The 109,288-nt window shown below is 55.7% G+C and carries 122 protein-coding genes and 2 tRNA genes (1 of these 124 cut by a window edge); 55 read left to right on the top strand and 69 right to left on the bottom strand.

The genetic code is table 11. The features are described 5' to 3' along the window. The first annotated feature begins 179 nt into the window (after positions 1–179). Positions 180–1,322, top strand: a complete 1,143-nt coding sequence (locus tag SYNCC9902_RS08090) for an acyltransferase family protein (protein WP_011360375.1) — start codon at positions 180–182, stop codon at positions 1,320–1,322. Positions 1,323–1,386: 64 nt separating this feature from the next. Then, positions 1,387–2,712 (top strand): chloride channel protein, encoded by a 1,326-nt coding sequence (locus SYNCC9902_RS08095; protein WP_011360376.1) that lies wholly within the window; start codon positions 1,387–1,389, stop codon positions 2,710–2,712. On the opposite strand, the gene cbbX is transcribed toward SYNCC9902_RS08095, so the two are convergent. From cbbX to SYNCC9902_RS08160, 13 genes are all read right to left on the bottom strand, one after another. Next, entirely contained in the window at positions 2,609–3,514 is a 906-nt protein-coding gene (gene cbbX / locus SYNCC9902_RS12150; protein ID WP_011360377.1) for a CbbX protein, read from the bottom strand. The two genes, SYNCC9902_RS08095 and cbbX, sit on opposite strands and share 104 nt — an antisense overlap. Beyond that, entirely contained in the window at positions 3,498–3,749 is a 252-nt protein-coding gene (locus SYNCC9902_RS08105) for a 4a-hydroxytetrahydrobiopterin dehydratase (RefSeq protein ID WP_041425138.1), read from the bottom strand. Before SYNCC9902_RS08105 ends, cbbX begins: the two co-directional genes overlap by 17 nt. A gap of 32 nt (positions 3,750–3,781) precedes the next feature. After that, positions 3,782–4,918, bottom strand: coding sequence for a CO2 hydration protein (locus SYNCC9902_RS08110; protein ID WP_011360379.1), 1,137 nt, complete (start codon positions 4,916–4,918; stop codon positions 3,782–3,784). Next, a complete protein-coding gene (locus SYNCC9902_RS08115; protein ID WP_011360380.1) occupies positions 4,915–6,405 on the bottom strand; it encodes an NADH-quinone oxidoreductase subunit M in 1,491 nt (496 codons plus the stop codon). The genes SYNCC9902_RS08110 and SYNCC9902_RS08115 overlap by 4 nt, the downstream gene beginning before the upstream one ends. 8 nt (positions 6,406–6,413) lie before the next feature. Beyond that, a complete protein-coding gene (locus SYNCC9902_RS08120; RefSeq protein ID WP_011360381.1) occupies positions 6,414–8,258 on the bottom strand; it encodes an NAD(P)H-quinone oxidoreductase subunit F in 1,845 nt (614 codons plus the stop codon). A 112-nt stretch (positions 8,259–8,370) separates the two neighbouring features. After that, a complete protein-coding gene (locus SYNCC9902_RS12985) occupies positions 8,371–8,895 on the bottom strand; it encodes a BMC domain-containing protein (protein ID WP_011360382.1) in 525 nt (174 codons plus the stop codon). Between the two features lie 52 nt (positions 8,896–8,947). Next, a complete protein-coding gene (locus SYNCC9902_RS08130) occupies positions 8,948–9,199 on the bottom strand; it encodes a carboxysome peptide B (RefSeq protein ID WP_009789303.1) in 252 nt (83 codons plus the stop codon). After that, complete coding sequence (locus SYNCC9902_RS08135) at positions 9,199–9,513, bottom strand: carboxysome peptide A (RefSeq protein WP_011360383.1); 315 nt, start codon at positions 9,511–9,513, stop codon at positions 9,199–9,201. Before SYNCC9902_RS08135 ends, SYNCC9902_RS08130 begins: the two co-directional genes overlap by 1 nt. A gap of 2 nt (positions 9,514–9,515) precedes the next feature. Further along, entirely contained in the window at positions 9,516–11,264 is a 1,749-nt protein-coding gene (locus SYNCC9902_RS08140; RefSeq protein ID WP_011360384.1) for a carboxysome shell carbonic anhydrase, read from the bottom strand. A gap of 7 nt (positions 11,265–11,271) precedes the next feature. Further along, complete coding sequence (locus SYNCC9902_RS08145; protein WP_011360385.1) at positions 11,272–13,611, bottom strand: carboxysome assembly protein CsoS2; 2,340 nt, start codon at positions 13,609–13,611, stop codon at positions 11,272–11,274. Between the two features lie 104 nt (positions 13,612–13,715). After that, a complete protein-coding gene (locus tag SYNCC9902_RS08150; RefSeq protein WP_006853347.1) occupies positions 13,716–14,057 on the bottom strand; it encodes a ribulose bisphosphate carboxylase small subunit in 342 nt (113 codons plus the stop codon). Between the two features lie 119 nt (positions 14,058–14,176). After that, complete coding sequence (locus SYNCC9902_RS08155; protein WP_009789299.1) at positions 14,177–15,589, bottom strand: form I ribulose bisphosphate carboxylase large subunit; 1,413 nt, start codon at positions 15,587–15,589, stop codon at positions 14,177–14,179. 69 nt (positions 15,590–15,658) lie between these two features. Then, a complete protein-coding gene (locus SYNCC9902_RS08160) occupies positions 15,659–15,970 on the bottom strand; it encodes a BMC domain-containing protein (protein WP_006169870.1) in 312 nt (103 codons plus the stop codon). A gap of 346 nt (positions 15,971–16,316) precedes the next feature. Here SYNCC9902_RS08160 and SYNCC9902_RS08165 point away from each other — a divergent pair, with 346 nt between their 5' ends. Continuing rightward, on the top strand, positions 16,317–16,898 hold the full coding sequence (locus tag SYNCC9902_RS08165; protein ID WP_011360386.1) for a non-canonical purine NTP pyrophosphatase: 582 nt from the start codon (positions 16,317–16,319) through the stop codon (positions 16,896–16,898). A gap of 5 nt (positions 16,899–16,903) precedes the next feature. On the opposite strand, the gene SYNCC9902_RS08170 is transcribed toward SYNCC9902_RS08165, so the two are convergent. Next, the gene (locus SYNCC9902_RS08170) at positions 16,904–17,692 is read right to left on the bottom strand and encodes a BMC domain-containing protein (RefSeq protein ID WP_011360387.1); all 789 of its coding nucleotides are present in this window, start codon (positions 17,690–17,692) and stop codon (positions 16,904–16,906) included. A 113-nt stretch (positions 17,693–17,805) separates the two neighbouring features. On the opposite strand from SYNCC9902_RS08170, the gene SYNCC9902_RS08175 reads away from it, so the two are divergent. From SYNCC9902_RS08175 to SYNCC9902_RS08195, 5 genes are all read left to right on the top strand, one after another. Continuing rightward, positions 17,806–18,195 (top strand): hypothetical protein, encoded by a 390-nt coding sequence (locus SYNCC9902_RS08175; RefSeq protein WP_011360388.1) that lies wholly within the window; start codon positions 17,806–17,808, stop codon positions 18,193–18,195. Positions 18,196–18,722: 527 nt separating this feature from the next. Next, positions 18,723–19,961, top strand: a complete 1,239-nt coding sequence (locus tag SYNCC9902_RS08180) for a ferredoxin:protochlorophyllide reductase (ATP-dependent) subunit N (RefSeq protein WP_037988787.1) — start codon at positions 18,723–18,725, stop codon at positions 19,959–19,961. A 57-nt stretch (positions 19,962–20,018) separates the two neighbouring features. Then, on the top strand, positions 20,019–21,644 hold the full coding sequence (locus tag SYNCC9902_RS08185; RefSeq protein ID WP_011360389.1) for a ferredoxin:protochlorophyllide reductase (ATP-dependent) subunit B: 1,626 nt from the start codon (positions 20,019–20,021) through the stop codon (positions 21,642–21,644). A 158-nt stretch (positions 21,645–21,802) separates the two neighbouring features. Beyond that, the gene (gene bchL, locus SYNCC9902_RS08190) at positions 21,803–22,693 is read left to right on the top strand and encodes a ferredoxin:protochlorophyllide reductase (ATP-dependent) iron-sulfur ATP-binding protein (RefSeq protein WP_041425143.1); all 891 of its coding nucleotides are present in this window, start codon (positions 21,803–21,805) and stop codon (positions 22,691–22,693) included. Positions 22,694–22,764: 71 nt separating this feature from the next. Beyond that, positions 22,765–23,583 carry a sulfotransferase gene (locus SYNCC9902_RS08195; RefSeq protein ID WP_198001733.1) on the top strand — a complete coding sequence of 273 codons (819 nt, stop codon included), beginning with the start codon at positions 22,765–22,767 and terminating at the stop codon, positions 23,581–23,583. Positions 23,584–23,599: 16 nt separating this feature from the next. Here SYNCC9902_RS08195 and SYNCC9902_RS08200 read toward each other — a convergent pair whose 3' ends face one another. The 3 genes from SYNCC9902_RS08200 to psaM form a co-directional block, all read right to left on the bottom strand. Beyond that, entirely contained in the window at positions 23,600–24,556 is a 957-nt protein-coding gene (locus tag SYNCC9902_RS08200; RefSeq protein WP_011360392.1) for a protochlorophyllide reductase, read from the bottom strand. Positions 24,557–24,624: 68 nt separating this feature from the next. After that, positions 24,625–24,981, bottom strand: a complete 357-nt coding sequence (locus tag SYNCC9902_RS08205; protein WP_011360393.1) for a hypothetical protein — start codon at positions 24,979–24,981, stop codon at positions 24,625–24,627. A 76-nt stretch (positions 24,982–25,057) separates the two neighbouring features. Then, entirely contained in the window at positions 25,058–25,162 is a 105-nt protein-coding gene (gene psaM, locus SYNCC9902_RS08210; protein WP_009789291.1) for a photosystem I reaction center subunit XII, read from the bottom strand. Between the two features lie 83 nt (positions 25,163–25,245). On the opposite strand from psaM, the gene SYNCC9902_RS08215 reads away from it, so the two are divergent. Beyond that, on the top strand, positions 25,246–25,716 hold the full coding sequence (locus SYNCC9902_RS08215; protein WP_011360395.1) for a CRR6 family NdhI maturation factor: 471 nt from the start codon (positions 25,246–25,248) through the stop codon (positions 25,714–25,716). Between the two features lie 7 nt (positions 25,717–25,723). Here SYNCC9902_RS08215 and SYNCC9902_RS08220 read toward each other — a convergent pair whose 3' ends face one another. After that, on the bottom strand, positions 25,724–26,491 hold the full coding sequence (locus SYNCC9902_RS08220) for a sulfite exporter TauE/SafE family protein (RefSeq protein WP_011360396.1): 768 nt from the start codon (positions 26,489–26,491) through the stop codon (positions 25,724–25,726). 14 nt (positions 26,492–26,505) lie between these two features. Here SYNCC9902_RS08220 and SYNCC9902_RS08225 point away from each other — a divergent pair, with 14 nt between their 5' ends. Then, positions 26,506–27,264, top strand: coding sequence for a lipoate--protein ligase family protein (locus SYNCC9902_RS08225; RefSeq protein WP_232179206.1), 759 nt, complete (start codon positions 26,506–26,508; stop codon positions 27,262–27,264). Here SYNCC9902_RS08225 and SYNCC9902_RS08230 read toward each other — a convergent pair. Beyond that, entirely contained in the window at positions 27,207–28,502 is a 1,296-nt protein-coding gene (locus SYNCC9902_RS08230) for a site-2 protease family protein (RefSeq protein ID WP_011360398.1), read from the bottom strand. The two genes, SYNCC9902_RS08225 and SYNCC9902_RS08230, sit on opposite strands and share 58 nt — an antisense overlap. 43 nt (positions 28,503–28,545) lie before the next feature. Between SYNCC9902_RS08230 and SYNCC9902_RS08235 the strand changes: the two genes are divergently transcribed. Then, positions 28,546–29,217: a phosphoribosylanthranilate isomerase gene (locus SYNCC9902_RS08235; protein ID WP_011360399.1), complete on the top strand. Its 672-nt coding sequence runs from the start codon at positions 28,546–28,548 to the stop codon at positions 29,215–29,217. Positions 29,218–29,236: 19 nt separating this feature from the next. Here the strand turns inward: SYNCC9902_RS08235 and folE are convergent, their stop codons facing one another. From folE to SYNCC9902_RS08265, 6 genes are all read right to left on the bottom strand, one after another. Then, a complete protein-coding gene (gene folE / locus SYNCC9902_RS08240) occupies positions 29,237–29,992 on the bottom strand; it encodes a GTP cyclohydrolase I (protein WP_011360400.1) in 756 nt (251 codons plus the stop codon). 9 nt (positions 29,993–30,001) lie between these two features. Beyond that, positions 30,002–30,709: an SDR family oxidoreductase gene (locus SYNCC9902_RS08245; RefSeq protein WP_011360401.1), complete on the bottom strand. Its 708-nt coding sequence runs from the start codon at positions 30,707–30,709 to the stop codon at positions 30,002–30,004. 24 nt (positions 30,710–30,733) lie between these two features. Then, positions 30,734–31,723, bottom strand: coding sequence for an acetyl-CoA carboxylase carboxyltransferase subunit alpha (locus SYNCC9902_RS08250; RefSeq protein WP_011360402.1), 990 nt, complete (start codon positions 31,721–31,723; stop codon positions 30,734–30,736). 16 nt (positions 31,724–31,739) lie between these two features. Next, positions 31,740–32,780, bottom strand: coding sequence for a long-chain acyl-[acyl-carrier-protein] reductase (locus tag SYNCC9902_RS08255; protein ID WP_011360403.1), 1,041 nt, complete (start codon positions 32,778–32,780; stop codon positions 31,740–31,742). 111 nt (positions 32,781–32,891) lie between these two features. Continuing rightward, on the bottom strand, positions 32,892–33,611 hold the full coding sequence (locus tag SYNCC9902_RS08260; protein ID WP_011360404.1) for an aldehyde oxygenase (deformylating): 720 nt from the start codon (positions 33,609–33,611) through the stop codon (positions 32,892–32,894). Positions 33,612–33,687: 76 nt separating this feature from the next. Beyond that, positions 33,688–34,542 carry a creatininase family protein gene (locus SYNCC9902_RS08265; protein WP_011360405.1) on the bottom strand — a complete coding sequence of 285 codons (855 nt, stop codon included), beginning with the start codon at positions 34,540–34,542 and terminating at the stop codon, positions 33,688–33,690. A gap of 48 nt (positions 34,543–34,590) precedes the next feature. Here SYNCC9902_RS08265 and SYNCC9902_RS08270 point away from each other — a divergent pair, with 48 nt between their 5' ends. The 3 genes from SYNCC9902_RS08270 to pgeF are packed head-to-tail and all read left to right on the top strand — an operon-like array spanning position 34,591 to position 37,531. Next, positions 34,591–35,829 (top strand): S1 RNA-binding domain-containing protein, encoded by a 1,239-nt coding sequence (locus SYNCC9902_RS08270; RefSeq protein WP_011360406.1) that lies wholly within the window; start codon positions 34,591–34,593, stop codon positions 35,827–35,829. Beyond that, complete coding sequence (locus SYNCC9902_RS08275) at positions 35,826–36,707, top strand: Tab2/Atab2 family RNA-binding protein (RefSeq protein ID WP_011360407.1); 882 nt, start codon at positions 35,826–35,828, stop codon at positions 36,705–36,707. The genes SYNCC9902_RS08270 and SYNCC9902_RS08275 overlap by 4 nt, the downstream gene beginning before the upstream one ends. Continuing rightward, positions 36,704–37,531: a peptidoglycan editing factor PgeF gene (gene pgeF, locus SYNCC9902_RS08280; protein WP_011360408.1), complete on the top strand. Its 828-nt coding sequence runs from the start codon at positions 36,704–36,706 to the stop codon at positions 37,529–37,531. The genes SYNCC9902_RS08275 and pgeF overlap by 4 nt, the downstream gene beginning before the upstream one ends. Here the strand turns inward: pgeF and SYNCC9902_RS08285 are convergent. From SYNCC9902_RS08285 to hemH, 5 genes are all read right to left on the bottom strand, one after another. Next, the gene (locus tag SYNCC9902_RS08285; RefSeq protein ID WP_011360409.1) at positions 37,510–39,165 is read right to left on the bottom strand and encodes an NAD(P)/FAD-dependent oxidoreductase; all 1,656 of its coding nucleotides are present in this window, start codon (positions 39,163–39,165) and stop codon (positions 37,510–37,512) included. The two genes, pgeF and SYNCC9902_RS08285, sit on opposite strands and share 22 nt — an antisense overlap. A 108-nt stretch (positions 39,166–39,273) precedes the next feature. After that, positions 39,274–39,495, bottom strand: coding sequence for a GIVxVP protein (locus SYNCC9902_RS08290; RefSeq protein WP_041425146.1), 222 nt, complete (start codon positions 39,493–39,495; stop codon positions 39,274–39,276). Further along, the gene (locus tag SYNCC9902_RS08295) at positions 39,496–39,864 is read right to left on the bottom strand and encodes a hypothetical protein (protein WP_011360410.1); all 369 of its coding nucleotides are present in this window, start codon (positions 39,862–39,864) and stop codon (positions 39,496–39,498) included. After that, complete coding sequence (ilvB, locus tag SYNCC9902_RS08300) at positions 39,846–41,702, bottom strand: biosynthetic-type acetolactate synthase large subunit (RefSeq protein WP_011360411.1); 1,857 nt, start codon at positions 41,700–41,702, stop codon at positions 39,846–39,848. The genes SYNCC9902_RS08295 and ilvB overlap by 19 nt, the downstream gene beginning before the upstream one ends. Positions 41,703–41,793: 91 nt before the next feature. Then, a complete protein-coding gene (hemH, locus tag SYNCC9902_RS08305) occupies positions 41,794–42,969 on the bottom strand; it encodes a ferrochelatase (RefSeq protein ID WP_011360412.1) in 1,176 nt (391 codons plus the stop codon). A 71-nt stretch (positions 42,970–43,040) separates the two neighbouring features. Here hemH and SYNCC9902_RS08310 point away from each other — a divergent pair, with 71 nt between their 5' ends. From SYNCC9902_RS08310 to cobO, 3 genes are read left to right on the top strand one after another with little or no spacing between them, the layout of a single operon-like run. Then, the gene (locus SYNCC9902_RS08310; RefSeq protein WP_011360413.1) at positions 43,041–44,195 is read left to right on the top strand and encodes a site-specific integrase; all 1,155 of its coding nucleotides are present in this window, start codon (positions 43,041–43,043) and stop codon (positions 44,193–44,195) included. Next, the gene (locus SYNCC9902_RS08315) at positions 44,195–44,824 is read left to right on the top strand and encodes a methyltransferase domain-containing protein (protein WP_011360414.1); all 630 of its coding nucleotides are present in this window, start codon (positions 44,195–44,197) and stop codon (positions 44,822–44,824) included. Before SYNCC9902_RS08310 ends, SYNCC9902_RS08315 begins: the two co-directional genes overlap by 1 nt. Continuing rightward, positions 44,821–45,501, top strand: coding sequence for a cob(I)yrinic acid a,c-diamide adenosyltransferase (gene cobO / locus SYNCC9902_RS08320; RefSeq protein ID WP_011360415.1), 681 nt, complete (start codon positions 44,821–44,823; stop codon positions 45,499–45,501). Before SYNCC9902_RS08315 ends, cobO begins: the two co-directional genes overlap by 4 nt. 10 nt (positions 45,502–45,511) lie before the next feature. Here the strand turns inward: cobO and SYNCC9902_RS08325 are convergent, their stop codons facing one another. Further along, complete coding sequence (locus tag SYNCC9902_RS08325; RefSeq protein WP_011360416.1) at positions 45,512–45,703, bottom strand: hypothetical protein; 192 nt, start codon at positions 45,701–45,703, stop codon at positions 45,512–45,514. 83 nt (positions 45,704–45,786) lie between these two features. Between SYNCC9902_RS08325 and pyrH the strand changes: the two genes are divergently transcribed. From pyrH to SYNCC9902_RS08340, 3 genes are read left to right on the top strand one after another with little or no spacing between them, the layout of a single operon-like run. Beyond that, a complete protein-coding gene (gene pyrH / locus SYNCC9902_RS08330; RefSeq protein ID WP_011360417.1) occupies positions 45,787–46,500 on the top strand; it encodes a UMP kinase in 714 nt (237 codons plus the stop codon). 35 nt (positions 46,501–46,535) lie between these two features. Next, the gene (gene frr / locus SYNCC9902_RS08335; protein ID WP_011360418.1) at positions 46,536–47,084 is read left to right on the top strand and encodes a ribosome recycling factor; all 549 of its coding nucleotides are present in this window, start codon (positions 46,536–46,538) and stop codon (positions 47,082–47,084) included. Next, positions 47,081–48,226, top strand: coding sequence for an NAD(P)/FAD-dependent oxidoreductase (locus tag SYNCC9902_RS08340; protein WP_011360419.1), 1,146 nt, complete (start codon positions 47,081–47,083; stop codon positions 48,224–48,226). The genes frr and SYNCC9902_RS08340 overlap by 4 nt, the downstream gene beginning before the upstream one ends. Here SYNCC9902_RS08340 and SYNCC9902_RS08345 read toward each other — a convergent pair. The 6 genes from SYNCC9902_RS08345 to SYNCC9902_RS08370 all read right to left on the bottom strand — a co-directional run bounded on the left by SYNCC9902_RS08345 (position 48,223) and on the right by SYNCC9902_RS08370 (position 56,337). Continuing rightward, complete coding sequence (locus tag SYNCC9902_RS08345; RefSeq protein ID WP_011360420.1) at positions 48,223–49,713, bottom strand: FAD-binding domain-containing protein; 1,491 nt, start codon at positions 49,711–49,713, stop codon at positions 48,223–48,225. The genes SYNCC9902_RS08340 and SYNCC9902_RS08345 overlap by 4 nt on opposite strands. A 193-nt stretch (positions 49,714–49,906) precedes the next feature. Then, a complete protein-coding gene (locus SYNCC9902_RS08350; RefSeq protein WP_011360421.1) occupies positions 49,907–51,286 on the bottom strand; it encodes a BCD family MFS transporter in 1,380 nt (459 codons plus the stop codon). Positions 51,287–51,536: 250 nt separating this feature from the next. Next, positions 51,537–52,709 carry a transaldolase gene (locus tag SYNCC9902_RS08355; RefSeq protein ID WP_011360422.1) on the bottom strand — a complete coding sequence of 391 codons (1,173 nt, stop codon included), beginning with the start codon at positions 52,707–52,709 and terminating at the stop codon, positions 51,537–51,539. 48 nt (positions 52,710–52,757) lie between these two features. Beyond that, positions 52,758–54,584 carry a peptidoglycan D,D-transpeptidase FtsI family protein gene (locus tag SYNCC9902_RS08360; RefSeq protein ID WP_011360423.1) on the bottom strand — a complete coding sequence of 609 codons (1,827 nt, stop codon included), beginning with the start codon at positions 54,582–54,584 and terminating at the stop codon, positions 52,758–52,760. Then, complete coding sequence (locus SYNCC9902_RS08365) at positions 54,584–55,021, bottom strand: hypothetical protein (protein ID WP_011360424.1); 438 nt, start codon at positions 55,019–55,021, stop codon at positions 54,584–54,586. Before SYNCC9902_RS08365 ends, SYNCC9902_RS08360 begins: the two co-directional genes overlap by 1 nt. A 53-nt stretch (positions 55,022–55,074) precedes the next feature. Continuing rightward, positions 55,075–56,337, bottom strand: a complete 1,263-nt coding sequence (locus SYNCC9902_RS08370) for a CPBP family intramembrane glutamic endopeptidase (RefSeq protein WP_011360425.1) — start codon at positions 56,335–56,337, stop codon at positions 55,075–55,077. Positions 56,338–56,413: 76 nt separating this feature from the next. Between SYNCC9902_RS08370 and SYNCC9902_RS08375 the strand changes: the two genes are divergently transcribed. Then, entirely contained in the window at positions 56,414–57,748 is a 1,335-nt protein-coding gene (locus SYNCC9902_RS08375; RefSeq protein WP_011360426.1) for a histidine phosphatase family protein, read from the top strand. 5 nt (positions 57,749–57,753) lie between these two features. Then, positions 57,754–59,016: a dihydroorotase gene (locus SYNCC9902_RS08380; RefSeq protein ID WP_011360427.1), complete on the top strand. Its 1,263-nt coding sequence runs from the start codon at positions 57,754–57,756 to the stop codon at positions 59,014–59,016. Here the strand turns inward: SYNCC9902_RS08380 and lepB are convergent. Next, positions 59,006–59,671, bottom strand: a complete 666-nt coding sequence (gene lepB / locus SYNCC9902_RS08385) for a signal peptidase I (RefSeq protein WP_011360428.1) — start codon at positions 59,669–59,671, stop codon at positions 59,006–59,008. The two genes, SYNCC9902_RS08380 and lepB, sit on opposite strands and share 11 nt — an antisense overlap. A gap of 78 nt (positions 59,672–59,749) precedes the next feature. Between lepB and SYNCC9902_RS08390 the strand changes: the two genes are divergently transcribed. Next, the gene (locus SYNCC9902_RS08390) at positions 59,750–61,252 is read left to right on the top strand and encodes a hypothetical protein (protein WP_011360429.1); all 1,503 of its coding nucleotides are present in this window, start codon (positions 59,750–59,752) and stop codon (positions 61,250–61,252) included. Here SYNCC9902_RS08390 and SYNCC9902_RS08395 read toward each other — a convergent pair. The 5 genes from SYNCC9902_RS08395 to SYNCC9902_RS08415 form a co-directional block, all read right to left on the bottom strand. Next, positions 61,215–61,577 (bottom strand): arsenate reductase family protein, encoded by a 363-nt coding sequence (locus tag SYNCC9902_RS08395; protein WP_011360430.1) that lies wholly within the window; start codon positions 61,575–61,577, stop codon positions 61,215–61,217. The two genes, SYNCC9902_RS08390 and SYNCC9902_RS08395, sit on opposite strands and share 38 nt — an antisense overlap. A gap of 2 nt (positions 61,578–61,579) precedes the next feature. Beyond that, on the bottom strand, positions 61,580–61,939 hold the full coding sequence (locus SYNCC9902_RS08400) for a 2Fe-2S iron-sulfur cluster-binding protein (protein WP_041425496.1): 360 nt from the start codon (positions 61,937–61,939) through the stop codon (positions 61,580–61,582). A 70-nt stretch (positions 61,940–62,009) separates the two neighbouring features. Beyond that, complete coding sequence (locus SYNCC9902_RS08405; RefSeq protein WP_011360432.1) at positions 62,010–62,519, bottom strand: inorganic diphosphatase; 510 nt, start codon at positions 62,517–62,519, stop codon at positions 62,010–62,012. Then, complete coding sequence (locus SYNCC9902_RS12750) at positions 62,461–62,721, bottom strand: hypothetical protein (RefSeq protein WP_198001734.1); 261 nt, start codon at positions 62,719–62,721, stop codon at positions 62,461–62,463. The genes SYNCC9902_RS08405 and SYNCC9902_RS12750 overlap by 59 nt, the downstream gene beginning before the upstream one ends. 75 nt (positions 62,722–62,796) lie before the next feature. Then, positions 62,797–63,264 carry a hypothetical protein gene (locus tag SYNCC9902_RS08415; RefSeq protein ID WP_011360433.1) on the bottom strand — a complete coding sequence of 156 codons (468 nt, stop codon included), beginning with the start codon at positions 63,262–63,264 and terminating at the stop codon, positions 62,797–62,799. A 146-nt stretch (positions 63,265–63,410) separates the two neighbouring features. Here SYNCC9902_RS08415 and SYNCC9902_RS08420 point away from each other — a divergent pair, with 146 nt between their 5' ends. From SYNCC9902_RS08420 to SYNCC9902_RS08435, 4 genes are all read left to right on the top strand, one after another. Then, complete coding sequence (locus SYNCC9902_RS08420; protein ID WP_011360434.1) at positions 63,411–65,192, top strand: proline--tRNA ligase; 1,782 nt, start codon at positions 63,411–63,413, stop codon at positions 65,190–65,192. Positions 65,193–65,216: 24 nt separating this feature from the next. Then, positions 65,217–65,642, top strand: coding sequence for a photosystem II protein Psb27 (gene psb27 / locus SYNCC9902_RS08425; protein WP_011360435.1), 426 nt, complete (start codon positions 65,217–65,219; stop codon positions 65,640–65,642). 85 nt (positions 65,643–65,727) lie between these two features. Continuing rightward, a complete protein-coding gene (locus SYNCC9902_RS08430; RefSeq protein ID WP_011360436.1) occupies positions 65,728–67,047 on the top strand; it encodes an adenylosuccinate synthase in 1,320 nt (439 codons plus the stop codon). A 40-nt stretch (positions 67,048–67,087) separates the two neighbouring features. Further along, a complete protein-coding gene (locus tag SYNCC9902_RS08435; protein ID WP_011360437.1) occupies positions 67,088–68,101 on the top strand; it encodes an adenosine kinase in 1,014 nt (337 codons plus the stop codon). Here the strand turns inward: SYNCC9902_RS08435 and cutA are convergent. Both cutA and SYNCC9902_RS08445 read right to left on the bottom strand, forming a co-directional pair. After that, positions 68,082–68,414: a divalent-cation tolerance protein CutA gene (gene cutA, locus SYNCC9902_RS08440; RefSeq protein WP_011360438.1), complete on the bottom strand. Its 333-nt coding sequence runs from the start codon at positions 68,412–68,414 to the stop codon at positions 68,082–68,084. The two genes, SYNCC9902_RS08435 and cutA, sit on opposite strands and share 20 nt — an antisense overlap. Next, entirely contained in the window at positions 68,407–69,201 is a 795-nt protein-coding gene (locus SYNCC9902_RS08445; RefSeq protein ID WP_011360439.1) for a precorrin-6A/cobalt-precorrin-6A reductase, read from the bottom strand. The genes cutA and SYNCC9902_RS08445 overlap by 8 nt, the downstream gene beginning before the upstream one ends. Before the next feature lie 29 nt (positions 69,202–69,230). Here SYNCC9902_RS08445 and SYNCC9902_RS08450 point away from each other — a divergent pair, with 29 nt between their 5' ends. Further along, on the top strand, positions 69,231–69,737 hold the full coding sequence (locus SYNCC9902_RS08450) for a single-stranded DNA-binding protein (protein WP_011360440.1): 507 nt from the start codon (positions 69,231–69,233) through the stop codon (positions 69,735–69,737). A 6-nt stretch (positions 69,738–69,743) separates the two neighbouring features. On the opposite strand, the gene SYNCC9902_RS08455 is transcribed toward SYNCC9902_RS08450, so the two are convergent. Beyond that, entirely contained in the window at positions 69,744–69,932 is a 189-nt protein-coding gene (locus SYNCC9902_RS08455) for a hypothetical protein (RefSeq protein ID WP_041425500.1), read from the bottom strand. Between the two features lie 72 nt (positions 69,933–70,004). On the opposite strand from SYNCC9902_RS08455, the gene SYNCC9902_RS08460 reads away from it, so the two are divergent. Both SYNCC9902_RS08460 and argB read left to right on the top strand, forming a co-directional pair. Beyond that, complete coding sequence (locus SYNCC9902_RS08460) at positions 70,005–70,547, top strand: DUF2854 domain-containing protein (protein ID WP_011360442.1); 543 nt, start codon at positions 70,005–70,007, stop codon at positions 70,545–70,547. Between the two features lie 3 nt (positions 70,548–70,550). Then, entirely contained in the window at positions 70,551–71,456 is a 906-nt protein-coding gene (gene argB, locus SYNCC9902_RS08465; protein WP_011360443.1) for an acetylglutamate kinase, read from the top strand. Between the two features lie 24 nt (positions 71,457–71,480). Here the strand turns inward: argB and SYNCC9902_RS12755 are convergent, their stop codons facing one another. Beyond that, positions 71,481–71,654, bottom strand: a complete 174-nt coding sequence (locus tag SYNCC9902_RS12755; RefSeq protein ID WP_011360444.1) for a hypothetical protein — start codon at positions 71,652–71,654, stop codon at positions 71,481–71,483. Between the two features lie 235 nt (positions 71,655–71,889). Between SYNCC9902_RS12755 and SYNCC9902_RS08470 the strand changes: the two genes are divergently transcribed. Next, positions 71,890–72,951, top strand: a complete 1,062-nt coding sequence (locus SYNCC9902_RS08470) for a DUF3153 domain-containing protein (RefSeq protein WP_011360445.1) — start codon at positions 71,890–71,892, stop codon at positions 72,949–72,951. Here the strand turns inward: SYNCC9902_RS08470 and priA are convergent, their stop codons facing one another. Then, positions 72,952–75,198, bottom strand: coding sequence for a replication restart helicase PriA (priA, locus tag SYNCC9902_RS08475; protein ID WP_041425502.1), 2,247 nt, complete (start codon positions 75,196–75,198; stop codon positions 72,952–72,954). It abuts the gene before it with no gap. Between the two features lie 313 nt (positions 75,199–75,511). Between priA and rpoD the strand changes: the two genes are divergently transcribed. After that, positions 75,512–76,867, top strand: coding sequence for an RNA polymerase sigma factor RpoD (rpoD, locus tag SYNCC9902_RS08480; RefSeq protein WP_011360447.1), 1,356 nt, complete (start codon positions 75,512–75,514; stop codon positions 76,865–76,867). Between the two features lie 157 nt (positions 76,868–77,024). Here rpoD and SYNCC9902_RS08485 read toward each other — a convergent pair whose 3' ends face one another. Then, positions 77,025–77,489 carry a DUF6561 domain-containing protein gene (locus tag SYNCC9902_RS08485; RefSeq protein WP_011360448.1) on the bottom strand — a complete coding sequence of 155 codons (465 nt, stop codon included), beginning with the start codon at positions 77,487–77,489 and terminating at the stop codon, positions 77,025–77,027. Positions 77,490–77,610: 121 nt separating this feature from the next. Between SYNCC9902_RS08485 and hemC the strand changes: the two genes are divergently transcribed. Beyond that, positions 77,611–78,564: a hydroxymethylbilane synthase gene (gene hemC / locus SYNCC9902_RS08490; RefSeq protein ID WP_011360449.1), complete on the top strand. Its 954-nt coding sequence runs from the start codon at positions 77,611–77,613 to the stop codon at positions 78,562–78,564. A 219-nt stretch (positions 78,565–78,783) separates the two neighbouring features. After that, on the top strand, positions 78,784–79,740 hold the full coding sequence (locus SYNCC9902_RS08495; RefSeq protein ID WP_011360450.1) for a hypothetical protein: 957 nt from the start codon (positions 78,784–78,786) through the stop codon (positions 79,738–79,740). An 11-nt stretch (positions 79,741–79,751) separates the two neighbouring features. Here SYNCC9902_RS08495 and SYNCC9902_RS08500 read toward each other — a convergent pair whose 3' ends face one another. Beyond that, positions 79,752–80,213, bottom strand: coding sequence for a L,D-transpeptidase (locus SYNCC9902_RS08500; protein ID WP_232179208.1), 462 nt, complete (start codon positions 80,211–80,213; stop codon positions 79,752–79,754). Between the two features lie 202 nt (positions 80,214–80,415). On the opposite strand from SYNCC9902_RS08500, the gene SYNCC9902_RS08505 reads away from it, so the two are divergent. Continuing rightward, positions 80,416–81,294, top strand: a complete 879-nt coding sequence (locus SYNCC9902_RS08505; protein WP_011360452.1) for a phytanoyl-CoA dioxygenase family protein — start codon at positions 80,416–80,418, stop codon at positions 81,292–81,294. A gap of 53 nt (positions 81,295–81,347) precedes the next feature. Here SYNCC9902_RS08505 and SYNCC9902_RS08510 read toward each other — a convergent pair whose 3' ends face one another. The 4 genes from SYNCC9902_RS08510 to SYNCC9902_RS08525 form a co-directional block, all read right to left on the bottom strand. Then, positions 81,348–81,935 carry an inorganic diphosphatase gene (locus SYNCC9902_RS08510; protein WP_011360453.1) on the bottom strand — a complete coding sequence of 196 codons (588 nt, stop codon included), beginning with the start codon at positions 81,933–81,935 and terminating at the stop codon, positions 81,348–81,350. Positions 81,936–82,057: 122 nt separating this feature from the next. Then, positions 82,058–83,563, bottom strand: coding sequence for a carboxypeptidase M32 (locus tag SYNCC9902_RS08515; RefSeq protein WP_011360454.1), 1,506 nt, complete (start codon positions 83,561–83,563; stop codon positions 82,058–82,060). Positions 83,564–83,633: 70 nt separating this feature from the next. Next, positions 83,634–84,044, bottom strand: coding sequence for a DoxX family protein (locus SYNCC9902_RS08520; protein WP_011360455.1), 411 nt, complete (start codon positions 84,042–84,044; stop codon positions 83,634–83,636). Between the two features lie 215 nt (positions 84,045–84,259). Then, positions 84,260–84,664, bottom strand: a complete 405-nt coding sequence (locus SYNCC9902_RS08525) for a thiol-disulfide oxidoreductase DCC family protein (protein ID WP_011360456.1) — start codon at positions 84,662–84,664, stop codon at positions 84,260–84,262. 130 nt (positions 84,665–84,794) lie between these two features. On the opposite strand from SYNCC9902_RS08525, the gene SYNCC9902_RS08530 reads away from it, so the two are divergent. From SYNCC9902_RS08530 to SYNCC9902_RS08545, 5 genes are all read left to right on the top strand, one after another. Further along, a complete protein-coding gene (locus SYNCC9902_RS08530; RefSeq protein ID WP_011360457.1) occupies positions 84,795–85,382 on the top strand; it encodes a secondary thiamine-phosphate synthase enzyme YjbQ in 588 nt (195 codons plus the stop codon). A gap of 7 nt (positions 85,383–85,389) precedes the next feature. Next, a complete protein-coding gene (locus SYNCC9902_RS08535; RefSeq protein ID WP_041425504.1) occupies positions 85,390–85,680 on the top strand; it encodes a 4a-hydroxytetrahydrobiopterin dehydratase in 291 nt (96 codons plus the stop codon). A gap of 19 nt (positions 85,681–85,699) precedes the next feature. Continuing rightward, positions 85,700–86,749 (top strand): CobW family GTP-binding protein, encoded by a 1,050-nt coding sequence (locus SYNCC9902_RS08540; protein ID WP_011360459.1) that lies wholly within the window; start codon positions 85,700–85,702, stop codon positions 86,747–86,749. A gap of 37 nt (positions 86,750–86,786) precedes the next feature. After that, positions 86,787–86,948, top strand: a complete 162-nt coding sequence (locus SYNCC9902_RS12760; RefSeq protein ID WP_006169860.1) for a hypothetical protein — start codon at positions 86,787–86,789, stop codon at positions 86,946–86,948. Positions 86,949–87,148: 200 nt separating this feature from the next. Next, a complete protein-coding gene (locus SYNCC9902_RS08545) occupies positions 87,149–88,669 on the top strand; it encodes an ABC transporter permease (protein WP_011360460.1) in 1,521 nt (506 codons plus the stop codon). Here SYNCC9902_RS08545 and SYNCC9902_RS08550 read toward each other — a convergent pair. Genes SYNCC9902_RS08550 through SYNCC9902_RS08565 form a run of 4 tightly spaced genes read right to left on the bottom strand, consistent with a single transcriptional unit; the run spans position 88,666 to position 92,082 of the window. Next, positions 88,666–89,577: a lysylphosphatidylglycerol synthase domain-containing protein gene (locus SYNCC9902_RS08550; RefSeq protein WP_011360461.1), complete on the bottom strand. Its 912-nt coding sequence runs from the start codon at positions 89,575–89,577 to the stop codon at positions 88,666–88,668. The genes SYNCC9902_RS08545 and SYNCC9902_RS08550 overlap by 4 nt on opposite strands. Then, on the bottom strand, positions 89,577–90,818 hold the full coding sequence (larC, locus tag SYNCC9902_RS08555) for a nickel pincer cofactor biosynthesis protein LarC (RefSeq protein ID WP_011360462.1): 1,242 nt from the start codon (positions 90,816–90,818) through the stop codon (positions 89,577–89,579). The genes SYNCC9902_RS08550 and larC overlap by 1 nt, the downstream gene beginning before the upstream one ends. Next, on the bottom strand, positions 90,815–91,462 hold the full coding sequence (locus SYNCC9902_RS08560) for a hypothetical protein (protein WP_011360463.1): 648 nt from the start codon (positions 91,460–91,462) through the stop codon (positions 90,815–90,817). The genes larC and SYNCC9902_RS08560 overlap by 4 nt, the downstream gene beginning before the upstream one ends. Then, complete coding sequence (locus SYNCC9902_RS08565; RefSeq protein ID WP_011360464.1) at positions 91,462–92,082, bottom strand: hypothetical protein; 621 nt, start codon at positions 92,080–92,082, stop codon at positions 91,462–91,464. The genes SYNCC9902_RS08560 and SYNCC9902_RS08565 overlap by 1 nt, the downstream gene beginning before the upstream one ends. Before the next feature lie 90 nt (positions 92,083–92,172). Between SYNCC9902_RS08565 and SYNCC9902_RS08570 the strand changes: the two genes are divergently transcribed. Beyond that, the gene (locus SYNCC9902_RS08570) at positions 92,173–92,982 is read left to right on the top strand and encodes a tetratricopeptide repeat protein (RefSeq protein ID WP_011360465.1); all 810 of its coding nucleotides are present in this window, start codon (positions 92,173–92,175) and stop codon (positions 92,980–92,982) included. On the opposite strand, the gene SYNCC9902_RS08575 is transcribed toward SYNCC9902_RS08570, so the two are convergent. After that, the gene (locus SYNCC9902_RS08575) at positions 92,957–93,235 is read right to left on the bottom strand and encodes a hypothetical protein (RefSeq protein ID WP_011360466.1); all 279 of its coding nucleotides are present in this window, start codon (positions 93,233–93,235) and stop codon (positions 92,957–92,959) included. The genes SYNCC9902_RS08570 and SYNCC9902_RS08575 overlap by 26 nt on opposite strands. Positions 93,236–93,288: 53 nt before the next feature. Between SYNCC9902_RS08575 and xth the strand changes: the two genes are divergently transcribed. Then, entirely contained in the window at positions 93,289–94,137 is an 849-nt protein-coding gene (gene xth / locus SYNCC9902_RS08580; protein WP_011360467.1) for an exodeoxyribonuclease III, read from the top strand. A 1-nt stretch (position 94,138) separates the two neighbouring features. Here the strand turns inward: xth and SYNCC9902_RS08585 are convergent, their stop codons facing one another. Beyond that, positions 94,139–95,590, bottom strand: coding sequence for an FAD-linked oxidase C-terminal domain-containing protein (locus SYNCC9902_RS08585; RefSeq protein WP_011360468.1), 1,452 nt, complete (start codon positions 95,588–95,590; stop codon positions 94,139–94,141). Positions 95,591–95,727: 137 nt separating this feature from the next. On the opposite strand from SYNCC9902_RS08585, the gene hemL reads away from it, so the two are divergent. Continuing rightward, positions 95,728–97,029, top strand: a complete 1,302-nt coding sequence (hemL, locus tag SYNCC9902_RS08590) for a glutamate-1-semialdehyde 2,1-aminomutase (RefSeq protein ID WP_011360469.1) — start codon at positions 95,728–95,730, stop codon at positions 97,027–97,029. A 16-nt stretch (positions 97,030–97,045) separates the two neighbouring features. Further along, positions 97,046–97,558, top strand: a complete 513-nt coding sequence (locus SYNCC9902_RS08595; RefSeq protein WP_011360470.1) for a hypothetical protein — start codon at positions 97,046–97,048, stop codon at positions 97,556–97,558. A 47-nt stretch (positions 97,559–97,605) separates the two neighbouring features. Here SYNCC9902_RS08595 and SYNCC9902_RS08600 read toward each other — a convergent pair whose 3' ends face one another. Together SYNCC9902_RS08600 and SYNCC9902_RS08605 are read right to left on the bottom strand one after the other, a co-directional pair. After that, positions 97,606–98,073, bottom strand: a complete 468-nt coding sequence (locus SYNCC9902_RS08600; protein WP_011360471.1) for a nucleoside 2-deoxyribosyltransferase — start codon at positions 98,071–98,073, stop codon at positions 97,606–97,608. Positions 98,074–98,077: 4 nt separating this feature from the next. Continuing rightward, positions 98,078–98,473, bottom strand: coding sequence for a phosphoribosyltransferase (locus tag SYNCC9902_RS08605; RefSeq protein ID WP_011360472.1), 396 nt, complete (start codon positions 98,471–98,473; stop codon positions 98,078–98,080). A 37-nt stretch (positions 98,474–98,510) separates the two neighbouring features. Here SYNCC9902_RS08605 and SYNCC9902_RS08610 point away from each other — a divergent pair, with 37 nt between their 5' ends. Beyond that, positions 98,511–98,774 carry a hypothetical protein gene (locus SYNCC9902_RS08610; RefSeq protein ID WP_011360473.1) on the top strand — a complete coding sequence of 88 codons (264 nt, stop codon included), beginning with the start codon at positions 98,511–98,513 and terminating at the stop codon, positions 98,772–98,774. A 16-nt stretch (positions 98,775–98,790) separates the two neighbouring features. Here the strand turns inward: SYNCC9902_RS08610 and SYNCC9902_RS08615 are convergent, their stop codons facing one another. Continuing rightward, a complete protein-coding gene (locus SYNCC9902_RS08615; protein WP_156771192.1) occupies positions 98,791–99,765 on the bottom strand; it encodes a glycosyltransferase family 2 protein in 975 nt (324 codons plus the stop codon). Between the two features lie 407 nt (positions 99,766–100,172). Here SYNCC9902_RS08615 and SYNCC9902_RS12765 point away from each other — a divergent pair, with 407 nt between their 5' ends. Together SYNCC9902_RS12765 and SYNCC9902_RS08620 are read left to right on the top strand one after the other, a co-directional pair. Continuing rightward, the gene (locus SYNCC9902_RS12765; RefSeq protein ID WP_198001735.1) at positions 100,173–100,316 is read left to right on the top strand and encodes a hypothetical protein; all 144 of its coding nucleotides are present in this window, start codon (positions 100,173–100,175) and stop codon (positions 100,314–100,316) included. 160 nt (positions 100,317–100,476) lie between these two features. Beyond that, positions 100,477–100,710, top strand: a complete 234-nt coding sequence (locus SYNCC9902_RS08620; RefSeq protein WP_011360475.1) for a hypothetical protein — start codon at positions 100,477–100,479, stop codon at positions 100,708–100,710. 169 nt (positions 100,711–100,879) lie between these two features. Here the strand turns inward: SYNCC9902_RS08620 and SYNCC9902_RS08625 are convergent, their stop codons facing one another. Continuing rightward, positions 100,880–101,377 carry a YajQ family cyclic di-GMP-binding protein gene (locus tag SYNCC9902_RS08625; protein WP_011360476.1) on the bottom strand — a complete coding sequence of 166 codons (498 nt, stop codon included), beginning with the start codon at positions 101,375–101,377 and terminating at the stop codon, positions 100,880–100,882. Positions 101,378–101,433: 56 nt separating this feature from the next. On the opposite strand from SYNCC9902_RS08625, the gene SYNCC9902_RS08630 reads away from it, so the two are divergent. After that, positions 101,434–101,886 (top strand): MAPEG family protein, encoded by a 453-nt coding sequence (locus SYNCC9902_RS08630; protein ID WP_011360477.1) that lies wholly within the window; start codon positions 101,434–101,436, stop codon positions 101,884–101,886. Here the strand turns inward: SYNCC9902_RS08630 and SYNCC9902_RS08635 are convergent, their stop codons facing one another. From SYNCC9902_RS08635 to ebsA, 3 genes are read right to left on the bottom strand one after another with little or no spacing between them, the layout of a single operon-like run. Then, entirely contained in the window at positions 101,887–102,405 is a 519-nt protein-coding gene (locus SYNCC9902_RS08635; RefSeq protein ID WP_009789206.1) for a hypothetical protein, read from the bottom strand. Between the two features lie 30 nt (positions 102,406–102,435). Next, positions 102,436–103,533 carry a phosphotransacetylase family protein gene (locus SYNCC9902_RS08640; RefSeq protein WP_011360478.1) on the bottom strand — a complete coding sequence of 366 codons (1,098 nt, stop codon included), beginning with the start codon at positions 103,531–103,533 and terminating at the stop codon, positions 102,436–102,438. 26 nt (positions 103,534–103,559) lie between these two features. Beyond that, positions 103,560–103,928 (bottom strand): type IV pilus biogenesis protein EbsA, encoded by a 369-nt coding sequence (ebsA, locus tag SYNCC9902_RS08645; RefSeq protein WP_156771114.1) that lies wholly within the window; start codon positions 103,926–103,928, stop codon positions 103,560–103,562. Between the two features lie 31 nt (positions 103,929–103,959). Between ebsA and SYNCC9902_RS08650 the strand changes: the two genes are divergently transcribed. Next, positions 103,960–104,709: an SDR family oxidoreductase gene (locus SYNCC9902_RS08650; protein WP_011360480.1), complete on the top strand. Its 750-nt coding sequence runs from the start codon at positions 103,960–103,962 to the stop codon at positions 104,707–104,709. Here SYNCC9902_RS08650 and map read toward each other — a convergent pair. Beyond that, positions 104,690–105,535: a type I methionyl aminopeptidase gene (map, locus tag SYNCC9902_RS08655; RefSeq protein ID WP_041425155.1), complete on the bottom strand. Its 846-nt coding sequence runs from the start codon at positions 105,533–105,535 to the stop codon at positions 104,690–104,692. The two genes, SYNCC9902_RS08650 and map, sit on opposite strands and share 20 nt — an antisense overlap. A 53-nt stretch (positions 105,536–105,588) precedes the next feature. Here map and SYNCC9902_RS08660 point away from each other — a divergent pair, with 53 nt between their 5' ends. From SYNCC9902_RS08660 to gltX, 6 genes are all read left to right on the top strand, one after another. Continuing rightward, positions 105,589–105,873 (top strand): hypothetical protein, encoded by a 285-nt coding sequence (locus SYNCC9902_RS08660; RefSeq protein WP_011360482.1) that lies wholly within the window; start codon positions 105,589–105,591, stop codon positions 105,871–105,873. Between the two features lie 27 nt (positions 105,874–105,900). Continuing rightward, positions 105,901–106,353, top strand: a complete 453-nt coding sequence (rplS, locus tag SYNCC9902_RS08665; protein WP_011360483.1) for a 50S ribosomal protein L19 — start codon at positions 105,901–105,903, stop codon at positions 106,351–106,353. A gap of 61 nt (positions 106,354–106,414) precedes the next feature. Continuing rightward, a tRNA-Trp gene (locus tag SYNCC9902_RS08670) sits at positions 106,415–106,487 on the top strand. Positions 106,488–106,523: 36 nt separating this feature from the next. Then, positions 106,524–106,712, top strand: coding sequence for a hyperconserved protein Hcp (locus SYNCC9902_RS08675; protein WP_006043540.1), 189 nt, complete (start codon positions 106,524–106,526; stop codon positions 106,710–106,712). A 266-nt stretch (positions 106,713–106,978) separates the two neighbouring features. Further along, positions 106,979–107,052 (top strand) — tRNA-Asp (locus SYNCC9902_RS08680). Between the two features lie 22 nt (positions 107,053–107,074). Beyond that, a complete protein-coding gene (gene gltX / locus SYNCC9902_RS08685) occupies positions 107,075–108,508 on the top strand; it encodes a glutamate--tRNA ligase (protein ID WP_011360485.1) in 1,434 nt (477 codons plus the stop codon). On the opposite strand, the gene SYNCC9902_RS08690 is transcribed toward gltX, so the two are convergent. Beyond that, positions 108,479–109,288 carry the 3' portion of a cation:proton antiporter gene (locus tag SYNCC9902_RS08690; protein WP_011360486.1) on the bottom strand. The gene runs 435 nt beyond the window's last position, so only the last 810 of its 1,245 coding nucleotides appear in the window; the start codon falls outside the window, past its right edge; its stop codon occupies positions 108,479–108,481. The genes gltX and SYNCC9902_RS08690 overlap by 30 nt on opposite strands.

Raw genomic sequence — 109,288 nt, forward strand, 5'->3', positions numbered from 1 at the left:
ATCTGTGATCTCAACAATACATTTCAACAATGCATCAAAATAATCAATCAAAGCAATGAATAGACTGGTAAAACACCAACCATCAAAAAGCTTCAAAGCCTTCTCCTTCTGACCAAAAAAGCAACCAGACGAAAGCAGGCAAGAACAATAAAAACATCTAACTCAAAAACAATCGAGTAATGGAGTCACTGATTCAAAACAAGCCAAGACAGAGGAGCCTTTTTCTCGACCAGATCAAAGCGATCATGATCGCTTTGGTGATCGCTTCCCATACTGTTCTACTCGCCAGCCTGTCCTCCGATGGCGTCGGCCAACTCATCAAAGATGCACCACTATTTGAGGGCGTGAATCTTTGGTTTGTCTGGGTAAGCAATACATTTTTCATGAATATCTTATTTTTAATATCTGGATATCTATTACCTGAATCGGTTCAAAAGCAAGGCCTTAAGCAGTTTGCCAAAAATCGCCTCATTCGCCTTGGAATCCCTTTAATATTTAGCATAATCTTGATTAATAATATCTTACCAATTGGCGGATTACTTGTACCTGACAGCCCTGCATTCGGCCAGAGCATCATCAACCTACCGCTCAACAGAATCGGACCACAATGGTTTCTAGTTGTCTTGATTTTGTTCAATGCTCTGTATTGCATATGGGTAGGCCTTCGCAAAACCAAATTTTCAATCAATCAGGCAACATCCGTTCCTGGATGGAGATCTTGGCTCATCAGTGCCATGATTCTTGGACTAGCAGAAATGGAAATGAGCCATTTCTCAAATGTTTGGATCAACCTGAAGGAAACAAACCTAGATGGTCTTGGGTATCAAGGTATGCACCTATTCACCTATGGATTTCTCTTTGCCGTTGGCTGCAAGGCAGCATCCCATCGTTGGATTGAACGCATCAATCTACGTTTGGCATCTTCATGGTTTCAAGCATCTCTGTTGATCAGCTTGACTTTTTTGGCCATCATGGTTGCAACTATTCTGATGGGCAACAATTCCTACTTCCTTCAGCAAGCATTGCCAATTTTATCGGCCCTCATTCCATTCGTAGGCTGGGGCTATATGGCTATGTTTCTTACTTGGACTCAGCAGCATGAGCACATTGGCGGAGCATGGTTAGCCCAAGCAGGACGAGATGGCTTTGGTGCCTATTTGATTCACATGCCCATCCTCTATGGATGTTTTATGCCCCTCTACCTGTTAGGTATAACGAATATTTGGATCCTGAGCCTATCGGCCACGATTTTGGCCATCGTTCTGTCGTTTTGGGGAAGTCATCAATTGCGAAACATTCCTGCCGTCCGTCGCATCATCTAAGACTTCGAGCGTCCCAACAGGTGTGGGGCAGACACCTTCAGAGACAACACCTACCCGTCTGCGGATGAATCAGCGACACTCAGGCCAACACCTCGCTCACCCTCCACTGATCAACAAACTTCTGATCGATCAACTGCGCTTCAGCCTGATGGCGTTGTTCGCCGGCGCAGCAAGTGGGGCGGGCGTGGCATTGATCATCAGCCTGATTGATCTCGCCACACGACAGCTTTGGGGAGGTCCGGTTGAACAGGCCCTCGGACAAGCTCCACCCTTGGCTTGGTCGGTGTTGGTCTGCGGGGGCTTTGGATTGCTTCTCTCGTTCATTCATCGCGGTGGTTCCTCCACCTTGCTGCCCGAACTCCCAGAAACCATGGAGGACTTGCGTCATCCAGACCGGGCACCAAAACGAGACGAGCGCAGGGCCATTCTTGGGGCTGCCCTCGCCCAGATCGGTGGTGGCAGCATTGGCCCAGAAGCCCTAATGACGCGACTTGCGACATTGATCAGTCGTCGAATGTGGAAAGGCAACGATCAAGCTCTGCAGTCAGCCTCTGTGGCCGGAAGCTTGGGATTTCTCGGCGCCCCTCTCTTGGGAGGCATGGTGGTCGGTGAGCGGAAACAAGACGTTCTTCGCCGTTGGATCCCTGGAATTCTGGGGGGGCTTAGTGGTTTTGTTGCTTTCCACGGCATCAATGAAGCCAGCGGTGGGTCCCTCAAAAACTTGCCCTACGTCTGGCCCTCCAACATTGGGGAAAGTTTCGACACTCTTGTTGCAGCGTTGCTAGCCGGAGCAGTCGGTTGCGGGTTGGGACTCATCTTCCAAAGGTGGCGTTACTGGCTAGAACAACGGCGGCTCATGGCGCGCTGGTGCTGGTGGCCTGTAGTCACCGGAGTGCTGCTAGGTGCCTTGATGCATTGGCTTCCCCTCGTGCCTTTTGGCGGGGAAGAGCAGATGCGGCCTCTGCTGGAAAACCAACAAAGCCATCCCTCCGCACTGCTGTTCTTATCCGCCTTCGGCAAACTGTTGATGCTGGGCCTTTGCCTTGAAACAGGCTGGCGTGGTGGGATCTTTTTCCCTGTTTTTTTGATTGCCTGTGCCACCGGCACGGGGCTCCATCAAATCTTTCCCGACCTGGGCAGCCTCGGCAGCTGGTGCGGAGGGCTCACGGGCGCCTTTTATCGCATTCTTTTGCCTTCACCACTGGTGGTTGTTGTGCTGGGCTTGGCTTTACTTCAGGGGCATGGGGCTAGTGGTCTGCTGGTGGGAGTCGCCATGGCTCACCTGATCAAGCAGGGGACAAGCCTGGGTGATGTCCCTCCACCTCCCCAGCGAACACTCGACTCGCACGAATGTCCGAAGCCTCAATGGTCATCAAGTCGTCCTTTGTAAAGGCGTCTCCCATCCGCTCAAACAATCGATTTGCCTGACGCAGTCGTGCTCGATCGATGGCATTGCGAATCGATCGGGCATTCGCAAAAAACGGCAGCTGACGGCGTCGACCGATGTACTCCTCAAAGGCCTCATTTGCTTCAGGACTCAAGCAATAGTGCTGAGCTTCAAGCAACAAATCTGCAATGGCCATCAACTCTTGATCGCTGTAATCGGGAAAATCAAGATGGTGCGCTACCCGCGATGAAAGGCCTGGATTGGAGCTATAAAAAGTCTCCATTTTGTCTTTGTAGCCAGCAAAAATCACGACAAAATCCGTTCGTTGTCGCTCCATTTCCTGCAACAGGATCTCAATCGCCTCGGCGCCATAGTCCCGCTCATTTCCTGGCTTATAGAGGTAATAGGCCTCATCGATAAACAGCACACCACCCTGGGCACGCTTGATCATCTCTTTTGTTTTTGGCGCTGTGTGGCCCACATATTGACCAACCAGATCATCCCGGGTCGCCGTCACCAAATGCCCTTTACGCAAATATCCCAAACGGTGGAGGATTTGCGACATGCGCTGCGCAACGGTGGTTTTTCCTGTGCCAGGACGCCCTGTAAAGGACATGTGCAAACTCGGAGCCGTGCTGGGGAGATCCATCTGTTGCCGTGCCTGATCCACGAGCAACAGCGCTGCAATCTCACGAATCCGCGTCTTCACCGACGTCAGACCAATCAGCTCACGGTCCAGCTGCTCTTGAACATCGGCGACCCCAGATTCGGCATAGGCCGCCGCTAAATCAACGGATGAGGGCATCAATCTCTACCGCAAAACTGCGATCCGCATCCGTCAAAACAGCATCAGCCTCATCCGACTCAGGGCGAAGCGTGATGTTCACATACGTTTTTCCAAAACTGATATCGGGAAAGCGTTGGGTTGTCTCACTGAACTCCCCAAGGCGATCCAAGAAATCCCTGGTGGCGTTGTAACTCTCGAATTCGTAGCGCCGCTCAAGACAAACCGGGCGCTTGCGTTCCTGCCACTGATCCATGCAACGTACCGAGACCAAGCCCTCCCTAAAACCTAGAGGAGCGCTCCCCGCTGACAGCCCATCAACCGCCCAGACCAAGCCTCGGCATAGGCGCGGTTGGCAGCTTGTTGATCAGCATCGGTGGTATCGAGCGCATGGGGCATCGTTCCAGCAATCGCCCCGTTGGTGACACAGAACATCGACTTCTGGAAACTGACGCAGATTTGAACATGCACATCAACTTGGCCACGGCCGTGATCGTCGTACCAACGACCGAGTTCCTCCGGCAGATGCCGGAACATATCTTTCATGCAGAGACTGGGGGGAATACCAGCTCCCATGCTGGGAATCGGATCGGCGTATAGAGCGCCGTACTTGAAATCACTGATGTCTGGTGAAATCTGACGTGCCTGGGCGTTGTAAGACACGGTGCCGAGGAACGGCATACCCCTAAAAAACACCGCTTCCACGTAAGGAACAGCGACATCCACCAAAAATGTGAGACCAGCTTCCGGGGGCAACACCCAGATTTTTTCTCCCGCCACATCCACCCCGTAGGTGATTGGGTTAGCGGCAGCAGCAACAAGCCCATCACGGATGTGATGCACCACATCGTTGACACAGGTGACTTCCTTGATCGCATAGCGACGAGCCAAATCAACGAAAAGATCACTCATCACACGCCAGAACAAGCCCAAGCAATAGATCGTGGTGAGAGAACGAATCGACTCCGGAGCAAACCCTGGATACAACTTGTTGGTGAGGGCCAGCAAAGGATCGCGCTGGGCTTTTCGCTGGATGATCCTCTGGCAAACATCCTGAAAAGGCTCACTATCGAGATAGGCATCAAGGCCCCCAGTGCCATGCCAGAACATCGCTTTTTGACAATATTCGGCGTACTCGAAATTAATCCGATCACCGAGAAGGTGATCCCAGAGCCGCTTTGGCGTTAACCCCTCGTGGAAAAAACGAAAAATGGGGAAAGGATTGAGCAACTGCTTCTCTCCTTGATCCACCAAGTTTTTGCTGTAAGCATCAAGAACGATTCCATAGGTCTCCAACACATTCACCACCTGAACGAGATGGTCTTGCGTATCCGCCAACAACGGGGAGTCAGACAACAGGCGCTGAATTAATTCCTCTTGATCGGGGAGAACAGGCGCTGTGATTGGTTTCACTGTTGTGGTCATGACAATCCTCCGCTGAGTTGACTCAATCCGGTTGTGGCGGCCTCGCTGAGGTTGGAGAGCAGCTCAGGAGCCAAACCAAGGGCCAGAACACCAAGGCTCAAGGCAATCGCTGGCACCTGCTCGCGCAGGGAAACCCGATCCAGAACGCGCGGATTGGCGACTTCGCCTGGAGCAATGGCCAAACGCCCAAAGAATGCGCGGTTCACCAACAACAGAAAATAAACAGCGGTTAAGCCAGATCCCACCATCGAGAGCAGGGTGGCAACAGGGAACGGTTGCAAACTGCCCCGGAAAATCAGGAATTCTGAGATAAAACCAGCCATACCAGGAATACCCGCACTCGCCATCACGCCAATGATCATGAGGGATCCCGTCAGCGGCAGGCCCCGTTCGGGGTTGAGGAGGCCCCGCAAAACATTGAGATCCCTCGTGCCCGTCCGGGCGTAAACCACACCCACCAAGAGAAACAACACGCCTGAAATCAAGCCATGACTAATCATCTGGAACAGCGCCCCCATCAATCCCAGGGGAGTCGCCGCTGCTGCTGCCAATAGGACGTATCCCATGTGGCCAACGGAGCTGTAAGCCACCATCCGTTTCATATCTGTTTGGGCAATGGCCGCCAGCGAGCCATACAGCACTGAAATGGCGGCCCAAGCAGCCAGCCAAGGGGCTGCCAACTGCCAAGCCTCTGGGAATAAACCCAAGCAAAAACGCAGCAGACCGTACGTTCCCAACTTCAACAGAACACCAGCCAAAAGCACGGAAACTGGTGTTGATGCCTCCGTGTGGGCATCGGGTAGCCAGGTGTGGAACGGGAACAGCGGAATTTTGATGCCGAAACCAATCAGCAGAGCTCCCATCAGCAAGAACTGAGCTTTCAATCCCAATTCACCGCTCAGGATTGGCCTCAGGCTGAAATCCATCGTTCCGGTGACGAAGGCAAGCCCCAGGAACGCGCCAAGAATCAACATTCCCGACACAGCCGTAACGATCAAAAACTTTGTTGCGGCATAGGAGCGATTCGCCCCTCCCCAAACAGCAATTAAGAGCCACAGCGGAATCAGCTCTAATTCATAGAAGAGGAAAAAGAGAAGCAGGTTTTGAGAGAGAAACGCTCCATTCACCGCACCACTGATCACCAGCAGGAGGGCGAAATAAATCCTCGGACGGTTGTCGATGGATCGGGACGCCACTGCTGCCACCAAACACAGCACGGCATTCATCAGCACCAGTGGCAGCGACAAACCATCCACTGCCAAGGCGTAATCAAGGCCAATGGAATGCACCCAGCGAGCCTGCTCGACCAGTTGCAGGGCTGCATCGGTGGGGTCGAAAGGAAGCAACAGGGCAAAACTGGCAACGCATTGCACCACCAAAATCACAATCGCGCCGATCCGAATCCGCTCACTGCTTTGGGTCGTTGGCCAAAGCAGTAAACCGAGAGCCCCAGAGAACGGGATCAGAAGTAGGAGCGAGAGCAACATCAGATCAACTAAGTGAGGAACCAACTCACTGCTGTGAGAAAAAGAACAATGGCCACCAGAACCGTGAGCACATACGACTGGCTTTGACCGCTCACACTGAGCTTGAGCCCTTCTGCACTTTGCAAGGACAAACGAGCCACACCGTGAAGAACGCCGTCGACAACGTTGCGATCAAACCAAGCCGCAAGTCTGGAGAAACCAGCCACGACATTGACAATCGTGAGTCGATAAAAACGCTCGGTATAAAAGTCGTAGGCCAGTAGATCCTGAAACCAGCGGAGCACTGGATTCAACGACCGCGACCAAGCTTTGCTCAAGGGGATTAAGGCGCCTGCCAGCAGGCCAATCAAGCCACTGCCAACAACCAGTCCTGCCGCCCACAAAGGAAAAGCCAGCAAACCATCGAGGGATTCAAGGCGCACCAGAAGAACAGGCGTGAGAAGAACCACGACACATAAGGCGACCATCGGCAGCGCCATTTGCCAGTTCACCTCGGCGGCTCGACGGGATTTGATCAAAGCATCACCCAAGAACACATGCCGGAAGACGCGAACCAAACCCAAGGCCGTCAGCGCATTGGTGATCAGGAACACCGCCATAAACGGAATTGAGCGGACGCTTAACAACTCGATCGACTGAGCAAAAGCGAGAAAACCTCCCAGCGGCAGGAACGCGACTAAACCAGCCCCGCCGATGATGAACGACGTGGTGGTGGCAGGCATCCGGCTGCCTAAGCCCCCCAGTTCGGTGATGTCTTGGCAGTTCGTCGATGCAATCACCCCTCCGATGCTCATCGAGAGCAAAGCTTTCGAGACGGCATGGGAGAACAACAACAGCAGAGCCAACACTGGAATTTGCAAAGCGATGGCGATAAAAACCAAGCCCAGGTGTGCCGTTGTGGAATACGACATGGTTCGCTTGATATCCACCTGAGCCAAGGCCACCAAAGAGCCGCCAATCGCACTGATGCTTCCGATCACTAAAAGCACCGTCAATGCCACCGGTGAGTGCTGAAGGATGGGCATCACCTTGAGCAAAACGATGGCTCCACAGGTGACCACCACCGAATTTCTCAAAATTGAAGCGGGATTCGGCCCCTCCATGGCTTCATCTAGCCAAAGATGCATCGGGAACTGAGCGCACTTTCCGGTTGGCCCTGCGATTAAACCAAGGCCCAAAAGCGTTGCGGCAAGGGGTGACAGGGAATCAGTGGCAGCCCATGCATACAGGTCATTGAATCCCATGCCTCCAGCAAAACTGCATAGAGCCACTACGCCCATGAGCAGCAGCACATCTCCCACACGTTTGGTGAGAAAGGCATCCCGCGCGGCAGTGATCACCAGAGGCTGGGCATACCAAAAACCGACTAATAGATAAGTGGAGAGGGTGAGCATTTCCAAGAGGAAATAGCTCTGAAAGAGTGAGTCGCTCAGCACCACACCACTCATCGCTCCCTCAAAGAAGCCAAGCAAGGCAAAGAAACGAGCCAAAGCCCATTCCTTATCCATATATCCAAGCGAATACACCTGGGAAAACAGGCTCAACCCTGTGATCAGCTCGAGGGCGACAAGGTTGGTCAGCGACAAACTGAAACTGATGTCGAGCTCCAAATCCGCAACGGTGAGCCAGGGATAGGAGAGATCAACGGGTCCGGACTGAAACACCTCTTGGAGAATCACGCTGCCATGCACGAAGGCCAGCAGCGTGAGCAAGATGTTGAGATAGGCCGCTGGCCGATGGGCCACACGACGGAACAAGCCAGCTGCCCAGGGCAGGGAAACAAGCATCCCGACGAATCCGTACAACGGAATCAACCAGGCGGTTAGCAGAGAGAACGAAAGCTCCTGATTCAAAACGGCAAGCGGGATCGCAATCGGGCAGGTCGTTGATCGGGCCGAGAATCTAGGCGTGAAAAGGCCAATTGGGGGCCTCTGGTTGAACCACTTTCATCGGCGATTTGTGGTTTCAACTGCGACGGATCGCTCCTGTGCCAACGAGAGCTGGCTCAACACCATCATTGGGGCGGGCAATGATGTGGGCAGCCACGAGGCCATCGCCGACACGCTCGCAGGCGTCGGCACCGGCACGCACTGCAGCGTTCACTGCACCGGTCTCACCACGCACCATCACCGTCACATATCCACCACCGACATATTCACGGCAAACCAAGCTCACTTCCGCAGCTTTGGTCATTGCATCAGCGGCTTCAATCGCTGGAACCATGCCGCGAGTTTCAATCATGCCAAGGGCAACTCCACCGACACGGGCGTTCGAGCCTGCACCGGATGGGGCCAAGCCACCACCCCTCGGAGGCGTTTTTGCTATTGATTTCGAGGCAGGGCTCGACGACTTCTGAGCGGCCTGAGCGGTCTTCCCCTTGTCAGTCGCGCCTGCGCTTGCTGCAGCCGTGGTCGCAGCAACCGGCTTCACATCAACTGTCTTGTTAGCAGCAGTACTGCGACGACGCGGTGTGGAGGAAGGAGTAGCCATAGCTGGTAAAAATTGGATGCAGAACGGAGGCGGAGGAGAGGAGGGACAATCCCTATCCGTCCGGCGTCCAGTGATCGATGATCCCGCCGATGGTGAGATCGGTAAGCACGGTGTTATCTGGGCAGGCATGCCGCGCAGCCGAACCGCTAGCGGTGAAAACCCAGTTGCCCTTTCTGGCGCCTACAGGATCAACAGCAACCAGTTTCTTGCCCTTGTTATTCACAAGAATGCGCAAATGCATGTGATCCAAACCGGCAACGCGGAAGGTGCAGATCAACGTGTCGGATACCTGCATGATCTCCATCAGCCTGCTGAGCCTCCTGACGATTTGGTGGAGGGAGAAGAACTGGGTGAGGGCGACGCTGTTTTAGGCGGATCCGGTTCCCAATGATCGATGATCCCGACAATCGTGAGATCGCTGGGATACGACTTACTTCCAGCCGCTTCTCGAGCAGCTGAACTACTCACACAAATCACCCAGTCGCCTGGCTTGGCACCAACAGCGTCTACGGCGACTTTTTTGGTGCTGCCATCAAGCACAACCTGCAAATGCTTGTGCTCGAAATCTGGAATGCGATTGGTAGAGACCAGTGGCTTAACGACCTTGACGATGAGCATGATCAGTGAGCCTCCTGAATCTGGGGGTCGAGCGTTGAGCCGATAATCTCGGCCGTTGTTGCTTGATGCCGGTCACGAACGGTCAAGCACGTGTGCAGCAAACCGTCTTTGACCAAATCGGAATAACGATCTGCGATGGCTTGATTCACGCGCCAACAATCGGCAATGGCGCGATCGCGAGCACCGGGAACACGCCCCGAATAATCGAAGCGAACCAGCACAGGGATCGGTAAATCTCGAGACACATTGAGTCCTCGAAAAATTTTGACGCCCACATCGAGATCAGGGGCTCCTTCCTCGACGGTGTCGAGGTGGGCGAAATAGGTGAGATTTCGAAGATGCACTTCTTTAAAACCAATGCCCACACCAATAAAACGCTCGGCATGTCCGGCATCGGGATAGGGCGCTCCATGCAGATCCTGCACGTAATCAATCTGTGAGCAGTTGTTGGCCAATAAACGGGTCATGAACGTAACCATGCCGGGCTCCATCGGACCTGGAGCAGCAGATTCCAAAGCCTCGGCCAACTGGGCCATCGCCTGATCCGGAGACATCCCAGCGGTTGCGTCATGGAGCTCGCGAGCACAAACCCACTGATCAAGAACCATTTCGCTGTCGCGATTCGGTGGATGAACGCGAATCGCATCGGTATCGGTATCAAGGCCGATCAGGAGGAGATCAACGGAGGCACCACAACAAAAGCTGTTTTCAACGGCTTCTCGAAAATCCAAGAGGCGCTGTAGACCGGCCGATGCCGCCAATGCATCGTTGCTGCTGTGGGCTGCGCAGCCTTGATGATGGGGATCAAGAGAGCTGAAGTGATACGTGACCACCTTCAGATAGCGAGTTGGTTCCGTGGATGGATTGGGCTTGCCCTCTCGATGACGGCGATGTTCTGTTTTCACCCAGCGGTTCACCGTGTTCTCTACGTCGAACATCGCTCCAGCGTGAGAGCGGCGGCGTACAGCGCTAAACGGAATCCGCAACGCATAGGCCACGGTGTGAGCCAAGCGGCCATCGGAACAGGGCGTCACATCCAAAAGATGGATGCCGCAATCGAGCAAAAACTGTTCAAATTCTTGGGCAGCAGCACTCCCCTCAGCGCCCTGCAACGGGTCGTCCTGAAAAAAGCGATCACTAAACAAGCGGTGGCTTTCAAACACACACCAGGCAAATAAGCCGCGCATGTCGAGGGGACGCACCCATGCCCGTTCCAGGATGTGGCTAGGCAAATCAAATCCCAGCTCAGCCCGACTCAAGCGCTGTGCTTGGACCAGGAAGTCGGACTCATGCTGGAGAGCAGAGACCTGCTGGAGCAGGGGAACAATGCGATCAAAGCGACCCTTCACATCCAGCTCATACGAACGAAGACGTTCGTTCGCAACCTGATTGGTGAGGGGGTGTTGACGAGAATTGAGAGGCAGGGAGGAACGACTGAGGTTGAACGGCACCGAGCGCGATGGTGCCTGATCCCGTCTCACCCATCCCGGTTGCTGGGGCGTCGGACGACGCTTGTCGCGTCCAGTGCGAGTACGGCCAGCCCCAAGGGAACCTTGCACCACAACCGCAGCTTTACCAGCCGTCGTCAAAGCACGGCGTCGTTCGAGGGCGACACTGCGAGCTGAACCGGTTGAACTGTTCGAGGCCGGGGAGCGATCCGTTTGATCGGAACGCTCTTGCTGCAACTGACGTCGACTCGGAGCCGTGGGGGCCTGAGCTCGCCCGCTGCGGGAAGGCATAGAGCGAACCATCAGCAGATCAGCCCCTGGCTCCGCCGGAAAGGGTGATCAAAGAGCCTTTGTCGGTGCTGCCACTGGAGCCCGTCACACGACTCATCGGCCACTCGATTTCCTCATTCCGCTTGTTGTCCTTAGGCGCCATGGCACTCATGGGACCAGGACGGGTGGGGTTGCGGCGACGGGCCGAAACGCCTTCTGTACCGGTGACGTGCTCTCCACGATCCCAGTCATCACCAGTCACTTTGGTGGACGAGCCTTCACCAGTTACCCGGGACACAGGCTTGGCAGGTTCTTTGTCGGCCTGGGGAGACATAACCGTGGGTTGAAACTGGCGGGTTTGTTGCTGACGGGTTTGGAACTCACGGTTGTCAAAGCGAAATTGCTCTGTACCGGTCACTTTTCCGCCAGCCAGGTCAAAAGGGCCAGTAATCCGTTGGCCGTCCTCATAAGACGTACCGGTGACAGAAGACGTTGCATCCTTCTGCTGTTGAGCGGCCCGAGCGGGTGACACCACGCTGAAGCTTGTCCATGGAGATCCGCTTTCAGGCTGTCCATGACTATCGGCTCCAGCCGGAGCATCGGCTCCGCATGCCGCGGCCAGCTGATCACCACCGATGTACGGCGTACCAGAAATCACTTCGCAAGCACCGCGCTCTGCACCCGTCATCACACCACCGATTCCGGGCTGAAGCCCAGTCATGGGAGCCGCTGGCGTACCAGGACGAGACGGCGTGCGTTCACGAATCGCTTGAACCGCAGGGGTGCCGCAGTACTGACCGGCTTGCTCAAGACCTGCGTAGGGGGTTCCCGTCACGGCTTTGCACGTGCCGGGTTCGTCCCCAGTGACGCGCTCCGAACGGCCGGTTTGGGTTCCACTCACCACCAGATTGCGGTTGGTGACGCTGAAGCCCACTTTGGAAGCTTGTGCTTCTGGTTTGGCACCACAGAACGTAGAGAACTGTTCAGAACTCAAGTACTGATTGCCAGTGACGCGGTGGCAAGACCCGAACTCATCACCGGTGACTGCCGATGAACGGCCGACAAGAGTGCCAGTAACACCAGTTCCAGAGAGAGTTTCAGACAAACCAACCTTGGTGGCTGGGCGTCCTTCAGGCAAAGGATCAGATCCAAGATATTGATCACCCGTCAGGCTGCGGTTTGCACCGGCCTCATTGCCCGTGACATTGGAAGACTGGCCGACCATGACGCCACTAATGCGTCTGCCCTGTTGGCTTTGGCTATGTCCAACCTTGCGAGGGGAAGGAGTCGAACCGCCGCAATAGGCAGCGGATTGATTCGCCGAGATGTATTCGGTACCGGTCACGTTCTTACAGGTACCGGGCTCATCGCCCGTCACTTTCTCGGAGCGACCCACTTCATTACCGGTGACCCGGTTGCCATGGGTTGTGGCAGAGACACGAACCTTCGCTGGTGTTGTCTTTTCAGGTGCGGATTGACAGAAGGTTTGGAAGACTTCAGCACCGAGGTACTCAGTACCAGTGATCGAACGGCAAGTGCTGGCTTCGTTCCCGGTGGTCTTCACCGAGCGATTGGCTTGGGTACCGGTGACAACTTGTCCAGCGGAAGTCTCACTTTCACCCACTTTCCAATGGGCATCGGCAGCCTGCTTGGCGCCATGACGATTGGGGCCAGATGGACGCGTGATCCCGGCGCTTTGTTTCGTACGAGAACCAGACTTGGCACGCAGTTCACGAACCTGTTGCGCGAGTTCACGGCTGGTGAGGTCTGGATTGGCCTGGCGGGCCACTGCTGCAGCACTCGTGGGCTGTTTGCCAGCGGTTTTTCCATGCTTCGACATGGCATCACGACGCGCCAAAACCAAAGCGCGACTGGGATTTTCAATCGCACGACGCTTTGGAGTGGCTTGGCGCCTCTCGCTGGAGCGTCCACTCAACTGAACGGTGGCCGCAGCACGGGATGGAGCTGCAGATGACTCAGTGGCTGCTGCTGAAGCAACAACTACTGAAGCAACAACTGGAGTCTGACGAGCGACGTCGGCACGATTCCGATCACTGGTCTTGTCGGCGGTTTTCCCTCGACGTGAAAGTGCTTCTCGACGGGCAAGCACCAATTCACGACTGGGTTGGCTTACCGGCTTAACCCGGGAACGCGGAGCTGACGATGCGGTCAATGTCTGCGGGCGTCGCGGAGCTACAGCGACGGCAGGTGTCGACACTTCAACAGCGGCATCCGATGCATTGGCATTGGTGCGAGTTGAACGGGCATCGGCCGCTATGCGAACACGACCCGAACCGGAGGCAACCGAAGCCTTCTTCCCGGAGGTAGTGAGGGCCTTACGGCGCTCAAGTGCTAATTCGCGACTGGAAAGTCTGGCCATGTCCGCCCGAGAGTGTCGTCAATAAGTGAAGGGAGTCTTTCCCTTCGAAAAGTCTTGAGCCCTGATCAAAAAGATCAGGGCTCGTTGATGAAGTGATCGAAAGATCAGCGTCCTTCAAACACCACGAAGCAGGAGCCTTGGCCCTGGGTGTAGGCGTCGTAACCAACGATGCGTACGTGATGGTCGGGGTATGCGCGGTGGCAAGCCTCGAGCTCACTTACAACAACGTTCAAGTCCTTCTCGCCAAAGAAGGGAAGCTTCCAATAAGACCAATAAGTGGCCATGGAATTGGAGGGGTGGACGTGCTCTACGAGCGGGCTCCAACCCTGGGCAATGATGTACGCGATCTGGTCATAGATCTCGTCCTGGGTCATCGGCGGAAGAAAGCCGAAGGTCTCCAGGGTGGCGACTGTTTGATAGTCACCCACGGTGCTCTGAAAAGGCATGGGGATCCTGGTTTAAGGAAAAGTGAGTGACCGGATATCCCAAAGACTTGGGTTGAATCCGGTCGGAGTTATGACAAAAGGCGGTGGTTGGACGACGTTGATGCCGTCCAACCTGCCGATCACTGGACGTCGAGCTTGTCGACGGTGTCGAACTCGAACTTGATCTCCTTCCAGGTCTCGAGAGCGATGGCCAGCTCGGGGCTGTGCTTGCCGGCTTCCATAAGGATGTCGCGGCTTTCTTTCTCGATCTCGCGACCGGCGTTACGTGCCTTGACGCAGGCCTCAAGGGCAACGCGGTTAGCAGCAGCACCAGCTGCGGAGCCCCAGGGGTGACCGTGGGTACCACCACCGAACTGCAGGACGGAATCGTCTCCGAAGATCGCCACCAGTGCGGGCATGTGCCACACGTGGATACCACCGGAAGCAACGGCGAACACACCGGGCATGGAACCCCAGTCCTGATCGAAGAAGTTGCCGCGGCTGCGGTCTTCAGGAACGAAGGATTCACGCAGTTGGTCGATGTAGCCGAGGGTGGTCTGACGATCACCCTCCAACTTGCCGACCACGGTGCCGGTGTGAAGCTGGTCACCACCGGAGAGACGCAGGCACTTCGCGAGAACGCGGAAGTGAATGCCGTGCTTGGGATGACGGTCAATCACAGCGTGCATGGCACGGTGAATGTGCAGCAGCATGCCGTTCGCACGACACCACTTCGACAGACCGGTGTTGGCGGTAAAGCCACCGGTGATGAAGTCGTGCATGATGATCGGCTGATTGAGTTCTTTAGCGAACTCAGCGCGCTCATACATCTCTTCGGGAGTGTTGGCGGTCACGTTGAGGTAGTGACCCTTGCGCTCACCGGTCTCCTGTTCGGCCAGCTTGATGGCTTCCGCAACGAATTCGAAGCGGTTCTGCCAACGCTGGAACGGCTGGGAGTTGATGTTCTCGTCGTCCTTGGTGAAGTCCAGACCGCCACGCAGGCACTCATAGACAACACGGCCATAGTTCTTGCCGCTCAAGCCAAGTTTTGGCTTGATGGTGCAACCCAACAGTGGACGGCCGTACTTGTTCATACGGTCACGCTCAACGGCAATGCCGTTTGGTGGGCCTGCGCAGCACTTGATGAATGCAATCGGGAAGCGAATGTCTTCCAGACGCAGGTGGCGCAAAGCTTTGAAGCCGAACACGTTGCCGACCAATGAGGTCAGAACGTTGGTGATCGAACCCTCTTCGAACAGGTCGAGGGGGTAAGCGATGAAGGCATAGAACGCCTCCTTGTCACCAGGAACGTCTTCGATGCGATAGCAACGGCCCTTGTAGAAGTCGAGGTCGGTGAGGAGCTCGGACCACACAGTGGACCAGGTGCCGGTTGAGGATTCAGCAGCCACAGCAGCGGCAACTTCTTCCTTGGGAACACCTTCTTGGCCGGTGCACTTGAAGCAGGCCAGGAGGTCGGTGTCTAGGGGAACGTAATCAGGAGTCCAGTAAGTGTCCCTGTACTCCTTGACCCCAGCGTCGTACTTCTTGCTCATTGGAAATTTCCGTTAATCGGTGAAGAGGGGGGTGAGACGTGATGGCCTCAATTGAGGCTCAGCTAGGTCTCAGTCCTTTTGACCAAGGAAATTGCCATTGCCCAATGCAGGCTCCACTTCGCGGTGGGGGCGAGCAATGATGTGAGCAGCAACCAGGCCGTCGCCCACACGCTCGCAAGCATCTGCACCTGCACGCACTGCAGCGTTAACAGCGCCGGTTTCACCGCGGACCAAAACGGTCACATAACCACCGCCGACGAACTCACGACCAATAAGACGCACTTCGGCGGCTTTGGTCATCGCATCAGCGGCTTCAATTGCGGGAACCAGGCCGCGAGTCTCGATCATGCCGAGAGCGATACCCATGGTTTCGTTAGCCATTGCCTACCGGAAAGAGGTTTGGAATGTTCGCTCGGGACATTGCTCTGCCAAGACCCTCGCCGTCAAGCGTTTCCAGAGTCGATCTCGATCACTGTCCATACTGAACTTAATAAGCTTTGCTTATCAGCCTGTCCCTGACTGTTCCGAACTGCTGTGGGGAGTCATGTATGGACTTCCGCATAGTTCGTTGCCGACGTCTTTGTAACGCCATAGCTTTACAAATCGCAGTATTTCTTGGTGCTTTAAGCGGCCTGGAATTTCGGGTCTTTTTCACCGCTGCAACCAACGCGATAATCGTTCTCAGCTCTCCTAAGCACAGAATGGGTGCCTCATCCCTGGGTCACCCTTGAGCCAGCTTTTGACCATCGCCAGCGGCAACCCCAGCAAGGTCGCAGAGATCGAAGCCATGCTCGGCCCTCTACCACTTGTTGTTCAACGCCAACCCGACGATTTGGACGTTGAGGAAACAGGGGACACCTATGGAGACAACGCCAACCTGAAAGCCACCGCCGCGGCCCTACGAACCAAAGGGTGGGCCATCGCCGACGATTCCGGCCTAGAGGTGGATGCGCTTCAGGGGGCTCCAGGCCTCTACTCAGCCCGCTACGCAACTGGCGATCAAGCCAAAGTTCAACGAATCCTCGATGAATTAGGCAACACTCCTTACCGAAGCGCCTGCTTCAGAAGCACGATGGTGCTCAGCGATCCAACGGGCAACTGCGTCGCAGCCGCGGAAGGGGTGTGCTGGGGAGAGATTCTTAAAGCACCTGCCTATCTCAATGGCGGGTACGAGTCGTTGCTTTGGGTGCGCGAAGCCGGCTGCACCTATGGCCAACTCAATGAATCACAACTCAGTCGACTGGGAAGCCGAGGCAAAGCAGCTCGCGCTTTGGCAACACACCTAAAACAATTTTTGAAGCTTCACTGAGGAACTCAGCGATATGACGCGTTGCGGTTGACCATCTCAATAGCCCGCATGGCAGCAGCGGCCGCTTCCTCCACATCACCCTCACGACCAGCCAGGGTCAATCGCCCAAAGGCACCCACAGCCTTCACATCCACAAGAGTGATGTTCGATGATTTTTCAGCCTCGTTGGCTGCGATCAGCACGTAACCGGCAGGCTCTGTTTCGAGAATGAACATGCTCATGCCCGCCTCAATCATCGATCCGCGGCGGTTCTGACGATTGATCAAAACAGCGTGATCAGGCGTGATCGCACGGATCACCTCAGTCCAGCTCACCTCAGCCGGATTGCGCTGGGCAATCGTGCTGCCGATGGCTTCCAGAACCACATCCCCGGAATGCAGCACCGTGCTCTGATCACGGTGATAAAGGGCCATCGAGCCGAAAGCCCGTTCCACCACCATTTGGCCAAGCCGAACATTGCTGGCCTTCAGCGCAATATCAGTAACGCGGTGCACAGCCATCCCTGGTGACACCTCCATCCACAGGCACGCATCTCCGGGGATGGGAAGAAATCCCTGACTCACCGTTCCCATGTAGGCCGCCAGTTGCGGCTGAAGCGAGTCGATAAAAACGTAGGTGCGCAGCTCAATCGACTGAACCTGGCTGTTTTGGCGCAACAACCGTGGGGATTCCGAGTCGGTTGTGACGACGCAGCTGGCTCCACTAGCAGAGGCTTTCTGCACCTCTGTTCCAGTAACGAGCGAGCTACCACCAAGCCGCCGCTCCCGTTCCTCGAAGCTGGCGAATCGGGTCATCGGGGGAGTGTAACGGACGATTTATTACCAAAACCGGGCAGCCATGGATCATCCCTGCGGTCTTGCGTGTTGGAACGCAAGCGATACCGTCCGATTAATCGATCCTTTGACCTATGGCAACCGCGGATCAAACTCCTACCAATGCCCTTGGGCTCAATGCCGATCAGGCTCTGGGCATGGTGAGCTTCGGCTTGATGCAACGCCTGGCGCAAGATGGGCAAGTTGACTTGCCTTGGCTTGAAACAAACGTCAACAGCACCACAGAACGAGCCCGTCAGCTTCGTCAACGGCTCGAGCTGACCGCTCTCGCTATCGACACTGGCGCACCTCTAACCACGGCGGAAGTAACAATGCTGTTGGGAGCTCGACCCGGCACAGAACGCGTCGAACGCGGTGGGCTCGTTGCTCGACGTGTGAGCCGAAATGTATGGAATTTGAGCCGACTGAGCAGCTCAGATCGTTCCGAGAATGAGCGTTACGACGGCTTCAGGCGACGGCTCTGAACGAGATATTGCCCCTCTCAGACGCATCAAAGCTGCGGCCTTAAATTATCTCAAAACCAAGCAGGATTGTTGAGATAATTTAAGGTAGTCCGAGATATTTTTATAAGTTAAAAGCCAAATCAACCAAGCATTTTTATTTACCTCTTCACGACGATTAGCTCCTGCGACAGCCATATCTCATCACCAAAACAAGCTAATGACAACCTACTAACGGTTCAATTGATGAGCTAGTTACACCAATCACCGGTAATTCCAGGTGGATTGATGCGAAGTATCAGACCTTTTTTTGGTCCAAGACATCACCTAACCAAAGCCGGATTCGGCCGTTGAATCATTCATCAACTACTAGAGACCAGCTAAAAACCAGCGATCAAGGCTTCAACAATCGGATGCTTGTGTTCAATCCCAGTTAATCAATGGGACGTTTTGCCTGCCCCAGGCAACCGATCCCAAAGAGTTTGAGAATTATTCAGCTAAACAGCCTTTTCCTCAGCACATTGAGGTGAGTTTCTTCGATGGAGAGGCCGATGTCCGGCCCAACCCTGCTTAAGGAGAGTGGACCGCGGGAGGTGTTCTGCGGACTCACGTCGATTGTTTGGTTGCATCGGCGCATGCCAGATGCTTTTTTCCTAGTCGTTGGATCACGCACCTGTGCCCACCTGATCCAAAGTGCTGCGGGCGTGATGATTTTCGCCGAACCGCGCTTTGGCACTGCAATCCTGAATGAGCGGGATTTGGCCGGCCTCGCCGATGCGCAAGAGGAGCTGGATCGCGTCGCCAAAGAGCTGCTGCAACGCCGGCCCGAAATTCGAACGCTGTTCCTCGTGGGCTCCTGCCCAAGTGAAGTGATCAAGCTGGATCTCTCGCGAGCTGCGGAACGCCTGACCGACGAACTGCAGGGTCGAGTACGGGTCGTGAACTATTCGGGCAGCGGGATTGAAACCACGTTTACGCAAGGGGAAGACGGCGCACTTGCGGCTCTAATTCCGTTCCTTCCGTCATCTGATGAACGCCAACTCCTTCTAGTTGGAACGTTGGCTGACGCGGTGGAGGATCGGCTTGTTCATCTGTTCAACAAGCTCAACATCAACGCGATCAAGAGCTTGCCCCCAAGGCAATCCACAGACCTTCCCGCCGTTGGCCCTGGCACCACGGTGCTGCTGACGCAGCCGTATCTCACAACAACAGCTCGGCTGCTCAAAGATCGCGGTGCTCGTGTGCTGACCGCGCCCTTCCCCCTCGGTGCCGAGGGCAGTCGGCGGTGGATGGAAACAGCAGCACGAGATTTTGAGGTAGATGAGGCGCAAATCGACAGCGTTCTTTCTCCCTTGATGGAGCGCGCTCAGATTGCCTTGGCTCCCCATCGCGAAGTGTTGAAGGGGAAACGGATCTTTCTTTTACCTGAATCACAACTCGAACTTCCCCTTGCCCGCTTTCTTCAGCGGGAGTGCGGAATGGAACTCGTTGAGGTGGGTACGCCCTATCTCAATCGCGACCAAATGGCAGAAGAAATTGCCCTGCTACCGGAGGGGACACCGGTGATGGAGGGACAGCACGTGGAGCTGCAATTGGACCGGGTTCGCGACAGCAAGCCCGACCTGGTGGTTTGCGGCATGGGTCTCGCCAATCCCCTTGAAGCCGAGGGGATCGCCACCAAATGGTCGATCGAACTGGTGTTCAGCCCAATCCATGGCATCGATCAAGCCGGCGAGCTCGCCGAACTGTTCTCAAGGCCACTGCGGCGACATCAACTCCTCGCGCATTAACGCCGGCGAACACCGCATCGTTTCGCCTTTTTAAGCCCCCCTCGTTTGTGATCTCCCATGGAATTAACGCTCTGGACCTATGAAGGCCCCCCCCATGTGGGGGCGATGCGCATCGCTGCATCCATGAAAGGCGTGCACTACGTACTCCATGCACCCCAGGGAGATACCTACGCCGATCTGCTCTTCACGATGATTGAACGGCGGGGGAAACGCCCCCCCGTTACATACACCACATTTCAGGCTCGGGACTTGGGCGGCGACACAGCAGAGCTGGTGAAGCGCCACATCCGTGAAGCCGTTGAACGATTCAAGCCAGACGCCCTACTGGTGGGAGAAAGCTGCACAGCGGAATTGATCCAAGATCAACCGGGGGCCCTTGCTGGCGGCATGGGATTTGATCTTCCGATCGTGAGCCTCGAGCTTCCGGCTTACAGCAAAAAAGAAAATTGGGGCGCATCAGAAACGCTGTACCAACTGGTACGAGGACTCCTCAAAAATCAAGAGATCAATAGCGAAGGCCATAACCCAAAGGCATGGCAGAACCAGGGCCGCCGACCCCGCGTCAACCTGATCGGTCCATCGCTGCTCGGATTCCGATGTCGCGATGATGTGATTGAAATCAGTCGACTTCTGGCAAGCCACGGCATCGACGTGAACACTGTTGTGCCCCTGGAAGCAACGGTGGCCGACGTGATGCGCCTGACAGAAGCGGATCTCAATATCTGCCTCTACGCGGAAATTTCCGAATCATGTTGCAGCTGGATGGAGCGGCAATTTGGAATGCCCTTCTCACGAACCATGCCGATCGGTGTAGGCGCCACAGCCGATTTCCTTGCTGAAGTGCATGGCCTTCTTGGCATGGATCCACCGGACCCAAGGGAAGGGGAGCACAGTTCAAAATTGCCCTGGTATTCGGCATCGGTTGACTCGACTTACCTCACCGGCAAACGGGTGTTCATCTTTGGAGATGGAAGCCACGTGCTGGCGGCGGCCCGCATCGCCAACGAAGAGCTGGGTTTTCAAGTAGTGGGTCTCGGCACCTACAGCCGGGAGATGGCCCGTCCCGTGCGCGCTGCAGCCAAAGAGCTAGGTCTTGAAGCCTTAATCAGTGACGACTACCTAGCGGTAGAAGCCGCCATGGCAGAAGCCGTACCGGAGCTGGTGCTCGGAACACAAATGGAACGCCACAGCGCCAAACGATTGGGCATTCCTTGCGCTGTAATCAGCACCCCAATGCACGTCCAAGATGTGCCCGCCCGATTCAGCCCTCAAATGGGCTGGGAAGGCGCGAATGTGATCTTCGACAGCTGGGTGCACCCGTTAATGATGGGGCTCGAAGAACATCTGATTGGCATGTTCCGCCACGACTTTGAGTTCGTCGACGGGCATCAAAGCCATCTGGGGCACTTGGGCGGACTGCAAAGCGCCCAGGTTGAAGATGCTCCCGCAGCAATAGCGAACAACTCCACTGAAACCCATGCCATTGAGGCAGACACATCATCTGTAGCTGTGGCGACAGCCACCTTGGAATGGACCATGGATGGAGAAGCGGAATTGAAAAAGATCCCCTTCTTTGTGCGAGGCAAAGTGCGACGAAACACAGAAGCCTTTGCAAAAGAGAAAGGTCTCAATCAGATCGACAGCGAAACGCTCTACGACGCTAAAGCGCATTACAGCGCTTGATTAACAAAAACCTCTCCACCTGGCATAAGTATTTACTACCAAATAATGCCAAAAAATTATGGGCAAACGAACACTGTTCAACCACTTATGTCAAATCAACTCTGTTCAATGCAGACGGGTCAATGCTGACCTTGAATACATATAAATAGATGACCTCCATGACAACCACACTGTCGCGTCCGACGGACGGAGAGGGAAGTGTTCAGGTCCAGCAGGACCCGTCGATGAAGATTGAAGAGGGAGCGCTGGTTATTGCCGTTTATGGCAAAGGTGGGATTGGCAAATCCACTACATCATCGAACTTGTCAGCAGCATTTTCCAAGCTGGGCAAGCGCGTTCTGCAGATCGGCTGCGACCCGAAGCACGACAGCACCTTCACCCTCACCCATTCGATGGTGCCAACGGTGATCGACATCCTCGAAGAAGTCGATTTCCACAGCGAAGAGCTTCGTCCCGACGACTTCGTCTTCACTGGCTACAACGGCGTGAAGTGTGTTGAAAGCGGTGGTCCACCAGCCGGCACAGGCTGCGGTGGTTACGTCACCGGCCAAACGGTGAAACTCTTAAAAGAGCACCACCTGCTCGAAGACACCGATGTCGTCATTTTCGACGTCCTGGGAGATGTGGTTTGCGGAGGCTTTGCGGCACCGCTGCAGCACGCCAACTACTGCCTGATCGTGACAGCGAATGATTTCGACTCCATCTTCGCGATGAATCGGATCGTCCAAGCGATCCAGGCCAAAGCCAAGAACTACAAGGTTCGGCTCGGTGGAGTCATTGCGAACCGATCTGCAGATACTGATCAGATCGACAAGTTCAACGAGCGCACCGGCTTACGCACGATGGCCCACTTCAAAGACGTGGATGCCATTCGTCGCTCACGCCTGAAAAAGTGCACCATTTTCGAGATGGACGACGATGACGATGCAGTGAAAGCTGTCAAAAACGAATATCTTCGTCTCGCACAAAATATGCTCGACAACGTCGAGCCCCTTGAGGCCGTATCCCTCAAAGATCGCGAAATCTTTGACCTGCTTGGCTTCGACTAAGTAAAATACCGGCTAGGCATTGATTCATAGCCAAGACCCCAATGCAAAGACTTTTTCTAAGCATTGGGGCCATGAAGGCTGGCACGACTTGGGTTTATTCATTTTTATCTAGACATCCCGAGATCAACTTTACGCCAGAAAAAGAAATCCATTTTCTGGCCGATTTCTATACAAATCAAAATCCCCTAACGACTCAACATTTAAATCAACGGTTGAGTGCAAGGCTCAAAGGCATCCAGCATCTACGAGCCGAACGCCAGAAGAGCATTCAAGAGTGGTACGAACATGTTTATATCCCTGGCGAGAAGACAGTTGAATGGTACAAAGGCCTATTCAATAACAAACCAACTGGTCAACATTGGAATGCAGATTTTAGCAACTTATCTGCATTAATCAGTGAGCAAGGGTGGCAAAAAATCACGGAAGATATTAGCAATCAAATCAAGGCGATTTATATCCTGAGAGAACCCTGCGAGCGCCTGTGGAGTCAATTCAAATTCAGCCAAAAAACCGACAGCAAAGCCTCTGAAGCAGAGCTAATTCAGCAAGCATCAAAATTTATAGGTACACGTTCAGCTCAAGTTCATAGCCAATATTGTCTTAATCTCGACAATGCTCGAGCTGGGCTTGGCATTGAAAATGTTAAACCACTTATCTTTGACGACATCCAAGACAAGCCAGTAGAATTTCTTAGATCAATTGAACAATTCCTCAAAATCTCCGAATTCAACCATTCAAACGCTGGAGAATTAAAGAGGAAGATAAATACAACATCTAATAACTCACCACCAAAACAATTCCGTCAACTTTGCGAGTCAATAACACATCGAGAACTCGAAGGATTAAATCGCAGAGGGATCGACATCCCGCAACGTTGGCGTCTCACTTAAGAGATTATCGACTACATCATTCAAGGCCTACAAGCTGTTTGGACAGAGTCCAAACTCTTGATGCGGTTTCTGGGTCGGTGGCCTTCTCTGATAACTCCTGACTAAATTGCTGACCGTCTTTCTTCTGTCGATTTCCCCAACTCCAATGCACCCCAGACTCGGCAAAATCCGGATCAGCCACCACTTGCGCAACACGGTCTCCCGCCAAAGCTTGAGTGACATAACCGCCAGTGATATTTTTTTGAAACCACGGGAAAATTGTCTGAAATGCCTTCGGGGTATTACGGAACAAAGGTGAATCCGCAACACAGCCCGGATAAAGCGAGCTAAATGTAAGTCCCGTTTCTCGATGAAGTCGTTGATGAAGCTCCTGGGTGGTAATCATGTTGCAAAGCTTGCTGTCTTTGTAAGCCTTACCAGGCTTGAAGGCTTTGCCACTTGCCATCGCGATGGGGTCCAAAAAGCCCTTTTGAAATCCCGAGAGATCGCCTAAGTCAGCTGGTGCAGGAATTGGAATCTTTCCACCCAACTCTTTGGAATTTGCCGTAACAGTGCCGAGAATCACAACACGACGAGATGGATGATTCGAACCCTTCAAACGATTGAGCAATAAGTGAATCAGTAAAAAGTGGCCAAGGTGATTCGTAGCCATGGACAGTTCATATCCCTGCGGCGATCGCTCGGGCTGCTTCAACTTCGGCTTATAGACCGCAGCATTACAAACAACGGCATCAAGGGAGACCGGAAGACTTTGCACAGCCCGACGCACACTTTCTAGATCACCGAGATCCATCAGAACGTGCTGGAGACGCTCTTTCGGAATCCCCAAAGCATCAGCAGCAGCAGCAGCCCGCTGCGGACTTCGGTTTGCTGTGATCACCTGCCATCCACGGGAGGCCAAGGCCTTGGCGGCGTTCAATCCGACACCAGAGGTGGTCCCAGTAATCAGAACAGTGCCAGGAGTGCTGGTCATGGCGAAACCTCAAGAGAAAAACAGTTTGAACGCCACGACAGAATCACCGGCGCCCGTGGTTACGAAACTCAGCGCCAGATGATCCGAATTCGATTGGGAGCAATCCACTGATCCTGTTCACCCATCAGGCGTTGCTCGCCACCAATGCTGAACACACGATCAAAGCGCTTTTGAAGAGCTTCTAATTTCACCGACTCCACTGCCACAACAGCTGCCAACTCCCCGTGACGGTCGAGACGCTCTTGATAAGCACCGGAAAGGCGGATCAAGCTGACACCACCCAAAATCACCAAACCCACTTTGACCGCCAAGGCCATGACGCTGCATTGCATCTCACGACGATCGGTCTGCAGCTGAATTGCGGCTGCCAGGGATGCTGCGTCAGGCCGAGATTGTGGCTGTGCTCGAGCCCTATACGAAGACAAAGGACAAAGCGCGTTACCCGCTTGTAACGCACCCCGATACCGATGCCAAGGTCATCCCATCAATGAATGACTGGGATCAGGCGCGATAGAGGCTCACCGAAAGGCGCAAAGCCAAAATGGCTGCGTGGGCGGCCACCACGAGAGCAATGAAGATCTCAGGGGAGGAAATTGCGGAGTCCATGGCTGACATGCATCAAACGCATTCATTCTTCTCCCTTGAGGGCTCTAGAGGCCATCATTCGCAAAGGCCTGTCACACCTGCTCATGGATCCGGTTCTGATTGATGCCGAATCAATTCGCCGTCTCGATCTCAGCCCGCTGCGGATCTGGTCCGATCAGCCCCTTAAGGATTTGCTGAAACAGGGGCCAATCCTCGAGCTCAACTTTCACTGGCCACGGGACCCAGAAGACCCACGGGAACTCGCGGAATGCCCAGAGCCTCGGTTGTGGTCTTTACGGGCGGATGCCCGCTATCCCTGGCTACCGCTCATGCTGGAGCGTGACCGCGGCAGCCTGATTCGCCACGTTGCGATGGTGGTCCCCCACAGCTTTAACCGCACTGAAGGACTCCGCTTCGATCCCCAAGCGCTTGAGCTTTGGATCACCCATCGTTTGATGCAGCTGGATGACCTCTGTCAGGAACAGCTCGACCGAACGATGCGCGGCAACCTTTCACAAATGTCTGCAGCCCTCGGTTACGAACTGAACGACAGCTTTTGGTCTCTCTTGAACTGAATAGCACTCAGCTCAACCAGAGTTGGGCGGCCCGTCGGCAGCTATCGATCGCCAGAACAATCGCCAAACCGCGCAAACAGCGCACCAAAACCACCGGATCAAATCGATCAAGCCGACTCGCGGTCCACTGGGCAGCCAAGGCAGCAACTCCACCCAGCAGCAGTCCCATCAAGGGGATGCCGCGGCCCTCATGGACGAATTGCAGCGAAGCAGCACTGGCCGAACACAGCACCGCCACGGTGCTGAGTCGTACCGCCTGATGGATGGGAACAGACAAGGGTCCACTCATCAGGGGCACCATCACCAATCCGCCGCCAAGACCAAGCATCCCGGCGGTCCAGCCAGCGATACAGCCCACCCCGGCCAACCAAGACACAGGGGTGGACACCTCATCGCTCAACTCATCCGTTGATGGTCGCTCACGCACGCAAAAAGCCAACACCACATAGAGCACCGTTTGCATCGCCAGCAACATCCAACCCTCGGCTCGGTCGGCCAACCCACCGAACAACAACGCTGAAGCAAAGGCCGCCAGGCCAATTCCTAACGCTGGGCGGAGGGGAATACGGCCACCGCGCAGGTGAATGATGGTGCCTGCCAGCGCCGTCGGCACGATGGCAAAACTGCTCGTCGCCAACGCCTGATGAGCCGGTAAATCAAGCCAAAGCAACAACGGAGCAAAGATCAGACCGCCGCCAATTCCCAACAATCCCGCCAGACCACCGGCCAACAGACCAAGCCCGATCAAAATCGGCAGATCCCACCAGGGCAGCATGGCAACCGACTCCAATGCCTAACAATGCGACGGCAGGGTCCAGCATGGTCCCTACAGGACGGTTGATCCCCACCCTGCGGGCGGATGGTTACACCCAGATGGCATTGGATCGCTTGCTGCTGGAGCAATGCCAAACAAGTGGACCAGTGCTGCGCTTCTATCAATGGGAGGGTCCATGGCTCTCCCTGGGACGGCATCAACAGCAATGGCCACACCACTGGAATGAGCTTGTCCGAAACAAGACGATCGCCATGGTCCGTCGGCCGAGCGGTGGCCGAGCGGTCTTGCATGCCGGGGGCTTGACCTATGCGCTGATTTGGCCGGACGCACCCCGTCGGCGTAAACAGGCCTACCGAGAGGCCTGCCAATGGCTCATTGATGGTTTCGGCCACTTGGGCCTCACCCTGCAATTTGGTGACGAGTCCGCCAGTGTTGACGATCCCAACTGCTTTGCACGATCCACGGCAGCAGACCTGGTGGACCAGAACGGCATCAAACGCATCGGCAGTGCTCAGCGCTGGCAGCACGGCTGCCTGCTGCAACACGGAGAAATCATGCTGGACCCTCCACAGAAGCTGTGGCGAGCCATCTTTGCTGAATCCGCCCCTCCACCGGCTCCTAAATCAATCCCGAGAGATGGCTTGGATCAACATCTCAGCAACGCCCTGCAAACCCATTGGCACCAGTTGGACTGGTCAACTCACGAATTAACGAATCAAGAACGTGAGGCACTGGCCTCACTGGAAAGCTCCTCATCCTCAACCGTCTTTTGAGCCTTCATCGATGACACCACCTGGGGAAGCATCACCAGGCCCATGGGGTAGGTGTTTTGTTGACGCGCCGCGGACAGCACTGAAGGGGGCAAGGTGACGCCAAGCCGTTTGAGCACGGCATCTCCCACATCACTGCGGTCCACCGTTCCGTTCGGCAGGCCCGCTGCACTCAGCACAAGCAATCTCCCCTCAGTCGATGCCTCAAGGGCTTCCACCGCCTGCCAGAGAGGGGCGGTGGAAGCGATGGATGGGAGCTCGTTCAATGGCTTCATATGGTCTTCGACCTGCTGTTGATCCCATTGCTGAACGGGCAAATCACGCAGGGGACGATCATCAATCCAACCGACCCAGCGGCCCTGACGACACACCAAGACCCAGTCCGCCGCCCCAGAGGTTTCACTGGTTTGCAAGCGCATTTGGCTCATCCGACGAAGGGGCTGATCGGCTTCCAGCACGCGGAATGCACGCCCCGCAGCCTGCTCAACCTTCAAATCCTGAAGAATCTTCTGCAGGAACAACATCTGGGATTCACTGCGGTTGGCTCCCAGGCCAAACCAACCAATCAGGATGAGCAGTAGGCCGTTGATTCCGCCGCCTTGCCAAAGCAAAACACCACCCATCACGATCATCAGGGTGGAGAGCACCCGGCCTGAGGCGGAAGCCACCTCAACCCCGCGTTTTTTGCTTCCCGAAACCTGCCAAACCAGAGCTTTAAGGATCAAGCCTCCATCGAGGGGAAGACCTGGCAAGAGGTTGAACAAGCCGAGCATCAGATTGAGCAACCCCACCTGCGTGAGCAACACCGTGAGCTGGGGTTGCTGTTTTGCAAGGGCTGCAGCGCCAAGCAACATTCCCAACGCAAGGGTGAGACTCACCAAAGGGCCCGCAGCGGCAATTCGGAGGTTGCCCATCGCCGTAGGACATTCCTTCTCCACTCGGGCAATGCCACCCAGGTGAAACAGGGTGATGCTCAAAACCTTCACACCCTCCCGAATCGCCATCAGGGCATGACCAAGTTCGTGGAGCAACACCGAGGTGAACAGGAGCAGCGTCGTGAACAACGCCAACCCCCAACTCAGGGCAACAGGCTCAATGGTGGCGGCATATCGAGGCTGAAACAGGGTTGTGAAGATCGCAACCGCAAACAACCAGGTGGGCTGAATCCTCAGGGGAATTCCCACGATCTTGAACAGCTGCCAACCTTCTCCCACCACTAATTCCGACGTGTGTCGCAGCAACGACTGTCGTCCATGATCCTAGGGAGAGAAAACAGCAGCCTCTGTGAGCGACACTCTCACCCCGCCAGCGATCAAGATCTGTGGGCTCACGGACATTGAACAGGCGTTGGCGATTGCCGCCATGGATGTTCAAGCCATTGGCGTGATTGGCGTTGCCAACACGGCACGATTCGTCGAATCCGCTCGACGGCGAGAGATATTTTCTGCCCTTGCCCTACACACTCCAACGATCAAGCGGGTGTGGGTTGTGGCCGATCCCAGCCCTTCGGATTTAGAGGATGGGCTAGCCGGCGAAGGCCGTCCCACGGTTGTTCAGCTCCATGGCAACGAAACACCCGCACGGTGTGCAGCGCTTCGAAAATGGCGACCAAACATTGCCTGGTGGAAAGCCTTGAGGCTGCGGGAAGCCAAGGATGTAACGACTGCAAAGCATTACGTCGGCTCGGTTGATGCCCTACTTCTTGATGCTTGGAACCCCAACCAACTCGGTGGTACGGGCCATCGCATTCCGTTGGACTGGATTTCAAACCAAACTCACGACGTTGCCTGGTGGTTGGCTGGTGGCATCAGTGCCGAATGGATTCCAGAACTTATGAAGGACGTTTCACCGGATGGGCTTGATGCATCGAGCCGGCTTGAAACCAAACCTGGCTGGAAAGATCTCAGCAAAGTGAAAGCCCTTGTGGACGCTGTTAGGCATTCACAAGGGCTTTGAAGATGAACCAGGTTCTTACTTAAGAACTCAGCAAGGCTTCCTGCTGTCGGACCAATTCAAAGAACTCCTGCTTGAGGCTGGGGTCATGCCTGAAATCACCTCGCACCACGGAATTCACCATGCTTGTTTGGGGCTCTTTCACACCGCGCCACTTCATGCAGTAGTGCTGTGCTTTGACGATGATTCCTAGTCCCTGCGGTTCGCAAAGCTTTTCAATCTCATCGGCCAAAATCATCACCGCTTCCTCTTGGATATGAGGACGTGAGAACACCCAATCAGCGACACGGGTGAATTTGGACAATCCAATAACACGAACTCCAGGCTTAATCCCAATCCAGCAATTGCCCATGATTGGAACAAGGTGGTGGGAGCAAGCGGATCGAACCGTGATTGGTCCCACGGTATAAATCTCATCCAGCTGCTTCACATTTGGGAAGCTGGCAACCTTCGGCTGAGGGTGATAACGACCTTTAAAAACTTCATGGAGATACATCCGAGCCACACGCTCAGCGGTCTCGCTGGTGTTGTGATCGTTATCGATATCAATCACAAGAGTGCGCAGCAAATCGCGCACCTTGTCGGCCACCTCAATCTCAAGAAGAGATAATTCACCCGGCTCTAAATGATCGGAGATGTTGTCATTCGCGAGGAATGGAACGCCAGCGTTCTGAAGACGTTCGCGGATCTTCGAAGCAAGATCGGGATGGAGTGTTGCGTTGCCATTGCCGTTGCTGAGAGCAGCGCCGCGGGAAACGAAGGGGACGGTTGTGGTCATAACGATCGTTTAAAAGGCGCCGGCAGCCGGCATAAGTGTTAGGTCTTCGATCACTTGGCTCGAGGGTTGCTCTGCCAAGTTCACCAAAGCATCAGCCGCTTGATCGACGGTGAGCATGGCACGACGATCGAAATCGCTTTGTACGGTTTCTGCATCCCAGAGAGGGGTATTCACCGCACCGAGGGTGAGCGTGCAGGCACGAATGCCTTGATCCCGCTCTTCTTCAGCTAAACAGCGCGTGAAACTGGCCAGAGCTGCCTTGGTAATGCAGTAAGCACCCCATTGAGGGAATGCATTGCGTGCAGCATGGCTGCTCACATTGATTACCAAGCCTCCCCGCGAACGCATGGAAGGAACCACAGCTGAACAAACCTGCATCACGCTGGTGAGATTCAACTGAAGCAACCATTGCCAACGCTCTAAGGGCATTGCCAAGAGATCACCGGTGTAGGCAGCACCTGCATTGTTGATCAATACAGACGGCGGTTCGCCCTCCGACATCAACCTTGCAAATGCAGGCTGGATGTCGGAGGGGCTGGTTAGGTCAACTGCTGCAGTTGCAACAACCTGACTCGAAGTTCGCAAACGAGTTGCGAGATCTTCAAGGTCATCGCCGCTGCGTGCCGTTAACAACAGGTTCCAGCCTCGCTCAGACAAGAGCTCCGCAGTGCGGCGCCCAATGCCTCGACTGGCCCCAGTGATTAATGCCGTAGGCAAACGCTGTTAGCGAACGAACATATCCTAAGCGATATCATCAAATTCCTGTGACATTTCCTCAGCAAAACGCCCCATTGCGCGGAATTTCGTGTAACGCGCGTCTCGAAGCTCTTGTTCCGAAAGCGTGAGCAGTTCGCCGAGGTGGCGTTCGAGGGCCGCGCGAAGGGTTTGACCAGCCTCCAACGGAGCCCAGTTATTTCCTCCGGATGGCTCGGCAAGCACTTCATCCACCACACCCAGTTCCAGCAAATCTCGGCCCGTAATCTTCAGGGCAGCGGCAGCATCAGGGGCCTTCGCCGCATCTCTCCAAAGGATGGATGCACAGGCTTCTGGACTGGCAACGGTGTAGACGCTGTGCTCAAACATCAGCAAACGATCGGCAACGCCGATTCCTAAGGCACCACCAGACCCACCCTCACCAATCACCGTGGCGATCACAGGAACGCGCAAACCAAACATGTCCCGCAGGTTCACCGCGATGGCTTCCCCCTGCCCCTGCTCTTCGGCCTGGAGGCCTGCATAAGCTCCTGGGGTGTCGATAAAGGTAAGAATCGGCAACCGAAATCGATCCGCATGCTCCATCAGGCGCATGGCCTTGCGGTATCCACCGGGGGTGGCCATGCCGAAATTACGGGCCACATTTTCTTTGGTATCGCGCCCTTTTTGATGCCCAAGCAGAAGGACAGCACGATCCCCTAATCGACCCACGCCACCAATCAGGGCCTGATCATCGTTACCCCGACGGTCTCCATGGAGTTCAACGAAGTCGTCGCAAAACATCTGAATGAAATCGAGCGTGCTCGGCCGGTGGGGGTGACGAGCAACTTGAATCTTCTGGGCTGGGGTTAATCCCTGAAAAATCTCTTGTCTTCGTCTCGATGCGAGGGATTCGAGCTGTTGCAGCTGCTGGGTAACGTCGACTTCGGAATCGCGAGCAAGCTGGCGGATTTGTTCAATCTGCTGCTCCAGTTCCACCAGAGGCTTCTCGAACTCGAGTAAGGGACGACGGGGCATGGGATTGGGGAGGAGTTCAGGCGACGGCGGCCTGGAGGTTCGTCTTGAGGTTGAGGGTTGAGAAGCCGTGGCGGACGGAAGCCGCGCCAATGAAGTCCATCTTTTCCAGGGTGATGTTGTTGCGGCCCCAACTGAAATTGGTGTGGCAACGCTCGAACTCGAGCAACATTGCCTCCGCAAAACAAGCAAACATTTGCCGCTGAGGTTTTTCCATTTCAGCGATTTCCATCATCGACCAACCGATATCCCTACAGAACTCCACGATCCCACCCTTGAGAACGTGGATCCCACCCCCAGCCACTTTTGAATCGAGGTTTTTGGGATAACCGCCATCAATCATCAAGCAGGGCTTCTTCAGGCTGTTGTTATCGATTTCCAGGGTGCGCGGCATACTCGCCACCCAAACCACCACATCAGCCTCAGACAGCGCATCACTTAGGGCGAGTATGCGACCGCCACCCAGTTCCGCTTGAAGATCGGCCAGCGGTTGAGGCTGACGGGCCACCAGGAGGAGTTCGCCCACATTGGTGCGCGCCGTTAACCAACGACAAACAGCACTGCCGATATCTCCTGTTGCCCCAACAACAGCAACCTTCGCCGTCTTGAGATCGATCCCCAGACTCGGAGCGTTGTTCTCAACCTGACGGCAAATCACCCAGGCGGTATGGGTATTACCGGTGGTGAAACGCTGCCAATCGAGGGTGGTGCTGCGAACCGTTTGGTGCTGCAGCAGGTTGAAATTCTCGAAAATAATGGAGGTAAAGCCCCCTAATGCCGTGATGTTGATCCCCTTCTTCTGGGCCAACTCCATGGCGTTGAGAACCTTGCGGCGAGCCGTTTTAAAACGACTCAGCATTTCGGGAACAAAGCAGGAATCAATGTACGCACCTTCGATGGTGATTCCTGCGGGGCTCGTGACCTCCACATGCTCCACAAGCTGAGGGGGAGCACTACACCAAACATCCAGATCGCCATCGGCGATGTGATCGAACCCGAGCTCCAACGCCTTGCGGCGAGCCGCCTCAAAACTCGTTGAATGTCCGATCAGACCAAACATGTCCTGTCTCTGAGTTCCCGAAGGGACGGTTCTGAGATCCCATGGTCCCACGGCAACCGGTATCAATCACAACGAACGTGACTGATCACCGGTGCCAAAAGACGCGGGCAATCAAATAGCCAACGCTGCTGCAGCCATTTTGGCGATATCTCTGGAACTAAAACCGATCTCATTCAGAGCTTCCTGATAGGCGATTAAGAAGTCTTCGATCAAGTCTTCTTTCTCCATATGAAGCACCGCGGCGTCTGCAGCCACACCTTCGAGCATCGAGCGAATTAACGGAAGATTGGCCTTATTGGCTGCAAACATTTCGTCTTTGCTGGCCTCAAAGTTGGCTTTCAGCCATTCCTGGCCGTAGTTGAGGTGGGTGTACTCATCCTTCACGACCCCTTCAGTGATTTTGCGAGCAAAGGGATCGGCCACTGGGATGTAGATGTGATAAGCCGAAATCGCAAACGCCTCAATCAAAAGCGCCTGGATCAGAAGACAGGTCACAACCTTGCCTTCCTTCAGAGCAACTTGAAAATTGCCGTGGAGAGGTCCGAAAAAATCTTTAGCGAAAGGCATATCCGCCTCAACACCAAGGTTGCGAGCACAGGCGGTGAAACCCTTCATGTGCTTCATTTCCATCCGGGCAAGACGGCTTAACTCATCCGCCTGCTCTGGAATCAATGTGCCTAAGGAAATGTAGTTGTCGTGGGCCTCTTGCTCACCCTCGATCACGATGGCGTTAATGCGGCTGTAGGCGTCCTTGTACTCAGCTGTCGTGAAGTCCGGCAGCGCGTCCTGGCCCTCCAGCACGGAAACTTCTGGTGCGTTGAGGGTAGGCATAAGAAGTAATTCGACACATTGAATCCGACAGACAATAACCAGACCCCCAGGATTTCTGGACACTTGGGTCGAAACTTCAGGATTTTCGAGGCCAATCCACAACGCTTTCAGTCGGCGGCCAATCACTGCTGAGCAGGCTTTTGAAGCGCTGCGTCCAATGCAAAATCAAAGCTTGCTCTAACTCCAACCCCAGCTCAGCGGACGCCAAACGAGCATCGCCAATCACCCCTGATTGGCTCAAATCGCTCGTCAACCATGCACATGGCGCAGCCCCCTCCAGGCTCCAACCGTCGGGCGGGGCAAGGGCGGAGCGAGGTCCGTGGGCCCCATCCACGGGACGCGACGGACCCACCAACTCAGGGGCCATATGCAGCATCAAGCTTGTCTCCGCCTGACCGGCGTGGAGTCCATGGGCCAGTTCTTCCGGGGGCAAGAGCGATGACAAACCATCCACACCGCTCCAGATAAAACAAGGGAGGACGCCCATCGATGGACAGCGCAAGCGCAGCTGTCGTGCAGCCACCTGAAGCAAGCCGATCTGGCCACCATGGGCGTTCAACAACACCAACCGTTCCACCCCCATCGCCGCCAACTGACCGCCGACCTGATCCACAAGCTGCAGCATCAATTCAGCCGAGAGGCTCAAAGTGCCTGGGAACGGCTGGTGTTCCGGTGAAAAACCAATCGACTGCAGCGGCAGTCGCCAGATCGGCCATTCACCATCAAGGTGCTCCAACACGGAGTTCAAAATCCGATCAGCAAACAATGCATCGGTAGCCAAGGGCAGCTGGGGGCCATGCTGTTCGCAAGCTCCAAAGGGCCAAACAACAGTGGCGCCAGCCTGTTTTGCCGCTTTTTCGGCCTCCGGCCATGCCAGTTGATCGAAGCGTCGTTTTAGTCCATCCATCCCGGTTCCCTTGCAGAGAGGCATTCACAAACCTTCCCTGTCAGACTGGTCTATCGATGATCCCGTTGGTTCATGGCCGCAGCCGGCAGTCCTCAGCCCAACCGCCCCAAGGCGCCGCAACAGGCTGCGAACAAGCCTCTGCAGGTGATGAAGATCAACCGCAAAGACGAGCAAGAGAAGCTGCAACGGGAGGCAGCTGAAGCCCGCGCAGCCGCTGAAGCCGCCGCCGAAAAAGCAAGAATGCTGGAGGAGCGTGCCGGACTCGCCGCACCGCCACGGTCCCGTCAAGCCGAAGCCTCCAGCCAGAGCGATGAGGAGAGGTTTGACATGGGTGCCATGGAGGGCATGTCCATGGCAGATCTGATGGGCTCACCCGACGACAAACCCAAACGAGAGCAGCGCAGCGAACCCCGCAGCGTGGACGACTTCGATTTCGACGAAGAAGCTTTTCTCGCCGCTTTGGATGAAAACGCCCCTGTCGGTACGACGGGCGAGGTAATTAAGGGCACCGTGATTGCCCTCGAAAGCGACGGTGTGTATGTGGATATTGGGGGCAAAGCCCCCGGTTTCATGCCAAAAAGCGAAGCCGGCCTTGGTGTGATCACCAACTACCAGGAGCGCTTCCCCAAGGGCCTCGAAGTGGAAGTTCTCGTTACTCGGGAACAAAACGCCGATGGCATGGTCACGATCAGCTGTCGTGCACTGGAGTTGCGCAAGAGCTGGGACAAGGTGAAAGTTCTTGAGAAAGAAGGAAAGGTGGTGCAAGTGATCGTGAGCGGCTTCAACCGGGGTGGCGTCACTTGCGATTTGGAAGGTTTACGCGGCTTCATTCCCCGCTCCCAACTCCAAGATGGCGAAAACCATCAGGAGCTAGTTGGCAAAACCCTTGGCGTGGCCTTTCTTGAGGTGAATTCAGGCACCCGGAAGCTTGTGCTGTCCGAAAAACGTGCTGCCACGGCTGCTCGTTTCCAAGAGCTTGAGGTGGGCCAGTTGGTTGAAGGTCTTGTCGCCTCCGTGAAGCCCTACGGCCTGTTTATCGACCTCGGCGGCATCAGTGGATTGCTACATCAATCATCGATCACGAATGGAAGTCTGCGCTCCATTCGTGAGGTCTTCGACCAAGGCGATCGCGTTTCGGCTCTGATCACCGATTTAGATCCAGGTCGAGGGCGGATTGGCCTCAATACAGCGCTGCTGGAAGGCCCCCCCGGTGAGCTCCTCATCGACAAAGACAAAGTGATGGCAGAAGCCAGCGACCGTGCATCAAGGGCTCAAAACACCCTGAAGCAAAACGAACAATCAGCCGGATGAAATCGGCCGTAAGCAAAGGCTCTGACTGGGAATTGGATTTTTACTCCAGGCCCATTCTTGATGCGGATGGACGCAAGCGATGGGAGCTTTTGATCACCACGACACCATCCTCTGAGGATGGAGACACCCCATTTCGTTTTGCCAAGGTCTGCCCCTCAAGTGAGGTGAACTCAATTTGGTTAAACACGGCGCTAGCTGAGGCCCGAGAGAGCGCACTTCAGGAGGGTTATGGCGCTCCCGTTCGCCTGCGCTGCTGGCGCAGTTCGATGCGAACGATGGTGCAACGGGCCGCAACCGAACAAGACATCGAAGTGATTTCCAGTCGTCGCACGTTTGCACTGCTCGATTGGCTAGAGCATCGGGAACGAGAGGTGTACCCAAAAGAAGAGGGATTTATGGCTGGCCCGCTTGCCCCTCCTCCCGCACCGGTGGTGACCCCACCAATCCCCCTTCCAGAGGAAGTGCAAGGGGATGCCTGGTCTTGGGCCACCCTTCCCGCCGGACTTCTGCGCGATGCCGGCGACTGGCCAATGAGCTTCAGCGGGTTGCTTCCTGTGCCGACCAATCTTGAGGATGAAGCCCAAGTTCCGGGACTGCGCTTATTCAGCCGAACCCGCTCCCTCGCTATGGCGGGATGGCTGGGGGGCTTAGAACCAGTCCGCCTGCTCGTTGAGGGTCGCCAACTGATCCTTGAAGCCGGTCAGGACGACCGTTGGTTGGTGAGTGATCTCGATGGAGAGGCCGCAAAAAGTATTACCTCGGCCCTCGAAACCTGCCAAACCTCTGTTCGTGGCCTTCAATTCATCGCAATTCAAGCCAGCCCAGACGAACAGGCCTTCGCAGGCTTTTGGATGATGCGCGACATTCCCATGGCATGAACGGAACCAGCATCAATCCGTTCGATCGCCCTGATAGCCAGTTCAATACGCTCCAGGACTGGACCTGGGTTGGTTGCTATGGCGGCTACTACCTGCAATCAGACCTTCTCCAACGAGTGGGCTTTGAACACGGTTTTTTCACCCGTTTGTGGCAAGGCCGTGAACCGGATGCCCTAGCCGGCTACATCAGTGCCGGTGTTTCAGTTCACCGCCCCCAACAAATTCACAGTGGACGGGTTCTATCGGCCAACGAGGCGACCGGATCTCCATGGCCTGAGGCCGATGGTTTGGTCAGCAACCAAGGCGGGCAAAGCCTCTGGGTGTGCGGCGCCGACTGCACCCCAGTACTGATGGCTGATCCCGGCACAGGGCATGCGGCTGCATGCCATGCCGGTTGGCGTGGCGTGGCCTCCAGGATTCTTCCAGAAGCGATCCGGCAGCTGGAAGCTTTGGGAGCTCATCGGTCTGACCTATTGGTGGCGTTCGGTCCCGCCATCAGCGGACAGCATTACCAAGTCGGAGACGACGTGGTGGATGCGATCAGCAACAGTTTGGAGGCACACCCATCAAGCGGCATGGATTCCTCTGGGCTTCTCCAAACAACAAAGGTGCTGCTCCCCGACGATGAACCCGGACGGCACCGCCTCGACATCCGTGGCGCAGCGGCACTCCAACTCCAACAGCACGGACTCGATTCAAACCAGATCAGTGACTGCCCTCTGTGCACGCTGAGTGAACCAAACTTGTTTCATTCCTGGCGACGCGATCACGTGAAAGCCGTGCAATGGAGCGGCGTTGTGGCTCAAGCACCAGCCACCATCTGAAGCGCTAACGCTTCCGCAGCGCGGATCCCATCGATTCCAGCTGAAAGAATGCCACCGGCATAGCCAGCGCCCTCGCCAGCGGGGAACAAACCCCGCACATTCACCGACTCCAGCGCCAAATCCCGGGGGATTCGCACCGGAGACGATGTTCGCGTTTCCACGCCAGTCAGAACCGCATCGGGGTGGTCGTAACCGCGCACGCGACGGGCAAATGCAGGGAGAGCCTCCCGTAACGCCGCAATCATCGGTGGCGGGAGAAGCGCATTCAAATCAGACGGCTGAACACCAGGCTGATACGACGCTGCAATCGATCCAAGGCTTTCCGATGGTTGATTGGCGAGGAAATCTTCCAACCGTTGGGCGGGGGCGGCATAGGTGCTGCCACCGAGGAGATAGGCGCGATGTTCCAAATCCCGTTGCAGGGCAACCCCTGCCAAAGGATCTCCGGGATGCCGTTCATAGGGGGCGAGATCCTCAGGTTGCAGCTGCACCACTAACCCGCTGTTGGCATTGCGCTCATTGCGGGAGTGCTGGCTCATCCCATTGGTCACCACCCGACCCACCTCCGACGTTGCACCGACCACAAACCCGCCCGGGCACATACAAAAGCTGTAAACGCACCGACCATTGGTGGCGTGATGGACCAGCTTGTATTCAGCAGGCCCCAGACGGGGATGGCCAGCGGAAGGCCCCCAACGGGCAGCATCGATAAGGGGCTGGGGATGTTCAATCCGCACCCCTACAGAAAAGGTCTTGGCTTCAATTTGAACGCCGATTTGTTCGAGCATGGCAAAGCAATCCCGAGCCGAATGCCCCGGTGCCAAAACGAGATGGCGGCAAGGGATGGCATCGCCATTGGCCAAGTCGAGACCAACGAGTTGATGGCTCTTCTCGCCCTCACTGGGGTCCAAGCGCAGCCGCTCCACTCGGCTGCTAAACCGAACCTCCCCGCCCAGGGCCTCAATACGAGCACGCAGCCCCCGCACCACCGTGGCCAGCTTGAAGGTGCCGATGTGGGGGCGTTGCAGGGTGAGGATGTCTTCATTAGCCCCAGAAGCCACCAATTCCTCGAGCACCTTGCGTCCGTAATGCTCAGGATCACTCACCTGGCTGTAGAGCTTTCCATCCGAGAACGTTCCGGCACCACCCTCTCCAAATTGGGCATTGGACTCTGGATCAATGCCTGTTTCTCCACGCCAGAAGGCAAAGGTTTGCAGCGTGCGCTGTTTCACAGGCTCGCCACGCTCCAATAACAGCGGTCGAAACCCCATTTGGGCCAACAGCAACGCAGCGAAATAGCCACAGGGGCCAGCACCCACCACCACGGGTCTGTGCTCTCCCTGATCAAGACCAGCCCGAGGCAACTGAGCCACTGGTTTGTAGGTGGTGTCTGGCGCCTGTCGGACGCGTGAGGTCTTCCCGAGACGCCGCAATAAAGCCGCCTCGCCACGCACCCGCACATCAACGGAGTAAATCAGCTGAATTTGATCGCGGCGACGCGCATCGATGCTGCGTTTCACGAGCCGTTGTTCAAAAACATCGTCAGGAGGAATGCGCAGCCGTTTAAGCACAGCTTTTTGAAGGGCGTCCTCAGCGTGATCGAGCGGAAGCTTTAACTCACTCAGGCGCAGCATGGAAATCTCTTGCCCCAAACGTCATGGATGCATTGATTAATTCTGTCGACCTCGAGCTAAGCCGTCACTGACTCCACAACAGATCAAACCGCACCCAACAGTTCCCACTCAAGGGGCGTCATCTAGCTCATCCGATTCGTTTGTTGAGGCGTCATCCGTTCGCACCTGCGACAACATCCCAGCCACAAGCAAACCCAACCCGATACCAACGGCGAGATTTCGATTTTCCGCTGCAGCACCTTGTCCCCACACAGCTGTAGCTAAAAACGCAGCGCCGAGAAGAAGGCAAGGCACCAAAACAATGCCTCGAGCAATCCTGTTATCCGCCATTCAACCAAGCTCCGCGGAACAGCGATTGGTGGCCAACCCAGCGGCAATCAAACCAGCATTGAGGTCACTGTCCTCTCCCAACGGCGTCACCCGAGCCACCAATTGACCATTACTGCTGCCAACGGGGCGAAGGTTCACCCGACGGCGGCGGGGCAGCTGTTGACGCAACCAAGCGATAGCGTCCGCTTCCTGCTCCTCACCGACGGAAACACAGGCCAACTCAACGGTGTAGGTGCGATTGCGATCACCAACCTGCAGCAGCGATCCACTTCTCACCTGAAGCACTTCAGCTGCAGAGGCTGGTGCAACAGCACAACACAACAGTAGAAAACAGAGACAACAAAACCGGATCAAAGGGATGCGCCGCACTGGGGACAGAACCGGTGTTCATGGGCCGTGACGGTACCGCAGGATGAACAATTCCGCGTTGTGCCCATCGCCAGTTCTGGATGGGATGGCAAGCCCACCATCTGAGCGTTGCTCTTGCCGGGCGGAACCATCGGATAACAATTCTCACCACGACGCACATGCACATCAATGAGCATTGGCTCAGGGGAACTGAGCGCAGCTTTTAAGTCTTGATGCATGGAGGCACGCTCTGTGATTTTGACGCCGTTGACGCCAAAAGACCGGGCCAATGCAATGAAATCAGGCATGCCATTGAGCATGTCCGACGAGGAATAACGCTCGTCGTAAAAGCTTTCCTGCCACTGACGCACCATGCCTTGCCAGTGATTGTTCACAATCACCACTTTCACCGGCAGGTTGTAAGCCGCAATCGTTCCCAACTCCTGAATGTTCATCAGGATGCTGGCGTCTCCCGCGATACAAACCACCTGACGGCTTGGGCAAGCCACCTGCGCTCCCATGGCAGCAGGCATGCCATATCCCATCGTTCCAAGACCAGCGCTGCTGATCCAGCCCCGCGGTCCATTGCGTAGGTATTGGGCAGCCCACATCTGATGCTGGCCCACATCGGTGGTGACAATCGCGTTCGGGGCGAGATCGCGCACGGCCATCAGCACCTCCTGCGGGTAGATCGCTCCTTCCTCTGGGGGAACCGTGAGGGGGTAATGCTGCTTCCAGGATTGAATCCGCTTCAACCAAGCAGCGGTATGGGGGTCGGCCTCGCGTCCCAAGCTCAACTGCACGAGCCGGGCCATGCTCAAGCTCAGATCACCCAGCACCGCCACTTCCGGACTGCGGTTTTTGCCGACTTCTGCGGGATCAATTTCAAAGTGGATCACCTTGGCCCTTGGGGCAAATGTGTCGAGCTTGCCGGTGACGCGATCGTCAAATCGCGCTCCCACAGCAATCAACAGATCGCATTCCGTGACGGCGAAATTGGCGTAAGCAGTGCCATGCATGCCAAGCATGCCCACGGCCAGAGATTCATTTTCATCAAAGGCACCCTTGCCCATCAGGGTTGTGGTGACGGGAATCTGATATCGCTCAGCAATCAAACGGAGGTTGTCGTGCACGCCTGCGGAGATCGCGCCACCACCCACGTACAGCAACGGGCGATGGGAGGTTTCGATCAGATCGAGCGCGGCATTGAGCGCCGAATCGATCGGAGGTTCAGGCTGCCGAAAACCGCTGGGTACAACGGAGCCTGGCTCCACAGGGACGTACTCAAACAGCTCTTGGCCAACATCCTTTGGGATATCGATCAAAACCGGACCAGGCCTTCCACTGGCCGCAATCAAGAACGCCTGGGCAACGATGGAACCGAGATCCGCAGGATCGCGCACCACCCAGGAATGCTTCACGATTGGGAGGGTGATGCCAAAAATATCGGTTTCTTGGAACGCATCGGTGCCAATGGCTGGACGCGGCACTTGCCCCGTGATCACCACCATGGGAACTGAATCCATCTGGGCCGTGGCGATCCCGGTGACGAGGTTGGTGGCGCCTGGCCCTGACGTGCCAAAACAAACACCCACCTTGCCGGTGGCTCTGGCATATGCATCAGCCGCATGGGTGCCTGCCTGCTCGTGTCGCACCAAAAAGTGCTTCACCCAACCCTCACTCTCAGCAATATGCAGAGCGTCGTAAATCGGGAGGATCGCTCCCCCCGGATAGCCAAATATGGTGTCGACCCCATGGCGACGCAGGGCATCCATCAAGGCGGTCGCGCCTGAAATCTGACCCGTCCCCTCAGCCGCCTGCGGTCCGCCAATTGCCGTTGAAGCGGAGGTGACTGTCACAGCGGCAACGGAATTACAGACTTCAAGATTAGGCGCCAGCTGGAGGTTGGCATCCCCTGAAGGGCGCGTCGTTCGACGACGACCCTTCGAGCTAAAGCAGGCCTAGGGCATGCAAGGGACCATGACCACTCAGGAGTTCGAGCAGAAACGCCGAAAAACCCACCATGGCGATACGGCCATTCCAGACTTCCGAGCTGTTATTCCAGCCCCATTCCCACTTTTCTTGAGGATACAGCTTCACTTTGGTTGGCAACTCGGCTGCGGCATCAAGGCTCACCTCGGGGCCTTCCAGACTTGTGGTGACCAGATCGGCCAGACCCTCGATGAAAGGTTTGTAGGTGTCGAGGGCGCGAACCCGACGAAAATTCACAACCCCTGCTTCCGTTGCCAACTCTCGATATTCGATATCAATCTCTTCCAGTGTTTCGATGTGCTCGCTTACGAAACTGATCGGTACAACAACGAGATCCTGTGTTTTCGCATGGCCCAACTCTTCTAAGGCTTCTTCGGTGTAGGGCTGAAGCCACTCCACCGGACCCACACGGCTCTGATAGGCGAGGGTATGGGGATTGCTATGCCCCACAAGTTCAGCCAGTTTCTCCATGATTAGAGCGGTGCATTTCTCGATCTCCTGTTGATAGGGATCGCCGGCCTCTTCGACATAACTTTTGGGAACACCATGGGCACTGAAAAACACGTGCGCAGCTTCTGGAACATCACTGTTGTGAATCTCAGTGGCGATCAACTCAGCCATGGATCGCAGATATCCGGGGTGGTCGTACCAGCTGCGGATGCATCGAATTGGGAGCTGTTCAAACGCGTTGTCTCCCTGCCTTAATCGCTGCAACTCCCGGAAACTGGATCCACTCGTACTGATCGAAAAATGGGGATACAGCGGTAACACCACCACTTGATCCATACCGTCGGCCTTGATGTCGGCCACAGCCGATTCTGTGAAGGGATGCCAATAGCGCATCGCCACATAGCTGGTGGCATCAATCCCCCGTTGCCGCAACAAACTCTGCAGCTCACGGGCCTGTTGCTCTGTGATCCGTCGCAGAGGTGAACCGCCTCCGATCGAGCGGTAGGCCTCCTGTGATTTGCCACTTCTCAGGGTGCTGATCAGCCAGGCCAGGGGCTTTTGCAGCGCTGGACTGGGCAATCGAATGATTTCGGGATCGGCAAAAAGGTTGTACAGGAACGGGCCGACGTCCTGGATTCTTTCTGGTCCGCCCAGGTTCAGCAGGATGACGCCGACGCGGGACATACGGACAAAAGCACTGTCGAGGGTTGAGGGTAGCTGCCTCAAACGTCATCTTTGGAACGGATGACACAAACATGGAGCTGCAAAGCCAACTTATGGCCGCCAACGAAGGGCTGGCGGCCCAAGGTTCCCGCCTCCGCGTCGAGCAGCGGGGACAAAAACTTTGCTTACGCGGCACCCTTCCCAGCCGCGACGATCCAGCACGGCAATCCGTCCAAAGAATCAGCCTGGGATTGAACGCTGATCCAAAGGGATTCGAGGAAGCCAGCCAAACGGCCCGGATGGTTCAACGACAGCTGGAGCGCGGCACGTTCAAGTGGGATGACTGGCGCTCGCGATCCATCCGTCCAACGGCAAGCGTTGCGGCTTTGGCACCCGAATCCGCCATCGAACGCTTCCAGCAAGCCTTTTTTGCCGACCCAAGACGTCGTCGATCTCCAGCCGGAAGCAAAACGACATGGACGGGGGCCTATCAGCCCTACTTGAGGCGATTGCAAGCCCATGCAGGACATCGGACGATCGATGCCAACCTGTTACTTGAAACGCTTCAGAGCTACGACGACGGCAGTCGCAGCCGTCAGCAATGCGCCACGGCGCTGGCGGCCTTGGCACGCCATTTAGAACTGGTTTTGCCGGAGGGATGGCGCCAAGAAGCGGGGGGTTACGGACTGCATCGCGCCCAGTTCCGACAGTTACCAACGGACCGCCAGATCCTGGAGGCTGCACTTCTTATTCCCAATCCCCGCTGGAGGTTGGCCTATGGGTTGATGGCCACCTACGGACTCCGCAATCACGAGGTGTTCTTTTGTGATGGTCATTCCCTTGCTGATGGAAGCGATCAAGTGCTTCGAATTCTTCCCACCACCAAAACCGGAGAACATCAAAGCTGGCCCTTTCACCCCGAATGGGTGGAGCGTTTTGGCCTATTGGAGCTGGCCGACAACCCGAAAGCCCTGCCCATGGTGACCACGGATCTCAAACGCACCACCCTCCAGCAAGTGGGCCGGCGGGTGAGTGAGCAATTCCGTCGCTATGAGCTACCGATCACCCCCTATGACCTGCGGCACGCATGGGCGATCCGCACCATCCATATCGGCCTACCGGACACGGTGGCCGCCAGGATGATGGGGCATTCCGTGGCCATCCATACCCGCACTTACCACCACTGGATCACCCGCCGCGATCAGCAGCAGGCAGTGGATGCGGCCCTCGCCCGTCACCGTGCCTGATGACTTCATTTCTTAGACCGCTTGCTTACCGCCACCGTTGGATCTACGACAGCGTCACGGCGGTGTCGTCCCTGAGTGTGGGCGGCGTTGCACGACTGCGAGGGCTCGGACTTGAAAGCTTGAGGAACCGCCTCGAGCCCGATGCCGAGATTCTTGATCTCTGCTGCGGCAGTGGTGAAGCGGCAGCCCCTTGGATCAGCGCTGGCTATGCAGTAACTGGTCTCGATGTCTCTCCACGAGCACTCGATTTAGCAGCACAACGCCATCCCCTCATGCAAAGGGTTGAGGGACTTGCTGAGGCGCCTCCCATGAAGGATCAAAGCTTCAATGCCATCCAGCTGAGTGTTGCTCTCCACGAGTTCCCACGGGCGGAACGGGAGCAAGTACTCAGCAATGCCCTGCGGCTGCTGAAACCCGGGGGCTGGTTGGTGTTGGTGGATTTACACCCTGCAGATCCGCTCATGCGACTCCCCCAGCAAGTGTTCTGCGCTTTGTTTGAAACCGAGACCGCCACCGCCATGCTGGAGGACGACCTACCGGCTCAACTTTCGGCTCTCGGCTTCATCCATGTGGAGCAAGAGTTGTTGGCAGGTCGGGCTCTGCAACGGATCACTGCCCAACGCCCATGACCAACAACGCTCCTGAGACGACCAACCTCGACCAATCCGCCGCCGACCTCGGCATGGGTGGACATTTGGCCCCTGAACAGGACGATGCGGGCTACCGCAAACGGATGGAACGGCGCCAAGAGGTGCAACGCCAACGCGTGGAAGAACGCAACAAAGAAAAGGGGTTGGTGATGGTGTTCACCGGCCAAGGCAAGGGCAAAACAACAGCTTCACTCGGCCTCGTTCTCCGCACCCTTGGCCATGGCAAACGCGTGGCCGTTATTCAGTTCATCAAAGGAGGTTGGGAACCCGGTGAGGCTCGAGCCCTACGGACCTTTGGCGATCAAGTGGTGTGGCATGCCTTAGGGGAGGGGTTCACCTGGGAAACCCAAGACCGAGCCCGCGACCAACAACTCGTGGAGGAGGCTTGGCAAACGGCACTGACCTATCTGCGCGATGCGGAGATCCAGCTCGTAGTACTGGATGAAGTGAATGTGGCGATGAAGCTCGGCTACATCTCCGCCGAAACCGTATTGGCAGGCGTTCGAGAACGCCCTGAACTCACCCATGTGGCCCTCACTGGCCGAGGTGCACCAAAGGATCTCATCGAGAATGCTGATCTGGTCACAGAAATGACCCTGGTGCATCACCCATTCCGCGAACAGGGCGTCAAAGCCCAGGCCGGCATCGAGTACTAGACCTCTTTCGCTAGAGGTCAGCAGCGTCGAGATCGTCCTGCAACAGCCGGGTCCCGGCCGTGAGCACCGACAAGCCGCTCACCAACAGCGCGCGATACACCAACGGATCGCGCCAACAAGCGGGATCGTGACTGGCGCGCTCAAGGGCCGACAAGGTGAGACGGGCCATCACCGTGCTTTGGCTCCCTTCGGCATCAGGCATGGCCCACCAGCAGTTGTGTCATCCAAGCGGCAATCCAGACAGCTAGCCAGTGCTTGCTACTGTCGTAAGGATCTGGACCGTTGATGAAGTACACACGCGTCCTGTTGAAGCTCAGCGGCGAAGCCCTGATGGGATCACAGGGATATGGCATCGATCCTGAGATCGTTCATTCGATTGCAGAAGATGTTGCCAAGGTGGTAGCCAGCGGAACGCAGCTCGCGATTGTTGTTGGCGGAGGCAACATCTTCCGGGGACTCAAAGGATCGGCCGCCGGGATGGATCGGGCCACCGCCGATTACGTGGGAATGTTGGCGACGGTGATGAACGCAATCACCCTGCAGGACGGCCTCGAACGGGCAGGCGTTCCCACCCGCGTGCAAACCGCCATCGCCATGCAAGAAGTAGCGGAGCCCTACATCCGGCGCAAAGCGATGCGGCACCTTGAGAAAGGGCGGGTTGTGGTGTTTGGAGCTGGCTGCGGCAACCCTTTCTTCACCACAGACACCACTGCCGCCCTCCGCGCTGCTGAAATCAATGCCGATGTGGTGTTCAAGGCCACCAAGGTGGACGGTGTCTACGACAAGGATCCCGCCAAACATCCTGATGCCGTGAAACACGATCACCTCAGCTATCAGGATGTGCTCAGTGGTGAACTTGGCGTGATGGACGCAACGGCCATCTCCCTCTGCAAAGAGAACAACATCCCGATTGTGGTGTTCGATCTTTTCGAACCTGGCAACATCGGAAAAGCCGTTGCTGGAGAACCGATCGGCTCCCGAATCGGCAACCCAGTCTGAAGCAACCACCACCGACGTCGTTCCCCACCTCAATCATGTCGACCAAGGACCTCGAAGCCAGCATGCGCAAGTCGCTGGAGGCCACCCAACGCAACTTCAACACGATCCGCACCGGGCGGGCGAACTCATCGTTGTTGGATCGCATCAGCGTTGAGTATTACGGCGCCGATACACCGCTTAAATCCCTCGCCACCCTGTCCACACCGGATTCCCAAACGATCCAGATTCAACCCTTTGATATCAGTGGTTTGGCTGCGATCGAAAAGGCAATCGCGATGAGTGAGTTGGGCTTCACGCCTAATAACGACGGCAAGGTGATTCGGATCAATGTTCCGCCATTAACGGAAGAGCGTCGCAAAGAATTTTGCAAAATGGCTTCCAAATATGCAGAAGAGGGAAAAGTGGCGCTGCGCAATTTGCGCCGCGATGCCATCGACAAAGTGAAAAAGCAAGAAAAGGATGGTGATTTCTCAGAGGATCAAAGCCGCGATGAACAAGATTCCGTGCAGAAAGTGCTCGACAAATTCATCGTTGAGCTTGAAAAGCAGCTCGCTGACAAAGAGGCGGCCATCCTGAAGGTGTGAGCGAAGCCGTTCCAACCAGCTGCGATGTTCTGGTCATCGGCGCTGGTGCAGCGGGGGGAGCAGCCGCCTTTCATCTCGCTGCAGCAGGCCATCGCGTTGTTGTGGTGGAAAAAGATGCGGAGCTCCGGGTGAAACCCTGCGGTGGTGGCATGGCGGCTTCTGTTCAGCAGTGGTTTCCGTTTTCGCTTGAACCAGCCGTCGAACAGGTGATTCGCGAGGTGGATTTCAGCTGGTGCCTCAACGATCCGGTGGTGGCAGAGCTACCGGGCGACGCTCCCTTTTGGATCGTTCGACGCGAACGGCTCGATCAACTTCTTGCCGAACACGCTGTTGAGGCTGGTGCAGAGCACTACAGAGGTGTCGCGGTCCATCGGGTTGAGCGTCATGGCAACCACTGGGAGGTGTCGGCCAGCGATGGGCTGCAGTGGTGCAGCCGAGCCGTGGTGATCGCTGATGGCTCAGGATCCCCCTGGCCGCAGCAACTCGGCCTTGGCCCAAAGCACGTACAAATGGCCTCCACCATGTCGGTGCGGTTGGAGGGCCAAGGACAACTAGCTGATGGCACAACCCGCTTTGAATTCGGGCTGGTAAAGCAGGGCTTTGCCTGGGCCTTTCCCATCGCCGGAGGCGTGAACATCGGTGTGGGGAGCTTTATCGGCAAACAAGACGCTGATCCTGATGCTGTCTTGAGTGAGCTCTTGCCCGATTTGGGCTTCGAGGCCTCTGCAGGCATCCGCCAACGGGGGCAACTGCGCGTCTGGAATGGTCACCATCGATTGGATGGTGACGGTGTTGTGGTGGTTGGAGATGCAGCGTCGCTTTGCGATCCCTTCCTGGCGGAAGGCTTAAGGCCAGCCCTGATGAGCGGTTGCGAAGCAGCCCATCATCTGGACCTCTGGCTCAAGGGTGAGCAAACCAATCTGCGGGGCTACAGCCAAGCCATGCGTCGCCGCTGGGGAGACTCCATGGCCTGGGGTCGGCGCATCGCCCAGGTGTTTTATCGCTTTCCTGGTGTGGGCTATCAACTCGGCATCAAACGACCCACCGCACCACAACGCATTGCACAAATCCTGTCGGGTGAGATGGGGTACGGCGACATCGCGCAGAGAGTGATCAAGCGCTTACTGCTGCAACGGAGTTAAAGGTCGAAACTGAGCTGCTGAAGTCTTGGATCTATCTGTGAGGCCTTACGGCGACGCCGTGAGGTAGGACGTGATCCGGAGGGCTTCATACCAGCCTTTCGAGATCCATGCTTCTGCTGAATCGCATCGGCATGGCGATCAAAACCTGCTGAACGACGGATCGACCAAATGCGATTTTTCGCCTCCTGCATCGAGGCGGTGACATCCACGATCGGTGATGGCATCCCACCGCCCAGCTCCCATGGCTCATGGATATAGATCTCCGGCACATCCCGCAATTCAGGGCACCAGTGTCGAATGAACAGACCCTCTGGATCGTGATCGCGCCCTTGTTTGATCGGGTTATAGATCCGGATTGTATTGATCGAGGTGCTCCCCGATTGCATCTGGCATTGGCTCCAATGGATGCCCGGCTCGTAATCCACAAACTGGCGTGCCAGATGCAAGCCGCTCTGCCGCCATGGCAACCAAAGGTTGTAGCTAGCAAACGACATCAACATCGCTCGCATGCGGAAGTTGATCCAACCGTGGGCTCGCAAGGCCCGCATACAGGCATCCACAAACGGCACTCCGGTGCGCCCCTCCGCCCAGGCCTGAAGCTTCACCCGATCAAAATCCCGAAGACCGCGCATCAACGGATGAAAGTCCTGGAACTCAATCGACGGTTCGTCTTCCAGTTTTTGAATGAAATGGCAATGCCAGTGAAGGCGCGACCCGAAGCTGTTGACGCCGCGGCCTTTCACAGTTCTGCTCTGCTGAAGCACCTCACGCATCGAGAGGCATCCCCAGGTGAGGTAGGCCGACAAGCGTGAACAGCCAGTGAAAGCCTTATTCGGACTAGAGATAGAACTGCAATACCGCTCAACCCGCTGATTTAAAAAATCGCGAAACTCCAGTTCGCCCTGACGTCGACCACCAAGCTGACGGTGGGGACAAGGGTCTGGAGCGATGGCTCCAGGGGGGAGATCAGGAATCTTGCCGGGGTCAAGGCCATCCAATCTCGGCAGTGAAGTGGGTGGCTGGGTGATCGGCTCGGCCATCTGCTCTTCCCAACGCTTCGCCCAGCCATTGCGGGATGTCAGGCGCCGGGTCACACCAAATTGCGGAATTTCAACCCAACAGATGCCGTGCTGTTTGGCCCAAGCGCCGACGCGCTTGTCGCGTTGGTAGGTCCAGCCATTCCCGGTTTCTTCATGGCTCCAGAGCGCATCGATCCCGAACTGGAGCCTGGCCCGCTCCAACACCTCAACAACATCGCCACTGCGCAACACCAAGGGTTGGCCAAGCGTCGCCAGAGCCCGCTGAAGATCCAGCAGCGATTCACGACAAAACAACCACTGCCGTTTGGAGGAGTCGGGCTGCTGCCATAGGCGAGTCTCCACCACATAGAGAGGCAGCACCGGGCCACGCTTAGAGGCCTCGATAAGGGGTCGGTGATCCACGATCCGAAGATCTCGCTTGAACCAAACAATCTGGAGCGCCGACATCCTCCGGAAACAAGGGATTCAATGTCTAGTGGATTGACCGCAAGACCGTGCTCACGTCAGCAAAAGTTGTGAGACGTATCTTGCTAATAATTGCTCCAGCAACAAACAATCACCAACTTCTAAACATCACAAGCATGACTACTTAAAAAGATCAGTACCAACAAATAAGCGGATCCAATCAATTCACTATCTTCTAGACAAGCCTTTCTAATCGAGACTGGATATCCCTACGGAAGCCATCCACATCCAACCGGTGCATCAACACAGCAGCCACTAAAAATCCAGCGATCTGTAGGCCAAAAACACTGCCATAAGATCCAAAGACATCATCTGGATTCAAAGTTTTAAACAACGTGAGCAAACCACCACCACTCATGGTGGCCAAACCACGGGAGTAGGCATACAAAGCACCCCAGATCCCAAGCAGCAAGCCAACCTTGCCAGGCTCAACAAAGCTGAACATCAACGTAAAGCTGGCATGGATACAAATGCCAAGCGATAGACCGAACAGCATCACAGCAAGCTGGAAACCTTCCAAAAACTGCCACGGCACCGATAACAACATCAGAGCTAAAGCCGTCGCAGCAAGAATGGCGCCGAGCTGAGCCGTGCGGACATTCCCCATTCTCTCGACCAGTAGGAATCCACTCAGGCCAAGTCCAACAAAAAATCCAATGGCCATCAATGCATTCAGTGCCGTTGTGGCACAAAGACTCATGCCAAACAACGCAGCCCCATAGGGCTCAAGCACTGCATCATTGAGAAACATACTGAAGGTGAATAGGCACAAAACACCTACAAATCGTCCGAACTGAGGGATAGTCCGCAAACAGCCAAATAATTGGAGTAGTTGCACAGTCTTCGGCGGATCGTTGGCCACATCAGGCATCGCAGATTGAGCTCTTGAATCGCGCGAAACAACCCGATGTTCCACTCCGAGAACTGAGAACAGAGCAAGCCCAAACAACAGCAACGGACTCACCACAATCAACTGCTCCAGCCCAGACTTCAAAGCATCTCCACTGGCCCCCTCTTCACAGGCTGCTCCAAACAATCGAGCGATAAAAGCACTGCCTAGCAAGACTCCCAGCAGTCGCATTCCCCAAATAACAGACAACACACGGGGACGCTCACGCTCGGAGGTGAGATCAACAACCAGCGCAGAAAAAGCCGTACCTCCCGCAGAAATCGCCGTACCAATGGCGATCGAAATCAGCGTCAGTACACCGATCCAAACACCCACAAAAGGCTGACTTGGCAGGGCCACAGTTTCAGCCAGCTGCAAAACAACCCAGCCCGCCAATCCAAACAGCAACGAAAAAGCCAGAGCACTCTTCACGATGTAAGGCGTCCGCTTTAGACGCCCTCCAGCGATTCGATCCGACCGGTTACCAAACCAAACCCTGGTGAACCCCATCAGCTGCTGAGACCCAAGCGCGAAAGCAACAACGGCTGCAGGCAGTCCAATCTCTGCAATCAGCAGCCGATTGAACAAGCCCAGCATCAACACCCCAAGGATCCCAAGGCTCAGCTGAAACAGACCAAGACGAAGGGCAAGACGAACAACGCGCACCGACGACTTGACACTTGAAAAACATACTCATTATCCAGGCAAGAGCCGGATCGAGCAGAATTTTCGAGTCAATTGATAGTTGTCCTCATAAAGAGCCATCCGGCTCAATCGGACCCTCTTTCAACGTGCATTTCAAGACGGCATAACATGAAGTGCTAGCTCAAAACTGAACAGCACTTCACGCAGTTGGAATCAAATATCGTCACCACAAAACTGATACTGGGGTCTCAAATAAGGAGAGCCCAATCAATCATGCTGTAGTCAATGACAATGCAGCACCAAAGCCCAAACGGACGTCATCAGGTGTTAGGCGGCCATCGTGATCCTGGTCGAGGGCATCAAAAACCGCATCACTACCGAGCCATTCATCGCGGGTGATGCAACCATCGCCATTGAAATCGTTAAGTAGGAAAATTTCCTGAACAGCGTGACCAAATGCCGATCCACCTTCAACTTCGGCAAGTCGATGGGCAAGTTGCTGCTCAAGCGTTTCAATCGCCTTACTAAAGCCTTTGATGCCTTCCCCAAGCTTATCGGTGGCCATGCGATCGTCGGCCATCAAGGCATCAAAACCCTCACGATCCAATTCAACTTTTTGAGCACCTCCCACCGGATTTGAAGCGTCTAACTTACGAACTAGGGGCTGATTCGTTTCCCGCAGTTGATCAAGAAGTTTGGGTGAGATTGTGAGAAGGTCGCAACCAGCCAATTCCACAATCTCATCTAGATTGCGGAAACTAGCACCCATCACTTCTGTTTTATAACCAAAACTCTTGTAATAGTTGAAGATTTTAGTCACGGAAAGTACACCGGGATCTTCTGCTCCCGGATAGGAATCACGGCCAGTTTCAGCTTTATACCAATCCAAAATACGTCCTACAAATGGAGAGATCAACGTGACGCCCGCTTCTGCACAAGCAACGGCCTGTCCGAAACCAAACAGGAGAGTGAGGTTGCAGTGAATGCCTTCTTTTTCCAAAACTTCAGCGGCCTTAATCCCCTCCCAAGTCGATGCAATCTTGATCAAGACACGGTCGTTACTAATACCAGCATCGTTGTAAAGACGAATCAGTTTTCGTCCTTTCTCAATGGTGGCTTCCGTGTCGTAACTCAAACGGGCATCAACTTCCGTCGACACACGGCGAGGAACAATCTTGAGGATCTCCTTACCAAAAATCACACTGATTTCATCGAGTGCTTCACGCACCACCTCCTCAACGGGTGCGTTCTCTCCAATCAATTTGCGAGACGACCGCAAGGCCTCATCAATCAAACTCTGATAAGCCGGAATCTGTGCCGCAGCCAGAATCAGCGAGGGATTGGTGGTTGCATCCCGAGGCGTGAACTTTTTGATGGCCTCAAGATCACCGGTATCCGCCACAACAACGGTCATCTCGGAGAGCTGCTCAAGCAGACTGGCCATGGTGCATAAGGCTCTGATCTTTTTAACGTAGCTGCGATTTCCAGGCCGTCAGCTCTTCGTTGGCTTGTTCAAATCAACGGGTTTTGATGGCGCGATTCGCTCCACCACCAACAGCGCATCAATAATCTGTTTTGCAACAGGTACAGCCACCGTCGAGCCATAGGCATGGGCTCCTTGGGGTTCATCCACAGCCACAAAAACCACATATCGCGGATCTTCGATCGGCAATGTGGCCACGAAGCTACAAATCTTGGCCCCAGGCAAATAAATCCCGTTCAATGCTTTCTGAGCCGTGCCGGTCTTCCCGCCAATGCGATAGCCCGGCGTTTGCACACCCTTACCACTGCCTTGATCAACAACCGATTCCATCCACTGCAAAACAGTGCGCGTCACTTCCGGCCGAAGCAGCTGCTGACCGGAGGGAGGTGCTGCGGGAGCTAGGGCAGCACCTGAACGAAAGCCCCGGGTGATATGGGGACTCACCAAACGACCATCGTTCGCAAGCATGCCGTGCAACTGAACCAGCTTCAGCGGAGTGAGGGAGAAACCCTGACCAAAGGCTGTTGTTGCCGGCTCAATCGGTTGGGTCATGAACTGCTCCTTGGTTTTCAGCTGACCAGCAACAGCTCCAGGAAGATCGGTATCAGGGCGTCGGTCAATGCCCAATCGATGCATCCAGGTCCAATACAACTGATCATCCAGTTGCCGCATCGCTTGGACCATGCCGACATTGCTCGACACCTGGAGAACCTTGGCGAAATCAATCAAGCCATTGGCTTTCTTGTCGTGGTTGTTAATCGGCCAACCACCAACCATGAGTTGACCGATGTCATGAACGCGGTCGTCGGGTTGAATCGCCTTCTCCTGTAAAGCCAAGGCCAAGTTGATTGGCTTAAAGGTGGAGCCAGGTTCATAGAGATCCTGAACAGACCACTCACGGAAAAGTCCTGTCGGGAAACTCCAATATTGATTGGGGTTGTAAGTCGGAGTCGACGCCAACACCAACAGCTCACCGTTGGTGACATCCATCACGATCGCGGCGCCTTTCTTCGCCTTCCATTGCGCCACTTGCGCCGCAAGGGCCTTCACCGCCAATTCCTGCAACCTGGAATCCAGCGTGAGCTGAAGTCTTAAGTCGTCGCCGTAAAACACGCCTGGAGCAAGGTTATCGGGCAAGGGAGTGCCGTCGGCTCCACGCCGGAGGCTCCTGGTCTGTTCATGTCTCACGAGATCGCTATCGCGGCTTTGTTCAAGACCCGCCTGTGGAACGCGCTCTGCATTGAGGAAGCCGACAACATTGGCAAACAGCGACGCTTGGGGATAAATCCGTTGGGGATAGGCCTCAAGATCAAGCCCGCTGATGCCAAGCGCCTGAATGCGTTTTGCTGTTTCAGGGTCGAGCTCCTCGCCCAACTTGATTCCCGAGGATCGTGTGCGTAGCGCTATCAACAACTCAGACGCTGGAATCGCTAGGTGAGGAGCCAAAAGCTCCACCACATCGGAGGGAGGTCGCACCAAGTTGGGGGGGTCCCCAGGAAGGTTGAAATAACGGGGGTGGGCCCAAAGACGGAAGCGCTTCTCATCGATCGCGACCAAACGACCGGTGCGATCAACGATCGGTCGACGTTGCCCCAAGGGACGTGTGCGTTGGGTTTGAAGCTGGCGAGCCTGCTCCTCCAAGACCGGGGCTTGCACCAACTGGAGCCAAGCCATCCGGCCAACGAGGCCCGCCAAGCCAGTGCAAAGGATCAAAAAAACAATCCACAAGCGCTTCGGTGGAACTGGCGCCAACGAAACAACCCTTGAACGGGTCCGATTTGTAGACGTGCGCGACGGACGACGCGACCGCTGCTCAGGGCGGGAGCGTCTCGCCATCAATACCCCGAGCGTGGCCGCTGGAACATCACCTCACCAATCGAAGCGGCCAACGACGCATGGGTCGAAGGCTGGGTGGTGGAGATAGGCCGCTCAACATGAACCAGATTGGCCACTTGCGTCGGGACGAGGCTGGCCGGCTGAGTGGTGCTCCTCAACAGATGCTGTTCCATCACAGCCGTTGATTCAGTCAAGCGATGGGCCTGAATGCGCGTCGACTCAAGACGATTGAAGGCAACGGTCCAACGGTGCTGCCAGTGCAGGGTCAAACCAGCCAACACAGCAGCAGCGCCTACAACCCCCAGCAGGGTGCCGTCCATCAGACGGTGCACGCCCCCTAACCAGGGCGACCGCCTGGCAACGCGTCCAGACGACAAAGAACCTTGAATGAGCTCTAAGGTCCGAGTCGTTGAGCGCTTTTCCGGAGCGGCTACCACCCTGGGAATAGCGAATAAGTAAGTGAACCACCTGCTTCAAGGAGCGGCAAGGCTCAGAGCACAAGCAAATTGAGAAAGGTGACGGCATTCCAAAGGGCATGCATCAACACCGATGGAAGGAGTCGGCCCGTGCTGACGCGCACCAATGCCAAACCAATGCCGAGCACAGTCAAAGGTGCCAACTCACCGATGCTGATGTGGGCCATGGCAAACAACAGGGCACTCAGCACAACGCCCCCCGCGGTGCCCCAGCGCTTAGCCAAAACCGGAAGAAGCGCTCCGCGAAAAATGGTCTCTTCAAACAGCGGCGCCAACACCACAGCTGTTAACCCGAGAAGAAACAGAGCCAGCGGATCTTGGCTACCCAAAACGAGCTCCAATAGGGGATTGCTACCTCCGGGATCGCCGACCAAACGAACCAAAAGCCAACCCGTTGCCACCACCACAGGCGTCACCATCAGCCAACCTCCAATGGCAGACGAGATCGCTCCGGGCCATGGCTGCCAGCGCCACTGGAGCCATCCCCCTTTGGGTGCATGAGCTCGAGGCAGCGCCTTGAGCTGACGCCAAAGGATGAACAAACTTGGCAGGGCCATCACGCTGTAATTAATCACCACCGTGACGGCCTCCCGCCGTGGACTTTCAAGCCCTGCGGTGAAGCTTGAGACCAACGGCAGGGCGACCAATGGCACGCCGACGGCGCTGATCACTACAAAACCGCCAGCCACCAACAGCACCACATCGATCAGGCTGAGGGCGGGCCCATCCACAGCCGGCCAAGGCTGAAGGCGCCCCCGCAGAGCTCGGACGATTTGAACCAACAACAGCAAACTGCCCACCAGCACGGTGAGTAGGGGCAACAGGCCACTCACGGCGAGACGCCACGCCGCTGCTGACGCCACATCGGCATCCACACAACCGTCAACGCTCGATGGTTGTCGCTCACAGATCAAACGCCGGATGAGCGGATCAGCTAGCCAGCGGTTCTCCACCACAGGCGGTTCCTGATCCGACCGCAGCAATTCCAGCAGCAACTGCTGCCGGTCATTACGGTCCGCTGGTGCGCTGCCCTCCAAGGCTTGAAGCAAAGCATCGCGGGGATCTTCGCCCAACAGCACCGGTTGCAATGACGGTGGCACTGCTGGCTGAGCCAACAACGACAGCTCCTGTTGTTGGAGGGTTAGTGACGGGGAAACCGATGGTCTTGAAAGACTGTCAACAAGCCCTGACAGCCAAATTGCCCCTGCCAAAAGCAGCGAAATAGCCGCCAGAAACACCTTCCAACGCGGAGAAACCTGGCGTGACGAACTGGACACCTGGTGAGGGCGATGTCTTCTGATTGTCCCTCTGCAGCCCTTGCCCCATACGATGGCCGCGCATTGAAGCCAAACGGTGTCCCTTCGCCTTCTCCTGGTCCGTCACGGTCTGAGCAGCTTCAACAAAGAGCGCCGGATCCAAGGGCGCGACGACCTTTCCAACCTCACGGACGAAGGCCACGAACAGGCCAGATCGCTGGGACGAACCCTCAAGGAGGTCAGCATCGATGCGGTGTACAGCTCTCCGCTGAAACGAGCTGCCTCCACCACCGCATCCCTCCTCGAGGGGCGCGGTGGCGAATCACCAGCCACCACGTTTGACCAGGGACTTCTGGAAGTTGATCTCGAGCCATGGTCAGGTCAGAGCATCGAGGAGCTCATCGAACGTCATCCAGACGATTACAGCTTGTGGAAACGCCAGCCTCTGGAACTCGAATTGCAGCGTCGCGATGGCTCGACCTACAAACCGCTTGTTGAACTACAAGCGCAGGCGCACCAGTTCATCGAAGACCTGATCCAACGTCATCCGGTGGAGAGCGATGCCACCGTTCTTGTGGTGGCCCACAACGCCATCCTGCGCTGTTTGATGCTCGCCCTCCTCGGTGAACCAGAGCGGGGGTTTCGACGGTTGCGGGTCGACAACACCTCCCTCTCGATTTTTAATCTGCGCCCCGGCATTGGGGGCGAGGGCCCTCAAGTGCAAATCGAATGCCTGAACAACACCACCCACCTTCAACCCCTACCCCCCAAAGGTGAGGGTGCTCGCTTGATTTTGGTCCGCCACGGAGAAACGGATTGGAATAAAGCTGGGCGATTCCAGGGCCAAATCGACATCCCTCTCAATGACAACGGTCGAGGCCAAGCCGCAGCTGCGCGCGACTTTCTGAGCAACGTGACGATCAATCGGGCCTGGAGCAGCACCATGTCGCGGCCCACTGAAACCGCCGAAATCATTCTTCAAGCCCATCCCAACGCTCCTCTGAGCCAAACGGAAGGGTTGGTAGAAATCGGCCATGGCCTCTGGGAAGGAAAGCTGGAATCGGAAATCCGGGACGGATGGTCGGAGCTTTTGGATACCTGGAAGCAGCGTCCAGAAACAGTGCAAATGCCGGAGGGCGAAACGATTCAGGACGTTTGGGCCCGGTCGGTGAAGAGCTGGGGCGACATTGCTACCAGCCTGAAATCGGAGGAAACGGCCCTTGTGGTAGCCCACGATGCTGTGAACAAGACGATCCTTTGCGATCTCCTGGGACTCACACCAGCGGACATTTGGGCCGTCAAACAGGGCAATGGCGGTGTCACCGTTGTCGACATCCCTTCGGATTCCGGCCAGCCTGCGGTGGTGACTTGCCTCAATCTCACGTCCCACTTCGGCAGCGTGATTGACCGCACAGCTGCAGGCGCCCTCTAACCGCTATGGACAACACCCTGCTGCTCGATCCGGTTCGCATCCTGCCTGGCATCGGCCAGTCGGTTGAGCAGGGGGCTGTCCTGGTGGAGAAGGGGGTTCTAACGGCGTTTGACGGCGATGCCCGTCAAAAGGCCAAGGCCTTAGGGCTGCCCCCCACAGAAGCGCCTGAGCAACTGCTCGCTCCATGCTTAGTGGATCCCCACTCCATTCTGGAAACACCGTTTAGCGGTGATCACGAAACCATTGAAAGCCTGCGGCGTTGCGCCGCCTCAGGCGGCTATGGACAAGTGGCTCTTTTGCCCCGTGGCCGAACCTGGCGAGACCAACCAGAGTGCCTTCAAGGCTTTTCCAAAGACCCCAAGAACGGCGTTCAACTTCACCTTTGGGGAGGGTTCAGCCAGGGTGGAACATCCGAACGGTTAGCGCCCCATGGCGACTTGCTCGAACACGGCGCCATTGGATTAGCCGACGACGATGCCCTGATTTCACCTCAGTTACTGGAACAGGGCTTGGTCCTCGGAGAAATGGGCAGTTGCCCTGTTCTCGTCGCCCCGCGGGACCCCTGCCTACAGGGGTCTGGCATGGTGCGGGAGGGGGTCGAAACACTGCGGGCTGGATGGCCCCCAGACCCCATGAGCAGTGAGATCCTCCCTATCAGCCAACTGCTGGCGTTACATCAACGCCACCCCGATCGACAACTGCGCCTAATGAACCTGTCCACCGCTGCAGCGGTGGAGCAACTCGTGGCCTTTGGAGACCATCCACCCTTAAGCAGTGTCAACTGGTGGCATCTCCTTGCAGATCGCAATGGTTTGGCTGCGGACGATCCTGGCTGGCGGGTTCGTCCCTCCCTCGGGGGGGGGCAAGACCGAGAACGGCTCATTGATGCCGTGCTCAGTCAAACCATCACAGCGATTTCAGTTCATGCGGTGTCGCTCGATGACGAGGACATGCTGTTGCCCCCAGATCAGCGACCTCCAGGGCTCTGCGGCCATCACCTGGTTCTCCCCACTCTTTGGGATGCCCTCGTTCGGCAACGGAACACGTCAGTGGAACAACTCTGGCAGGCCTTGAGTTTTGGCCCATCGGCTCTAATCGATCAACCACCGGAAGAACTACGCCGCGGCAGTCGACGCTGGCTCCTCTTTGATCCCAACCATGAATGGACCGTCCGCCGGGACGACCCCCAAGCTCCCCGGGGGGCCAACATGCCGTACCTCGGTCAAGCGATGAAAGGACGCGTGGTCGCCTGCGGACTTAATCGCTGAGGGGGCCAATACGAGCCGGAGGCCAGAACCGAAACACGGCACGGCCAATGATTTGATCATCGGGGAGGAAGGGTCCACCTGGCCAACGGCGGGCGTCCTGACTGTTCCTGCGGTTATCGCCAAGAACCACCACCTTGCCCTTCGGAACTGATGCATACAGCCCCTTGCAACCGGGCATCCCGCTACCGGTTATGCAGTAATTAGAGACGTAGGACTCCTCAAAACGCTTGCCGTTAATCGATACCTGCCCTTGAGCATTCACCTCGATGACATCACCAGGCACGCCAACGACACGCTTAATCCATGCTTCGCACTCTGGATAACGCTGCAAAAGCACCCGATCGACAACCCAGCTCACCCCTGGGAAGGTGACTAATCCACACTTCAAGGGATCCGGGCGGCCGGCATCTAGCATCCAAACCGGGTCAAATGCAGTCGGTGAATTGAACACAACGATGTCGCCTCGGCGGGGCGGCTTTGCTTTGTAGGAAAGCTTTTCAACGATCAATTTGTCGCCGACCTGCAGGCCTGGAAGCATCGATCCCGATGGGATATACCGCGCCTCAAAGGCAAACTGCCGAATCAGAAGATAGATGGAAACAGTGAATAGGAATGGAGCCCAGAACTCCCATATGGCACTGACTTTGCTTGACACACCCGAAGGGTCTTTCTCCGCGTTCAATGTGGGCAGGCTCGATCTTTGCGCCCACGATAGGAGCAGCGTGTATCCGACATGATCCGTCCCCGCTGGCAAGGACTGAGGCCGCAGCAAAACGCTGTGGCATGGCGTCGATGGGACCGATTGGTGGCGATCATCGCCACCTTGAATTTGGCTTGGGTGCTCGTGGATCTGAGCTACATCCCCCTCCGAAATTTTTGGTTGCAGCGCAACTTATATCCCGTTCCATCCCTCCCCCTGGTGGTTCCCCTTCCCTGGCTTCCCGATATCACCCCCGTTTTAGATCCACTGAAAGGGATTCGGCCTCACCGCGAAACCCAGGCTTATCTCGATGGTTTCAAACGCCTCGACCAGGCACTCCAAACCGAGAGCAGCCTGGAATCGACCATCACGCTGCTGAAGCAACAACAAAAGCTGACGGAGAACCTCATCAGCTCTCAACGGTTGTTGAGTACCAGTAACGCGTCAGCCCTCGACCAACTAAAAAACCGCCTGCGAGCACGGACCGGCTTGAACTCAGCGCAACAGTCGGCCGACTTACTGCTCAGTGAAGGCCACATCAATCAGAGCGGATGGAATCGCGAACGCCAATTTTGGAACCAACAAATCCTTCCCCTGGTTGAAATCAACTATTGGAGAAGCATTGACGAAAACGGTCGACCAACGGACTTGAGTTGGCGCGTTGACGCTCCGTTTCAGCTGCTTTTTCTACTGGACATCGTTCTTCGATGTCTTCGGCTGAAGTCGCGATACCCAGCGATTCGCTGGCGGGATGCGGTTCTACGGCGATGGATCGACCTCCCACTATTGCTTCCCTTCGCCCGTTGGATGCGCCTTGTTCCTGTCACTGAGCGACTGTCCAGGACTGGGCTCATCCAACTGGAACCGCTTCGTGCGGTGATTAGCCGCGGCGTTGTGGCCCTCTTGGCCGTAGAGCTTTTCGAAGTGATCACCATTCGCGTGGTGGATACCTTTCAACAGCTCATCCGATCGCCGCAGCTACCCGAGCGGGTGCGCAGCCTCTGCAGCCATCAAACGAGCAACGCAAACGAGGATCGGGAACTGCTCGAGTTACTCAGACTTTGGCTTCCGCTGTTGTTAACCAAAGTGGGGCCTGCCTTACGACCGCAGCTGGTGGCTTTGATCGGACATCTACTCCAACAAAGCTTGAGTCGGAGCGTGATGCCTGAACCACTGCGTCGTGTGGCAGCGCTTCAATCCGCCGAAGCCGAATTCAGCCGACAGCTGGCAACGGGGGTGGTGGATTCCGTGTTGGATGTATCTCGAGGGGCCGGCAACCGGATTGGTCAACGGGATCAAGTTCTGGAAACCCTTGGAACTGATGCCCTCGACCGTCTCTGGGAAGAACTGGCCGTGATCTTGGAACAAGGACCCGTTTTGGAGCGAAGCCAAGACCTACTCACCTCTTTTTTAGAGGAACTCAAACGTTCTGGATTCCGCCAATTCAGCGATCAAGATGATGTTGACGCTCTGATCAGTGAATTGGACGGACTGAATTTCAGTCCTGCAGACCGGACGCCCAAACCTCCGGCTTGAAACCAACCAGAAAAGAACCATCCGACCGTTTCACAAACGGTCGCTTGATCAACTTCCCGTCCTTTGCAAGTGCCGCGAGGGCTTCCGAGTCCGACATGGCTTTCACCACAGCTGAACCAAGGGCGCGGTAGCTCTGACCACTGGTGTTGAACAACAGCTTGCGATCGCCCAAAAAGGCGAATGCAGCGTCGAGATCGTTTCGAGATGGAGGATTTTCCACGATGTCGTGCACATCGTGGGCAATTCCTTGATCCGTGAGCCAAGCCAAGGCCTTTCGGCAAGTACTGCAGCGGTTATAGCTGTAAACCTGAAGCGGTTCAGCCAAAATCAGCGGCCAAACAACGACTTAATGGCACCAACAAGGCTGTTCGAACCGCGACCCACTCCCTCCTCGGGCTTGGTGCGAACCGTGATGTCACCAAACACGGTTGTGCGGCAGCTGAGGCGGAAATTAGCCGGGCGATCGGCGAGGTAAACCTCTTCAACGTCGCTGCGGGGGGACAGGTTGTCTTGGCCCTCCACCACTTCCATGACACAGGTGCCGCACTGGCCAACACCGCTGCAATTGTTGAGGTTATTGAGGCTCTTGTAGGGATTAATTCCAGCGTCCAAGGACGCCCTACGGAGATTTGCACCCTCAATGCACCCAACCTGTTCTCCTTCCTGCTCAAATCGGATGGTGGGCACGGGTTCTGCTGGATCTCTAGTGCGCACCAACTTACAAGCATCTGGCCATCAAGAGGGGACCAATTTCAGATCAATTCGCGGCCTTAATGCAGGAGTCGAGTAATGGCTGCACTGCATGGACATCCCGCCAACCGCTAATCGTCACGACTCGTCCATCCAAATTGCGGTAAGTGCGGAAAAATTCAGCGACGTCTTCGAGCCGTGATGCGCCGATCTGCCGAATGCTGTTGATGGAGGCTTGTCGTGGGTCGGCTTCTGGCACGCACAGGATTTTGCCGTCGTAGGCACCGTGATCATTCATATCCAGCAGCCCGATGGGGCGGGCCCGGATCAAACATCCTGCAAAGGTTGGTTCCGCCATGATCACCATGGCGTCGAGGGGAGAGCCGTCCTCCGCCAAGGTATTCGGGATAAATCCGTAATCGAATGGGTATCGCACTGATGCGTGCAAGACCCGATCCAGAACCATCACTCCTGACTCGGCAGAATATTCATACTTGTTGCGACTTCCTGCGGGAATTTCAACGAGAAGGTTGATCAACCCTGGTGAGGGAGACGGGGGCAGATGGCGGAGATCCATGACGATCCAAGGTGGTGGGGATCAGTCGTGATGGCGAAATCGAACGATCGGTGATGACAGCAGCCAGCGGCGCTCCGAGACTGAAACAAGCGATCAACAGCCCTGTTATCGCAGTGATTTGTGCACTCGGACTGAACGGTTCATCAGAGTCTGCGGCAGGGAGGCCGTCGTCACCGGATGGGAATGATGGGTCTGAAGCCATGGAATAGGAGGCTGCAGAGCAGCATCCACAACTCATCGTTGAAAGATGTTGCTCAGTCTGTCATCGATTGCGTCGTTACGCAGCAGGACGTTCTTGACGATCGCGTCGCGCGGCCAGGTCGGATGGTGCTTCCTCTCCTGAACCCTCAAGATGAGCCCGAATCCCTCTGAGCTCCTCAAGAATGGCTCCCAGCATTTGTTGCGTGGCTGTTGAGGGTGAATTCAAAACCTCAACCGTGACCTCCTTAATCCGAAGAACATCCTTGGCAAAACGAGCAACCTCGTTGGGATGAAAATAAAGAGGATCTTTTTGATCGCTCCGATACTCGGGATTGAGCTTGCGAGGGTTAAAAGGAGGGTTGAGATTTCGGGGGTCTGTGTTGGTGTAGCGATACACCGAAGCCCGGGAACGATTCAAAGACTTCTGAACGTCATCGATGCCAACAAGAGCATCAGATTGCGCGGAGACGATGGGGGTTTCCATCGAGATATCAACTGATTGTTGAACTTGTGAGGCCACACTTTCAACAGATCGAGGAAACATTGAGGTCCGCGCGCTATAGCTTGATGGCTCGGACGGTAGCAGTTGAGACTCAGGTCGTACAGGGGTATCCAAGAGAAACGGACACTTCCGGCAGCGGCACCAGATCAAGCCGGTGATAGCTTCCAAAACTCTTTGAACTCTTTCCCATGCGCGTCTCCCGCCTGTTGCTGGTGACGCTCCGGGATGTGCCAGCAGAAGCAGAGATTGCCTCACACCAATTGCTCTTACGCGGGGGATACATCCGCAGGATTGGGTCAGGTATCTATGGATACCTTCCGTTGATGTGGAAGGTGATCCAACGGATTACTGCCATTGTTCGAGACGAACTCAACACCGCCGGGGCCCAAGAAACTCTCCTTCCTCAGCTACATCCCGCTGAACTGTGGCAACGCAGTGGCCGATGGCAGGGCTACACCGCCGGAGAGGGGATCATGTTTCACCTTGAAGACCGACAGGGGAGAGAACTGGGACTGGGGCCAACCCACGAAGAAGTCGTGACCAGTCTCGCTGGGGAGCTGTTGCAGTCCTACAAACAGCTGCCGGTGAATCTGTACCAAGTCCAAACCAAATTTCGGGATGAAATTCGCCCCCGTTTTGGGCTCATGCGTGGGCGTGAATTCATCATGAAAGATGCCTACTCGTTTCATGCCAACGAGGCCGATCTCCAGAACACTTATCTGGAGATGGATCAGGCCTATCGACGCATTTTTGAACGCTGTGGCTTGGCAGCGGTTCCCGTTGATGCCGATAGCGGTGCCATCGGAGGCGCTGCGTCTCAAGAGTTCATGGTCACCGCCGATGCAGGCGAAGACCTGATCTTGTTGAGCGACGACGGCACCTATGCCGCCAACCAAGAAAAGGCCATCTCGACTCCTTCCAAGGCGATCCCCCTCGAAGGGGCCTCAATGGAGCTGATCAGCACTCCAGATGAGACCAGCATCGACGTGCTTTGCCGCTCCCATGGCTGGCATCAAAGCCAACTGATCAAAGTTTTACTGTTCATCGCCCGCTTGGACGACGGCGTTGAACAGCCCCTCCTCATCAGCCTGCGAGGGGATCAAGACCTCAACGAGGTGAAACTGATCAATGCGGTGGGGCGCCTATCAGGGCAAGAGGTCTTGGACTGCCGTCCAATCCAGACTGAAGACCTAAACAAACAGGGCATTGACACCATTCCCCTCGGCTTTATCGGACCGGATCTAGACGATGGCGTGCTGCGCTCAGCACGCAGTTGGACGAAACAATTTCTGCGTTGCACCGACAGCACAGCCGCAGCCATGGATCGCATGGTCTGTGGGGCAAATCAACCCGATCAGCACCGCCTCTATGCCACGTGGGCCGATCTCGGTGGAGCACCCAAAAGCCTCGACCTGCGCAAGGCCAGAGCCGGTGAAGCCTGTGTTCACAATCCCGAGGCTCATCTCATCGAGAAGAGAGGCATCGAGGTGGGACACATTTTTCAACTGGGACGAAAGTATTCCGAAGCCATGGACAGCCGCTTCACCAACGAAGCCGGCAAGACCGAACACTTTTGGATGGGCTGCTACGGCATTGGAATTTCACGGCTAGCCCAAGCAGCCGTTGAACAGCACCACGACGACGCTGGCATCTGCTGGCCCGCCGCGATTGCCCCCTATGAAGCGATTGTTGTGGTGGCCAACATGCAGGATCAAACGCAGGCCGAACTGGGCGAGTCTCTTTACAAGCAATTGCTTGCTGCTGGGGTGGATGCTCTATTCGATGACCGCAAGGAACGGGCTGGCGTGAAGTTCAAAGATGCCGATCTCATCGGTATTCCCTGGCGCGTTGTTGTCGGTCGTGATGCAAGCGACGGGGTCGTTGAGCTGGTCGAGCGTGCCAACCGTGCGGTGCAGAAGTTGCCCCATGCAGATGCTCTGAAAGAGCTCCTCCGCACACTGCGCCCTTAAAGTTCGACAACTTTCAACAGTGTCATGCTCTCAGCACTGGCTCGCCTGTTCAAACCCCTGTCGCGGGCAGCTGTCGCCCTGGGATTGGGTCTGTGTTTACTGCTAACCGCTTGCAGTGGCGACCCAGATGCTCGCCTGACAGGCAACTACGCCGATGACACGATCTCGGTGGCCCAGACGATTCTCGAGGTGATCGATATCCCCCAGGACGATCCCAGCCATGCACAAGCGGAGAGCGATGCACGCTCGTTGATTACCGACTACGTGTCGCGTTATCGCCCCCAGCCGCGCGTGAACGGTCTGAGCTCCTTCACAACGATGCAAACGGCCCTTAACTCCCTCGCTGGCCATTACGCCAATTATGCGAATCGCCCCCTGCCAGAGGCTTTACACGATCGTCTGGCCAAGGAATTGAACAAGGCTCAAAAAGCAGTTGTTCGCGGAACCTGATCCCACAAAAGACAACAACTTTTGACGTAGGGACACTGGATCTGAAATACTCGCGGATTGTGCAGATCTGCGGCTTCGGGCCGCCGTGTCCTTGGCCAATGTTGTCGTCATCGGCGCTCAATGGGGTGACGAAGGAAAAGGAAAGATCACTGATCTCCTGAGCCGCTCCGCCGATGTGGTGGTGCGATATCAGGGAGGGGTGAACGCAGGGCACACGATCGTCGTCGACGGACGTGTGCTCAAACTTCATCTCATTCCCTCCGGAATCCTTTACCCAGACACCATCTGTCTGATCGGACCAGGAACGGTGGTGGATCCCAAGGTGATGCTTGGCGAGTTGGACATGCTGCTCGCTAACGACATCGATATTTCAGGGCTTCGACTGGCGTCGTCGGCCCACGTGACCATGCCGTACCACCGCCTGCTTGATCTGGCGATGGAAAAACAGCGCGGCGACCGCCGAATCGGCACCACGGGGCGAGGCATAGGCCCCACCTATGCCGACAAATCACAGCGCAGCGGGATCCGTGTAATTGATCTGCTGGATGAGCAGCGACTCCGCAACCGACTGGAAGGCCCACTCACTGAAAAAAATGAGCTCTTAGAAAAGATCTACGGCATCGAACCCCTCGATGGAGAAGCCGTCATCCAGGAATACCTGGGGTACGGCCAGCGGCTCTCCAAACACGTTGTGGATTGCACGCGCGCCATTCACAGCGCAGCAAAAGCTCGTAAAAATATTTTGTTTGAAGGTGCCCAGGGCACGTTGTTGGACCTCGACCACGGCACATACCCGTACGTCACCTCGTCCAATCCGGTTTCGGGCGGAGCTTGCATTGGAGCGGGCGTCGGCCCCACCCTGATCGACCGTGTCATTGGTGTCGCCAAGGCCTATACGACTCGGGTGGGCGAAGGACCTTTCCCGACTGAACTCAGCGGGAGCCTGAATGACCAGCTCACCGAGCGGGGGGGGGAATTCGGCACCACCACCGGTCGCCGGCGCCGCTGCGGTTGGTTCGATGGTGTCATCGGCCGTTATGCCGTTCAAGTGAACGGTCTCGACTGTCTTGCGATCACCAAGCTCGATGTGCTCGACGAAATGGATGAGATTCAGGTGTGCGTGGCCTATGAACTCGACGGTGAACGAATCGAGTACTTCCCAAGCAGCTCCGATGATTTCGCCCGCTGCAAACCCATTTTTGAAACAATGAAGGGTTGGCAATGCTCCACGGAAGAATGCCGAAAGCTTGAGGATCTGCCGAAAGCGGCGATGGACTACCTGCGCTTTCTCGCTGATCTCATGGAGGTCCCGATCGCCATCGTGTCCCTTGGGGCGAGCCGAGATCAAACGATTGTGGTGGAAGATCCAATCCATGGTCCAAAGCGAGCCCTCCTAAGCGCTTAACGGCCGACCGCCATACTTCGGAGCGACAAGCGCTCTGGTCATGGCCTCCGACGTCCGATTCCCCAAAACTTGCAGTCTTGATGTCGTCGGCATCGGCAATGCCATCGTTGATGTGCTTGTTCAAACCGACGACGCGTTCCTGACGCAGCACAGCCTGCAAAAAGGCGGCATGACGCTCATTGATGAACAACAGGCAGAAGCCCTGTACACCGCCAGTGGCCCTGGACTGGAGACCTCCGGTGGATCGGTCGCCAACACGATGGTGGGAATCGCCCAACTGGGAGGCCGAGCCGGCTTCATCGGACGCGTTAAAGACGATCAACTGGGGGGAATTTTTAGCCACGACATTCGGGCCGTCGGCGCTCGCTTTGACACTCCAGCCGCCACCACTGGTGCCACAACGGCCCGTTGCCTCATCTACGTCACCCCTGATGCAGAGCGGACGATGTGCACCTTCCTTGGAGCCTCAACCCAGCTCGAACCGAACGATCTCGATCTCTCGATGGTGAGCGACACCAAAGTCCTCTACCTCGAGGGTTATCTCTGGGATAGTCCCGCAGCGAAGCGCGCCTTTATCGCAGCAGCAGAGGCATGCCGTGCTGCGAATGGACAGGTGGCCTTGTCCCTCTCCGATGGCTTTTGCGTGGATCGTCACCGTGACAGCTTTCTCGACCTCGTAAATGGTCATGTCGATGTTCTGTTCGCGAACGAAGTTGAAATCAAGTCGCTGTATCAAACCGACGACTTCGATGCAGCCCTCGAGAGCGTGCGCGGCAGTTGCAGCGTGATCGCGATCACCCGCGGCAGTCAGGGTTCTGTCGTCATGAGCGGCGACCAACGCTGGGACATTGGAATCGTGGGTCTCGGAGAGCTCATCGACACCACCGGTGCCGGAGACCTCTATGCCGGTGGCTTCCTGCACGGCTACACCCAAGGGGAGTCCCTGGAGCGCTGCGGCAAGCTCGGCGCTATTTGCGCGGGGCAGATCGTGACGCAATTGGGAGCTCGCCCTCAGGTTTCGCTCCAAGAGCTAGTTAGCACCCATCTGAGCTGAGAAGCTCCATCGCCCAGCGTCCATAGGCCGGTGAAGCCGTCGCCGGCCAACACAACCACTCGGGGGTGTCGTAGCTGTGCAACTCCCCAAGCACTTGCTGAAGCCTCTCGAGGCAATCAGCCGTGGTTTTCATCAGAAGTTGCACCTCACCATCCATCTGGATCTCGCCCTCCCAGTGATAGAGAGCTTGGGTGGTTTGCAGGCTCACACAGGCCACAAGCCGACGTTCGAGAAGCGAACGGGCTAGTGCTTTAGCTCGCTGGGCATCACCCTCCGTGGTGAGCACCAACATCAAAGAATTCGACTCAGCCATGGTCGACCCATTTCAGAAAGGCGGCTTCTCCAACAACAGTGTCCACACCTGATGGTGGAGGTGGTCGCCTGAGCAGCAACAAGGTCAACCGCTGCTCTTCCGCAATCCGACGCCATAGACGTTCTGTCATGCCACCGGACTGACGGCAGACCACTGCTGTAATTCCCCAGCGCCGGCACAACGCCCGCTCAACTTGACCAGGTGGTTCCCCCTGCGACGGTCGCACCACCGCCAGGTGATCAGGGGGCAATCCAGCAGCCAAAGCCGAACGCAAACCCAACCGCGTGGGCATGGCACGGGCAAACAGATCACCCCCTGCCAAGCGAGCAGAAGCCGCGATCTCAGCCAGATGACGTCCACCAACGGCTAACAACAGTCGCTGCCCTGAGAGGGCCATCCTCGATAAATCTGCACCGGTTTGGAGCAGATGGGTCGCAGCATGGCCCTCCTCCCACGGGCGCTCAAACCGCAACAGCGGTTGCTGCGCGGCTAAGCACGCCTCAACCAAGTCTTGGCTGATCTTGGTTGCGAATGGGTGGGTGGCATCGACCACCCAGTGAAGCGTTGCTTGACGCTTCAGTTCTTCCGCGATTCCCCGCACACCCCCGAGGGCACCAATGGCCATGCTCTCCACCGCCAACCCCCTGTAAGCCTCCGCTGCCGCAGGACTCACAACACTCACCCTCACCCGCCAATTGCGCTGAAGCAGAGCACTGGTTAGGCGTGGACCATCGCCGGTTCCGGCCAGCAACCAGACACGAGGCTGGTCAAGAGGAGGGTCGTGCATCAGGATGTGCGCCGAAGACAGAAGCAGCCATGAACCATTGCGTGCTCGAGGTCGAGGTGATCGACGCGCCGACGGTTCGATACACCCAAGACAATCAGACCCCCATTGCCGAGATGTCGGTGCGATTCGATCCTCTGCGCGATGGAGATCCTCCAAGCGAATTGAAGGTGGTGGGCTGGGGCAACCTGGCCCAGGAGTTGCAAAATCGCGTTCAAGTGGGCCAACGGCTTTTGATTGAAGGGCGTCTGCGCATGAACACCGTTCCGCGCGGCGATGGCATGAAGGAAAAACGTGCCGAGTTCACTCTGGCCCGCCTACATCCGGTCGGTGCGTCCCCCACCACTTCATCAACGGCCACGTCATCAACAGTCAATTCATCAACCCAAGGATCGCCGACGCCCAGTGGTTCGGCCCGGCCTGAGCGTCCGACCCCCACCAAAGCTGCGCCCGCTGCCACTCCACAACGGAGCGAACCTGAACCAACGAGCTGGAATGCGGCTCCGCTTGTGCCCGATACGGACGACATTCCCTTCTAAAGCCCTTCAGCGACTGGCGTCTTCATGAAGTTCCGTGGCTCGAATAATCATTTGTCCCAACTCCCGTTCCAGAGCGGCTAAATCAAGTCGTAGATCAGGCCAACGGCCACCATCAATTTGTTGCAGCAACCAACTGCGATCCCCATCCAATTGTTGGAGGAGTTCCTGTATCTCAGATGACGGGGACTGGGACACGGATACGGAGTCTTTGATGAGGTCCCATCCTGGTCGCCAGCCAGTCACAATGGCGACCACCCAGTGGCATCCATGAAGGATTACTTCTCCCCAGGCAGCTTGATTACGGTCGCCGGTGGTGCGCTCACAGTGGTTGGTGCCATCGCTTACACGACAGGCAGCGCCAATCTCAGCCTGCCGACGATTTTCTATGGAATTCCAATTTTGCTTGGGGGATTGGCGCTGAAATCTTCCGAATTACCCCCAGCCATGAGGATCACCCCGGTGGAAACCCTCCGGAGTCAGCGAGAGGCAGCCGATCCAGAACTTGGAAAATTAGTTAACGACGTCACACGGTGGCGCTACGGGCAAAAAGCACATCTCGAATCATCCCTGGAGGCCCTCAAGCTGTGGGACGACGACAACCCCCCTCAACTTGAGGAGATTGAAGAACTCGACACCCAAGACGGGTACGGCCTTCGGATGCGCTTTCAGTTGGGAGCGGTTTCCCTTGAACGCTGGACTGAACGGGAGGCGCGATTGGGCCGTTTCTTCGCAAAAGGACTGCGGGCTGAAATCAAAGATCTCGGGGGTGACCAATTAGATCTCTTGCTATTGCCTGTTCAGGCCACCTAGTTGATGAATGATCTAAGCCATACCGCAAATGACGCCCTACGCGTTTCTGTGCTGAGTGAGGCCCTGCCCTACATCCAGCGCTTCGCAGGACGTCGGATTGTGATCAAGTACGGCGGTGCTGCCATGGCCCACGCCGAACTAAGGGCTGCTGTTTTTCGCGACATCGCTCTTCTCGCTTGTGTCGGCGTTCAACCAGTCGTGGTTCATGGTGGTGGACCGGAAATTAATCAATGGCTGAAACGGCTTCAAATCCCGGCAGAATTTCGAGACGGCTTACGCGTCACAGATGCCGACACCATGGATGTGGTGGAGATGGTGTTAGTGGGTCGCGTGAATAAGCAAATCGTGAATGGGTTGAACCAATTGGGCGCGCGGGCCGTAGGCCTCAGTGGGAGCGATGGTGGCTTGGTGGAAGCCCGTCCATGGGGTGACGGCAGCCATGGGCTGGTGGGAGATGTCGCCCGTATCAACCCAGATGTTCTGGAGCCATTGCTCAACAAGGGGTACGTACCCGTGATTTCAAGTGTTGCAGCAACGCCTAGCGATGGCCGAGCCCACAACATCAATGCCGACACGGTGGCGGGAGAACTAGCCGCATCACTCCAAGCAGAAAAATTGATCCTGCTCACCGACACCCCTGGAATTCTTCGGGATCGGAATGATCCTGAATCGTTAATTCGCAAGCTCCGTTTGTCGGAAGCGCGTCAGCTCATCGAAGACGAGGTGGTTGCAGGAGGGATGACACCAAAGACAGAGTGCTGCATTCGGGCCTTAGCCCAAGGGGTCGCTGCCGCCCACATCCTGGATGGACGTGTTCCCCATGCCCTGTTGCTGGAAGTGTTTACCGATGCGGGGATCGGAACCATGGTTGTGGGCCGCGAAAACCATTCCAGCGAGGCAGACAATTAGTCAGCCTTGAGCGAACAACAGCAGCTAAGCGTCAGCGTCACGGTTCTGCTTTTGCTCAACCTGCTCCGAACTGATCGTGTTGCCTTCACCGCTTCGAGCGCAGCCACCGGCCACGGCCATGTTGGAAAACGCGGCAAGCACCATCAGAGCAATCACAACGGTGCCGCCAAAAAAGGCGATGTTTGGATGACGCTTCATCGAGTTAAGCCATTCACGATTGAAAAGCTATCGAGATCTGAGCTTCCACCGTGGGCATCCACTGGCCTCTGGGCCAAAGGTGGCAGCTTCCCGTGAGGTGGTCGATCGCGATCTTTGACACAACCCAACTCCTCCATGCCAAACCAAGCGGTCCATAAACTGCTCTAAAAGCTGACTTAGAGGCGATGCTCGCCGACCGAGAAAGTCACGGGGGCTGCTACCTGCGGAACAAAGCGTGACGAGTGAACGACCGCCCCTCAATCTCCGTGCCATTGATGCCCACTTGGAGCGTGGGGACTATGGCCAAGCCCTAGAGCTGCTCACCCCCCTGGCTGACATGCACCCGATCTCAACACCAGAGGGGTCACAGGTGCGTTTCCTAATGATCACCTCCTGGATGGGTCAAGGCCAAGATGAACAGGCCTTGACCATGGCCCGCGCTTTGAGCCGAAGCGGGGATGTGGACAAGCGTCAACAGGGCAAACAGCTGGTCGCCATTCTCGATGCCCCCAGCCTCGAGCGTCCCGACAGCTGGACCATGCGACTGCCTGCGATTGAGGTCACCGCAACAGGTGGATCTTCTCCAGCCGTCAGTAGCCAACGCCGCTCCAGAAAACCCAAACCTCCACCGCCACCACCAACCGGTCCCACACGGGCTCCAGCCGTTGGATTTGCCGTTGTCGTCATCGCCGTGCTGGCCGGCCTCACCCTTTTACTGAGCGGATGCGTTCGGATTGATGCCGATGTGGAACTCACCGGGCCAGACCGCATGGAACTCATTTGGCAGGTGCAGAGCATCAACGACCAGCCGATGCCGTGGCAGACAAAATTTGAACAAAATTTGAAACGCGAGTTACCTCGACTCCATATCGAGCATCCAAGTCCCGGCCGTCAACGCATCACCCCTGGAGTTCAATCGTCACGCGACTTGAACCTGCTGTTGCAAACCATGGTGACCCTGGCTGGACGGAGCGCTGGGGTTGAGCCGCTACCGCCGCCGGAGTTCAACCTCGTGGAACGCAATTGGCTGGTCGGAGTCGAACAACACCTTCGCCTCAATCTCGATCTCCGTCATCTCCCCGACATCCCAGGGCTAGAGGTCAATCTGCGGCTCGACCATGGCCAGCTTCAGCACACCATCCACAGCGGTGAGCAAGTCGAGCTCGAACAATCCAGCTGGCGGTGGAGCCCCCTTGGTCTCGGCAGCTTGTTGATTCTGGTGTTGATGGGCTGCAGCCTTCTCTTGCAAGGTGTTCGCCGCAAGTTGGGTTTCGGATTTCCCGAACTTCCCGCCTAATCAAAGCTGCTGTGGATCCGGGTCGACAGAGAGTGCAACGCCGCGGGGCAATGCCTCCCAAAGAGCCTGACCCGGCGGGAGAGGTAGGGCAGAGCCCACCGGACCATGCAAAAGAAGTTGCCAACGGCTTCGACCAGCGACTCGCGCGACCGGTGCAGGCGCAGGCCCCAACAACCACCAATTTTGCTTTTGACAGAGGGGCTTCAGCCGTTCCGCAAGAACCGATGCAGCTGTGGCTGTCGCACTGGCTGATTCTCCAGACAAGCGCAACAGACAAGCGCGACTAAAGGGGACCAGGCCCGCCTCGCGGCGCAGCTCAATCTCTTGAGCCAAAAACAGTTCATATCGGCCATCCACCAGGTGTTGAATCACCGGATGCTCCGGGGAGTAGGTCTGCACCAACACCTGCCCTGGCTTCTCCCCTCGGCCGGCACGGCCTGCTAACTGAAGAAGCAGTTGAAGGGCCTGTTCTCCAGCACGAAGATCGGGACGATGCAGCAGTCCATCGGCAGCCAAAACGGCCGCCAAGGTGACCCGAGGCAAGTCCATACCCTTGGCGAGCATCTGCGTTCCAATCAGCACATCCGCCTCGCCAGACGCAAAACGATCCAACAAGCGGCGATGTCCATCGCGCCCACCGGTGGAATCACGATCGAACCTCAGTAATCGCAGGCCTTCAAGCTCTTCAGCAAGGAGCTCCAACACCCGCTGCGTCCCAGCACCGAACGGCTTGAATGCTGTTGATCCGCAGTGGCTGCAACGGGTCTCCATCGATTCACGGTGATCACACCAATGGCATCGCAGCCACTGCTTTCCCCCCTGACCTCGGTGGACCGTTAAGGCCACGTCGCAGTGGGGACACTGAACCACTTCTCCACAACTGCGACAGCCAAGGAACGGGCTGTAGCCCCGTCGCGGAACGAGCACCACGGCCTGCTCACCCTGCTCAGGAAGCGCCGCCAGACGCTCCATCAAAGGGCGACTCACCAATCGCTTATGACCATCGGCCAGTTCATGGCGCATATCGACCACATGCACCGGGGGTAGATCCTGCTTTGAAATTCGTTCCTTGAGTCGCGCGAGGCGTAAGGGCCCGCCGGGCTGACAGCTCAACCAACTCTCGACAGAAGGGGTTGCACTCCCCAACACCAACCGTGCGCCATGCCGAACAACCCGGTCCATGGCCAAGTCACGGGCGTGATAACAGGGCATCGGTGATTCCTGCTTGTAGGAACTGTCGTGCTCTTCATCGAGGACCACGAGCCCGAGGGGGGCTAGTGGCATGAAGATGGCAGAACGGGTCCCCACCACGACGAGGGGTTGATCCGGATCCAGACAACGGCGCCACCCGCGCACCTTTTCACTGTCACGACATCCGCTGTGATATTCCACAACCCTGGACCCAAACCGACGGCGGCAACGGTCGACCAATTGGGGGATGAGGCCAATCTCGGGGGTGAGCAGCAATACGTGCCTGCCCTTGGCCAGTTCATCGGCAGCCAGCTGCAGATAGACCTCGGTTTTGCCTGAGCCCGTTACACCCCAAAGCAATAAGCCAGCCCCCTTTGGCAAAGCCTGATAAACCTCAATCGCGTCTGCCTGCTCCGGCTTGAGGGATTGCGGCAGCTCCAGCGGATCCGAGCTTCGCGCTACTTCACCATTCCAACGTCGCTGCGTCCGCTCAACCCGACCGTTCCGCTCGAGAGGGCGGAGCAACCCAGCCCCGAATCCAGCAGCTTCAAGATCTTTCTGCCAAGCACCTCCACCACCCTCAGACAACCAATCCAAAAGCTCTTGCTGCCGGGGCGTGGGCTGATGTTCAACATCGGTCGACTCAAGACACTGCACCCACCACAACTGTCGAGCCCCTGCGAGTCCAACACTGCGCGCTTGCCCTAGCCACCCAGACGGGAGAGCCGCTTTCAGCATGCGAAAGGAACTGAGATGACACCGCAACGCCACCTGCTCCAGCCAGCGACTCCAAGAGGGGTCAACCGCAGCCTTTTGAAGCAAGGCTTCCACGGGCTGCAAACCCTCGATGGAAGAGGAGTCCAACGCACGCTCGGAGACGACCAATCCATTCATCGACCGCCCACGCAGGCGGACGCGAACAAGATCACCGGATTGAAGCCCTAGCTCTGTGCTCGCGAGATAGCTAAACGAACGCCCTTCTCGACCAGCCTCCAACCAAACGTCAACCAGCCTCTGGGGTTGCAAAGGCAACTTGCAAACTTCGAAAGACTTCATTAAAATATTGAGGTTGGCCATGGAAGCCAACGCTGCGCTCGATCCAGCGGGAAGACATGAAGTCTTGGAATTAGAGCATCGCTCTAAACCTCAAGACCAGTCTGAGACCACCCCGGACAGCTCAGCACAAATGTGTGTACCACTCGCTTGGCGATCACACCAAACACCATCTCATTTACTCCCGTTAATCCTCCAAATAATCGGAGCGTTGACGGTCTTCCGATTGGCTTACCCCCCACTTTCGTAGAAGACCGCTACCAAAGCGGTATCAAGACACGTCCCTGTCGCTTCCTTACCCGCACTCACTACACCTATGACTCCTGCTGCCACCAAATCCGCGAAACCGGACATCGTTCTATTGGCGAACGCCGAAGGACAGGTGAAGAATGTGGTGCCGACTGCCAAGGGCGCAACAAAAAAAGCTCCGGCACGGAAACGGAAGGCAAGCTCAAGCGCTGAGGATTTGAATGCGGCAGCAGACGAACTTCTTGCCAAGGCAGACGGCAGCACCAAGACATCAGAAGGGAAAACAAAAAAAGCAGCAACAAAGGCGACGTCAGTGAAAAGCGCGGCCAAGAAAACAACAGCCAAGAAAGCAGCTACACCAAAAGCCAAAACTGCGGCACCAGAACTCACAGCTGAGGAAAAAGCCAAAGCGGCCAGTGCAGAAAAAGAAGCCAAAGCAAAGGCTTTGGCCAGCATCAAAATCGGGCCGAAGGGGGTCTACACCGAAGATTCGATTCGTGTGTACCTGCAGGAAATCGGACGCATTCGCCTCTTGCGACCTGACGAAGAGATCGAACTGGCCCGCAAAATTGCCGACCTTCTTTATCTAGAAGAGCTGGCCGCACAATTTGAAAGCGATAACGGTCGTGAGCCCGACAAAAAGGAGTGGGCAGCACTCGTTGAGATGCCGCTCATTCGCTTCCGCCGGCGGTTGATGCTGGGCCGACGAGCCAAGGAAAAAATGGTGCAGTCCAACCTGCGCCTTGTGGTGTCGATTGCCAAGAAATACATGAATCGAGGCCTGAGTTTCCAGGACCTGATTCAAGAGGGCAGCCTTGGCCTGATCCGCGCCGCTGAAAAATTCGATCACGAAAAGGGCTACAAGTTCTCCACCTACGCCACCTGGTGGATTCGTCAGGCGATCACACGGGCGATCGCCGACCAAAGCCGGACGATTCGCCTACCTGTTCACCTTTACGAAACGATCTCGAGGATCAAGAAGACCACCAAGGTTCTGTCCCAAGAATTCGGTCGGAAGCCAACAGAAGAGGAAATTGCGGAATCGATGGAAATGACCATCGAGAAGCTGCGGTTCATCGCCAAGAGCGCTCAATTGCCGATCTCCCTTGAAACCCCGATCGGGAAAGAAGAAGATTCCCGCTTGGGCGACTTCATCGAAGCCGACATCGAAAACCCCGAACAGGACGTTGCCAAAAATCTTCTGCGTGAGGATCTTGAAGGCGTGCTGGCTACCCTCAGCCCCCGCGAGCGCGATGTACTGCGCTTGCGCTACGGCCTGGATGACGGTCGCATGAAAACCCTCGAAGAGATTGGCCAGATTTTTGACGTAACCCGAGAGCGGATTCGTCAAATTGAAGCGAAGGCCCTTCGCAAATTGCGGCATCCCAACCGCAATGGTGTTCTCAAGGAATACATCAAATAAGTAGAAAGCCAACTGCTCAGTGCGTCTTTAGTCGCTTGTAAAAAGGTGCAAGGGAAATGAGACGCCCATCTCAGATGAAATAGAACGAGCCTCAGCGTTGAGCTGGGGTTTTTCTTTGATCGGAAATTGATCGCCCCAATAACAGCATCAAAATCATTTAATCCAACGTTTGATTGGCATCCACGCTTTCGGTGAATTCCTGGAAGGCCCGTTTCAGTCGTTCCACCGGGGTCTCCTCGAGGGGGCACTCCTGATTCGTGGATTCGGCATAGGCCTGAATCAACAAAGGATCCGGGTCCAACACAGATGCAACCGCCGATTTGAACAACACCACATTGCTTTGGGTGGTGAGACCCAACAGATAGGGATGCAAACTCCAATCAGACTCTTGTGAGGAGCTTCGCCGAACCAAGCGAGGCCGTATGAGCTGATACGCATGGTCGCCATCCCGGTCGGTGGTGTTCCTGAGACGAGCCATCAACACTTCTCCACTGGAAAGAAGCAACAAGCGAATGCGCCCTTCAGACATCAGTGGCAACAACGCTTCTTGAGCGGAGCTATCACTCGGTCCCTGACCAAGAACGCCGACTTGGCGCACTCCGTTCACCACTGGACCTGGCATCGCACAGCCGAATACTTTGCAAATGTTAAGCGTTGTTCACAATGTGAATCACGCATTCCCTTCACAAAGGCTATTTCGAAGCGCTCGACTGCGTAGTCTTGGCGGCTGACTCGCCGAATTCATGGCCCTCACCGAACTGCGCATCGCTTCACGACGCAGCCAGCTGGCCATGGTGCAAACCAACTGGGTCAAAGCGGAACTGGAAAAGGCTCACCCAGGCCTGACGATCACGGTGGAAGCGATGGCCACCCAGGGCGACAAGATTCTCGACGTTGCCCTGGCCAAAATTGGCGACAAAGGGCTGTTCACGAAGGAACTCGAGGCCCAAATGCTTGTTGGGCGTGCGGATATCGCTGTTCATTCCTTAAAAGACCTACCGACCAATCTCCCTGAGGGGCTAATGCTCGGTTGCATCACCGAACGGGAAGATCCCGCCGATGCCCTGGTGCTGCACGCCAAAAACAAACATCTCAATCTTGCGACACTCCCCGAAGGAGCTGTGGTGGGCACCAGCTCACTCCGGCGCCTTGCCCAGTTGAGGCATCACTATCCCCACCTGGAGTTCAAGGACGTCCGCGGCAACGTGATTACCCGTCTGGAGAAACTCGACAGCGGTGCGTATGACTGCCTAATCCTTGCCGCGGCTGGCCTGGGTCGACTCGGCTTTGCAGATCGCATCGACCAATCCATTCCTGGGGATATTTCTCTCCATGCCGTGGGACAAGGCGCCCTGGGGATCGAATGCGTTGAAAACCAGCCAGACGTGATGGAGATCATCAAAGTGCTCGAGCATGGGCCCACGTCCCAGCGCTGCCTCGCCGAACGCGCCTTCCTCCGTGAACTGGAAGGAGGCTGTCAGGTGCCCATTGGTGTGAACACACGCTTCGAGGGCGACCAATTAATCCTCACAGGCATGGTGGCCAGCCTCGACGGGAAGCGCTTGATCCGAGAGCAGGCATCAGGCCCCTCCACCGACCCCGAATCGATTGGTCTTGAGCTGGCGGCAACGCTAAAGGGGCTTGGAGCTGGCGAGATTCTCAAGGAGATCTTCGACGCCGTCCGCCCCGAGGCCTAAGCCAACCACAGCCCAACAATGGGCCCAACATTGCCAATAAGTCTGGCGAGTGATGCCCGTTGCGAGCAGGGCAGGCCTGCAATCGTGATGCAATATTGAGATTATTTGGATCTAAAAATGGTCAGAAATAGGATTCAATAGACTCAATAAATTGCAACCAGAGCAAACTTTTCAGAAAGCCAATCAATAGAACGACGATTGAAAAATTGAAAGCCAATTATGTTTCTTTCCCACACCACACCCGACCAAGCCCTCCAGGTGGCGGCATCTGTCGCTGGAGCATGTCGACTAAATGGACGCTGGTGCTCAGAATTTCAACCGTATTTTTTAAATCTGATCTTCCGAGAACTTCTCGATATCAACATTGATTTCCACAAGATCAATGCCATTGATGTCGACCAAGCCCAGGCTATTTTCCAAGGAAACATTCAACGTCGTGAACTGATTGAGCTCCTAGTGCTCACGGAAATGATGCTGAGTCCCATCCCGGAGGAGCTCGAACGCTCCCTGGAGCATTGGGCGCAGCAGCTCAACGTTCATGATCGAGCGCTAACTCTGGCGAGGGATGTTGCCGGACAAGCTCGGGCTCAGGCCCAAAGCGACTTTTATCGACTGTTTTGGATGGGAGAAGAAGACCGTGAGCAACAAGGATTCGAAGAACTGCTCAAGCAACACGGACCCCAGGCATGGACATTCACGGTGGAAGAAAATCCCGACTTAGCAACACAGTGGCGATCACTCGCCCAACTGCCAGAGGGCACGCTCGGTGCAGCAGTTTGGGCCCACTATCAAAACCATGGCTTCCAGACCCCTGGAGAATTGGGAGGAGCGAATGCTGCACTGGCCCATCACGATTGGCTGCATGTGCTGGGGAACTACGACGTCACGGTGATTGGAGAAGTGGAGAACGCCGCCTTCGGCGCCGCAAGCAGCAACAAACCTGGTGCCACCCTTTGGTTCCTTGGCGTGATGGCGATGTACGAAGGTGGGCTGTTCGACAGTGTTGTGGCGGGTAGCCATCCACATCAAATCTCCGCACCCGGTATGGCCGAACGGGTCGCCCATGCCTTACGCCGCGGCCGCCAATGCCAGCAAGACCTCCTTGCCATCGATTACTTCACCGTGGCGGATCAACCTCTCATCAAGCTTCAACAAAACTGGGGTATCAAAGACTGAAGAAACCGATCTCAGCCTCGGATTTCCAAGGTTGTCCCCACGTCAACGAGGTCAAACAATTGGCGAACGTGAACATTCAGCATGCGAACGCAACCCAAACTGACGGCAGCACGGGTCTTCACCCAATGGGGCCAGGGAGTTCCATGGATTCCGAATTCACCGCGACCGTTGCGATGGAAGGCCAAATAACGATCACCGATCGGACTTGTTGGACCGCTCAGTTCCTTGCGCTGTCCAGACTTTTTTGAAACGTAAATGGGGTCAATTTTTTTCGTGAGAATCGAGAACTCCCCCTGAGGCGTTGGGGTCTTGGGGTCACCAATCGCCACCGGCCAGGAGCCACGCATCCGACCATCCAGCACCACGCTGATTTCACGGCGCTGCAGATCCAAAAGAATGCGCGATGGCAACGAGGTATTCAAGGCCAGTTCCTCCGCCCTGACCGGGACTGCCATCGCAAGTGCAGCAGCCATGACGGGAAACACACACGACGCAAGCCGCATAAGACGCATAAGTCCTGCTGGTCTCAAATGTATTCACGGCGCATCAAAGAAGCCTCAAAATGAGGTCTGGCAAACAAACTCTTCAGAATCTCTTTGTCTCGCAGATGAGACACAAGAGCCGGGTTTCAACGCTGTTTGAGCTGGCGGTACCCTGCCCACACGCTGTAGAGCCGTGTTGTCCAGTACGACGATCGCCACGAAAAAGCCATCCTTGCTATGCGGTGAAGCCTTAGCCCAAGCCGTTGCCAGCATCAGCTTTCCGTTTTCTGAGGTTGTACGCAGCCGGCGCAGCTTTATCGCCGCAGCCTGGGCCCTGCGTCGCCACGGGATCATCTGCCTGCGCGGTGCCGCTTCAAATCAAGACTTGACGTCGATCCGAGATGAGATTGACAACTTATTAGGGAACATTGAAGCAAACGACCTATCCAACCTCCAGGACATTGCATACCTCAATCTTCCTAACAATCGCGTTTTAAAGGGATACAACAACTTCCGAGATGCGGACCGTCCTGTCATTAATTACCGTGTGAAACGACCGGACGGACGGACGGGAAGTGATGCAGGAATGATCGACATATTTCACCCTGAACGACTTTCAATTAACTTAGAAAAGAAGATCCAAAATTGCTTGCACGAAAGATTAATTCAGAGACTATTACTAGTTAGTAGTCTAAACCAAATGAGGGTAAAGTGCCGTAATTTATACTTAAATCAAGGGGTCCAAGACACACGGAGCTATCACTGCGATGGCCGCTCCTTGAAATTCAAATCATTCGTTTACATCAGCGATGTCAATGAACTTGATGATGGTCCCTATTGCTATGTGAAAGGGTCCCATCGCCGACGACGCATGTGGTGGCGCAGTGCAACCTTTAACAAAAAAAATAAACTCGGTCCCTTTGAATTCAGCCAACTTGAAGGTGCCGAAGCGATCTCTCTTTTCGCGAAAGCTGGCGACATGGTTCTCTCCTCTCAAAAAGGAGCCCATTGCGGCCATCCCCAGCATCCGGAAGCAAAACGCACAGTTTTGGTGAATATGTATCAGCGTTAAACAATAAAAAAAGGCGAGGTAACCCTCGCCTTTGAATGAATAGCCTGAAAACGTTAGTCGACGAGCTTGGGGTCGATTTCAGCCATATAACGAGCCTCACAACTCTTGATAATTTCCACGGCCTTTTCAGTACCAAAGAAACCATTCACAGTGCAAGTACCAGGCTTTTTGAGATCCTTGTAGTGCTCCCAGTAATAGGTGGTTTCTTTTTTCCAATGAGCGCCTAGATCTTCAAAGCTCTTGATGTGATCCATACGCTTGTCATCCGCCAAAACAGCGATCACCTTGTCGTCAACCTCACCACCATCGTCGAACGTCATCACACCAATGATGCGAGCCTCCACGATTGATCCTGGGACGAGCGGCTCAGTCACATTGACAATCTCGATGTCAAGGGGATCACCATCTTCATCCCATGTACGGGGGATGCATCCGTAGGCAAACGGGTACGAGAGGGAGGAATAGCCGACACGATCTAGCTTGAGGTGGCCAGTTTCAGTGATCAGCTCGTACTTATTAATCGTGTTGGAGTTCAGCTCCACGATCGTGTTGAGGCGAAGCTCGGCTTCATCAGCGAATGCGGGCAGCACATGCAACAGATTGGGCATGCTGCGGCTCGGAGCCTGGTCGAGGTTGGCCATGCAAGGCAAAGAACAGCGCCCGGGATCCTACGGGGCAACATCGAATCATCCCAAATTTCCAGCAAAATAAACGATTAAGTGCTGATATTTTCACGATATTGACACAGACTTGCCCTCAGCAATTACGCAGCGCTTAGCGCTGCAAGCTTGCCCTCGAGATACGTCAGAAACGATCCAGCGTCGAGCCGGCGACCCGTAACCCGTTCCACCAACTGCTCTGCATTGACGGAGCGACCCAAGGGATGCACATGCTCGCGAAGCCAGGCGAGCAGAGGGCTCACATCACCGCGAGCGACATGATCCTCAGGAGCACCAATCGCCTCAACCATCGCTTCACTGATCTGAGCGCTGATCAGATGCCCCAAGAGATAGGAAGGGAAATAACCAAAGAGCCCTTCACTCCAGTGCACATCCTGCAGACAGCCCTCTGCATCATTCTCAGGGGTCACACCAAGAAGTTCGCTGTAGCGCCGGTTCCATTCATTCGGCAAATCACTCACCGCCAAACCACCCTCTAATAGGGCGATCTCGAGCTCCGTTCGAATGAGAATGTGCAATCCATAGCTGAGCTCATCGGCTTCTACACGATTCAGCCCCGGCGAGAGTGGATTCATGGCATGCCAGAGATCCCGAGGTGCTTGGAGCGGCGCACCCGCTTCAACAAAACGCTCACACCACTGCTCTGAAAAGGCAAAGCTTCGCGCCACGCGGTTCTCCCAAAACAACGACTGGCTTTCATGAACCGCCATCGATGTGGCTTGGCCCACCGGCCATGCAAACCACTGGTGGCTTTGATTTGGCAGACCCTGTTCGTACAGGGAATGTCCCCATTCATGCGCCGTAGCGAGAAAACAGGACAAGGGCTGGCCCGAGACCACGCGCGTCGTAATGCGGTAGTCCGAGGGGCCAAGGGTGATCGAAAACGGATGGGGAGAACGGGCCAGACAGGTGGAGTTCGGATCACGCCCCCAGCTCATCAACAGTTGGTCACACAGAGACTGCTGCGCATCTTCTGATAACTCCCAAGACGCCGAGCGAGAACGGGGCGGTGCCGCCACCTCTGCAACCAATTGAGGAAGGCGCTCTCTCAACGGCGCAAACAACTGCATCAGCCGATCCAATGTGAGATCTGGCTCAAAGGGTTGCGCCAACGTTTCCCAACAGGAGCGTGGCTCAGCCAATTGACGCGCCTGTTCTTGACGGAGGTCGATCAACGTTTGCAAGGCCGGTGCAAACAAGCTGAAATCTGAGTCTTGGCGTGCCTGTTGCCAGCGGCTGTAGCCATCGGCTTTGGCCGTAGCCAAGGCGCTCACCAAGGCTGGATCAAGCGATTGCTGGCGGTGGAGATCCTGCTCCAACAGATCAAGGTTGCGTCCTTGTTCACGACAGCGCTCACCAACAGACCATGTTTGACGCGCTTCCGCGATGAGCTCGGCATAGGCAGGCGAACTTTGCCTGGCATGCAACTGGCTTGCCAAAAGGGTCAGCTGCTCCCCACGCCAGGCTGATCCGCTCCTGGGCATTCGTGTGTTCTGGTCCCAATAAAGCGTGCTTTGGATACTCCCCGTTAGGGCAGTCTCTCGGATATGAGCACCAAGCTTGTCCCAGGCTGTGATCAGGTCTGACACTGGGCCCCGAAAACTTTGACCATCATGACGATTGGAGCGCGTGCTCTGACGGAAAAGGAGACCATCCCAATCAGCGGCGTCTTGCTCTTAAGGAGCGGAAACTAGGCACAGAGCCACCAGTCGAGCGCGTAATCGCCAAGATCAACGCTCCAATCACCGCCAGATTGGGGAATAGATGCGGGAGATCAAGGGGGTTGGTGTGAAAGATCAGGGTTGTAGGAACAAGAAAAATCAATAACAACGAAGCACCAAGAATCGTGTTGTTCCCAAAAACCAAGAGAGCAGAGCCAACAATCAAAACCACGATGGCTCCAATCAAAAGTGCACTCGCCAGCGGCTCTGGAATTCCTTTGGATGCGATGAATGAGGCAGTCCCAGAAAAGTTGCCAATTTTTCCAGGCAACGCGTTCACGAACAGTGCAGCGATACAAATGCGACCCAGACGATCAAGAGCCCTCGAAAAACTGATGGAACGGTTCAAAAGAGTCGACGTAGGGGTTGAAGGTTTGGTAGCCGATCCGAACCCTTCGTGCCACTCGTGAGCGCCTTGTTCAAAGCCGAGGTCTTAACCCAGGCATCAACAAAAAATAATGCTCAATTTGTCCCATCGAAGATGACGTCACTAACTAAATTTAATTTGGGGAAATCGCTCAGAAGCAAAGCATTTTGTCGATGCTTCTTTTCCCCATTTCTCGATCAGAGAACGCAACGGTCTCCGCAAAGAGTGTCCAAATCCGACCGACCTGTCCATTGCAGTCGCCTTGACGCCCAAAACCCATAGGCAAGGTTGGCCAAGGGAGCAACGAAAGGCCAGCGGGTGGGGGCATACAACCAGCCCAATCCAATGAGGCGGTAGGCCTCTCGAAACACCGCGACGTCTTGGAGCACATCCCCATTCGACTTCAAGGCATGGATCCGCCCCATTGCCATCCGATAACTGATATCTGCATAAGCAGTGGGGTCGTAATCCGACGCGTCGATATCGACAAATGCAATGCGGTGATGGCGGTCACGCCCGCGTAGGAAGCGAACCTCTCGGACGCATAAGGGGCATCCACCGTCGAATAGCAATGTGAGGTCCGGCTGATCAGAACGGGACATGTTGAGAACACAATGCCTTCCCACGTTGGCCGAAAGTTGAGGACAACCGTGACCACCGATCTTGGGAGCGGTGCCGCGAGGGCAGAACCATTCCAAACTTCAACGATGTTGTCGTCATCAGGCCACACCAATGCCCCTCCGCCAGGTTCTGCATCAATTGGACCTATCGACCCCAGGCCGAGGCTTCACCCGTATCGATCGAACATTGAATGCATGGCTGCGTACCACTGGATTACATCAAGGTGTGCTGCATCTCACATGCCTCCATACAAGCGCCAGCCTCACCATTAATGAGAATGCGGATCCTCGGGTTCTTCAAGACCTCGAGGCTTGGATGGCGGATGTGGTGCCCGAAAGTCGTCCATACGTCCATAACGACGAAGGTGCCGATGACATGCCAGCCCACATCCGCACCGCCCTGACGAGCCAAACCTTGAACTTGAGTGTTCAAGGCGGTCGTCTTGTTTTGGGAACTTGGCAGGCCGTTTACCTATGGGAGCACCGCAGTGCCCCCCATCAACGAACGGTGGCGTGTCACTTAATGGGGGAAGAACGACCCCTTGAAAAGGAAACTCTTCGGATTAACGAAGCCATTCAATCCCGCCACGACGCCGAAGCTTGGGCGAGCGATGGAGGGGTGGAAACCGAGGTGGACTTTCTTGTTGACCGTCTGCATGACCTCGCAGACAAACCAAGCCAGGATGGGCATTCCCACTGATTCGACGATGACAACACAACGACTGAATCAGAATCAAATCGAGGCCTTGCTAAGCCAGCTGCCGCAGTGGACAGTGACCGATACGTGCCTTCAACGCCAATTGGTCTTTAAGAACTTCGTTGAGGCGTTCGGCTTCATGACCCAAGTGGCCCTGCTAGCAGAAGCACGCAATCACCATCCAAATTGGAGCAACGTCTACAACCGAGTGACGATCGAGCTCACCACCCACGACCTTGGCGGACTCAGCAGCCTTGATGAGGAGCTGGCCTCTGCAATCGACGATCTGCTGCCAGCATGAGCTCAGAACAGCTTGCGTTATGACCACAGCCCCTGCCCCAGCCGGGGTTCCCGTCACCATCCTCAGTGGCTTTCTTGGTGCAGGTAAAACCACTCTGCTGAATCACATCCTGAGCAATCAGCAGGGCGTCAAAACAGCAGTGCTCGTCAACGAATTTGGCGAGATCGGTATCGACAATGACCTAGTGGTGACCACTGGTGAAGACATGGTCGAGTTGAGCAATGGATGCGTCTGTTGCTCAATCAACGGTGAGCTGATGGAAGCCGTCGAGCGAATCATGGATCGTCCGGATCCGATGGATTACATCGTGGTTGAAACCACGGGGTTAGCGGATCCCCTACCCGTGGCCATGACCTTTTTGGGGAGTGAACTTCGCGATCAAACCCGCCTCGACTCGATCATTACTCTGATCGATGCTGAAAATTTTGACGATGCAGTGCTCGCCACAGAAGTAGGGCGGTCTCAGGTGATCTATGGAGATATTTTGCTTCTAAACAAGTGCGATTTAGTTTCAGAGGATCGCCTCCAAAGCGTCGAACAACAATTGCGCGATGTCAAAAATGATGCACGCATTTTGCGCTCCGTTAAAGGAGATGTGCCTCTACCGCTGATGCTGAGCGTCGGCCTTTTTGAATCGGACAAGGTCGTCGGATCCGACTCCAAGACCACCAGCCAAGACTCTGATCACGACCACAGCCATGGGCACGACCACAGCCATGGGCACGACCACAGCCATGGGCACGACCATGCCGATCATCTGGAAATCGAGGGATTCACATCTCTATCGTTCAAAAGCGAAGGCCCATTTGCTCTGCGGAAATTTCAGAATTTCCTCGACAATCAGATGCCGCAAGAAGTGTTCAGGGCGAAGGGCATTCTTTGGTTCAACGAAAGCGAGAAGCGCCACGTCTTCCACCTCGCTGGCAAACGTTTTTCCATTGACGACTCCGAATGGACCGGTGATCGAAAAAATCAACTCGTGTTGATCGGCCGAGACCTCGACCACGACCAGTTGCGCCAACAATTGCAGGCGTGTGTCGCCAAAGATGCTGGAAAGGGTTTTTCCTGAACAGGCAAGAGTCAAAAAAGCCGACTAACGTGCGCGCATGCAAGACACCTTGATGGCTGAGCCCTTCGTCCTTGTTTCACTCCTGTTAATCACAAGTTTTCTGTTGTGGCTTCTGGCCGACTCAGACGATGACAACAGTGGTGGCGGCTTAAGACAGCCTGTTTTGGTTCCAATTCCAGTCCGTCGTAACCAGCACTAATCCGCCAATTCTGAGCAGTTCAGAATTTCCCCACATTCGTGGGGCTTTTTTTTATCCATGTCGGCGAAGCGCAGCGGGTCAAGCCAAACCACTCGCCAAGCCTGAGCAGGGGCCGAGCCAACGTCCGCCGAATCGGATGAGATGAGCAACGCAGCCGAATTCGCCCCTAGAGATCCCGACCGAAGAACTCTTCAAAAGCCATGAGCCGGAAAGTACTGGCTGGATTAGCCGCCGCCCTCGCCTTACTAGCGATTTGGCCACTGTTCAACCTCATCGCAGAAGGGCTGCAGGGGCTGTTCAACGGGCTAGGCAGCCTCGGACCTGATGGAGGCCGTCAAATCCGAGGAACCCTGTCCCTGCTCCTCGGAAGCGCTCTCGTTGGCACCGTTATTGGCACAGCTAACGGCTGGCTGCTGATCAACTGCCGCTTCCCAGGACGGCGATGGCTCCGCATTGCGCAGCTGATCCCATTAGCCACACCGGCTTATCTCCTCTCAGCCACCTTGGTCGACCTCGGAAGTCGCCAGGGTTGGCGCATCCATGGGCTCGGCTGGGGCGTGGTCGTCATGGCACTGGCGACCTACCCCTATGTCTTTCTCCTCAGCACCGAAAGCTTTGCCATGAGTGGACGGCGGCAGCTGGAGGCCTGTCGGAGTTTGGGGGTGGGGCCTTGGGCTGCATTCCGGAGGGTTGCACTTCCCATCGCCATACCCGCGATCGGCGCTGGCGTGGCCTTGATGGGAATGGAAATTGTGAATGAGCTGGGTGCCGTTCAACTGCTGGGCATCCCAAGCCTCTCTGCGGGGATTCTTGAAGCCTGGCAAGCCGATGGCAATCCCACGGGTGCGATCAGCCTTGCGCTCATCACCCTGGTCATTGTGCTGAGTCTTGTGATGGGGGAGCGGCGACTGCGCCGACGCAGCCGCCGCTGGAGTGACGGCGTTGCCGGTGGCGATGCCACGGCATGGCCCTTGAAAGGGGTTCGTGCCCTAACCGCCCAATTACTCGCAGTCATTCCTCCGGTCCTGAGCCTCGGGACTCCTCTGTTTTGGGTCGTCACCAATTTGGATCAACTCCAAACCAACTTCACCAACGACCTACTCCAGCTCAGCCTGCGCAGCCTGTTTCTTGCTTTAGCCGCGGCCATTCTTGCCGTCGGCGCAGCGGTATTGCTGGCCATTGCCAAACGCTGGAGCACTGCACCCTGGTTGCGCAGCCTGACGTTTCTGGCAGGCATGGGCTACGCCATCCCAGGCACAGTTTTGGCGCTCGCTCTTCTCCTCACTGGAGCACCCTGGCAAATCGCACCTCTCGCCTTATTGCTGTGGGGCTACAGCGATCGCTTTTTAGCCGTCGCCAAAAGCGGCCTTGATGCAGCTTTGGAACGCATTAGTCCCAACCTTGATGAGGCCGCCACAGGAATGGGCTTCGATTGGCATCAAGTGCTCCGACGCATTCATTTACCGCTTCTGCGCGGACCCATGACCGTTGGACTCCTCTTGGTCTTTGTCGACACGATCAAGGAGCTACCGCTCACCTTTGCGTTGCGCCCCTTTGACTTCGACACCCTTTCGGTAAGGGTTTATCAATACGCGAGCGACGAGCGTTTGGCAGAAGCACTGCTCCCTGCCCTGATGATCCTGGTCTTAGGACTCATTGCGGCAATGGCCCTGGTACCCACCCTTGATCAAAGCTCCAACAGGAGATCCATTCAGGATTAAGTCCGCCGGCCAAGCCATTCAACGATCTGGCGGTCGGCACGGAACGATCCAACCGCCAAGACATCAGCCAACGTCGAAATCAGTCGATAACTGAGCACCACCGCCAATAGCGGAGCTTCAGCCACAGCTCCGCCAAGTCGCAGCAACAGAGTGGCTTCAAAAACACCCAACCCACCGGGAGCACCCGGCACAACCAAACCAACGGCGTAGGCCAAGCCAAAGGCTGCGAGCCATTGCGAAGGCACGGGCTGGGATAAATCAAAAGCCTGAACACAACAATAGAAACCAGAAAAGCGACACAGCACAAACATCAGTTCAGCGGCAAAAGGCGACCAGGGATATCCCTTGCGGCCACTGCCCTCAACCTCCAGTGGGCGATCGCCAGCCGTCTGAAGCTGCGTCGCCTTCGATCGCTCTAACCGCTGCAGGATTGGCTCTCGCCAGCGGGGTAATAGCAGCAACGCCGGGATGGGAGCCAACAAAACCAGACCGTTCTGCCATCCACCGCCCATCAGCATCAGCAGAGATGCCGCCACAATCAGCAGGGGATCAAGGATGACCCCGGCCAAAGCTGGCCCCCCTCCCAAAGAGGGTCGAAGTGCACGCACACGCTCCACAAGGTGCCAAATGCCCCCGGGCAAATATTTCAGCAGGTTGCTGCGTACAAACAACGGCACCACTGCAAGGTCGTCGGGCACAGAACCAAGCCACCCCAACACCACGCGCCAGGCCAAGCCATTCATCAAGATGCTTAGCCAGGTGATCCCTAGCCCAAGCACCAGCCACCACCAGCCTTGGTTGTCCAAGCTCTGCTGGCGCAATTGTGCACTCTGCTGAACGAGAGCCACACCAATAAAGGCAAGGCTCGCCAGGGTGATCCACAACTTTGGCGACCGCCATTGGCCCATCACCAACTCCAGTCCGCATCGCTGATGAATGGAGCCGCTACCGCCGCCATCCGCAGCTCCGCCACAGAACACCCGGTGCGACGACTCATCAACTCCAAATCATCGGCCTCGGGTTTCACTGTGAAACGACCATCAGGCCGCTTGACCTGCTTGGCGGGAAGCATGCCCCAAGGCGTATCAAGCAATCCGATCCGGCGTGGGAGCAACCAGCGGCCCTGAAGGCGTTCCCGCACACCAATGCTGGTGCCAGCGTTGAACCACACCTGCCGCACCCGTTCTGCCAGATCCGGCTCCATTAGGGCGATCACCCCATGGCCAGATCGTCCCTTTTTCATCACCAACGGGTGGGCTGCCACATCAACGGCTCCTGCCTCCCGCAGCCGTTCTAAGAGCAAGGCCAGATCCTCTGGCGTGGCGTCATCGAGCCATGCCTCCTGAACGACGAGGGGCTGCCATCGCGGAATATCCCTTAGTTCTTGATCGGCAAGTTCTGGATCGGCAAGTTCTGGATCGTCGGTGCCAAGCAGCAGCCGCACCAAATTGGGGCGATCCAACTCACGGTGTCCTAGGCCAATACCCACCATCGCTGGCGTGATTCGGGCTGGAGGCACGAAGCCATCAGCCCAAACGGCCATTAAGGCCAGACCTGTGGGAGTCACCAGCTCCCCCTCAGGGACATGGGGACTCTGGAGGAGCGGAACATGGTGACGGCGGGCAAGCTCCAACACAGCTGGCACCGGCACAGGGAGAAGGCCGTGGGCTGTCCGAACCGTGCCTCGTCCAGCGGGCAGAGGAGAACAACAAATCCGTGAAGGATTGAGCTGGTGAAGCGCCGCACAAACCCCCACCACATCCACAAGGGCATCGACAGCACCCACCTCATGGAAATGCACAGACTCGATGGACGAGCCGTGCACAGTTGATTCAGCTTCAGCGAGGGCTGTAAACACTGCCACGACTCGATCTTTTAAAGCAGTTGAGAGAGGCGCCTCAACAATTTGCTGTCGAATATCAGCCCAGTGACGATGGGGAGGTTGGCTTTCCAATCCCGTCACGCTGACCCGCTGCCCGCGCAGACCGCCACTGCGGGCCTCTACGACATCAATGCGATAAGTCCCAGCCAGGCCCAAGCTGTTGAGCGGCTCCTCGATCGCCGAGATCGGAACACCAAGGTCGAGAAGACCTGCAAGGAGCATGTCTCCCGCCAAGCCGGTGGGGGCATCGACCCAAAGCGTGGTCATCTCGCCAGGCGTGGGGCGGTCTCCAACAGAGCTGTCGCCTGTTGGTCAAGTTCAACGCGCTGGTCACGTAACTGCTGCTCGATCTCGCGACGGGCGCGGCGTTGCTCCCGTTGCGCTGTGTTGGCGTCATGACCGGACATTCCCCAGAGACGGGCCAGGAGAGCCCGATCATCAGCGCCACCGCGGGCTTTACCGAACACCAACTTTTCTGCGGCAATACCCGCTTGAAGGACTCGACTCCAGCGACGCAAATCCTCGAGGGTCATTCGCACGCTTTCAGGAACTACAAATTCAGTGGCGCCGTTACTCGCCAACCCTGCCTGGACGCAAGCGAGCGTTCCAACCAAGACCCTCTGTACGGGCAAAGCCTCGGTTTCGGCAATTAAGAGATGTCCCGCTTCATGCACCGCAATTCGGCGCAAGCGCTCCTGCCCGCCGGGCAGGGCTTCCGCCAAGATATGTCCCCCCATACCTTGCCAACTCGCTGCATCAACGCTGAAGGCGATCAGGCCGCCAAGCACGAACACAACAATCCAGGCAGACGACACGCCCATCGCAGGGCCGAAGGCACCAAGACCAGTAATCCCTGCCACGACCAAACCGGCCCGCAAGGTGCTGGTTGAGCCCTGACCCTGTTCTGCCATTAATGATTACTGCGGGTGGTAGCCGCTCCACGACCACCCTTCGATTTACCGCCGCGGGTTGGCATCGGTGCGATCACCTCATGCTGCTCTAAGTGAAGTTCTTGCCCCTGACGACGAAGGTCGAGACTCACGAAATGACGCAGGTGCTCGAGGGGAAGTTCACCCTTAACCGACACCTTGAACGGCAGTGGACGTTTGCCATCGGGACGCGGGAGCTGCCGCACTTTGACCACCATCTCGCCGGTTTCAGGCTTGGTGTAAATCAACTCCCCGCGAATAGAGAAGTAGTCGTCACCTTGCGGGAGCGTGTCATCCACATCGTTTTGATCAGGAGAGAGGGTGCTCGGCTCCCAAACACCAGCGATCTGGAGGTGAAGATGTTCGCTATCGCGACAACGGGGATACACCACCCACAGATGGGGGTGGTCCATGGCGAGATGCCGGCGCATCAGGGTTAAAACCCTGCCAAGCACAACGGTTTCAAGTTCAAGGCCACTGGAGTCCGTCAGCACGCCACGCGTGACCTGGTCGGGGTCTGTCGGGGTGTAAGTGCCACGAACTAGACCGATGGCCCGGAACTGCAACGGTTCGGTGACCGGGGGAATCGGATGGGCGCGCATTGAGCTGGTCCGGGCGGAGCAAGAAATCCGTGTGGTGACTGTAGCCAGCTCTCAGCAATCGCCTCAGACTGGCGACGCTGATCAAGGTCCATGCCGCACCCAAAAAGGATGCTCCTGCTGGGCCTCTCCCTTGTCGGCGCTTCATTTTTGGGCTGGAGCCTTGCCGCATCGCTCAGCAGCCAAACCTCTGCAATCACCAATCGGACGGATGACGATCTCCAGGCAGAGCAGCTCCTCGATCGCCTCGAAGCGCAGGGTGAGCTAGCGCCAAACACCCGCCGCACCCTGCTCGAACGCCTCCTTGCCCAAGGTCGTTTTGAGGACGCTTTACGAGTGCTCCAGCCTTGGCGTGCGGAGCAACCTCGTTCCCTCAAGCTCGCCCTACTGAGTGCCGATCTTCAACGACTCACTGGCGATACCGATGGGGCGCTGAGCGAACTCAAGCAACTCCTGCCCTTGCATCCACTCGATGCCGAAGTTCTGCAGTTGCTGTTGTTAGTGGAGCAAACCAATGGCAATGAAAAGCAAGCGCTGAAAGATCTTCAAAAACGCTTCAACAGCCAACAACCTGGAATCCGCTTAGAGCTGGGCTTGTTACTCGCCGATGCGCAACGCCAAGGGGGGCAGCCCCAGGCAGCTGCAGATCTGTATCGCCAACTTGCCAACGAATCTCCTTCTGACATCCGCCCTCCACTCGCCCTGGCGTTATTGAAACGCGACGAAGGAAAGGTTGAGCATGTGCAAGCGCTCCTTCACGAGGCACGGCAACAACAAACAGCCAACGGTGACAACACCGACTTGATCGACCAACTGGCGGTGAGCTGGGGATTGGATGCTGCCCGTCTGCACTCAGCAAAGTCGACAATCCCAACGCCTATGGCTGCTGCTGATAGGCCTTGAGTGCGTCATCCACTGCGTCTGATGGGGCTGTGGCATCGTCCATTGCACCAGACCTGCGGATGCGGTTGAGGAGGTCCATCGGGTTGGTCGCATCGAGCACACTGCCACCAGCGGATCCAGCGGAATCCGGGCTGTAAATCTGACGCTCCTGGGGCGTCTCATAGGCACTCCCCATCTGAGCGACGGCCGGGCAACTGACAACAGGTAACAGAGCAACGATGGCCAACAGAGGCACCGCACAACGGCGAGACATACGCAAATTGGGGGTTGGCGGATGCTAAGCGTCAAGTTCATTGCCAAGCAGCCATGCGGATCGCAACCTGGAATGTGAATTCAGTGCGATCACGCCTGGATCAAGTGCTGAGCTGGCTTGAGCAAGCTCAACCGGATTTGCTGTGCCTGCAGGAAACCAAAGTGGATGACCCACTGTTTCCCTTACAAGCCTTTGAAGCCAAAGGATGGCGGGTCCACTTCCATGGTCAAAAGTCTTACAACGGCGTGGCACTGGTGAGTCGTGCCCCCCTCGATGACGTGCGCTGCGGATTCGTTGGAGAACTCGATAAGGATCCGGAAGCGTTTGAACTGGGAGAGCAAAAGCGCGTCATCAGCGCATTAATTGATGGGGTTCGCGTTGTAAACCTCTATGTGCCCAATGGCTCCAGCCTGACGTCTGACAAATATCCCTACAAACTCAAGTGGTTGCGCTGCCTCAAGCGCTATCTAGAGCAACCCTTGCAACGGGGTGAGCCGCTATGTGTCGTTGGGGATTTCAACATCGCTCTTGAGGCGAGGGATATGCATGATCCCGATCGACTCAGTGGCGGGATCATGGCCAGCGATCCCGAACGTGAAGCGCTGCAAATGGCCCTCGAAAGCGGCCTACAGGATGTCTTTCGTGTTTTCGAGCCGGATGGAGGTCATTGGAGTTGGTGGGACTACCGCACCGGCGCATGGGATCGAGACCGCGGCTGGCGGATTGATCACATTTATCTCTGCGACGAGTTGTTGGGGTTGGCCCGCAGCTGCGTGATCCACAAACAAGTACGCGGCAATGAAAAACCCAGCGATCACGCACCCGTGAGTGTTGATTTGGATTGGCCACCAAGCGACGACGATGAGAGCGGAGATAACGAAACCGATGACCTGCTGTTTTGAGTCAAAACAACTCGACAGTGGACTGAAGCGTCACCGAACGCTTCGCGGATTCACCGCACGTGCGTGGGGTAGGAAGAACCTTGCCAGGGTTCGCTCGATTATCAGGGTCAAATGCGCGTCGCAATAACCCCATGGTCTGCAGGTCCTCTGGAGCAAACATCCAATCGAGATAACAGCGTTTGTCTGCTCCGACACCGTGCTCGCCGCTAATGCTTCCCCCTACAGCAAGACACTCTTTCAAAATTGCTGCACCAAGATCCTTCACCCGCTGTTCGGCATTGGGCTCTGCAGCGGAATAGAGGATCAGCGGATGCAAATTGCCATCACCCGCATGGAACACATTGGCCACGGGAAGTCCATGCTCCTGGCTGAGACGTTCGATCGCCGCCAAAACCAACGGAAGGCTGCTTCGGGGGACGACACCGTCCTGCACGTAATACGTGGGAGTGATTTTCCCCACCGCTGAAAAGGCGGATTTGCGCCCTTTCCAAAGCACCGCACATTCCGTGGGATCTTCTGCTCGACGCAGTCCGCGGGCCCCAGCCCCACGGCACAGCTGTTCAGCCCTTTGAGCGGAAGCCTGAACCTCCGCTTCCTGGCCATCCAGTTCGATCAACAGCACCGCCGCCGCATCCCTTGGGTATTCGTCGTATCCGAAGAAATCATTCACCGCATTGATGGTGACGTTGTCCATAATTTCCATTCCTGCTGGCAGCAAACCCGCTGCTGTAACAGCCCGGACCGCTTCACCCGCAGACTCCATCGTTTCGAAATCAGCGAGCAGCACGTTGACGCATTCCGGCGCTCGCAACAGACGAAGAGTGATTGCGGTGGCAATTCCAAGCGTGCCCTCACTCCCGATGAAGGCGCCGCGCAAATCCAGCTCCTGAGACTCGGCCAAACCATTACCAAGCTGGGTGACGCTGCCATCGGGAAGCACCACTTCCAAACCAAGCACGTGATTGCTGGTGACCCCGTACTTGAGGCAGTGCACACCGCCAGAATTCTCGGCCACGTTGCCCCCAATACTGCAGACCACCTGGCTGGAAGGATCCGGCGCGTAATAGAAACCATCGCCAGCGACAGCCCTGGTTACCCAGCTGTTAATCACCCCGGGTTGCACGGTGACGCGGTGGTTTGCCAAATCCAGTTCAAGCACGTTGCGCATGCGGCTCGTGACCACGAGCAGTGCTTCCTCATCCACCAAAGCCCCTCCCGACAGACCCGTTCCACTACCCCGCGCCACAAAAGGAATGCTGTGGGCGTCGCAACAACGAAGAACAGCAGCGACTTGCTCCGTTGTTTCCGGCAACACCGCCAAGGGTGGACATTGGCGCTCCAGCGTCAAACCATCACAGTCGTAACTCAGTAACTCTTGACGTTTCGAAACGACCCCGCGGGCGGGGAGTAGACGGCGGAGATCCCTCTCCAGAGCAGCCCAGTCGTAGGACATGTCATCCCCCTAGATGGGTGAACGATAGGCAGGTCGAACGGGCAATCTGCCGCGATTGGGACACAGAACAGACGCATGTGGACGTTCTTGGGTCAGGATGATGCACGGTTTGCATTTGCCTCTTGGCGTCGGTTCCTGTGACAACACCTACGTTGAACACCAGCCGCTCCCAGGCCATCTTCGGCGCAGCGCAGGGCCTGATGCCCGGTGGAGTGAGCTCTCCAGTGCGCGCGTTTAAGTCTGTGGGTGGTCAGCCGATCGTGTTCGATCGGGTCAAGGGTCCCTATGCCTGGGATGTCGATGGGAATAAATACATCGATTACATCGGTAGCTGGGGGCCCGCCATCTGTGGCCATGCCCACCCGGAAGTGATTAGCGCGCTCCAGGAAGCGATCGAAAAGGGCACCAGCTTTGGGGCCCCCTGCGCCCTTGAAAACACTCTGGCGGAAATGGTGATCGACGCTGTTCCCAGCGTCGAGATGGTCCGCTTTGTGAACAGCGGCACCGAAGCTTGCATGGCTGTGCTTCGCCTCATGCGCGCCTTCACTGGGCGCGACAAGGTGATCAAGTTCGAAGGCTGCTATCACGGCCATGCCGACATGTTTTTGGTGAAGGCAGGGTCCGGCGTCGCCACCCTTGGACTTCCCGATTCACCTGGGGTTCCTCGCAGCACCACAGCCAACACCCTGACGGCGCCCTACAACGATCTTGAGGCCGTGAAAGCTCTGTTCGCAGAGAACCCAGATGCCATCTCTGGCGTGATCCTCGAGCCCATTGTTGGAAATGCTGGATTCATTCAGCCCGAGCCAGGCTTCCTTGAGGGTTTGCGAGAACTCACCAAAGAAAATGGTGCGCTACTCGTGTTTGATGAAGTGATGACTGGATTCCGCATCAGCTATGGCGGAGCCCAAGCGCACTTCGGCGTCACACCAGATCTCACCACCATGGGGAAAGTGATCGGAGGCGGTCTTCCAGTTGGAGCATATGGCGGAAGGGCAGACATCATGCAGATGGTGTCCCCAGCTGGGCCGATGTATCAAGCCGGCACCTTGAGCGGAAACCCACTAGCGATGACCGCGGGCATCAAGACCCTCGAATTGCTGAAACAACCTGGGACTTACGAGAAGCTTGCGGCCACGACTGAACGGTTGATTTCTGGCATCAAAACTGCCGCTGGCGAAGCCGGTTTCCCCATCACGGGTGGCAGCGTCAGCGCCATGTTTGGCTTCTTTCTTTGCGAAGGTCCTGTTCGCAACTTTGAGGAAGCCAAGGCCACAGATTCGGAGCGTTTCGGCAGGCTGCATCGCGCCATGCTTGAGCGTGGCGTTTATCTCGCGCCCTCTGCATATGAAGCCGGTTTCACATCATTGGCCCATTCCGATGCAGACATCGAAGCAACGATTAACGCCTTCCGCGAGAGCTTTGCCGTTATCGGTTAGGCCTCAAACTTAATCATTGCAGGCATCAATTCCACCAGTTCCTCCCGCTTTGATCTGCACGATCCAAGCGGTTCAAAGCAGCTGGCTAAAAACGCCCATTCAGGCCGTTCGCCAGCTTGAATATCAAAGCTTCCGCGTGATTCATGCTCCGGATTCAACTGAGAAACAAAACGCGGAGCGAAAAGTAAAAGTAGAACCAAGGACAGTGATTGATAGCCGGCTCACAATCCTGGCTGAAAACTTTCAATCATTAGAACGCTGGCAACCGAGAGCCATGGGATATGGACAGCTCAATTACACGTGGTCATTCAAGGCTCCATTGGGCTTCGTGGCAAAACCACATCCCGGCAAAACTTCAAACACAATGAATACAACAACCATTCACGTTGAAGGCAGTTTAAAAATCAACCCACAACTGCAATTTGAATTGCACAATCTATCAACATTGAGACAGGACACATCAAGCGATTTGATCAACAGATTGGATGAACAAGCCAAGGGAAGCTGCATTCCTCAATCACGATCTTAATTGCGCCAAGAAAATAATATTTTCAACAACAAACTCCTTTTATCTCTTCATGCAATTGGATGCACCCAACGCACAAGCGCCTTGCCAGGGCTAGCGATATCCGTAATATTTTCATAGACAAAATCTTGCCAACCAATCTCTGGCAATCCGGCAAAGAGCATCAGATTGAGTGGGAACTCCTCAGAGTCGGTACAACGACGAAAATCATCACGAAACAGAAAAATTGGTTTACCTAAAGCCATGGCAGCACCCAGTTCCACCATGACGCCCTCATCAGGAGGTGTTCCATTCACGATCGCAAATAGGGCATCTGCATCACGAACATCCTGAAGATCTTTTTGTGCAACGCGATAAGCCCAGCCAGGTTCTGCAAAATCAATCTGGCCATTGCGCGTGAAAGGCTCCCAAACCTCTAATCCAAGCGCAGTTAATGCATCAACAAATTCAGGAAGCAACAGGCGTTTCCACTGCTCAGAAAAGCCATAGGGCGAGGCCAGATAAATGGTGCGGCGCATCTAGTTAGGAATCAAGACGAGATTGGCGATAGTGGCTTTCATCAGCAATCGCTTTTGCGGCATTTTCCCAAGGGAACAAAAGCCACTCAGAACTCAAGGTCACCTCAGCGGCATCCCACCATTGGGGCGGAGATTTGCTGATCCAAACGGCATAGGTGGCCTGAGGCCATTGAAGCCGAAGCCCTTGCAAGGTCCGTCCAGTCTCAAAGACATCATCGACGATTAAACAGTGGTTATCGGGTTCCATTAACAGGGGAAGTCCTAAGGCATGACTCAGCCCTACGGCCAAACAAAGACCACCCCGAGGGATACCAAACACACCGTTCAGGGATCGACCGCTATATCGCTCTGTAAGGACTTGAACGCAGGCATCAAAATCAGCCCAATTGAGTTGCTTCATGCCGTGAGAATGGCATTTCAACGCTTGATCAGCATCCATGATTCAAGAGATTCCTCCCCAAGAGCAGATGCGCAAGTGGTTTCGTAGTCACCTGCTGTCGCGCGACGTTGAGCTTCAGGAGCTGTATGAGCTCGAGCAGGGTGATCTAGACCTTCTCATGGCAGAAACCGCAGAGATCCGCTCCGATGCTGAAAACCGGTCCCGCAGCCATGGACGCTGGTGCACAGCTGGCTATGTGCTCGAACTTTCCAGGATCATTGATCAACGCAGGGCGTCTGAGAGATCATTCGATAGGCGGTAATGCCTTAAACGATCGATCAATCTGGCAAGACATAACAATCAATCCCCACCCTATTGAGCAATCGAGAAGGCCAAGACTGGCGAATTTTGTAATCGGATCTCAATTGACGCAACACTCTTTTCTGGTAACTAATTTTACTTGGCTTATCGGCCAGAATTTTCTCTATATCCTTGATTTGATTATGAATAGAACGCTTGCGGAAGACTCCATAAATACTGTTAATGCTCTGCTTTAATTCAGCCTTGACTGAACTCAAATCAACGGACATCTGTTCACGCAACCGATTTAACATCACTTGATCGGTTGATACGGCATAAGGATCTTTTTGCTCAGGCAAATGATCAAGAACTCTCAACAAGAATGCAACCCTGGCATGCCTACTTGGGAAAGCAGCCAATTGGTGCGCAGTAGGCCCTTCTCCAAGAGCGACAGTCTTTCGACCAGTACTTTGTGCCAATGTTCGCTTCACGACGCCGCCCTCCTTCAGCATGAGATCGTCCAAACCACGCAGATAGTAATGATGGATCGGGAAGGCCAAGCCCTCGCTCAAACCCAAACAGCGCCCACGCCCCCTTGTCCCTGAACGATGCAAACCGAGACCCGTCAATGAGCGCGTATGCATCACAGACTTAATTTGAGGAAAATCAAAAAACCGCTTCACACCTGATTCAAAGCCTGAATCTGAGAGAGTGGCAGTCATTCTCCAAGGCATCGCCAACGACTGAAATGCCTCCTCTTGAATGAACGGGAGGAGATCGGGATGCAAATATTCATCAGCATCAATCACAGCCACATAGTCTTCTTTAATCAATCCACGAACAGCACCAATCTTCTGCCCTTCAACCTCGGTAAAACTCAACTTATTTCGGGACAAAATCTCACGACATAGGGGTGCACCCCCTGGAGCAATCACGGGATAAAACTGGTCGATACCGATCGATCGGTGATGATCGATAAACGATTGCAGGTAAGGGGCCTCACCATCGAACACACGAACAACAATGGCGCAACTCTTAGCCACTTCAGCTAGCTATTGAATAAAAATCTAACACGGAGATTGATGCGCTTAGCCGCAGCAAAGAAGTCATACACAAGGAGCCAGCACATATCTCCTCTATGGAGTCAGGAGAGACAACAGAACAAATGGTGATGGCAATAAATAGATTTTCAAAAAAGATGCTGCGAATTTAGTTTTCCTCCAGAATATGCATCGTTTCCAGCATATAAACTTAAAACTATGATCAAAAAGCAAGATCATCTGACGACACATTAACGAATACAAGCATTTCTACTTAGCCCCCTTCATCCAAAAGAGCAACATTTTGCAGCCCAGGTTAAGTACCTAGTGCGTTCTTGATCAAAGGGGTGTATGACATGAAAAGTGATCCCGGAGCAGTGATGAAAGCACTTTTTCAATGGTGGGGCGATGCATTTGCCCATGCAATGGGTGCAGTCGACTTGGATGAAAAGCGTCAAGTACCACCACCGATTGGTGTTCAGCCTTTTCGCGATATCCCTCTCAAGCATCGCCACCATGACTGAGGGTTTAACCCAATAGCGCACCAAAGCGGGTTAGATATGCTGACTAATTTGAATTGCATATCTTCCCGCGTAAACCAATCATTGGGCGGTTATCCGCGCCCTCAATAACCAAGGCTGAACAGTTGCCGCCCATAGATTTCTTGAAATACTTTTAAAAAGCATGTCTGACGACAACCAAACCAATCAGGGCTGTGGCGGCAAAAAGAAAGCCATGCTGGCTTATGGGATCGTTCAAATTTCAGCCACAGTTGTATCGGCCATTTCCCTCGCAGCAATTGCACTAACCCTTTGCCCACTCAAGCAGCAAAGCAGTGCTTTCAATGGATGCGTCACAGAAATGATCGCCCAAGGCGAGTCGAACGCGCAAGCCGTTCGATACTGCAATGGAGGCTAATTCAAGTTCACAGTAAATTGGCCAAAGAAATGGTGTGGGCCATAAAGCCCCCCTTTTTTTATATCAATTAAACAATGTCAAAGTTAATTTCTCAGACTGAAGATGAAGACACACCGTAAAGACTGATCAATCAACTTTCAGCTCTTCCAATAAAATTTTTGACAAAGAATTAGCGATAATTTTCAAACTGCAACGGCACATCCAATTCATCTTCTTTGCTCTTCACTAATTGAATTGCTGCCTGAAGATCATCCTTACTTTTCCCTGTGATTCGAACACTCTCACCCTGAATCGCAACAGTTACTTTTTTGAGTTCATCTCTCACGATTTTACTTAATTTCTTAGCGATTTCTTGGCTCAGTCCCTTCCGCAGCTTCACCACCTGCTGAATGCGGTTTCCTCCAACCGACTCCGGTGTCTGAAAATCAAAAATTTTCAACGAAAGATTCCGTTTCGTCGCTTTCGCGCGCAACACATCTTCAACGGCCTGGAGCGTCATGTCACTGGCTGTCGTAATCACCATCTCGGTTTCCTCCAGCACAATCTCGGTTTTGGAATCCTTCAAGTCGTAGCGGGTAGAAACGTCCCGACGCACCTGATCAAGGGTGTTCACCAGCTCCTGTCGGTCGAAATCAGAAACGACATCGAAAGAGGAAGTACTGGCCATAGCGCACGGTCACTGCTGATCACAGCTTAGAAAAGGCCAGGAACTGAGCCCACACCATGTCGCTGCTGCAACTTTTCACAGCTACGAACGCAACGCCCTATGCCTGGTCTTTGGTGTTGGCAGGTGGGAGCGTGATCGCCAGCATCATTCCTCTGGGCGCAGCTCGTTCAGCATCCAATTTCGAAATGAAAGACATGGCCGCACCACGCGCCATGTTCGATCGCTTCCCAGCTTGGGGGAAGCGGGCCAGTTGGGCTCATCAGAACAGCTTCGAAGCCTTCACCCTCCACGCTCCCGCCGCCTTACTGGCTTTGATTGCCGTTGAGCACTCGGGTCCACTGCCAGCGGCGGCTGTCGTAGCAGCGTTTGCCCATCCAGCATTTCGATTTGCCTACATCGCAGCCTATGTGGGCAATGTGCCCCCCGCTCGCGGGCTTTGTTGGGCCAGCGGCCTCCTATGCAGTGGAATCCTCTACAGCGAAGGGCTTAAGGCTTTTTTGGGCAGCTAATCAATCGAAGTACAGCAAGCTGACCACCTTGCCCATATCTTCCGCTGTTCGCGCACTCGCCAACAACGTTTCACTGTCATGAAATGCCAAGCAAATCAGCTGATCACATCGGCTAATAATTTCTTGGTTGCAAAGACTGCTGGCCATCGGAAGGGGCAGTTCATCCTGTTCGGGCTTTTCAACCAGGTGTAAAACCCGTTCGAGCAGGTCTCGAATTTCAACAGCTTGACGATCCAAGCTCTGGGGCAACAGCACCGTGAGCTGGGACGGATCGACCTCCAACACCCCGCGGATGACAGCTGCGTTCACCCCCTGGGAGCCAGATGTAATCAGCGAATGGCCCTCCTGAACGAGAGAGCGGGCGACAAGCTCAACCAAATGAATCGCAACCACCGGCACATGTCTGCTGCCGAGGATGGCGATTCGCCGCTTTCCTTTGTCCTGTAACAGCGCTAGTTCTTGCGCCAGCGTGTCGACCCGATCAAGGGACGGCAGATCCAATGACTGACCCAACGACATCCCGCCGATATCACTGGAAGCTAGCAACCATTAGACGTTCTGGACTTTCAAGTTCAGAGCAGCGAACAGTCGGTCGAGATGGCAGTGCTCTTCCACAAGTCGAAAGGCGTAGGTGGCCTTCACTGCTTCGTGCAAGCGCACATGGCCAAAGGCCTGCTCAATCACTTCAACCGTGGCCAAGGTGTCGTGCTCAACCTTTAAAAGTGGAACATCCAGTTCTTCCGCACGACTAATCAACTGGGGCAAGGGCTCTCCCGCGCCCGTCAAGATCAAACATTGTGTTGACGCCTCCAAAGCCGCCAACTGAATATCCGTCCGATCGGCACCGGTGACCACCGCCATATTTCGACGTCGACGGAAGAACTCCATTGCAGAGTTCACGTTCATCGCGCCAATGCTCAGGGTTTCAACCAAAAGCTCTTGGCGGTCCTGGCAACAAATCACCCGTGCCTCCAAACGCCGCACCAGCTCTCCCACCGTGACGCTGCGCAACAGCGGTGACCTCGGCATCACGCCAAACACCGTGAGGCCAAGATTCTCAAGCGTGGGAACAACTTGGCGTTCCAAGCTATCGACCTCTTCAGGCGTCACAGCATTCAGAACAACACCGACAAGGTGATCTCCAAGGGACTGTTTCGCAGCGAGGAGGGGCTCCACGCTGCGGCTGTCTTGCCACAAATGCACCAGCACAACCTTGGCTTCCAGCCCCTCGGCAAGTTGCGGAAGACTCAAGCCATACAGAAGGCCTTCGTTCAAGCTTCCGGCACCCTCTAGGAGGGTCAGTCCATCGTGATCATTCACCTGCTGCCGAAGTTGGTCAAACCCCTCTCCGGCGTCCAACTGCCCAAGTCCCAGACGACTCGTCGCCGTTGTCGGGGACAACAGATGCAGAGACGACATCAAACGATCAGCCTCAAATCCGAGGGTCTCGCCAACAAACCGCACATCGTCATCAATGAGCGGTTGCGGCAACGGCCCTTGATTGGGATCCCAGTCCAAGCTGGTGGCAAGGGGCTTACCGAATTGAATCGAATGACCGGACTGATTGAGCTGCTGAGCAATACCCAAAACAAGAGCGGACTTTCCGCTGAACGGTTCGCATGATCCGATCAGCAAAGTCGTTCCCATGAACCGCACTTCAGTCGTCGATGAATCTAGGCGTCTGCAACCTCATCGTTCTGCTCCACAAGCACCCAAGACCAAAAAGCATCTGGAAGATCAGGTTTTGTGCCAACGAATGCTGAACAATCCATAAGCCAAGACACCAATTGATGCGTCGGAAGACTGAACTGTCGAGAAGCATCCTGTTGCGTCGGAAAAAAGATCTGGCACTGGATCACATCCAACGGTGCCCGTTCATCGCTCCAGCTAAGAACAAATTCATGGCCATCAGCCCCTGCCACAGGCCTGCACCCATCGAGGCGTCGACCTTGCAGGAGCTTCAACGCATCCCGTAACGCGTCTGAGCGGGCCAATCCTCCGCAATAGGGCGCAAAAAGCACCTGTAAGGCGTCGTCAGACAAGACGCAACGGGCCCGTGAATCCACTTCAAGGATGCCGCAAGCTGGAGGAATGGACCAGCTCAAACCGACGACGTATCAAAACCGCTGCATCGGCATTACCGGTGCCAGCGGCACCCTCGGCGGTGCCCTGACACGCTCTTTTCGTGCCCGTGGTGCTGAAGTTATTGGCCTGACCCATAGCTCACCACCCCAGATCAAAGACGACGAGGGGCCCCACCGATGGATCTCCTGGCAATGTGGCGACGAGAGCGCCCTTGATGGTGACTTGGCACAGCTCGATGTTCTTGTGCTGAATCACGGCATCAATCCAAAAGGCGGTCAGAGCCTTGAAGACGTGAACCGAGCGTTAGAGATCAATGCACTGAGCAGTTGGCGCCTCTTGCAGCGCTACGAGGAGATCAGTCGCTGCAAGGCCCGAGACACGCCGATGGAGATTTGGATCAACACATCAGAAGCAGAAATCCAACCTGCAGTGAGTCCTGTTTATGAGATCTCCAAACGTTTATTGGGCGAATTGGTGAGCTTGCGGGGAGCCACGCGGCCTGCGGCCGAACGCCAACGATTGGTGATCCGAAAACTGGTCTTAGGTCCATTCCGATCGGATCTCAACCCAATCGGAATCATGAATGCCAATTGGGTGGCCAATCAGGTTCTCAACCAAGCCAGCTGGGGGCTGAGACTGATCATCGTGACGCCGAATCCCTTGACCTATCTCCTAATGCCCATCACCGAGCTGGGGAGGCGGATTTACAGCCAACTCCTCAATCGCCGCGATCGGTAAGGATTTCGCAACCATCACTGGTAACCAAAACAGTGTGTTCCCACTGCGCGGAGAGTGCACCGTCCCGCGTGACCACGGTCCAACGGTCCCGCAACGTCCGGCAGCCTTTGCTCCCCGCATTCAGGATCGGTTCAATCGCCAAGGTCATCCCGGGGCGAAGCGTCACATTGGGCAACTCGTCAGTACGAAAATTGAACACTGACGGTTCTTCATGGAGATTGCGACCGACGCCATGACCGGTGTAATCCTCAACGACACTGAAACCATTGGCTTTGACGTGGTCTTCGACGGCTCCTGCGATGTCGAGGAGAGTATTGCCTGCTTTCACCTGTCCGATGCCAGCCATCAGCGACTCGCGAGCAACACGACTCAAGGTTTGGGCTTCCTTCGATACATCGCCGACACAAACGGTGATGCAACTATCCCCGTGATACCCCTCGAAATAGGCACCGGTATCCACTTTGAGGAGATCGCCTCGGTGAATCACACGCTTCGAACTGGGGATGCCATGGACAACCTCGTTGTTAATACTGGCGCAGATGCTTGCTGGAAAGCCGTGATAACCCTTGAAGCTGGGGGTCGCTCCCATTTCGCGGATGCGGCGTTCAGCAAATGCATCAAGGTCTCCGGTGGTTTGCCCTGGCTCCACCATGGCCATCACCTCTCGGAGCACAGTGGCCACGATTTTGCTGGCCTGGCGCATGATCTTGACTTCGCGGGCAGACTTGATTTCAACCCCGCGACGTTTCTGAATTCGTGGTCCGGTCGCAGTGGTTTGTCCCTGAGCTGCCTGAGTCGTGGCCAGCAGATCGGCGAAAAGATTCATTTGTCTGCTCAATATCCGTCACGCTATCAACGGCTTGCGGTTGGGTGTAGGTCATGACGTTGCTTGTGCGCGTGCGCGAACTCCACCAACGCATCGCTCCGTTTGTCCTATTGCCGTTATTCGTCACTGTTTGCTCTGGCGTTGGCTACCGCCTAGCCCGCGACTGGTTTGGAGCCAGTCGAGAACAGGTGCACTGGTTAATGACCCTGCATGAAGGGGAGTGGTTGGGACCAACCCTCGAACCCGTGGTGGTGCTGATGAATGCCGTCGGCCTGCTTTGGATGCTGATCACCGGCCTCGCACTTTTGATCGAGCGTTGGCGACGACAGGTACACTGATTCTTTGGCGATATACGCGGAGCTGGGATGGCGGCCGACCAGAAGGACACCACGGTGACCGAAGAGAGCACTCAACAAGAAACCGTGGCGACCAAGGCAAAGCCTGCGGCAGCTTCGAAGAAGCTTTGTGCTGAAGAGCTCATACGCGAGTTTGAGAGCGCTCAGCAGAAAACTGATCTCCCAGAGATTTATGTCGGAGACACAGTTCGTGTCGGCGTCAGGATCAGTGAAGGGAACCGGGAGCGCGTCCAGCCCTACGAAGGGGTCGTGATTTCCAAACGCCACGGTGGAATGAATCAAACGATCACCGTTCGTCGCATTTTCCAAGGCATCGGCGTTGAACGGGTGTTTATGGTCCACAGCCCGCAAGTTGCCAACATCAAGGTTGAACGGCGCGGTAAAGTACGAAGGGCGAAGCTTTTTTATCTGCGGGAACGGGTGGGCAAGGCCACCCGCGTGAAGCAGCGCTTCGATCGCTGAGGTTTCGACCTCGTTCAATCCAGTCGCCAACATCAATGTTGGCTGAGGGGTTCATCGCCTTGCGCCGTTAGTTCAGTTGGTAGAACGCAGGTCTCCAAAACCTGATGTCGGGGGTTCAAGTCCTCCACGGCGCGTCCGATGACCCCTCGTGCAGTTTCTTGAGTCTCAGCATGGAGTTGGATCTTCAACCTGGTGATGTTGTGAAGGTGTTGGAGTCAGCCGCTCTTGGTTGGGTCCGCGCCCGCGTCATCCGCGTCAAATCTGGTGGCCGTGTGGTCGTGCAAAGCGACCAAGGTCGTGAATTCACCGCCCGCGGCAACCAGGTTCGTCTAATTGAGCCCGCTGGATTCCGTCCCTGACGACGTCCAATTGACTTGAGCATTGTGTCGTCCTGACACTGTCCAACACCCCGATGGTTTTTCCATTGGGGTATTTCTGTTGGGATCGATCGCGAGTGAGGGAGTTTGTCGCTCCACCTCTCTTGAGACCCTTCAAGCTGAATTCAGCACAACCTCTCCTATCGAGTTGTTGACGGAGGGCAGGGCGGCAGTTGATACTGGCTTTGTCGCCACGCGACACAGGCCAGGTTCCTTCAAGCGCGTCTTGAACGAATCAAATCAAGCCTGGGACCGTAGTTCAATCGGTTAGAGCACCGCCCTGTCACGGCGGAAGTTGCGGGTTCGAATCCCGTCGGTCCCGTTTTTAATTTCTCGATGCGGCAATGGTGCGCGTTCGTCTGGCCCCCAGCCCAACGGGCACGTTGCACATCGGCACAGCACGAACTGCTGTTTTCAATTGGCTTTATGCCAAAAGCCAAAACGGAGACTTTTTGCTCCGCATCGAAGACACCGATAAGGAACGATCCAAACCGGAATTCACCCAAAACATTCTTGAAGGCCTCCAATGGCTAGGAATCGACTGGGCTGAAGACCCAGTAATTCAAAGCGAACGGGTCGCGCAACATCGCGATGCCATTCGGGCACTGCTCGAGAAAGGTCTGGCCTATCGCTGTTACGCCAACGAATCTGAGCTGGCGACCATGCGTGATGCACAAAAGGCATCCAACCAGCCTCCTCGTTACGACAACCGTCACCGAAATCTCACCAAAGAGCAGGAGACCGCATACCAAGCCGAAGGTCGGGATGCTGTGATCCGGTTTCGCATCGATGACGATGCAGATATTCACTGGAATGACCTGGTGCGCGGAACGATGCGTTGGCGGGGTGGTGATCTTGGTGGCGACATGGTGGTCGCCAGACGCGCTCCTGCCGATCAGATCGGTGACCCCCTTTACAACCTTGTGGTTGTGGTGGACGACGCCGCTATGGAGATCACCCATGTGATTCGTGGTGAAGACCACATTGCCAACACTGCGAAGCAGCTTCTGCTGTATGAGGCCCTTGGCCTGCCGTCGCCAACCTTTGCCCATGCACCACTGATCCTCAATGCAGATGGCAAGAAGCTGTCAAAACGTGATGGCGTCACGTCCATCAACGAGTTCCGCTCAATGGGATATACAGCCGAGGCGATTGCGAACTACATGACCTTGCTGGGCTGGTCGGTACCTGAGGGAATGGAGGAGCGCTTCACGCTGAGGGAGGCGGCCGATCAATTCAGCTTTGATCGAGTGAACAAAGCCGGTGCACGATTTGACTGGGACAAGCTGAATTGGTTGAACGCCCAAGTGCTCCATAGCTGGAGCTCGGCTCAACTCCTAGACGTGCTTCGTCCTCTTTGGCTCAAGAACGGCTGGACTATCCCCAATGACAACGGCTGGGCACTGGAGCTTTGTGAATTGCTTGGCCCATCTCTGACGCTGCTGAACGACGGCCTCGACCAAGCTGCGCCATTTTTTGAATGTCCAGATCTGGAGGACGACGGGCTCAAGCAGCTTCAGAGTGAAGGAGCGAAGGCCGCCATTAGTCATCTGATCGATGCGCTCCAAGCGGAGCGATGGATGGGAACTGATTTCGACCAGGCCCAAACACTGCTCGGCGATGCGGCGAAAGCTGCTGGGGTAAAAAAAGGCGTGATGATGAAATCGCTGCGCGCAGCACTTCTCGGTCGTTTGCAGGGCCCTGACCTTCTCACCACTTGGTCGCTACTGGCAAAAAACAGCGACGACTTACCCCGCCTTCAGCGCTGCCTCAGCTGATTCCTCCTCGCCGGGCTCTGAATCCTGTTGGATCAACCCCAGCATCCGCGCCAAAGGCTGGGCGGTCAGCCCCTGCAAGCCCACAGTCATCAAAATCGTCAGGAACACCAAGCCCTGCAGGCGGCCGGCTCCAAGAATGCCGGCTTGTTCCAAACGAATAGAGAACAACGAGGCCACTGAAGCCGTAACGATGCCGCGGGGTGCGAGCCAACCAAGGAACAAGCGTTGCTGGAGGTCCAATGGCAACCCAATCGTGGCAACACCAACGCCGATAGGCCTCACCACAAACATCAACGTGAGAACACAAAGAATTCCGCCCCAGCCCAAAGGACTGAGCTCAGCCCAAGACACATCCGCCGCCAGTAAGGGAAAGAGCATCGTGATCGACAACTGCGCCAGCTCTTGAATCAAACGTTCAAATTCAGCTGTGTAAAAGCCAGGTCGACGACCCACAACGATTCCTGCCGCAACGGACGCGGGCAATGCTGATTCCGGCAACAGCCATTCACTGACGCCGTACATCAGAAACAGCATCCCCAAGCTCAATTGCAAGGGCAAACCTGAGGATTGCTCAGGTTTGAGGCGACGCAACACCTCCGAGAGCAGCCAACCCACTCCCGCTCCAAATAAAACTCCACCACCAAGCCGCGACAGCAAACCAATCGCCAGCTCCCTCCAGCCATGAAGGTTGCCGAGCACTAACTCCAGCAAAAGCAACGCAAGAACCGCCCCAATCGGCTCTAACAGCAGACCTTCGGCCTCCAGCACATCCCCCAGGGG

Source organism: Synechococcus sp. CC9902 (assembly GCF_000012505.1).
Taxonomy (GTDB): domain Bacteria; phylum Cyanobacteriota; class Cyanobacteriia; order PCC-6307; family Cyanobiaceae; genus Parasynechococcus.

What these genes read in the sequence shown, in the direction of transcription:
- SYNCC9902_RS08090 (WP_011360375.1), top strand. Translation starts at nt 180, where the DNA reads ATGGAGTCACTGATTCAAAACAAGCCAAGACAGAGGAGCCTTTTTCTC.
- SYNCC9902_RS08095 (WP_011360376.1), top strand. Translation starts at nt 1,387, where the DNA reads ATGAATCAGCGACACTCAGGCCAACACCTCGCTCACCCTCCACTGATC.
- cbbX (WP_011360377.1), bottom strand. Translation starts at nt 3,514, where the DNA reads ATGCCCTCATCCGTTGATTTAGCGGCGGCCTATGCCGAATCTGGGGTC.
- SYNCC9902_RS08105 (WP_041425138.1), bottom strand. Translation starts at nt 3,749, where the DNA reads ATGGATCAGTGGCAGGAACGCAAGCGCCCGGTTTGTCTTGAGCGGCGC.
- SYNCC9902_RS08110 (WP_011360379.1), bottom strand. Translation starts at nt 4,918, where the DNA reads ATGACCACAACAGTGAAACCAATCACAGCGCCTGTTCTCCCCGATCAA.
- SYNCC9902_RS08115 (WP_011360380.1), bottom strand. Translation starts at nt 6,405, where the DNA reads ATGTTGCTCTCGCTCCTACTTCTGATCCCGTTCTCTGGGGCTCTCGGT.
- SYNCC9902_RS12985 (WP_011360382.1), bottom strand. Translation starts at nt 8,895, where the DNA reads ATGGCTACTCCTTCCTCCACACCGCGTCGTCGCAGTACTGCTGCTAAC.
- SYNCC9902_RS08130 (WP_009789303.1), bottom strand. Translation starts at nt 9,199, where the DNA reads ATGGAGATCATGCAGGTATCCGACACGTTGATCTGCACCTTCCGCGTT.
- SYNCC9902_RS08135 (WP_011360383.1), bottom strand. Translation starts at nt 9,513, where the DNA reads ATGCTCATCGTCAAGGTCGTTAAGCCACTGGTCTCTACCAATCGCATT.
- SYNCC9902_RS08140 (WP_011360384.1), bottom strand. Translation starts at nt 11,264, where the DNA reads ATGGTTCGCTCTATGCCTTCCCGCAGCGGGCGAGCTCAGGCCCCCACG.
- SYNCC9902_RS08145 (WP_011360385.1), bottom strand. Translation starts at nt 13,611, where the DNA reads ATGGCCAGACTTTCCAGTCGCGAATTAGCACTTGAGCGCCGTAAGGCC.
- SYNCC9902_RS08150 (WP_006853347.1), bottom strand. Translation starts at nt 14,057, where the DNA reads ATGCCTTTTCAGAGCACCGTGGGTGACTATCAAACAGTCGCCACCCTG.
- SYNCC9902_RS08155 (WP_009789299.1), bottom strand. Translation starts at nt 15,589, where the DNA reads ATGAGCAAGAAGTACGACGCTGGGGTCAAGGAGTACAGGGACACTTAC.
- SYNCC9902_RS08160 (WP_006169870.1), bottom strand. Translation starts at nt 15,970, where the DNA reads ATGGCTAACGAAACCATGGGTATCGCTCTCGGCATGATCGAGACTCGC.
- SYNCC9902_RS08170 (WP_011360387.1), bottom strand. Translation starts at nt 17,692, where the DNA reads ATGACCCGATTCGCCAGCTTCGAGGAACGGGAGCGGCGGCTTGGTGGT.
- SYNCC9902_RS08175 (WP_011360388.1), top strand. Translation starts at nt 17,806, where the DNA reads ATGGCAACCGCGGATCAAACTCCTACCAATGCCCTTGGGCTCAATGCC.
- SYNCC9902_RS08180 (WP_037988787.1), top strand. Translation starts at nt 18,723, where the DNA reads ATGTCCGGCCCAACCCTGCTTAAGGAGAGTGGACCGCGGGAGGTGTTC.
- SYNCC9902_RS08185 (WP_011360389.1), top strand. Translation starts at nt 20,019, where the DNA reads ATGGAATTAACGCTCTGGACCTATGAAGGCCCCCCCCATGTGGGGGCG.
- bchL (WP_041425143.1), top strand. Translation starts at nt 21,803, where the DNA reads ATGACAACCACACTGTCGCGTCCGACGGACGGAGAGGGAAGTGTTCAG.
- SYNCC9902_RS08195 (WP_198001733.1), top strand. Translation starts at nt 22,765, where the DNA reads ATGAAGGCTGGCACGACTTGGGTTTATTCATTTTTATCTAGACATCCC.
- SYNCC9902_RS08200 (WP_011360392.1), bottom strand. Translation starts at nt 24,556, where the DNA reads ATGACCAGCACTCCTGGCACTGTTCTGATTACTGGGACCACCTCTGGT.
- psaM (WP_009789291.1), bottom strand. Translation starts at nt 25,162, where the DNA reads ATGGACTCCGCAATTTCCTCCCCTGAGATCTTCATTGCTCTCGTGGTG.
- SYNCC9902_RS08215 (WP_011360395.1), top strand. Translation starts at nt 25,246, where the DNA reads ATGGATCCGGTTCTGATTGATGCCGAATCAATTCGCCGTCTCGATCTC.
- SYNCC9902_RS08220 (WP_011360396.1), bottom strand. Translation starts at nt 26,491, where the DNA reads ATGCTGCCCTGGTGGGATCTGCCGATTTTGATCGGGCTTGGTCTGTTG.
- SYNCC9902_RS08225 (WP_232179206.1), top strand. Translation starts at nt 26,506, where the DNA reads ATGCCTAACAATGCGACGGCAGGGTCCAGCATGGTCCCTACAGGACGG.
- folE (WP_011360400.1), bottom strand. Translation starts at nt 29,992, where the DNA reads ATGACCACAACCGTCCCCTTCGTTTCCCGCGGCGCTGCTCTCAGCAAC.
- SYNCC9902_RS08250 (WP_011360402.1), bottom strand. Translation starts at nt 31,723, where the DNA reads ATGCCCCGTCGTCCCTTACTCGAGTTCGAGAAGCCTCTGGTGGAACTG.
- SYNCC9902_RS08255 (WP_011360403.1), bottom strand. Translation starts at nt 32,780, where the DNA reads ATGTTTGGTCTGATCGGACATTCAACGAGTTTTGAGGCGGCTCGCCGC.
- SYNCC9902_RS08260 (WP_011360404.1), bottom strand. Translation starts at nt 33,611, where the DNA reads ATGCCTACCCTCAACGCACCAGAAGTTTCCGTGCTGGAGGGCCAGGAC.
- SYNCC9902_RS08265 (WP_011360405.1), bottom strand. Translation starts at nt 34,542, where the DNA reads ATGCCTCTCTGCAAGGGAACCGGGATGGATGGACTAAAACGACGCTTC.
- SYNCC9902_RS08270 (WP_011360406.1), top strand. Translation starts at nt 34,591, where the DNA reads ATGGCCGCAGCCGGCAGTCCTCAGCCCAACCGCCCCAAGGCGCCGCAA.
- SYNCC9902_RS08275 (WP_011360407.1), top strand. Translation starts at nt 35,826, where the DNA reads ATGAAATCGGCCGTAAGCAAAGGCTCTGACTGGGAATTGGATTTTTAC.
- pgeF (WP_011360408.1), top strand. Translation starts at nt 36,704, where the DNA reads ATGAACGGAACCAGCATCAATCCGTTCGATCGCCCTGATAGCCAGTTC.
- SYNCC9902_RS08285 (WP_011360409.1), bottom strand. Translation starts at nt 39,165, where the DNA reads ATGCTGCGCCTGAGTGAGTTAAAGCTTCCGCTCGATCACGCTGAGGAC.
- SYNCC9902_RS08290 (WP_041425146.1), bottom strand. Translation starts at nt 39,495, where the DNA reads ATGGCGGATAACAGGATTGCTCGAGGCATTGTTTTGGTGCCTTGCCTT.
- hemH (WP_011360412.1), bottom strand. Translation starts at nt 42,969, where the DNA reads ATGTCCCGCGTCGGCGTCATCCTGCTGAACCTGGGCGGACCAGAAAGA.
- SYNCC9902_RS08310 (WP_011360413.1), top strand. Translation starts at nt 43,041, where the DNA reads ATGGAGCTGCAAAGCCAACTTATGGCCGCCAACGAAGGGCTGGCGGCC.
- SYNCC9902_RS08315 (WP_011360414.1), top strand. Translation starts at nt 44,195, where the DNA reads ATGACTTCATTTCTTAGACCGCTTGCTTACCGCCACCGTTGGATCTAC.
- cobO (WP_011360415.1), top strand. Translation starts at nt 44,821, where the DNA reads ATGACCAACAACGCTCCTGAGACGACCAACCTCGACCAATCCGCCGCC.
- SYNCC9902_RS08325 (WP_011360416.1), bottom strand. Translation starts at nt 45,703, where the DNA reads ATGCCTGATGCCGAAGGGAGCCAAAGCACGGTGATGGCCCGTCTCACC.
- pyrH (WP_011360417.1), top strand. Translation starts at nt 45,787, where the DNA reads ATGAAGTACACACGCGTCCTGTTGAAGCTCAGCGGCGAAGCCCTGATG.
- frr (WP_011360418.1), top strand. Translation starts at nt 46,536, where the DNA reads ATGTCGACCAAGGACCTCGAAGCCAGCATGCGCAAGTCGCTGGAGGCC.
- SYNCC9902_RS08345 (WP_011360420.1), bottom strand. Translation starts at nt 49,713, where the DNA reads ATGTCGGCGCTCCAGATTGTTTGGTTCAAGCGAGATCTTCGGATCGTG.
- SYNCC9902_RS08355 (WP_011360422.1), bottom strand. Translation starts at nt 52,709, where the DNA reads ATGGCCAGTCTGCTTGAGCAGCTCTCCGAGATGACCGTTGTTGTGGCG.
- SYNCC9902_RS08360 (WP_011360423.1), bottom strand. Translation starts at nt 54,584, where the DNA reads ATGGCGAGACGCTCCCGCCCTGAGCAGCGGTCGCGTCGTCCGTCGCGC.
- SYNCC9902_RS08380 (WP_011360427.1), top strand. Translation starts at nt 57,754, where the DNA reads ATGGACAACACCCTGCTGCTCGATCCGGTTCGCATCCTGCCTGGCATC.
- SYNCC9902_RS08390 (WP_011360429.1), top strand. Translation starts at nt 59,750, where the DNA reads ATGATCCGTCCCCGCTGGCAAGGACTGAGGCCGCAGCAAAACGCTGTG.
- SYNCC9902_RS08405 (WP_011360432.1), bottom strand. Translation starts at nt 62,519, where the DNA reads ATGGATCTCCGCCATCTGCCCCCGTCTCCCTCACCAGGGTTGATCAAC.
- SYNCC9902_RS12750 (WP_198001734.1), bottom strand. Translation starts at nt 62,721, where the DNA reads ATGGCTTCAGACCCATCATTCCCATCCGGTGACGACGGCCTCCCTGCC.
- SYNCC9902_RS08415 (WP_011360433.1), bottom strand. Translation starts at nt 63,264, where the DNA reads ATGTTTCCTCGATCTGTTGAAAGTGTGGCCTCACAAGTTCAACAATCA.
- SYNCC9902_RS08420 (WP_011360434.1), top strand. Translation starts at nt 63,411, where the DNA reads ATGCGCGTCTCCCGCCTGTTGCTGGTGACGCTCCGGGATGTGCCAGCA.
- psb27 (WP_011360435.1), top strand. Translation starts at nt 65,217, where the DNA reads ATGCTCTCAGCACTGGCTCGCCTGTTCAAACCCCTGTCGCGGGCAGCT.
- SYNCC9902_RS08435 (WP_011360437.1), top strand. Translation starts at nt 67,088, where the DNA reads ATGGCCTCCGACGTCCGATTCCCCAAAACTTGCAGTCTTGATGTCGTC.
- cutA (WP_011360438.1), bottom strand. Translation starts at nt 68,414, where the DNA reads ATGGCTGAGTCGAATTCTTTGATGTTGGTGCTCACCACGGAGGGTGAT.
- SYNCC9902_RS08445 (WP_011360439.1), bottom strand. Translation starts at nt 69,201, where the DNA reads ATGCACGACCCTCCTCTTGACCAGCCTCGTGTCTGGTTGCTGGCCGGA.
- SYNCC9902_RS08450 (WP_011360440.1), top strand. Translation starts at nt 69,231, where the DNA reads ATGAACCATTGCGTGCTCGAGGTCGAGGTGATCGACGCGCCGACGGTT.
- SYNCC9902_RS08460 (WP_011360442.1), top strand. Translation starts at nt 70,005, where the DNA reads ATGAAGGATTACTTCTCCCCAGGCAGCTTGATTACGGTCGCCGGTGGT.
- argB (WP_011360443.1), top strand. Translation starts at nt 70,551, where the DNA reads ATGAATGATCTAAGCCATACCGCAAATGACGCCCTACGCGTTTCTGTG.
- SYNCC9902_RS12755 (WP_011360444.1), bottom strand. Translation starts at nt 71,654, where the DNA reads ATGAAGCGTCATCCAAACATCGCCTTTTTTGGCGGCACCGTTGTGATT.
- priA (WP_041425502.1), bottom strand. Translation starts at nt 75,198, where the DNA reads ATGAAGTCTTTCGAAGTTTGCAAGTTGCCTTTGCAACCCCAGAGGCTG.
- rpoD (WP_011360447.1), top strand. Translation starts at nt 75,512, where the DNA reads ATGACTCCTGCTGCCACCAAATCCGCGAAACCGGACATCGTTCTATTG.
- SYNCC9902_RS08485 (WP_011360448.1), bottom strand. Translation starts at nt 77,489, where the DNA reads ATGCCAGGTCCAGTGGTGAACGGAGTGCGCCAAGTCGGCGTTCTTGGT.
- hemC (WP_011360449.1), top strand. Translation starts at nt 77,611, where the DNA reads ATGGCCCTCACCGAACTGCGCATCGCTTCACGACGCAGCCAGCTGGCC.
- SYNCC9902_RS08495 (WP_011360450.1), top strand. Translation starts at nt 78,784, where the DNA reads ATGTTTCTTTCCCACACCACACCCGACCAAGCCCTCCAGGTGGCGGCA.
- SYNCC9902_RS08500 (WP_232179208.1), bottom strand. Translation starts at nt 80,213, where the DNA reads ATGGCTGCTGCACTTGCGATGGCAGTCCCGGTCAGGGCGGAGGAACTG.
- SYNCC9902_RS08510 (WP_011360453.1), bottom strand. Translation starts at nt 81,935, where the DNA reads ATGGCCAACCTCGACCAGGCTCCGAGCCGCAGCATGCCCAATCTGTTG.
- SYNCC9902_RS08525 (WP_011360456.1), bottom strand. Translation starts at nt 84,664, where the DNA reads ATGTCCCGTTCTGATCAGCCGGACCTCACATTGCTATTCGACGGTGGA.
- SYNCC9902_RS08530 (WP_011360457.1), top strand. Translation starts at nt 84,795, where the DNA reads ATGCCCCTCCGCCAGGTTCTGCATCAATTGGACCTATCGACCCCAGGC.
- SYNCC9902_RS08535 (WP_041425504.1), top strand. Translation starts at nt 85,390, where the DNA reads ATGACAACACAACGACTGAATCAGAATCAAATCGAGGCCTTGCTAAGC.
- SYNCC9902_RS08540 (WP_011360459.1), top strand. Translation starts at nt 85,700, where the DNA reads ATGACCACAGCCCCTGCCCCAGCCGGGGTTCCCGTCACCATCCTCAGT.
- SYNCC9902_RS12760 (WP_006169860.1), top strand. Translation starts at nt 86,787, where the DNA reads ATGCAAGACACCTTGATGGCTGAGCCCTTCGTCCTTGTTTCACTCCTG.
- SYNCC9902_RS08545 (WP_011360460.1), top strand. Translation starts at nt 87,149, where the DNA reads ATGAGCCGGAAAGTACTGGCTGGATTAGCCGCCGCCCTCGCCTTACTA.
- SYNCC9902_RS08550 (WP_011360461.1), bottom strand. Translation starts at nt 89,577, where the DNA reads ATGGGCCAATGGCGGTCGCCAAAGTTGTGGATCACCCTGGCGAGCCTT.
- larC (WP_011360462.1), bottom strand. Translation starts at nt 90,818, where the DNA reads ATGACCACGCTTTGGGTCGATGCCCCCACCGGCTTGGCGGGAGACATG.
- SYNCC9902_RS08560 (WP_011360463.1), bottom strand. Translation starts at nt 91,462, where the DNA reads ATGGCAGAACAGGGTCAGGGCTCAACCAGCACCTTGCGGGCCGGTTTG.
- SYNCC9902_RS08565 (WP_011360464.1), bottom strand. Translation starts at nt 92,082, where the DNA reads ATGCGCGCCCATCCGATTCCCCCGGTCACCGAACCGTTGCAGTTCCGG.
- SYNCC9902_RS08570 (WP_011360465.1), top strand. Translation starts at nt 92,173, where the DNA reads ATGCCGCACCCAAAAAGGATGCTCCTGCTGGGCCTCTCCCTTGTCGGC.
- SYNCC9902_RS08575 (WP_011360466.1), bottom strand. Translation starts at nt 93,235, where the DNA reads ATGTCTCGCCGTTGTGCGGTGCCTCTGTTGGCCATCGTTGCTCTGTTA.
- xth (WP_011360467.1), top strand. Translation starts at nt 93,289, where the DNA reads ATGCGGATCGCAACCTGGAATGTGAATTCAGTGCGATCACGCCTGGAT.
- SYNCC9902_RS08585 (WP_011360468.1), bottom strand. Translation starts at nt 95,590, where the DNA reads ATGTCCTACGACTGGGCTGCTCTGGAGAGGGATCTCCGCCGTCTACTC.
- SYNCC9902_RS08600 (WP_011360471.1), bottom strand. Translation starts at nt 98,073, where the DNA reads ATGCGCCGCACCATTTATCTGGCCTCGCCCTATGGCTTTTCTGAGCAG.
- SYNCC9902_RS08605 (WP_011360472.1), bottom strand. Translation starts at nt 98,473, where the DNA reads ATGAAGCAACTCAATTGGGCTGATTTTGATGCCTGCGTTCAAGTCCTT.
- SYNCC9902_RS08610 (WP_011360473.1), top strand. Translation starts at nt 98,511, where the DNA reads ATGATTCAAGAGATTCCTCCCCAAGAGCAGATGCGCAAGTGGTTTCGT.
- SYNCC9902_RS12765 (WP_198001735.1), top strand. Translation starts at nt 100,173, where the DNA reads ATGAAAGCACTTTTTCAATGGTGGGGCGATGCATTTGCCCATGCAATG.
- SYNCC9902_RS08620 (WP_011360475.1), top strand. Translation starts at nt 100,477, where the DNA reads ATGTCTGACGACAACCAAACCAATCAGGGCTGTGGCGGCAAAAAGAAA.
- SYNCC9902_RS08625 (WP_011360476.1), bottom strand. Translation starts at nt 101,377, where the DNA reads ATGGCCAGTACTTCCTCTTTCGATGTCGTTTCTGATTTCGACCGACAG.
- SYNCC9902_RS08630 (WP_011360477.1), top strand. Translation starts at nt 101,434, where the DNA reads ATGTCGCTGCTGCAACTTTTCACAGCTACGAACGCAACGCCCTATGCC.
- SYNCC9902_RS08635 (WP_009789206.1), bottom strand. Translation starts at nt 102,405, where the DNA reads ATGTCGTTGGGTCAGTCATTGGATCTGCCGTCCCTTGATCGGGTCGAC.
- SYNCC9902_RS08640 (WP_011360478.1), bottom strand. Translation starts at nt 103,533, where the DNA reads ATGGGAACGACTTTGCTGATCGGATCATGCGAACCGTTCAGCGGAAAG.
- SYNCC9902_RS08650 (WP_011360480.1), top strand. Translation starts at nt 103,960, where the DNA reads ATGCCGCAAGCTGGAGGAATGGACCAGCTCAAACCGACGACGTATCAA.
- map (WP_041425155.1), bottom strand. Translation starts at nt 105,535, where the DNA reads ATGAATCTTTTCGCCGATCTGCTGGCCACGACTCAGGCAGCTCAGGGA.
- SYNCC9902_RS08660 (WP_011360482.1), top strand. Translation starts at nt 105,589, where the DNA reads ATGACGTTGCTTGTGCGCGTGCGCGAACTCCACCAACGCATCGCTCCG.
- rplS (WP_011360483.1), top strand. Translation starts at nt 105,901, where the DNA reads ATGGCGGCCGACCAGAAGGACACCACGGTGACCGAAGAGAGCACTCAA.
- SYNCC9902_RS08675 (WP_006043540.1), top strand. Translation starts at nt 106,524, where the DNA reads ATGGAGTTGGATCTTCAACCTGGTGATGTTGTGAAGGTGTTGGAGTCA.
- gltX (WP_011360485.1), top strand. Translation starts at nt 107,075, where the DNA reads ATGGTGCGCGTTCGTCTGGCCCCCAGCCCAACGGGCACGTTGCACATC.